The 115,343-nt window shown below is 70.2% G+C and carries 101 protein-coding genes and 2 tRNA genes (2 of these 103 running past the window's edge); 41 read left to right on the plus strand and 62 right to left on the minus strand.

Translation table 11 applies throughout. The annotated features are described in order from the left end of the window. Positions 1-77, plus strand: partial view of an amino acid synthesis family protein gene (locus tag HBB12_RS16840; protein ID WP_236990402.1) — the 3' end only. The gene continues 502 nt to the left of window position 1, outside the view; the window shows 77 of its 579 coding nt (coding positions 503-579); the start codon falls outside the window, past its left edge; its stop codon occupies positions 75-77. A 22-nt stretch (positions 78-99) separates the two neighbouring features. Here the strand turns inward: HBB12_RS16840 and HBB12_RS16845 are convergent, their stop codons facing one another. Together HBB12_RS16845 and HBB12_RS16850 are read right to left on the minus strand one after the other, a co-directional pair. Next, positions 100-1,482, minus strand: coding sequence for a GGDEF domain-containing protein (locus HBB12_RS16845; protein WP_236990403.1), 1,383 nt, complete (start codon positions 1,480-1,482; stop codon positions 100-102). Between the two features lie 751 nt (positions 1,483-2,233). Next, complete coding sequence (locus tag HBB12_RS16850; RefSeq protein ID WP_236990404.1) at positions 2,234-2,659, minus strand: DUF2852 domain-containing protein; 426 nt, start codon at positions 2,657-2,659, stop codon at positions 2,234-2,236. A gap of 337 nt (positions 2,660-2,996) precedes the next feature. Between HBB12_RS16850 and HBB12_RS16855 the strand changes: the two genes are divergently transcribed. Then, on the plus strand, positions 2,997-6,146 hold the full coding sequence (locus HBB12_RS16855) for an autotransporter family protein (protein WP_236990405.1): 3,150 nt from the start codon (positions 2,997-2,999) through the stop codon (positions 6,144-6,146). Positions 6,147-6,327: 181 nt separating this feature from the next. Here the strand turns inward: HBB12_RS16855 and HBB12_RS16860 are convergent, their stop codons facing one another. From HBB12_RS16860 to HBB12_RS16885, 6 genes are all read right to left on the minus strand, one after another. Next, positions 6,328-7,116 (minus strand): molybdate ABC transporter substrate-binding protein, encoded by a 789-nt coding sequence (locus HBB12_RS16860; RefSeq protein ID WP_236990406.1) that lies wholly within the window; start codon positions 7,114-7,116, stop codon positions 6,328-6,330. A gap of 66 nt (positions 7,117-7,182) precedes the next feature. Next, positions 7,183-8,037 (minus strand): hopanoid biosynthesis-associated protein HpnK, encoded by an 855-nt coding sequence (gene hpnK / locus HBB12_RS16865; protein WP_236990407.1) that lies wholly within the window; start codon positions 8,035-8,037, stop codon positions 7,183-7,185. A 91-nt stretch (positions 8,038-8,128) separates the two neighbouring features. Then, positions 8,129-9,565 (minus strand): hopanoid biosynthesis associated radical SAM protein HpnJ, encoded by a 1,437-nt coding sequence (hpnJ, locus tag HBB12_RS16870; protein WP_236992806.1) that lies wholly within the window; start codon positions 9,563-9,565, stop codon positions 8,129-8,131. A gap of 77 nt (positions 9,566-9,642) precedes the next feature. Further along, positions 9,643-10,827 (minus strand): bacteriohopanetetrol glucosamine biosynthesis glycosyltransferase HpnI, encoded by a 1,185-nt coding sequence (gene hpnI, locus HBB12_RS16875; protein ID WP_236990408.1) that lies wholly within the window; start codon positions 10,825-10,827, stop codon positions 9,643-9,645. Positions 10,828-11,013: 186 nt separating this feature from the next. Then, complete coding sequence (locus HBB12_RS16880; protein ID WP_236990409.1) at positions 11,014-11,664, minus strand: MlaC/ttg2D family ABC transporter substrate-binding protein; 651 nt, start codon at positions 11,662-11,664, stop codon at positions 11,014-11,016. 4 nt (positions 11,665-11,668) lie between these two features. Continuing rightward, entirely contained in the window at positions 11,669-12,742 is a 1,074-nt protein-coding gene (locus tag HBB12_RS16885; RefSeq protein ID WP_236990410.1) for a lysylphosphatidylglycerol synthase domain-containing protein, read from the minus strand. A 310-nt stretch (positions 12,743-13,052) separates the two neighbouring features. Between HBB12_RS16885 and HBB12_RS16890 the strand changes: the two genes are divergently transcribed. From HBB12_RS16890 to HBB12_RS16900, 3 genes are all read left to right on the plus strand, one after another. Continuing rightward, positions 13,053-14,237, plus strand: coding sequence for an amidinotransferase (locus HBB12_RS16890; protein ID WP_442919282.1), 1,185 nt, complete (start codon positions 13,053-13,055; stop codon positions 14,235-14,237). 491 nt (positions 14,238-14,728) lie between these two features. Beyond that, entirely contained in the window at positions 14,729-16,024 is a 1,296-nt protein-coding gene (locus tag HBB12_RS16895) for an NAD(P)H-binding protein (RefSeq protein WP_236990411.1), read from the plus strand. A 3-nt stretch (positions 16,025-16,027) separates the two neighbouring features. Beyond that, on the plus strand, positions 16,028-16,501 hold the full coding sequence (locus tag HBB12_RS16900; protein ID WP_236990412.1) for a DUF2269 family protein: 474 nt from the start codon (positions 16,028-16,030) through the stop codon (positions 16,499-16,501). Positions 16,502-16,516: 15 nt separating this feature from the next. On the opposite strand, the gene HBB12_RS16905 is transcribed toward HBB12_RS16900, so the two are convergent. From HBB12_RS16905 to acnA, 10 genes are all read right to left on the minus strand, one after another. After that, on the minus strand, positions 16,517-17,404 hold the full coding sequence (locus HBB12_RS16905) for a DUF3313 domain-containing protein (RefSeq protein WP_236990413.1): 888 nt from the start codon (positions 17,402-17,404) through the stop codon (positions 16,517-16,519). Positions 17,405-17,643: 239 nt separating this feature from the next. After that, entirely contained in the window at positions 17,644-18,432 is a 789-nt protein-coding gene (locus tag HBB12_RS16910; RefSeq protein WP_236990414.1) for an SDR family NAD(P)-dependent oxidoreductase, read from the minus strand. A gap of 104 nt (positions 18,433-18,536) precedes the next feature. Then, positions 18,537-18,743, minus strand: coding sequence for a hypothetical protein (locus HBB12_RS16915; RefSeq protein ID WP_236990415.1), 207 nt, complete (start codon positions 18,741-18,743; stop codon positions 18,537-18,539). Positions 18,744-18,896: 153 nt separating this feature from the next. Next, positions 18,897-19,502 carry a glutathione S-transferase family protein gene (locus HBB12_RS16920; protein ID WP_236990416.1) on the minus strand — a complete coding sequence of 202 codons (606 nt, stop codon included), beginning with the start codon at positions 19,500-19,502 and terminating at the stop codon, positions 18,897-18,899. Between the two features lie 253 nt (positions 19,503-19,755). Continuing rightward, positions 19,756-20,955 carry an alpha/beta hydrolase family protein gene (locus HBB12_RS16925; RefSeq protein ID WP_236990417.1) on the minus strand — a complete coding sequence of 400 codons (1,200 nt, stop codon included), beginning with the start codon at positions 20,953-20,955 and terminating at the stop codon, positions 19,756-19,758. A 171-nt stretch (positions 20,956-21,126) separates the two neighbouring features. Continuing rightward, complete coding sequence (locus HBB12_RS16930) at positions 21,127-21,339, minus strand: NepR family anti-sigma factor (protein ID WP_236990418.1); 213 nt, start codon at positions 21,337-21,339, stop codon at positions 21,127-21,129. 313 nt (positions 21,340-21,652) lie between these two features. Further along, on the minus strand, positions 21,653-22,330 hold the full coding sequence (locus HBB12_RS16935) for a metal ABC transporter permease (protein ID WP_236990419.1): 678 nt from the start codon (positions 22,328-22,330) through the stop codon (positions 21,653-21,655). A 106-nt stretch (positions 22,331-22,436) separates the two neighbouring features. Then, on the minus strand, positions 22,437-23,639 hold the full coding sequence (locus tag HBB12_RS16940; RefSeq protein WP_236990420.1) for a glycosyltransferase: 1,203 nt from the start codon (positions 23,637-23,639) through the stop codon (positions 22,437-22,439). Positions 23,640-23,925: 286 nt separating this feature from the next. Beyond that, on the minus strand, positions 23,926-24,231 hold the full coding sequence (locus HBB12_RS16945) for a hypothetical protein (RefSeq protein WP_236990421.1): 306 nt from the start codon (positions 24,229-24,231) through the stop codon (positions 23,926-23,928). A gap of 145 nt (positions 24,232-24,376) precedes the next feature. Next, positions 24,377-27,076 (minus strand): aconitate hydratase AcnA, encoded by a 2,700-nt coding sequence (gene acnA / locus HBB12_RS16950; RefSeq protein ID WP_236990422.1) that lies wholly within the window; start codon positions 27,074-27,076, stop codon positions 24,377-24,379. A gap of 377 nt (positions 27,077-27,453) precedes the next feature. On the opposite strand from acnA, the gene ccmA reads away from it, so the two are divergent. Both ccmA and ccmB read left to right on the plus strand, forming a co-directional pair. Next, the gene (gene ccmA, locus HBB12_RS16955) at positions 27,454-28,101 is read left to right on the plus strand and encodes a heme ABC exporter ATP-binding protein CcmA (protein ID WP_236990423.1); all 648 of its coding nucleotides are present in this window, start codon (positions 27,454-27,456) and stop codon (positions 28,099-28,101) included. Then, on the plus strand, positions 28,101-28,769 hold the full coding sequence (gene ccmB, locus HBB12_RS16960; RefSeq protein WP_236990424.1) for a heme exporter protein CcmB: 669 nt from the start codon (positions 28,101-28,103) through the stop codon (positions 28,767-28,769). Before ccmA ends, ccmB begins: the two co-directional genes overlap by 1 nt. Positions 28,770-28,772: 3 nt before the next feature. Here the strand turns inward: ccmB and HBB12_RS16965 are convergent, their stop codons facing one another. The 3 genes from HBB12_RS16965 to HBB12_RS16975 are packed head-to-tail and all read right to left on the minus strand — an operon-like array spanning position 28,773 to position 29,784. Then, positions 28,773-29,093, minus strand: coding sequence for a BrnA antitoxin family protein (locus HBB12_RS16965; RefSeq protein ID WP_236990425.1), 321 nt, complete (start codon positions 29,091-29,093; stop codon positions 28,773-28,775). A gap of 14 nt (positions 29,094-29,107) precedes the next feature. Further along, positions 29,108-29,560: a GNAT family N-acetyltransferase gene (locus HBB12_RS16970; protein WP_442919283.1), complete on the minus strand. Its 453-nt coding sequence runs from the start codon at positions 29,558-29,560 to the stop codon at positions 29,108-29,110. A gap of 50 nt (positions 29,561-29,610) precedes the next feature. Next, positions 29,611-29,784, minus strand: coding sequence for a DUF1328 domain-containing protein (locus HBB12_RS16975; RefSeq protein WP_048450062.1), 174 nt, complete (start codon positions 29,782-29,784; stop codon positions 29,611-29,613). A 135-nt stretch (positions 29,785-29,919) separates the two neighbouring features. Between HBB12_RS16975 and HBB12_RS16980 the strand changes: the two genes are divergently transcribed. From HBB12_RS16980 to HBB12_RS16990, 3 genes are read left to right on the plus strand one after another with little or no spacing between them, the layout of a single operon-like run. Then, a complete protein-coding gene (locus tag HBB12_RS16980) occupies positions 29,920-30,687 on the plus strand; it encodes a heme ABC transporter permease (protein ID WP_236992808.1) in 768 nt (255 codons plus the stop codon). A gap of 2 nt (positions 30,688-30,689) precedes the next feature. Beyond that, positions 30,690-30,872 carry a heme exporter protein CcmD gene (ccmD, locus tag HBB12_RS16985; protein ID WP_442919284.1) on the plus strand — a complete coding sequence of 61 codons (183 nt, stop codon included), beginning with the start codon at positions 30,690-30,692 and terminating at the stop codon, positions 30,870-30,872. Next, complete coding sequence (locus tag HBB12_RS16990) at positions 30,869-31,483, plus strand: DsbE family thiol:disulfide interchange protein (RefSeq protein ID WP_236990427.1); 615 nt, start codon at positions 30,869-30,871, stop codon at positions 31,481-31,483. Before ccmD ends, HBB12_RS16990 begins: the two co-directional genes overlap by 4 nt. A gap of 291 nt (positions 31,484-31,774) precedes the next feature. Here HBB12_RS16990 and HBB12_RS16995 read toward each other — a convergent pair whose 3' ends face one another. After that, entirely contained in the window at positions 31,775-32,548 is a 774-nt protein-coding gene (locus tag HBB12_RS16995) for a GyrI-like domain-containing protein (RefSeq protein WP_236990428.1), read from the minus strand. 308 nt (positions 32,549-32,856) lie between these two features. Between HBB12_RS16995 and dapF the strand changes: the two genes are divergently transcribed. Both dapF and mtaB read left to right on the plus strand, forming a co-directional pair. Continuing rightward, the gene (dapF, locus tag HBB12_RS17000) at positions 32,857-33,744 is read left to right on the plus strand and encodes a diaminopimelate epimerase (RefSeq protein ID WP_236990429.1); all 888 of its coding nucleotides are present in this window, start codon (positions 32,857-32,859) and stop codon (positions 33,742-33,744) included. Further along, complete coding sequence (gene mtaB, locus HBB12_RS17005; RefSeq protein ID WP_236990430.1) at positions 33,741-34,973, plus strand: tRNA (N(6)-L-threonylcarbamoyladenosine(37)-C(2))-methylthiotransferase MtaB; 1,233 nt, start codon at positions 33,741-33,743, stop codon at positions 34,971-34,973. Before dapF ends, mtaB begins: the two co-directional genes overlap by 4 nt. A gap of 234 nt (positions 34,974-35,207) precedes the next feature. Here mtaB and HBB12_RS17010 read toward each other — a convergent pair whose 3' ends face one another. The 6 genes from HBB12_RS17010 to alaS form a co-directional block, all read right to left on the minus strand. Next, positions 35,208-36,740 (minus strand): acyl-CoA carboxylase subunit beta, encoded by a 1,533-nt coding sequence (locus HBB12_RS17010; protein WP_236990431.1) that lies wholly within the window; start codon positions 36,738-36,740, stop codon positions 35,208-35,210. A gap of 209 nt (positions 36,741-36,949) precedes the next feature. Further along, the gene (gene rfbA / locus HBB12_RS17015; protein ID WP_203153368.1) at positions 36,950-37,837 is read right to left on the minus strand and encodes a glucose-1-phosphate thymidylyltransferase RfbA; all 888 of its coding nucleotides are present in this window, start codon (positions 37,835-37,837) and stop codon (positions 36,950-36,952) included. Between the two features lie 13 nt (positions 37,838-37,850). Continuing rightward, positions 37,851-38,753: a dTDP-4-dehydrorhamnose reductase gene (rfbD, locus tag HBB12_RS17020; protein ID WP_236990432.1), complete on the minus strand. Its 903-nt coding sequence runs from the start codon at positions 38,751-38,753 to the stop codon at positions 37,851-37,853. A gap of 4 nt (positions 38,754-38,757) precedes the next feature. Beyond that, entirely contained in the window at positions 38,758-39,810 is a 1,053-nt protein-coding gene (rfbB, locus tag HBB12_RS17025) for a dTDP-glucose 4,6-dehydratase (protein ID WP_236990433.1), read from the minus strand. 41 nt (positions 39,811-39,851) lie between these two features. Next, positions 39,852-40,406, minus strand: a complete 555-nt coding sequence (rfbC, locus tag HBB12_RS17030; protein ID WP_236990434.1) for a dTDP-4-dehydrorhamnose 3,5-epimerase — start codon at positions 40,404-40,406, stop codon at positions 39,852-39,854. 458 nt (positions 40,407-40,864) lie between these two features. Next, positions 40,865-43,531 carry an alanine--tRNA ligase gene (gene alaS, locus HBB12_RS17035; RefSeq protein ID WP_236990435.1) on the minus strand — a complete coding sequence of 889 codons (2,667 nt, stop codon included), beginning with the start codon at positions 43,529-43,531 and terminating at the stop codon, positions 40,865-40,867. A gap of 205 nt (positions 43,532-43,736) precedes the next feature. Between alaS and HBB12_RS17040 the strand changes: the two genes are divergently transcribed. Continuing rightward, a complete protein-coding gene (locus tag HBB12_RS17040) occupies positions 43,737-44,150 on the plus strand; it encodes an MAPEG family protein (protein ID WP_236990436.1) in 414 nt (137 codons plus the stop codon). A gap of 339 nt (positions 44,151-44,489) precedes the next feature. Here the strand turns inward: HBB12_RS17040 and recA are convergent, their stop codons facing one another. From recA to flgB, 10 genes are all read right to left on the minus strand, one after another. After that, positions 44,490-45,542 (minus strand): recombinase RecA, encoded by a 1,053-nt coding sequence (gene recA, locus HBB12_RS17045; RefSeq protein ID WP_442919285.1) that lies wholly within the window; start codon positions 45,540-45,542, stop codon positions 44,490-44,492. Positions 45,543-45,705: 163 nt separating this feature from the next. After that, positions 45,706-46,125, minus strand: coding sequence for a PIN domain-containing protein (locus tag HBB12_RS17050; protein ID WP_236990438.1), 420 nt, complete (start codon positions 46,123-46,125; stop codon positions 45,706-45,708). Positions 46,126-46,172: 47 nt separating this feature from the next. Further along, the gene (locus HBB12_RS17055; RefSeq protein ID WP_236990439.1) at positions 46,173-46,415 is read right to left on the minus strand and encodes a hypothetical protein; all 243 of its coding nucleotides are present in this window, start codon (positions 46,413-46,415) and stop codon (positions 46,173-46,175) included. Between the two features lie 72 nt (positions 46,416-46,487). Next, the gene (cckA, locus tag HBB12_RS17060) at positions 46,488-49,094 is read right to left on the minus strand and encodes a cell cycle histidine kinase CckA (RefSeq protein ID WP_236990440.1); all 2,607 of its coding nucleotides are present in this window, start codon (positions 49,092-49,094) and stop codon (positions 46,488-46,490) included. A gap of 200 nt (positions 49,095-49,294) precedes the next feature. Continuing rightward, a complete protein-coding gene (flhB, locus tag HBB12_RS17065; RefSeq protein ID WP_236990441.1) occupies positions 49,295-50,359 on the minus strand; it encodes a flagellar biosynthesis protein FlhB in 1,065 nt (354 codons plus the stop codon). A gap of 4 nt (positions 50,360-50,363) precedes the next feature. Next, complete coding sequence (gene fliR, locus HBB12_RS17070) at positions 50,364-51,137, minus strand: flagellar biosynthetic protein FliR (RefSeq protein ID WP_236992810.1); 774 nt, start codon at positions 51,135-51,137, stop codon at positions 50,364-50,366. A 271-nt stretch (positions 51,138-51,408) separates the two neighbouring features. Further along, entirely contained in the window at positions 51,409-51,675 is a 267-nt protein-coding gene (gene fliQ / locus HBB12_RS17075) for a flagellar biosynthesis protein FliQ (protein ID WP_236990442.1), read from the minus strand. A gap of 17 nt (positions 51,676-51,692) precedes the next feature. Then, the gene (fliE, locus tag HBB12_RS17080; protein WP_236990443.1) at positions 51,693-52,007 is read right to left on the minus strand and encodes a flagellar hook-basal body complex protein FliE; all 315 of its coding nucleotides are present in this window, start codon (positions 52,005-52,007) and stop codon (positions 51,693-51,695) included. A 2-nt stretch (positions 52,008-52,009) separates the two neighbouring features. Further along, positions 52,010-52,420: a flagellar basal body rod protein FlgC gene (gene flgC / locus HBB12_RS17085; RefSeq protein ID WP_236990444.1), complete on the minus strand. Its 411-nt coding sequence runs from the start codon at positions 52,418-52,420 to the stop codon at positions 52,010-52,012. An 86-nt stretch (positions 52,421-52,506) separates the two neighbouring features. Continuing rightward, positions 52,507-52,911 carry a flagellar basal body rod protein FlgB gene (gene flgB / locus HBB12_RS17090; RefSeq protein ID WP_236990445.1) on the minus strand — a complete coding sequence of 135 codons (405 nt, stop codon included), beginning with the start codon at positions 52,909-52,911 and terminating at the stop codon, positions 52,507-52,509. Between the two features lie 219 nt (positions 52,912-53,130). Here flgB and HBB12_RS17095 point away from each other — a divergent pair, with 219 nt between their 5' ends. Both HBB12_RS17095 and fliP read left to right on the plus strand, forming a co-directional pair. Further along, positions 53,131-54,303 carry a hypothetical protein gene (locus HBB12_RS17095; RefSeq protein ID WP_236990446.1) on the plus strand — a complete coding sequence of 391 codons (1,173 nt, stop codon included), beginning with the start codon at positions 53,131-53,133 and terminating at the stop codon, positions 54,301-54,303. 122 nt (positions 54,304-54,425) lie between these two features. After that, positions 54,426-55,181 carry a flagellar type III secretion system pore protein FliP gene (fliP, locus tag HBB12_RS17100; RefSeq protein ID WP_336886936.1) on the plus strand — a complete coding sequence of 252 codons (756 nt, stop codon included), beginning with the start codon at positions 54,426-54,428 and terminating at the stop codon, positions 55,179-55,181. Here fliP and HBB12_RS17105 read toward each other — a convergent pair. From HBB12_RS17105 to HBB12_RS17120, 4 genes are all read right to left on the minus strand, one after another. Further along, positions 55,169-55,495 carry a hypothetical protein gene (locus HBB12_RS17105; RefSeq protein WP_236990447.1) on the minus strand — a complete coding sequence of 109 codons (327 nt, stop codon included), beginning with the start codon at positions 55,493-55,495 and terminating at the stop codon, positions 55,169-55,171. The two genes, fliP and HBB12_RS17105, sit on opposite strands and share 13 nt — an antisense overlap. A 37-nt stretch (positions 55,496-55,532) precedes the next feature. Next, entirely contained in the window at positions 55,533-55,916 is a 384-nt protein-coding gene (locus tag HBB12_RS17110) for a hypothetical protein (RefSeq protein WP_236990448.1), read from the minus strand. Between the two features lie 156 nt (positions 55,917-56,072). Beyond that, the gene (locus HBB12_RS17115) at positions 56,073-56,396 is read right to left on the minus strand and encodes a hypothetical protein (protein WP_236990449.1); all 324 of its coding nucleotides are present in this window, start codon (positions 56,394-56,396) and stop codon (positions 56,073-56,075) included. Between the two features lie 54 nt (positions 56,397-56,450). Further along, positions 56,451-57,350, minus strand: a complete 900-nt coding sequence (locus HBB12_RS17120; protein ID WP_236990450.1) for a DMT family transporter — start codon at positions 57,348-57,350, stop codon at positions 56,451-56,453. 263 nt (positions 57,351-57,613) lie between these two features. Here HBB12_RS17120 and HBB12_RS17125 point away from each other — a divergent pair, with 263 nt between their 5' ends. Both HBB12_RS17125 and HBB12_RS17130 read left to right on the plus strand, forming a co-directional pair. Further along, a complete protein-coding gene (locus HBB12_RS17125; protein WP_236992812.1) occupies positions 57,614-58,495 on the plus strand; it encodes a YihY/virulence factor BrkB family protein in 882 nt (293 codons plus the stop codon). 319 nt (positions 58,496-58,814) lie between these two features. Next, the gene (locus tag HBB12_RS17130) at positions 58,815-60,335 is read left to right on the plus strand and encodes a radical SAM/SPASM domain-containing protein (protein ID WP_236990451.1); all 1,521 of its coding nucleotides are present in this window, start codon (positions 58,815-58,817) and stop codon (positions 60,333-60,335) included. 56 nt (positions 60,336-60,391) lie between these two features. On the opposite strand, the gene HBB12_RS17135 is transcribed toward HBB12_RS17130, so the two are convergent. From HBB12_RS17135 to HBB12_RS17145, 3 genes are all read right to left on the minus strand, one after another. Then, complete coding sequence (locus tag HBB12_RS17135) at positions 60,392-61,648, minus strand: SfnB family sulfur acquisition oxidoreductase (RefSeq protein ID WP_236990452.1); 1,257 nt, start codon at positions 61,646-61,648, stop codon at positions 60,392-60,394. A gap of 401 nt (positions 61,649-62,049) precedes the next feature. Next, positions 62,050-63,072 (minus strand): ribosome small subunit-dependent GTPase A, encoded by a 1,023-nt coding sequence (gene rsgA / locus HBB12_RS17140; RefSeq protein ID WP_236990453.1) that lies wholly within the window; start codon positions 63,070-63,072, stop codon positions 62,050-62,052. Between the two features lie 102 nt (positions 63,073-63,174). Further along, positions 63,175-64,950, minus strand: coding sequence for a glucan ABC transporter ATP-binding protein/ permease (locus tag HBB12_RS17145; RefSeq protein ID WP_236990454.1), 1,776 nt, complete (start codon positions 64,948-64,950; stop codon positions 63,175-63,177). Between the two features lie 276 nt (positions 64,951-65,226). On the opposite strand from HBB12_RS17145, the gene HBB12_RS17150 reads away from it, so the two are divergent. From HBB12_RS17150 to HBB12_RS17160, 3 genes are all read left to right on the plus strand, one after another. Continuing rightward, positions 65,227-66,000 carry a motility protein A gene (locus HBB12_RS17150; protein ID WP_236990455.1) on the plus strand — a complete coding sequence of 258 codons (774 nt, stop codon included), beginning with the start codon at positions 65,227-65,229 and terminating at the stop codon, positions 65,998-66,000. A 67-nt stretch (positions 66,001-66,067) separates the two neighbouring features. Further along, positions 66,068-66,898 (plus strand): OmpA/MotB family protein, encoded by an 831-nt coding sequence (locus HBB12_RS17155; protein ID WP_236990456.1) that lies wholly within the window; start codon positions 66,068-66,070, stop codon positions 66,896-66,898. Between the two features lie 239 nt (positions 66,899-67,137). Then, a complete protein-coding gene (locus HBB12_RS17160) occupies positions 67,138-68,682 on the plus strand; it encodes a GGDEF domain-containing protein (protein WP_236990457.1) in 1,545 nt (514 codons plus the stop codon). A gap of 1,458 nt (positions 68,683-70,140) precedes the next feature. On the opposite strand, the gene HBB12_RS17165 is transcribed toward HBB12_RS17160, so the two are convergent. Both HBB12_RS17165 and HBB12_RS17170 read right to left on the minus strand, forming a co-directional pair. Then, positions 70,141-70,656 (minus strand): CAP domain-containing protein, encoded by a 516-nt coding sequence (locus HBB12_RS17165; protein WP_236990458.1) that lies wholly within the window; start codon positions 70,654-70,656, stop codon positions 70,141-70,143. Further along, entirely contained in the window at positions 70,653-73,325 is a 2,673-nt protein-coding gene (locus HBB12_RS17170) for a DUF3772 domain-containing protein (protein WP_236990459.1), read from the minus strand. The genes HBB12_RS17165 and HBB12_RS17170 overlap by 4 nt, the downstream gene beginning before the upstream one ends. 619 nt (positions 73,326-73,944) lie before the next feature. Here HBB12_RS17170 and HBB12_RS17175 point away from each other — a divergent pair. The 4 genes from HBB12_RS17175 (at position 73,945) to HBB12_RS17190 (ending at position 76,529) form a co-directional block, all read left to right on the plus strand. After that, positions 73,945-74,493, plus strand: a complete 549-nt coding sequence (locus tag HBB12_RS17175) for an HNH endonuclease (RefSeq protein WP_048450649.1) — start codon at positions 73,945-73,947, stop codon at positions 74,491-74,493. 46 nt (positions 74,494-74,539) lie between these two features. Beyond that, entirely contained in the window at positions 74,540-75,202 is a 663-nt protein-coding gene (locus tag HBB12_RS17180) for a Uma2 family endonuclease (RefSeq protein WP_236990460.1), read from the plus strand. A 110-nt stretch (positions 75,203-75,312) separates the two neighbouring features. Further along, positions 75,313-75,705 carry a hypothetical protein gene (locus HBB12_RS17185; protein WP_236990461.1) on the plus strand — a complete coding sequence of 131 codons (393 nt, stop codon included), beginning with the start codon at positions 75,313-75,315 and terminating at the stop codon, positions 75,703-75,705. Positions 75,706-75,848: 143 nt separating this feature from the next. Further along, the gene (locus tag HBB12_RS17190; RefSeq protein WP_236990462.1) at positions 75,849-76,529 is read left to right on the plus strand and encodes a DUF4142 domain-containing protein; all 681 of its coding nucleotides are present in this window, start codon (positions 75,849-75,851) and stop codon (positions 76,527-76,529) included. Positions 76,530-76,644: 115 nt separating this feature from the next. On the opposite strand, the gene HBB12_RS17195 is transcribed toward HBB12_RS17190, so the two are convergent. The 3 genes from HBB12_RS17195 to lipB form a co-directional block, all read right to left on the minus strand. After that, positions 76,645-77,640 carry a TIM44-like domain-containing protein gene (locus HBB12_RS17195; protein WP_236990463.1) on the minus strand — a complete coding sequence of 332 codons (996 nt, stop codon included), beginning with the start codon at positions 77,638-77,640 and terminating at the stop codon, positions 76,645-76,647. A 188-nt stretch (positions 77,641-77,828) separates the two neighbouring features. Next, a complete protein-coding gene (locus tag HBB12_RS17200) occupies positions 77,829-78,956 on the minus strand; it encodes an ATP-binding protein (RefSeq protein ID WP_236990464.1) in 1,128 nt (375 codons plus the stop codon). 138 nt (positions 78,957-79,094) lie between these two features. Continuing rightward, entirely contained in the window at positions 79,095-79,811 is a 717-nt protein-coding gene (lipB, locus tag HBB12_RS17205) for a lipoyl(octanoyl) transferase LipB (protein ID WP_236990465.1), read from the minus strand. A 60-nt stretch (positions 79,812-79,871) separates the two neighbouring features. Here lipB and HBB12_RS17210 point away from each other — a divergent pair, with 60 nt between their 5' ends. From HBB12_RS17210 to HBB12_RS17220, 3 genes are all read left to right on the plus strand, one after another. After that, positions 79,872-80,177: a FliM/FliN family flagellar motor switch protein gene (locus HBB12_RS17210; protein ID WP_203154711.1), complete on the plus strand. Its 306-nt coding sequence runs from the start codon at positions 79,872-79,874 to the stop codon at positions 80,175-80,177. Positions 80,178-80,300: 123 nt separating this feature from the next. Further along, positions 80,301-80,385: transfer RNA gene (locus HBB12_RS17215), tRNA-Leu, on the plus strand. Positions 80,386-80,574: 189 nt separating this feature from the next. Further along, a tRNA-Leu gene (locus HBB12_RS17220) sits at positions 80,575-80,659 on the plus strand. A gap of 662 nt (positions 80,660-81,321) precedes the next feature. On the opposite strand, the gene HBB12_RS17225 is transcribed toward HBB12_RS17220, so the two are convergent. Continuing rightward, positions 81,322-82,101, minus strand: coding sequence for an ABC transporter permease (locus tag HBB12_RS17225; protein ID WP_236990466.1), 780 nt, complete (start codon positions 82,099-82,101; stop codon positions 81,322-81,324). A 100-nt stretch (positions 82,102-82,201) separates the two neighbouring features. Further along, complete coding sequence (locus HBB12_RS17230) at positions 82,202-82,777, minus strand: peroxidase-related enzyme (RefSeq protein WP_442919366.1); 576 nt, start codon at positions 82,775-82,777, stop codon at positions 82,202-82,204. A gap of 221 nt (positions 82,778-82,998) precedes the next feature. On the opposite strand from HBB12_RS17230, the gene HBB12_RS17235 reads away from it, so the two are divergent. From HBB12_RS17235 to HBB12_RS17250, 4 genes are all read left to right on the plus strand, one after another. Next, positions 82,999-87,861 (plus strand): NAD-glutamate dehydrogenase, encoded by a 4,863-nt coding sequence (locus tag HBB12_RS17235; RefSeq protein WP_236990468.1) that lies wholly within the window; start codon positions 82,999-83,001, stop codon positions 87,859-87,861. Beyond that, entirely contained in the window at positions 87,858-88,493 is a 636-nt protein-coding gene (gene bluB, locus HBB12_RS17240; protein WP_236990469.1) for a 5,6-dimethylbenzimidazole synthase, read from the plus strand. The genes HBB12_RS17235 and bluB overlap by 4 nt, the downstream gene beginning before the upstream one ends. A 99-nt stretch (positions 88,494-88,592) precedes the next feature. Further along, the gene (locus tag HBB12_RS17245) at positions 88,593-89,000 is read left to right on the plus strand and encodes a tautomerase family protein (RefSeq protein WP_236990470.1); all 408 of its coding nucleotides are present in this window, start codon (positions 88,593-88,595) and stop codon (positions 88,998-89,000) included. Positions 89,001-89,572: 572 nt separating this feature from the next. After that, the gene (locus HBB12_RS17250) at positions 89,573-90,157 is read left to right on the plus strand and encodes a TetR/AcrR family transcriptional regulator (protein WP_236990471.1); all 585 of its coding nucleotides are present in this window, start codon (positions 89,573-89,575) and stop codon (positions 90,155-90,157) included. Between the two features lie 6 nt (positions 90,158-90,163). On the opposite strand, the gene HBB12_RS17255 is transcribed toward HBB12_RS17250, so the two are convergent. From HBB12_RS17255 to HBB12_RS17270, 4 genes are all read right to left on the minus strand, one after another. Beyond that, positions 90,164-90,490, minus strand: coding sequence for a DMT family transporter (locus HBB12_RS17255; RefSeq protein ID WP_236990472.1), 327 nt, complete (start codon positions 90,488-90,490; stop codon positions 90,164-90,166). Beyond that, a complete protein-coding gene (locus tag HBB12_RS17260; protein ID WP_236990473.1) occupies positions 90,487-91,659 on the minus strand; it encodes an SDR family oxidoreductase in 1,173 nt (390 codons plus the stop codon). Before HBB12_RS17260 ends, HBB12_RS17255 begins: the two co-directional genes overlap by 4 nt. Before the next feature lie 278 nt (positions 91,660-91,937). Then, a complete protein-coding gene (locus HBB12_RS17265) occupies positions 91,938-93,269 on the minus strand; it encodes an ATP-binding response regulator (RefSeq protein WP_236990474.1) in 1,332 nt (443 codons plus the stop codon). Positions 93,270-93,300: 31 nt separating this feature from the next. Continuing rightward, positions 93,301-94,473, minus strand: a complete 1,173-nt coding sequence (locus HBB12_RS17270) for an FIST N-terminal domain-containing protein (protein WP_236990475.1) — start codon at positions 94,471-94,473, stop codon at positions 93,301-93,303. A 514-nt stretch (positions 94,474-94,987) separates the two neighbouring features. On the opposite strand from HBB12_RS17270, the gene HBB12_RS17275 reads away from it, so the two are divergent. From HBB12_RS17275 to HBB12_RS17310, 8 genes are all read left to right on the plus strand, one after another. Then, entirely contained in the window at positions 94,988-95,737 is a 750-nt protein-coding gene (locus HBB12_RS17275; RefSeq protein WP_442919286.1) for a response regulator, read from the plus strand. Positions 95,738-96,198: 461 nt separating this feature from the next. Then, positions 96,199-98,262 (plus strand): carbon starvation CstA family protein, encoded by a 2,064-nt coding sequence (locus tag HBB12_RS17280; RefSeq protein ID WP_236990477.1) that lies wholly within the window; start codon positions 96,199-96,201, stop codon positions 98,260-98,262. 5 nt (positions 98,263-98,267) lie between these two features. Beyond that, on the plus strand, positions 98,268-98,486 hold the full coding sequence (locus HBB12_RS17285; RefSeq protein ID WP_236990478.1) for a YbdD/YjiX family protein: 219 nt from the start codon (positions 98,268-98,270) through the stop codon (positions 98,484-98,486). A 286-nt stretch (positions 98,487-98,772) separates the two neighbouring features. After that, on the plus strand, positions 98,773-99,753 hold the full coding sequence (locus HBB12_RS17290) for a DMT family transporter (protein ID WP_442919287.1): 981 nt from the start codon (positions 98,773-98,775) through the stop codon (positions 99,751-99,753). 406 nt (positions 99,754-100,159) lie between these two features. Beyond that, positions 100,160-100,588 (plus strand): hypothetical protein, encoded by a 429-nt coding sequence (locus HBB12_RS17295; protein WP_236990479.1) that lies wholly within the window; start codon positions 100,160-100,162, stop codon positions 100,586-100,588. A 77-nt stretch (positions 100,589-100,665) separates the two neighbouring features. Further along, on the plus strand, positions 100,666-102,990 hold the full coding sequence (locus HBB12_RS17300; protein WP_236990480.1) for a Tex family protein: 2,325 nt from the start codon (positions 100,666-100,668) through the stop codon (positions 102,988-102,990). Between the two features lie 175 nt (positions 102,991-103,165). Next, entirely contained in the window at positions 103,166-103,633 is a 468-nt protein-coding gene (locus tag HBB12_RS17305; RefSeq protein ID WP_442919367.1) for a phospholipase A2 family protein, read from the plus strand. Between the two features lie 107 nt (positions 103,634-103,740). Next, complete coding sequence (locus HBB12_RS17310) at positions 103,741-106,125, plus strand: CHASE domain-containing protein (RefSeq protein WP_236990482.1); 2,385 nt, start codon at positions 103,741-103,743, stop codon at positions 106,123-106,125. A 390-nt stretch (positions 106,126-106,515) separates the two neighbouring features. Here the strand turns inward: HBB12_RS17310 and HBB12_RS17315 are convergent, their stop codons facing one another. From HBB12_RS17315 to HBB12_RS17330, 4 genes are read right to left on the minus strand one after another with little or no spacing between them, the layout of a single operon-like run. Further along, on the minus strand, positions 106,516-106,986 hold the full coding sequence (locus tag HBB12_RS17315; protein ID WP_236990483.1) for a hypothetical protein: 471 nt from the start codon (positions 106,984-106,986) through the stop codon (positions 106,516-106,518). Positions 106,987-107,029: 43 nt separating this feature from the next. Beyond that, complete coding sequence (locus tag HBB12_RS17320) at positions 107,030-108,337, minus strand: flavin monoamine oxidase family protein (protein WP_236990484.1); 1,308 nt, start codon at positions 108,335-108,337, stop codon at positions 107,030-107,032. Between the two features lie 8 nt (positions 108,338-108,345). After that, complete coding sequence (locus tag HBB12_RS17325; protein ID WP_236990485.1) at positions 108,346-108,900, minus strand: hypothetical protein; 555 nt, start codon at positions 108,898-108,900, stop codon at positions 108,346-108,348. A 3-nt stretch (positions 108,901-108,903) separates the two neighbouring features. Beyond that, positions 108,904-110,739, minus strand: a complete 1,836-nt coding sequence (locus tag HBB12_RS17330; RefSeq protein WP_236990486.1) for a hypothetical protein — start codon at positions 110,737-110,739, stop codon at positions 108,904-108,906. Positions 110,740-110,928: 189 nt separating this feature from the next. Between HBB12_RS17330 and HBB12_RS17335 the strand changes: the two genes are divergently transcribed. Both HBB12_RS17335 and HBB12_RS17340 read left to right on the plus strand, forming a co-directional pair. After that, complete coding sequence (locus tag HBB12_RS17335; protein ID WP_236990487.1) at positions 110,929-112,431, plus strand: NAD(P)/FAD-dependent oxidoreductase; 1,503 nt, start codon at positions 110,929-110,931, stop codon at positions 112,429-112,431. A 173-nt stretch (positions 112,432-112,604) separates the two neighbouring features. After that, positions 112,605-113,771 carry a complex I NDUFA9 subunit family protein gene (locus HBB12_RS17340; protein WP_236990488.1) on the plus strand — a complete coding sequence of 389 codons (1,167 nt, stop codon included), beginning with the start codon at positions 112,605-112,607 and terminating at the stop codon, positions 113,769-113,771. Positions 113,772-113,898: 127 nt separating this feature from the next. Here the strand turns inward: HBB12_RS17340 and HBB12_RS17345 are convergent, their stop codons facing one another. Together HBB12_RS17345 and argH are read right to left on the minus strand one after the other, a co-directional pair. Then, positions 113,899-114,681: an SDR family oxidoreductase gene (locus HBB12_RS17345; protein WP_236990489.1), complete on the minus strand. Its 783-nt coding sequence runs from the start codon at positions 114,679-114,681 to the stop codon at positions 113,899-113,901. 237 nt (positions 114,682-114,918) lie between these two features. Then, positions 114,919-115,343: the 3' portion of an argininosuccinate lyase gene (gene argH, locus HBB12_RS17350; protein WP_236990490.1), read on the minus strand. Its footprint extends 967 nt past the window's final position; 425 of the gene's 1,392 nt are visible here — the last part of the coding sequence; its start codon lies beyond the right edge, outside the window; the stop codon is at positions 114,919-114,921.

Here is a 115,343-nt window from a genome sequence, read left to right on the forward strand (position 1 = left end):
CCACCGGCGGGCGCCCGCATGCCCGGGTCGGCGGGCTGACGAAGGACGCGATCGGGAAGTGGGACGGGCAGCGTTGAACGGACGAGCCGCGCGGGGGCGTCAGGCCGCCCCGCGCTCCACGGCCTCCGGCCACGGCCCGGAACTCGCCTCGACGCGGTTGCGGCCGTTGCGCTTGCAGCGGTAGAGCGCGGCGTCGGCCCGGGCGACGAGGCTGTCGGTACTCTCGCCGGGGATCAGCGTCGCGACACCGAAGGAGCAGGTACGGGAGCCGACCTCCGGCAGGGACGTCGCCTCGACGCGCAGGCGCAGTCGCTCGGCGATCACCGAGGCCGCCGCGAGGTCGGCGTCCGGGCAGAGCAGCATGAACTCCTCGCCGCCCCAGCGGCCGAGGATGTCGGCGGGCCGCACCGCGTCGCGCAGGAGCGCCGCGAAGGCGACCAGCACCTGATCGCCGACCTTGTGGCCGTGCCGGTCGTTGACCGACTTGAAGTTGTCGACGTCGCCGAGGACCAGCGACAAAGGCGCGCCGCTCGAGGCCGCCCGCTCCGCCGCCTCGGCCAGGGCCTCGTCGAGCTTGCGCCGGTTGAACAGGCCGGTCAGCAGGTCGGTATGGGCCAGGGCCTCGAGATCGCGGGTGCGCTCGGCGATCCGGTCCTGCAGCGTCGCGTTCATCTCGCGCAGGTCGCGCATCAGGGCGGCGTTCTCCTCGAAGGAGCGCCGCAGCCGGTCGCGCATGGTGTTGAGCGCGTTGGCGAGCGCATGCAGCTCGTTGCGCCCGCCGGCCTCGATCGTGAGCGGCGGCGCCGCCAGGGTGTCGGCGTCGATCCGGGCGAGGTAGGAGCGGATCTGGTCGAGCGGCCGGCCCACCATGGTGCGGATGACCAGATAGAAGATGAACCACAACATCAGCGACTTGATCGCCGAGTTGATCAGGATCACGTAGAGCGTGTTCTTGACCTGGTCGATCGCGATGCTGTCGTCGGAATGGACGGTCCAGGATCCGATCGGATAGAGGCGGCCGTTCTCGTCGGTATGCACGACCGGGAAGGTGCGGCTGAACGGGGTGCCGAAGCTGCGTGTCGCCGGCATCTCGTCGTTGCGGCCGATATGCCGGATCTTGCCGGCTTCGTCGGTGAAGGTGCCGGTGGCCTGGACCCGCCGGCCGGCCTCGTCGCGGACCTCGACGCCCACCACCGCCGGGATCTCCTTCATGCCCGCCAGGATGCCGCGCAGCACCTCGGCGTTGTAGCGCCACATCGCGTCCTCGATGCCGGGGCTGAAGGTGCGCTGGAGCGCCGCCACGTCGTCCTGCAGGCGCTGGCTCGCCGCCCGGTAGGCCACGAGCATCTGCACGGCCGTGAGGCCGACGGCCACCACGATGTAGCAGCCGAAGATCATCCGCATCAGACGGCCGGCGAGCGCCGGGTCCCGGGCCGGCGGGCCGGCGGCGAAGATCCTGCGGATCGAGCGAAGGATCGCCATGCCCTAGGCGAGGCTCCGGGCGAGGCGAACCCGCAGGACGGATACGGACAGGACGGTCGTGCATAGCCGCAGACGGCAGCGTCCCGTTCCCATGTCTGTCTCCGCCCTGTCCGACGCACGCAAGTCTGTTAGACTCGGGGCCGACATTCAAGATCCGGTTAAGCGCCGAGGCTGCCGCATCATAGCTATAAATTCCTAAATCCCACCCATACGAACGGACTCCTCCGCTGCGGCAAGCCGAGCATGCGGGCCGGAACGGCCCGCCTCGACGCAAAGCGACCGGAACGGACGTGCGCAACTTACTGCGTTCCATTCCTGCGAACGCGTCGCCGGCTCAAGCGAATTCTACCGCTCCGGTTCGATTGAGCGTGCATCGTGGGCGGAAAGGCACGCTTGCGTCCCGGCCGAGCCGCCGCGCCTTCTCGCCGCCTGGAATCCGGAAGCCGCGGCACGACCGGCGCCGGGCGACGGGTGCGAATCGATCCGACGTCTCGAGAAGCTCATCCCGGCACCGCCTCGTCCGGCAGGACCGCCCTCTCCTGCCGCGGCCCCAGGCAGGCGACCTTCGCCGCCAATCCGAGGGAGGCCATGAACGATCGGGGCAACGTCGCCCGTGCAAAAGGCCGCAGCGCGCTCCAGGATCGAAGCCTGGAGCGCGCTGCGGCCCGTCATCTTTTCGGTCGATCTTCTCCGAGGGCGCCGCCGACCCGTCATCCAGGCCGCGGCGCCCCCTCGTTCGGCCGATCGAGGCTCAGTAGTTCGAGCCGGCGCGGCGGCGGGCCATGAAGGCGTCGAACTGCTCGCGGTCGCGGGCGCGCTTCAGCTCGTCCACGAACTCGGTGAAGGCGCGGCTCTCCTCCTCGAGGCGGCGGCGCTCCTCTTCGAGGCGCTCGATCTCCTTGCGGCGATACTCCTCGAAGGCCCAGTTGCCGCTGTCGTGGCGGGCCGCACTGAAGCCGGAGAAGCCCGAGAACCCGTTGCGGAAGGAGCGCTCGGCGAAGGACTTCATCTCGTTGAGAGCCGGATAACCCATGAGCTTCCACACCACGTAGGCCGCGGCCAACGGCCACGCATAGATGAAACCGATGACGATCGCGCCGATCTCGAGCGAGCGGCGCGGGAAGGGGCCATTGCGGCAGCCGCGGCCGCTCGACCAGGGGGCAGAGGAATACGACACGTCACGATCTCCCGCAGGATGTGAATGTGAACGACATTTACATGCGGGGTCGCCGCGGCGGTTTCAAGGAGGAGCACGCAGCTAAAAATCGGGACGGTGCGGCGGGCGGGGTGCGTGGCCGTGGCGCCCGGGACCGTTGCCGGCAAAGTCGTTTAGCCGACAGCGCAACAAGAAATGACTTTTATACAAGCAAGAAACAAAATGTGCCGCAGCAACAACAGACGCTCGCAATTTAAATTGTGACGAGATTATGAATATGCGCAAAGCGTAGCGATTTCTTAAGCGTGCGGCACGGGCGGGGGAGCCGGACGGCCGGCCGCCTGGGGGATCTCGCGCCATGCTCTTCAGATACAGCGTCTCGCTCATCGCGCTCGCCGCGGCCGCGCTCTCGGCCGAGGGCGCCAGTGCCCAGACCGCCACCATCGCGCCAACCGGCGCCAACGTGCTGAACCTGCTCAGCCCGTTCCTGAGCCTGAACGCCACGGCGACCGGCCGGGCGACGCTGCAAGCGAACCTCGACCGGGCCGTCTTCACCAACAACACCGCGACCTTGCGGCAGCAGCAGCTCGCGATCAGCGACAAGAACCTGCTCGGCTCGGCCACCAACACCCTGTCGTCGGCGGGCCTCGGCACCTACGGCGCCGGCGCCAACCTGGCCGGCGGCCTGCCGGCCCAGACCGTCGTCAACGGCATCGTGCCGCAGCAGCCGGTCGGCGGCCTCGGCCCGGTGCTCGGCCCGATCTACGTCGCCGGCACCGCCGCGGGGACGAACGGCCCCCTCGGCAGCGTGGTGAACCTGCTCGCGCGCGCCTACGGCTTCACCGGCAACGATCTCGGCGTCGCCAAGAACTACTTCGCCAACGGTGCGGCCACCAACCCGAGCACGACGCCGCCGAACTACGTGCCGGTCCCGGCCGTCGCGCCGGCCGGCTACAGCGTGCCGACCTTCAACGGCCTGCCCAATACCCGCGACAGCGTCTACGACTTGGCCTACGGCGTGACCAACACGCAAGCAGGCCAGGACGTCTACGGCTCGTCGCGCCCGATCCAGGTCGCGCAGGGCCGCTACAATATCTTCGACCCGACGGCGCTGAACGGCATCAGTACCAACCCGTCCTTCCCGAGCGGCCACACCACCTACGCCTTCACCGACGGCATCCTGCTGGCGATGACCACGCCGCAGGCCTACCAGTCCATGCTGATGCGGGCCTCCGAATACGGCGAGAGCCGCATCGTGCTCGGGGTGCACTACCCGCTCGACATCATCGGCGGCCGGGCGCTGGCGACCTACGACCTGGCGCAAGGTCTCACCAACCCGCTCTACATCAACAACGCCGCGACCACCGGCACCGCCATCGACCTGCCGAGCCTGTACAACCAGGCTTCGAGCCAGATGCAGATCTATCTCGCGGCCCAGTGCGGCGCCTCGGTGGCGGCCTGCGCGGGGGTCGCCGCGAACAACCCCTACCTGCCGTCGGCGGCGAACCAGGCCCTCTACCAGCAGCGCCAGAGCTTCGGCCTGCCGACCCTGAGCTTCGCTCAAGGACCGCGCGAAACGGCCCCCGCGGGCGGGCCCGATGCCTCGATCCTGCTCGCCCCGATCTACGGCGGCAGCTCCGCGGCGGCCCAGCGGATCGCCCCGAATGGCGGGCTCTCCGGCACGCTGGCCACGGACACGATCAACCAGATCGTCGTCAACACCGAGTCGCCCGCGCTCACCGCCCTCTACGGCACGCCGCTCAGCTACTGGAGCCGCGTCGACCTGTATTCGGCCGCCGGCTATTTCGGCAACGTCATCGGCACCCTGCAGATGGCCGCCACCGACCGGCTGACCACCGACGTCGCCATCGGGAATACCGGCGCACTCTTCGCCAACGGCTCCATCACCGGTCAGGTCACGGTCGGCGCCGGCGGCCTGCTCGGCGGCACCGGCACGGTCGGCGGGATCGTGGCGCAATCCGGCGCCACGGTCGCCCCCGGCAACTCCATCGGCACCCTGTCGGTCGCCGGCAACGCCGCCTTCGCACCCGGCTCCACGCTCCAGGTCGAGGCCAATGCGAGCGGCCAGTCCGACCGCCTCGCCGTCACCGGCGCCGCCACCCTCCAGGGCGGTACCGTCCAGGTGCTGGCGCAGAACGGCCGCTACGACCCCCGCACCGGCTACACCATCCTGTCGGCCAACGGTGGCGTCACCGGCACCTTCGCGGGCGTCTCCTCCACCCTCGCCTTCCTCACCCCGACGCTCCGCTACCAGCCGGCGGAAGTCGACCTGACGCTCACCCGCAACGACATCGCCTTCGCCACCATCGCCCGGTCCCGCAACCAGGCGGCGGTCGCCAACGCCGTCCAGGGTGCCGGGTCGGGCGCGGGCCTCTACAACCGGACCGTCGGCCTCACCACGCCGGAGGCCGTCACCGCCTTCCAGGCGCTCACCGGCGACATCCACGCCAGCTCGGTCTCGGCCGCATACGAGACCGCGTTCTTCGTCCGCGAGGCGATCCTCGACCGGCTGCGCGGGTCGGGCGAGGCCACCCGCGACTACGGCAGCCTGCCCGCCACCTACACCGCCGACCTGCCCGGCCGCGCCGCCCCGGTCGCCCCGGTGCCGGTGCGGGTGCTCGATCCCCGCGTGTTCGGCCTGTGGGGCCAGGGCTTCGGCAGCTTCGGCCAGGCCCGCAGCGATGGCAACGCCGTCACCCTCAACCGCGACACCGCCGGCTTCGTGCTCGGCGCCGATCTGCGGCTGGAGAGCGGCATCACGCTCGGTGTGGCCGGCGGCTACACCCGCACCACCCTCGACGCACCCGGCCAGACGGCGAGCGGTACGATCGAGAGCGGGTTCGGCGGCGTCTATGGCGGCACCGAGGCCGGCCCCTTCGCCCTGCGCCTGGGGGCGGTCTATGCCGACAACAGCCTGCGCCTGCGCCGCAGCGTGGTCTTCCCCGGTGTCTCGGAGACCGAGAGCGCCCGCTACGGCGGTTCGACGGTGCAGGGCTTCGGCGAGATCGGCTACCGGATCGCGCTTGGAGCAGGCGTGCTCGGCAAGGCCTCGGTGGTCTCGGCATCCTACATCGAGCCGTTCGTGGGCGGGGCCTATGTCGGCATCGATCGCGACCGGTTCGCCGAGACGGGTGGCGTCGCGGCCCTGAGCGGCGCCTCGCGGTTGTCGGAGATCCCGACGCTGACGGCGGGCGTGCGCGGGCAGACGGAGGTCGATCTGGGCTTCGGCGCCCCGGTGTCGCTGCACGGGCTGGTGGGCTACCGGCGCGCCTTCGGGGACGTGATCCCGACGGCGTTGCTGGCCTTCGGGACGGGCCCGAGCTTCGTGACGGCGGGGATCCCGATCACCCGGGACGCGCTGGTGGCCTCGGCGGGGATGGATCTGCGGGTGTCGCGGGCGGCGACGATCGGGGTGTCGTATACCGGCCAGGTGGGTTCGCGGGCCGAGGACCACGCGGTGAAGGGGACCTTCACCTACCGGTTCTGAGCCTCGGCACAGGTGGGAAAGGGGGCGTGGCGCGAGCCGCGTCCTTTCATCGTGAATGGGCGCTCGCGGTGTCGCCCCCACCGGGGAGGCGGGACCGGCAACGAACCTGGGCCGACGAAGCGGATGGTGCTTTTTTCCAGAACGAGCCGGACGGGCCCCTGGCCGACCGCATCACCCCGCCTCATCGTCCCGGCGGCGCCATCCCCTTCTCCTCCAGGATCGGCGCGGCATCGGGGCCGGCAAGGTCGCGCAGGAGCGCCGATGCGGCCTCAGCCTGTTCGGCCCCCGCCGGGATCTTGCCCGCATAGGTCGTGACGTTCTGCACCTCCGCCGGAAGCGGGCCGACGAGGCGTGTGCCGGCGACGGCCAGCAGCTCGCTCGTCTGCTGCAGCGCGAGGTCGGCCTCACCCGAGACGAGGCGCGACGCCGCGAGGCCGCCGCGCACCAGCACGAGCTTGTCCTTCATCCGGTCCGCGATGCCGAGGCGCTCGAAGAGCCCCGCGAGGTAGATCCCGCTCGATCCGCCGGAGGCCGGATCCACCATGGCGACGGCCCGCGCCCGCAGCAGCGCCTCGCGGAAAGCCGCCGGGGTGGCGATGTCCGGCAGCGGCGCCCCGTCCCGGACCGCGACACCGATCCCGACCTTGGCGAGCGGCACCGGCGGCGCGCCGGCGAGGCGGGCCTCGCGGATCAAGTCGGAGAGGACATCCAGCGTCAGAATGACGAGGTCGGCCCGGGCGCCGCCGCGGATCGCCTGCGCGATCGCTCCGGCAGTGTCGTTGCGCATCGTGACCTTGTGGCCGGTGCGCTGCTCGAAACGCGGCACCAGAACCGCCGCGACGGGCTTGTACGCCCCCGTGGTCAGCAGCGTGATCTCCGCCGCCTGCGCTGGCGCGCCGAGGGCGAGGATGAGGGAGGCTCCGCCGCCCGCGCGGCGCAGGCCTCGGATCAAGGTCGTCAGTCGGCGCATGTCGGGCTCCCGGGACGGAGGCCGCGTGCCCGGCCCTCCCCCACCGTTAGCCGATGCCTACGCGCTTCAGCGAGCGAAATCCGAGAAGCCGCCCGTCACCGCACCCGAGGCCGCGAGCGCCGCCCGGCTCGCCGGCGCCGTCAGGGCGGCGAGTTCCTCGGCATAGGCGTAGCCCGGGGCCTCGCCCGGGAAGCCGCCCGCGGTGGCGGGGTGCAGGTAGAGCTCGGTCAGCCCGTCCGGCAGGTGGCGCAGCAGGCCCTCGACCCTGGCCGGATTCATGGCGCCCGACCAGGCGAGGCCGAGCACGCCGTCGGGGGTGAGCAGACCGGCGCGCCGGGCCCGGGCGCGCAGCAGGGCCGCCCAGGGCGCCGTGTCGAGGGCGAGGCCCGGATCGGCGCCGGGCTCGGCGCGGCGCAAGGCCTCGCGCGATTCCCGCGGCACCCGGATCGCCCGCATCCCGTAATCGCGTCCGATCGCCAAAACCATTCCGGCGATGATCGGGTGGATGTGGAAGTGCTTGTGCGCGTTGACGTGGTCGAGGGGCAGCCCGGTCGCGCGAAACGCCTCGAACTGCGCCCGGATCTCGGCGGCGAGCTGGTGGCGGGCGCTCCGTTTCAGCGCCAGATCGAGCCCGAGCCGCCCCTGGTCGGCCCGTATCAGCCCGGCGGCGTCCACGAGATCGGGCAGGTCGGCAGCCGGCAGGGTCGGCCAGGCCTCGACCATCACGAGGTGCAGGCCCACCCGCAGCGACGGCATCGCGCGGGCACGCGCCACCGCATCCGCGGCGCCGGGCGCCGACACCATCAGGCTCGCGGCGGTGAGGATGCCGTCGCGGTGGGCCCGCTCCACCGCCTCGTTCACCTGGGTCGAGAGGCCGAAATCGTCGGAGGTGACGACGAGGCGCTTGGCGGGCTTGGGCATGGGCTCGGTCTCTCGACGTGAAAGAGCCTCCCCGTCCGGCGGGACGGGGAGGCTCGCACCCGCCATCAGGCGGGACGGTCGGTTGCGGGGCTTACGCCGCCTTCTTGGACACGCCCTGGCGCTCGCGCAGGAAGTGCCAGAACTCGACGCCCTCGCGCAGGCGGCGCTTCATCATGTCGGGCGAGCGGACCATCTCGCTGACGATCGAGGCGATCTTCGGGGCGCGGAAGTAGAACTTCTTGTAGAACTCCTCCACCGAGTTGAAGATCTCGGTGTGGGACAGGTGCGGGTAGTGCAGCGGCGCGATCTGCACGCCGTTCTCGTCGACGAGCTCGGCGTTGTCCTTGTCGAGCCAGCCGTTCTCCACCGCCTGCTTGTACAGGAAGGTGCCCGGATAGGGTGCTGCGAGCGAGACCTGGATGGTGTGCGGGTTGATCCGCTTGGCGAAGGCGATCGTCTCCTGGATCGTCTCCTTGGTCTCGCCCGGCAGGCCGAGGATGAAGGTGCCGTGGATCGCGATGCCGAGGTCGTGGCAATCCTGGGTGAACTTCTCCGCGACCTCGACCCGCATGCCCTTCTTGATGTTGTGCAGGATCTGCTGGTTGCCCGACTCGTAGCCGACCAGCAGCAGGCGCAGGCCGTTCTCCTTCAGGACCTTCAGGGTCTCGCGCGGCACGTTGGCCTTGGCGTTGCACGACCAGGTCACGCCGAGCTTGCCGAGCTCGCGGGCGATCTCTTCCGCGCGCGGAAGATTGTCCGTGAAGGTGTCGTCGTCGAAGAAGAACTCCTTGGTCTGCGGGAATTCCTTCAGGCAGTACTTGATCTCCTCGATCACGTGAGCGACCGAGCGGGTGCGGTAGGTGTGGCCGCCGACCGTCTGCGGCCACAGGCAGAAGGTGCAGCGCGACTTGCAGCCCCGGCCCGAATAGAACGAGATGTAGGGGTGCTTGAGATAGCCGATGAAGTACTTCTCCATCTGCAGGTCGCGCTTGTAGACCGAGGTCACGAACGGCAGCTGGTCCATGTCGGTCATGATCTCGCGGTCCGGATTGTGGACCACGACACCGTCGGCGTTGCGGTAGGAGAGACCCTTGATCTCCGCCATCGGCACGCCCTCGGCGACCTCCTTGACGGTGAAGTCGAACTCGTTGCGGGCGCAGAAATCGACCGAAGGGGCCTGGGCCATCGAGCCGGCGGCATCGACCGCGACCTTGGCGCCGATCAGGCCGGCGATCAGCTTCGGGTTCTTGGCCTTCAGCGCCTCGATCGTCTTCACGTCCGACTTGAAGGACGGCACCGAGGTGTGCAGCACCACGAGGTCGAAGTCGTTGGCCTGGGCCACGATCTCCGGCAGCTTGATGTCGTGCGGCGGCGCGTCGATCAGCTTGGAGTTCGGCACGAGCGCGGCGGGCTGGGCGAGCCAGGTCGGGTACCAGAACGACTTGATCTCGCGCTTGGCCTGGTAGCGCGAGCCGGCGCCGCCGTCGAAGCCGTCGAAGGTGGGGGCCTGGAGGAAGAGGGTCCGCATCATCGGGAAGGTGTCTCAACAGAGGGGAGCCGCATCGGCGGCCGGAGAGGCCGCCGGGCGGCCCGATGAGATGTCTTTTAAGTCGAGGGAGCGCCGGACTCGCGGGCGAGGCCGGAATCCGGGATCAGCGTGCCATCCGCAACGACCCGATAATCATGACCTTTCCAAGTCACGGCGCCGGACATGAAGCACCAGGCGAAGCCGGCGAAGGACAGGAGGTCGCGGATCGGCAGCAGCCAGTAGGGGTGCGGCTCGAGGCCGAAGGCCCGCTCGACCCGCATGCACAGCACGATCCGGCAGGCCAGTGCCAGGGCGGCGGCGGCGAGCGTGTAGGGACCCGAATCGGGCAGCAAAGCCGCGATCAGCGCCAGCGGGAAGGCGTGGGTGACGAGCGTGCCGGCATATCCCACCGGATCGACGTTGCGGATCGTGCGGTTCCAGCGGGTCTCGTGCCGCCACAGGCCAGCGAGCGAGGTATCGACGCAAGTGTGCCCGATGGTGAAGTTCGGGATCGCCACGATCCCGCCCTGGGCCCGGAGCGCCGCCCCGAGGGTGTAGTCGTCGGCCAGATCGTTGCGGATCGCCTCGAAGCCGCCGATCCGGGCGAGCACCTCGGTGCGGAACGCGATGGTGGAGCCGAAGCAGGGATCGGCGAGCCCCAGCCCGGTGCCCATCAGGACGTTGGGCAGGAACTGGGTGTCGATGGCGAGCGCCGAGAGATGCGCGAAGGCGCCGCGATTGGCCGGCACGCCGTGATAGAGGCAGGTGACGCCCGACACGCCCGGCTGGGCCAGTTCGGCGACGATGCGCTCGAGATAGTCCGGCGCCACCACCATGTCGCTGTCGGCCAGCACCACCACCTCGTGGGCGATGAGCCCCGCCATGTTGATGAGGTTCGAGACCTTGCGGTTCGAGCCGTGCTGGCGGGCGTCGATGACGAGGTCGATGCGTAAGGAGGGGTGCTCGGCCTGGAGCCGGTGCACCACGGCGATCGCCGGATCGGCGGCGTTCTGCACCCCGAAGATCACCTGCACGGCGCCCGCATAGGCCTGGGCGCAGAAGGTGGTGAGGTTGGCGTGCAGGTTCGGCTCGTCGCCGCAGAGCGGCTTGAGCAGGGTCACGGAGGGGCGGGCCGAGCCGGCGGGCAGGCGCGGCACCGGGCGCCGGGCGAGGCGCCCAGCGAGCCACGCGGTGGTCAGGCCGTACACGCACCCGGCGAGCGCCAGGACGATCAGGGGGGCGGAGATCCAGGTCCATTCCATGGCGAGGGGCGATCCCTGGGAGGAGTTGGCGGCGCGGGGGGCGCGGCGGGCAATGTTGTTGAGGGTGCGATCGAAGGGTTGACGGCCGGTATTCGTCGGTCGTCAACTTTCCGAAGCAGTCTGGCCGATGCGGCTTGGGCGAAGCTGGTCGGACGGGGCTAGGTGGCCGAGGCTACTTGGCCGAGGCTACTTGGCCTTGGGCGCCGGGGCGGCGAGCATCGTCTCGGTCGATTTCTTCAGGTGGGCCAGCAGGGCGTCGGCTCCCCCCTCCTGCAGCGGCTCGGTGAAGCCGGTGCGCAGGGTGCCCGCCTCGCTCACCGTGCCCTGAAGGAAGACGTCGGTGATCTTGTTGTCGGCGTTCAGCACGTAATCGACCGGGGAGGTGTCGCCGCTGCCGTCGGTCACCGTGACGTGGACGATGCGGCCCTTGCCGCGCGGCTCGCTCTTCGGGTCGATGGCGAAGGTGCTGCCACTGGCGGCCCCGAGCCGGGTGGCGTAGGTCGCCGCCAGGTAGGGCTCGAAGGCGGCGACCAGCGCCTGCTGCTTGTCGGCCGGGATCTCCTTCCAGCGGGTGCCGACGCCGAGGCGCAGCATCTCCGGCAGGTCGAAATTCTCCTTCATCGGGCCGGCCAGGGTCTCGGCGCGGGCGCGCACGTCGGCGGCCTTCAGCGCCGCCTCGAGGGCATCGGTCATGCGCCGCACGGTGGCGACCGCCGGATCGCCCTCCCCGGCCGCAGGCGCGGCGGGAGCGGCGGCATTCTGGGCCAGGGCCGGCAGCGCCGGCATCAGGAGGCCTGCGATCACCAGGTTGCGCAGGGTCTCGCGTCGGGTCTGCACCAGGTTACTCTCCTTTGCCGTCGACGGGCGCCGCGGCGTAGCCGTAGGCGGCCACATGGGCCTGCCGCGGACGAAGCCATGTCCGCAGGGCCGCGCCGATCCCGGCCGCGGGGGAGCGGCCCTGATCGGCTTCGTTTTCCATGGCGTGCCAGAGCATCAGGCTCGGCAGCCCGACCGCGAGGTCGGCCAGCCGCTTGATCAGCGACAGGGCCAAAGCCGCCTCGGCCGGAATGCCGAACACCGCGCAGAGCGCGATCAGGCCGCCTTCCTGGGCGCCGAGCGCGCCGGGTACCGCGAAGGCGGCGCCGCGCACGGCCTGCGCCAGGCTCTCGATCACGATCGCCTCGAGGAAGCCGACCTCGTAGCCCATGAAGCGCAGCGCGATCCAGACCTCGAAGGTGCCGATCACCCAGCCGAACAGATGCGTGCCGATGGCGGCGACGATGCGGCCGCGGGCGGCGTAGAGGCCGCGCAGGCGCTCGAACAGCACGTCGACCGCGCCGAAGATCCGCCACTCGCGGCCGCCCGCGAAGCGGTTGATGGCGGCCTGGAGCAGGCTCTGGCCGAAGCGGCGCTGCACCAGGTAGAAGGCGACGAGGGCCGGTGCCGCCACCACGAGGCCCAGGCCCACGTAATGCACGATCGGCCCGTCGCCCCCGAGCGCCACCAGGATGCCGAGACCGGCCACGGTGAACAGGAATTGCGTGAGCGCCTGGATCATCAGGTCGACGAGGGTGCTGGCGCCCGACAGGGATCCGGGCACCCGGTGCAGGGTCAGGAGCCTGGCGCCGATCAGGTCGCCGCCGACCTGCGCGACGGGCAGCAGGGTGTTCACCCCCTCGCGCACGAAGCGCACGCTGACGCAGGCGCGCAGCAGCGGCCTCTCGCCGCGGGGAAACACGATCCACCAGCCGAGGCCCGCCCAGGCGACGGCCACGACGCGCGCCACCACGACCAGCACGGCGCCCCAGCCGGACGCCCACAGGGCCGCCGCGACCGCCTCCGGTCCCGAGGAGACGAACAGGCCGATCACGGTGCAGAGGCCGGCGATCAGGCCCAGTGTCGTCAGTCGCTTCATGACCCTCTTTCTGTCGCAGCGGCGGCGGCCTCGAGGGGGCGCGCCATTCCGGCAACGGAGTCGAAACAAAGCAGCGCCGTTGCACCCCGGCACGTTGCAGCTTTGATGGGCGCTGTCTATCACCGCCCGGACACAGTGCCGGCGAAACCGGCACTCACCACCGGCGCGGCTTTTCGGCACAAGCAAGGCCGCCCCAGCATCGCCGCAAGCTCACTTTACGGCGCATCGTTCTCCCCGCCCCAGCTCCGGCTGGCGGGGGCCGGATACGCGAAAGAAGGCCGCTCGTGACGGCCGCCAGGGGACGAACAGCATGGATCGGGAGACGACCTTCGAGGCCGAGCGCGGCGCGCTCGACGACACGACCGCGCACGACCTGACGGCCCTCGGGGGCGAGGCGCCCGGCCGCGCCCCGTCGCCGCAATCGCCCGTCATGGCCTGGAACGAGTGGGACCCGCTGGAGGAGGTGATCGTCGGCTCGCTCGACGGCGCCACGATCCCGACCCACCACCTGACGGTGATCTTCAACCTGCCGCGGGCCGCCCAGCCGTTCTACCGGCTCGCCTCCGGCTGGAAGTATCCCGGCTTCATGAAGAAGCTGGCTCAACAGGAGCTGGACGGCTTCATCAAGATCCTGGCCGGCGAGGGCGTGAAGATCCGCCGTCCCGATTCCGTGGATTTCTCGAAGAAGTTCCGTGCGCCGCGCTGGTCGTCGCGCGGCTTCTGCGTCGCCTGCCCGCGCGATCCGTATCTGGTGATCGGCGACGAGATCATCGAGAGCCCGATGTGCTGGCGCTCGCGCTACTTCGAGGGCGACGCCTACCGCTCGCTGTTCAAGGAGTATTTCCGGGCCGGCGCGCGCTGGACCTCGGCGCCGCGGCCCCAGCTCACCGACGAGCTGTACAATTACGACTACCGGGTGCCGAACCTGAAGGCCGGCGAACCGATGCAGTTCACGGTCAACGAGTTCGAGCCGGTCTTCGACGCGGCCGACTTCGTGCGCTGCGGCCGCGACCTGTTCGTCACCCGCTCCAACGTGACCAACCTGATGGGCATCGAGTGGCTGCGCCGCCATCTCGGCCCGGGCTTCCGGATCCACGAGATCGAGAGCCGCTGCCCGCAGCCGATGCACATCGATTCGTCGTTCATGCCGCTCGCCCCCGGCAAGGTGCTGGTCAATCCCGACTACATCGACGTCGAGAAGCTGCCGGCGGTGCTCAAGAAGTGGGACGTGCTGATCGCGCCCCGCCCCGACCCCGTCGAGGGCTTCATGAGCAAGATCTCGATGTGCTCGCCCTGGACCTCGATCAACGTGCTGGCCATCGACGAGAAGAAGATCGTGGTCGATGCGAGCCAGCCGACGCTGATCAAGGCGCTCAAGGACTGGGGCTTCGACCCGATCCCGACGCCGTTCCTGTCCTACGGCCCGTTCGGCGGCTCGTTCCACTGCGCCACGCTGGACGTGCGCCGGCGTGGGCCGCTGAAGTCCTATTTTTAGGCGGCGTTCGGCGTCGTCGATACCTCTTCCCCTCGTCGCCTACGGCGGGGCGGTTCGGGAGCAGGAATGGCGCGGGCTTTCTCCTCTCCCCGCGGGCGGGGAGAGGGCTGTGTCCCCCTTGCCGGGGACACAGCAAGCCCGCAGGGCGAGGGTGAGGGGGTCTCGACGAGTGAGGCTCCTCCGGAAGCACCCCCTCACCCTCGCTCCGGCTCCGCCTCCGCTTGCCGCGTCTCTTGAACAGAGACACGGCCCTCTCCCCGCCCGCGGGGAGAGGGGAAAGCCCGCGTCTCGTTCTTGTGCCGGGGCGTTCCTCGAATACTCTGTTTTCCCGACGAAACTCGTCATCGCGACGGCGTTTCTGCCGTAGCGGGAGGCCGAGCGCCTCCGACGCCCCCTGCCCCATTCGCACTTTCCTCACCATCCATCGGCCATGCTGAGGGCCGGCGCGTGACGCGGCACAGGGCCGTCCGCCACCCGAAAGCCGTCGCCCGATGAGGATCCTGGTACTCGGCGGCTACGGCCTGATCGGCGCCGCGGTACTCGCGCGGCTGCTCGAGGCCGGTCACGAGATGGTCGCCCTCGGGCGCGACGTCACGGCGGCGCGACGGCGTTTCCCGGAAGCGACCTGGATCGCCCGCGACATCGCGGCGTTGAGCGAGCCGGCCGCCTGGCACCCGGTGATCGCCGGCTGCGACGCGGTGGTGAACTGCGCCGGCGTGCTCCAGGATGGACCCGGCGACGACGTGCGCGCCGTACAGGACATCGCCATGCGGGCGCTGTTCCGGGCCTGCGCCGAGGCCGAGATCGCCAAGATCGTGCAGATCTCCGCCGTCGGTGCCTCCGCCGACGCGCGGACCGCGTTCATGCGCACCAAGGACGCGGCCGATGCCGCGCTGGCGCAACTCGACCTCGACTGGACGATCCTGCGTCCGGGCCTGGTGCTGGCCCCCACCGCCTATGGCGGCACCGCCCTCCTTCGGGCGCTCGCCTCGATGCCGCTGGTCATGGCCCTGGTCGGCGGCGCCGGGCCGATCCAGACCGTGCATGTCGACGACGTCGCCGAGGCCGTGCGCCTCGCCGTCGAGGGGCGGGTGCGGCCGCGAGCGGCCTACGACCTCGTCGAGGACGAGGCCCACTGCCTGGCCGAGGTCGTCGCCGCGTTCAGGGCCTGGCTCGGCCATCCCCCGGCCCGGCTCGTGGCGGTCCCGCGATTCCTCGTCCGGCCGGCGGTCGCCTTCTGCGACGGGCTCGGGCGGCTCGGCTGGCGCTCGCCGCTGCGCAGGACCGCCCTCGTGCAGGTCACCGAGGGCGTCACCGGCGATCCCGGCCCCTGGCGGCGCGCCGGCGGCCCGGCACCGACGGGCTTGCGCGCCAGCCTGCGCCGCCTGCCCTCCACCGTCCAGGAGCGCTGGTTCGGCCGGCTCTGGCTCCTGAAGCCGGCCGTCATCGGCGGTCTCGCGTTGTTCTGGCTGGTCTCGGGCCTCGTCGGCCTCGTGCGGTTCGATGCCGCGGCGACGATCCTGACCGATCGGGGCGTCGGACCGGCCGCCGCCGGTGCCGCGGTCGCGGCCGGCATCGTCCTCGATCTGGTCCTCGGAGCCGCGATGCTGGTACGGCGCCTGATGCCGCTCGCCGCTTCGGGGATGATCGGCGGCACGCTGGCCTATTGGGCGGCCGGGACGTGGCTCGCCCCCGATCTCTGGGTCGATCCCCTTGGCGTTTACGTGAAGACGCTACCCGCCGCGCTCCTGGCGCTGGTCGCCCTTGCGCTCGCCGCGGAGCGCTGAGCGATGCCGTGGATCGACCTCTTGCGCTGGCTGCACGTGATCGGCGCGACGGTCTTGTTCGGCACCGGGGCCGGCATCGCCTTCTTCATGCTGGTGGCGCACCGGACCCGCGATCCCCGTCTCGTCGCGCATGTCGCCGGCACGGTGGTGATCGCCGACGCCCTGTTCACGGCGACCGCCGCGGTGATGCAGCCTGTGACCGGACTGGCGCTTGCCCGTCTCGCCGGCTGGCCGCTGAACCAGGGCTGGCTCCTGGCCTCGATCGGGCTCTACGTCGTCGTCGGCCTGTTCTGGCTGCCGGTGGTGGCGATCCAGCTGCGGATGCGCGACCTGGCACGGGCGGCGGCCGCCGAGGGGCGGACGCTGCCGACGGCCTACGACCGGCTGTTCCGGATCTGGTTCGCCTGCGGCTGGCCGGCCTTCGCGGCGATGCTGGCGATCCTCTGGCTCATGACCGCCAAGCCATCTTTCTGTTAAGCCACCCCGCCCCGCTCAGCGCCCGGCGGTCGGCCCCTTGTCGGTCCAGTCCGGCGGCAAGCCGAAGGAATCGCCGATGATGCCGTCGACGCCGGGCGCCCGGCCGAAGGCCTGGCAGTCGGGATCGCGGGGCATCTCGCCCAGCATCGTCACGCGGATGCGCTCGTAGGTCGGGATGGTGAGCTCGGACTCGAACGGATCCTCGCCGGTGGCGAGATACGAGCCGAAATCCTGGCCGAAATCGCCGGCGAGGTCGTAGATGTCGGCGACCGGGGAGAACCGGGCCTGGTTGGTGAAGGAGTTGGCGCCTCCGGCCCACACCATCGCGGCGCGCTGCTGGCGGCGGGCATCCAGGGCCTCGGCCTCGATCGTGAGGTCGCCGAGCCCGATCGGCAGGCGCGGCACCGGCACCTTGCCGATCGTGTCGGCGAAGCCGACGCCGACCTGCGCGGCGATGGTGATCGCCGCCGAGGCGCCGACCGCGACGCCGGAGGCCGGCACGTTGGTGAGGCTCGCCCGGGTGATGGTCGAGCGCACGGTCAGGTCGGCGGGGCCGGACGAGACCACGTCGTAGCGCAGGGACAGCTCGTAGCACATCGCCCGGTCCGCCGCGTTGGCGACGACCCGGCGCTCCTGCTCGGTCACGTCGGGGCCGGACACCGCCGCCGAGAAGGTGGTGGGGATGATGCGCACCGTGCGCACCCGGGCCATCGCGGCCTTGTCGAGGAAGATCCGCGACTTCGTCGCGGTGGCCTCGCTCGAGGTCAGGTGGTCGTAGCGCGTGAGCAGGCCGGTCTGGGTCAGCACCGGCGTGGCGCAGCCCGCGAGAAGGGCCAGGGTCGCCACGGCCGCGACGCGGCGGGCGGCCCGCGTGGTCAAGGCAGCCTCGATTGTCGTCCGCATTCGGTCGCTTTCCCGGATCACGCGAAGCCGGTCGACCGGAAACCCCGATGGGATTCCCGGAGGCCGGCTCCAGGCGGCGCAAGGCCGGGCCCGTCCGGGCTCGCCGCGCCGTTATGCCGTGAAGCCTAGCCGTCGCCGCGAGGAGGGGGAAGCCGAGCGTGGCGGCGACCGTCGCTTCGGCCCCGGCTGTAACGCTTCGGCCACATTGTTTCCGAAGGTCAGGTCCCCGTGGGAATCCGTCAGGCGAGGGCCGCCATGCTGCAGCTCTGCCCGCCATCCACCGGCAGGCACACGCCGGTGATGAAGCGGGCCTCGTCGGAGGCGAGGAAGACCGCCGCATGGGCGATGTCCCAGGCCTCGCCGAGGCGGCCGAGCGGCACCCGGCGGTCGCGGCCGGATTCCGGGGTGCCGGCGCCCCGGCATTCGTCGGCGAGCGTCGTGTCGAGGAGGCCCGGCAAGATCGCGTTGGCGCGGATGCCGTCGCGGGCATATTGCATCGCCACCGACACGGTCGCCTGGTTCACCGCCGCCTTGGCGGCCGCGTAGGCGAAGGCCGGCGTTCCGGTCCAGCGCCGGGAGGCGACCGACGAGATGTTGACCACCGCCCCCGACCGGCGGGCCCGCATGCCCGGCAGCACCGCCTTGCAGGTGCGCCAGACCCCGCCGACATTGACCTCGATCGCCCGGCGCCAGGTCTCCTCGTCGAGGTCCTCCGGGCCGCCGGCCTCCGGCAGACCGACATTGTTGTGCAGGATGTCGATGCGGCCGAACCGCGTCTCGCCGGCGGCCACCGCCCGCGCCACCGCGTCGTAATCGGTAACGTCGGCGCACAAGGCCTCGGCCTCGTTGCCCTCCTCGGCGATGATCTGGGCCGTCTCCTCGGCGGCGGCGAGCCCGCGGTCGACGCAGATCACCCGGGCGCCCTCCCGGGCGAAGGCGACCGCCACCGCCTTGCCGTTGCCCCAGCCGGTGCCGGCGGAGCCCGCCCCGAACACGATCGCGATCTTGTGCAGCAGGCGTGTCGACATGGCCCGACCTCCGTCCCTCGACGGAGAGTCGCGAAAAAGGCCCGTCCCGCGCAACGGGCGGCAGAGCAGGGCGGCCAGAAGCCGCCCGCATGGATGGGCGAGTTCTAAGCCCGGACGGGCGCAGGCCCCCTGGCGAGGCGCCAGGCCGCGACGGCGACCGCCAGCGCGAGGCAGAGCTGGGCCGTGCTCCCCTCGCCCAGATGGGCGTGGCCGAGATCGAGCCGCACGGCGAAGCGCACGGCCCATCCGGCCGCCCAGTAGCCGAGACAGAAGGTCAGGGCGGCAAGCAGGAGCGCGACGAAGTCGTTCATGAGCGAGATCCCCCGCGGGCGAGGATGCGACCGCCGGGTCCCGCGGGCCGGCGGCGCGACCATCAGACCCGGGCAAGCTTGCCCGAAGCCTGTCTGCCCGGAAGGCTCAGCAAGAGCCGCGCCAGACCGCCGGTGTCTCGTCGCGCGCCGTCCTCACTCCGGCCGCGTCGCCTGCATCGACGGGCGCTCGCTGACGCGCGCGTACCATTCCGCCGCCGCGGGGGCGCGCTCGCGCCAGCCGAGATCGGGCAGGCGGAGGTCGAGATAGCCGAGGCAGCAGCCATACGTGATGGTGGCGATGTCGACCCGCTCGCCGAAGCCGGGCGCCGCCGCCTCGATCCGCGCCAGCGCGTCGACGATCTTTTCACGCTGCCCGGCAACCCAGGCCGGCGACCGCTCGGTCTCCTGGCGCACCCGGGTCTCGTAGACGCAGAGCAGCGCCGCATCGAGCAGGCCGTCGCCGGTCGATTGGGCGGCGAGCGCCATCCAGCGCGCCGGGCCGGGCGCCGGGAAGAACCCGCCCGAACCCAGATGGTCGAGGTACTCGCAGATCACCCGGCTGTCGGCGAGCGCCGTGCCGTCGTCGAGGAGCAGGGTCGGCACCTGCGCGAGGGGGTTCTGTGCCCGGATGGTCGCGTCGCGGTTGATCGGGTGGGCGGCCGCCGGCAGCAGTTCGAGCTTGTCGAACAGCCCGAGCTCGTGGGCGACGACCAGCACCTTGCGGACGAAGGGAGACGTCTTGGCGTAGAAGAGCTTCATGGGGTTCCTCCTGTTGTTTTGGTTACCGATCATCCATTCCGCGACCTCACCCTGAGGTACGGGCGATTCGAGGATCGCCGAGCCTCGAAGGAGGGCGCCAGGGATCGCAGCCGCATCCGGAGCCCTCCTTTCGAGGTTGGTCGATCTTCGATCGCGTGCGATCTGCGATCGCCAACATCTCAGGATGCGGTTCTGGATGGGACGAGGGTGCAGCTCGCATCACAGGCCGTCGTCACCGATCCATGGTACCTGCTCACTGCCCCCGCCCGGACGCCGTCGGCTTCGCGGCAGGCTTCGCGACGGCCGGCGCGGCGCCCGGCGCCGCGGGCTTCGGGGGCGCCGGCGGGCGCGGGGTCTCGACGCTGAGGCGGCGCACCGGCCAGCCGTCGCTCCAGCGCTCCATGTCGATGAAGCGCGGGTTGCTCTTCAGGCTGGTGGCATTCTGGCCCGAGAACGCGGCGGCCGCCGCCATGTCGAAGGTCTTCCAGAAGGCGAGGTAGTCGAGGCTGTCGGTGCCGGCGGCGTTGATCTGCCCGACGAGCACGGTCTGCTCGCCGGTGAGCGTCATGTCGGCCGACCACTTGAATGGAGCCGGCTTCTGCTTCGGGTCGGCGGTCGGCAGCTTCAGCTGCGCCACATCGTAGGCCGGGTTGCCGCCGGCGGGAGCCGCCAGGGTGGCGGAGAGAGCCGGGAAGCCGTGATCGTCGGAGAGTGCGCGGACCATCAGCTTGTGGTCGGTCGGCACGGCGGTGGCCTCCCGCATCACGCGCCTTGCGGCGATGTCGGCGGCGCGGGCGTCCCGATCGCCGATCACCGTGACGATCAGCGTCGCGGGGTCGATGTCGTTGAGGTCGTGGAGGGCGATGCCGCGGGCCTTGTCGTCCCGGGCGATGCCGCCCGGCACGGCGCCGAAGATCAGCCGCGGCACCGGCAGGCCGTTCGCCTTGGCGCGGGCCGCGAGGTTGGCCGCCAGCGGCACGCCGGCGAGGTGGCCGATCAGCGCCACGCGGCTCGTGTCGGGCTTCGCCTCCTGGTCGCCGGCGAGCTCGGCGAGCGCCTCCTTGACCAGGGTCGCCGCATTGCCGCCCGCATCGACCGGCCGGGTGCGGCCCACCTCCTGGAAGCGCGGGAACAGCACGAGGTAGCCGGAGCGTGCCAGGTGCTCGATCCAGGCCCCGTAGGCCTGCGGGTTCACCGCCCCCCAGGCATGCAGCAGCACCGCCACCGGCCGCCCCTCGGCCTGGGCCGGGCCGTTGCCGTAATAAGCGAAGGTCACCGCGCCGGCCCGGCCGAGCACCCGCTTCACCACGCTCGCGGCGAGGTAGGCCTGGCCTCCCGGCCCCTCCTTCGGCTGGGCGGGCGGCGTGGCGGCGCTCACACCGGACGCGCCACTGACGACCGCGAGGGCGAGGGCGAGCGGAAGGACGAGGTGGAGGCGGGAGAGCGGAGGCATGAGGCTGGGGGGCTGGCGGCTCGGGAGGCGCACCCCACACTGTTTCGCGCCCGCACTCAAGGCGTGATCGCGCGCGAGGCCGACCGTTCTGAGGCTTGTCGCTTCCGCGGTACAGTCACGCTCGCGATTCGGAGAGCAGAAGCGGGGTTCCGGGTCGTTTCGCGGCAAGTTCTAGTTGCCGTCCCCCGGCTCGTTCCCAAGCACCGTGTGAAGCCGGCCGATCAGGGTGTCGAGTTCCCGCGGTACCGGCTCGTCGGTGACATCGGTATACATCGCCCGCAAGTCCTGCCCGAGCTTGGCGAGCAGCAGCGCATCGGCCAGGGACGACGCAGTCGAGTGCGACTGTCCGTAGATCGCAGCGTGATTGCTCGGGATCAACTTCATGGCACGATGACGGGAACGGGGTTCCCGGCTCCAGCGAGGACAAGGGCGAGGTCGGGGACGAGAATCGGCACACGAGCGGTGATGATGGTCGGTCGATGACTTGTGGTCGATGGCTCGCGGTCGATCCGGGGCGGCGGAAGGTCGGCTCGCCATGAACAACGCGCTTCCGAGAGGGCAGTTGCGCGCGATTTTCGAGCAACCCGCCCGGCCGAACGCGATCCCGTGCGCGGGAGCACGCGGCCGCGACGGATTTCGTCGCAGGCCGCGTCGTTTAAGCCTCATCAACCATGACGATGGCCGTCCGGACGCCGCCCTACATCGGCGGCGTCAGCCCGTCCTTGCCGACCGAGATGCTGCGCGCTTCGAGCTTATCCCCGTCACGGACTGCCGAGGCGAAGACCTTGGCGCCCGGCACCAGCACCGCCCGGTCGGCCGGCTCCAGCATCACGACCGGCGTGCCCGGCGGCACGGCGACCGCGAGGCTCTGGCCCTTGTACGACACCGTGAGGGTGCGGCCGTTGCCGATCACGGAGCCGCCCGCCACCGTGCCGTTGGTCATGCTGGTCTCGACCTCGGGCGTCTTGACCGTGCCGTTGGTCATGCTCGTCTCGACCGGGCCGGCGCCGTCGGGCAGCCGATCCCAGGGATAATGCCCCTCCCCGGCGCCGCGCATCGCCTCGGGGAAGATCAGCACTTCGAGGGCGACCGGCGGGTCGCCGGGCTTTTCGCCGGGCTTGGCGGCGGTGCCGATGAAGCTGCCGTCCTTGACCTGGTCGAGACTCGCGGGCGCCAGCTGCCCCACCCGCGTGCCGGAGCCGAGGCGGACGGTCTCGACCGTGCCCGTACGGGTGCGGATGGTGACCGCGTCCGCCTCGACGCGCTCGATCGTGCCGCGCAGGCGCTCGACCTGCGGCGCGGCGAGGGCGGCGCCGAGGGAACCGCCTGCGGCCAGCATCAGGCCGGCGGCCGCGATCGTCCTGAGAAAGGGCATGGTGACACTCCGAAAACCAGGGCTCGAGGGTCCGAGCCCCGCCCGTTATGGTTCGCCCCGCCGCGCCGGACATTCGTCTCGCGCAGACGTGAACCAGGGCCCGGACCTATCCGACGACCAGGCTGCAATGCGGCTCGATGACCGGGTTGGCGCGCGACCAATCGGTGGCGTTGCGGCCGGCATCCCAGGTAAAGTCGTACACCCCGAGATCGACGAAGCGCTGATGGATTCGCGCGTCGTATTTCTCGCTGACGGTGCGGGTGAGCCTCTGGATATCCCTGTTGCGCAGCCTCTGCGTATTTCCCGCTTCGTTATAATATTGGATGTAGCAGAATTTCCGCAGCAGGATCATGCGGGTATGGAGAAAGGTTCTCACGCATAGCTCGTAATCGTCGGCCGCGGCCAGATCCGGATTGTGCCCGCCGATGCTGTGATAGAAATCCTTGCGCCAGGCCCTGATGTGGTTCGGGGCCGAGACGATGTGCCGGATCGTCTTGGCATTGATCCTCGGCGCCTCGTGGACGATGTAATCCCGGCCGTTGTAGTTTTCGACCCGGTCCCGCCCGTAGAAGAAGGCCCAATCCGGGCCGTAGGTCGCGTTGCGCCCGTCCTCGAAGACCTCCGCCCAGTCCGTGTAGAGAAAACCGGCTTCGGGATGCTGGAGAAACGCCCCCACGACCGCATCCAGGCCGAACGAGGTCAATTCGTCGTCGTGGTCGAGTTCGAGGAGGATGTCGCCGCCGGCGAGCCGGCAGGCCGTCTGCTTCACGTCTCCGATGCGGCCCGAGGGGCGGTGCGGGCGATAGACGCGAATCCGGTGGTCCTGTGCCGCCAGGGCGTTCAGTTCGGAGAACGTCGCGCCGTCATCGTCCGAGTCGTCGACGATGATCCACTCCCAATCGACGTAGGTCTGGGACCGCAGCGAATGGAACGGGCGCAGGATCCGGTGGCCCGACCGATAGGCCGGCGTGAAGACGCTCACCAGCGGGCGTGAGCGGCGAAACGTCGTCGCGTTGTCCAGGAAACAGTAGAAGATCTGCCGCCCGACCTCGTCGGCATCGACAGGGCCCGCGAAATTGATCCAGCGCTTGCGCACCTCGTAGGGGGCGTGCATCAGATTCTGGAATTTCGCCTCCTCGCCGAAGGTCGCGATCACATGCGGCCTTTTCGCGATGAGGATGCGTTCGAGATCATGGTCGTCCGGATAGAACGAGCAGTTCAATTGCCGCGTTTCGACGTCGATATCGGGCCCGGGACTTTTGATCTCGAATTCGCTGCGGCCGATGACGACGATTTCCGGAAGACTCACGACAGGCCTCGCGAAGGGTACAGGATAGGATCCGATGTCTGCGGGCGCAGGTAGCACGATCCAAGCCGGGCGCAGGCCTGCTCAATCCGAGTGTGATGCACGGATCGCCGGATTTCCATGCTGATCTTCCGGGACCGGCTCGGTACTTGTACGTCACCGGATGGGAGCGGCGGCCGCCGCGCAAGAATCCTCCCCCTCTGCGGTGGAGGGCTCGGCGTCGCGCCCGTCGCCCCCGCATCCAGGCAGCCTGCTGCGTCGTGTCCTGCGCCCAACGGCAGCGGACCCCCTACTCCTCCTCCGCCTCCTCAGGCTCCAGCGTCGCCTTGACGGTGTCGAGCACCCGCCGGGCGAGGTCGGAATCCGGGTCCTCGCGGGTCAGCGCGTCCTCCAGCATGGCGAGGAAGCCGCCGAGCTGGTGGCGGTAATGGTCGGAATCGATCCCCCGCAGGATGCCGGCGACGAAGCGCACCGCCATCTGCAACGCCACCTGCTTGGCGGCGACGTCGGATTGCGCCTCGGAGAGCCGGGCGATCATCTCGCCATGGCGGGCCGAGAGCGTCGTCAGGCCGTTGATCTTGTCGTCCGGGCTCATCGCAGGCTCTCCCGAGAACAGGAAGGGGGCCCTTCCCGTCGGAAAGGCCCCCGTCGTCGTGGCGGTGCCCGGGGAGCCTGTCACGGGCTCCCGGGTGTTCAAAAGCTCTCCCTCCGGCTGTCATCCGAGGGGAGAGGACCAATCCTTACGCCGCGAGTTGGCGCAGGACGTAAGGCAGGATGCCGCCGTTGCGGAAGTACTCGAGCTCGTCGAGCGTATCGATGCGGCAGGTCAGCGGGACCTCCTTCACCGAGCCGTCGGCCGAGGTGATCTTGGCGGTGAGCGTCTGGCGCGGCTTCAGCTCGCCGGCCAGGCCCTCGATCGTCACGGTCTCGTCGCCCTTGAGGCCGAGCGAAGCCCAGGAGGTGTCGCCCTGGAACACCAGCGGCACCACGCCCATGCCGACGAGGTTCGAGCGGTGGATGCGCTCGAAGCTCTCGGCGATCACGGCGCGGACGCCGAGCAGCTTGGTGCCCTTCGCCGCCCAGTCGCGCGAGGAGCCGGTGCCGTATTCCTTGCCGGCGAACACCACCAGCGGGGTGCCCTCCTGCTCGTAGCGCATCGCGGCGTCGTAGATGAACATCCGCTCGCCCGACGGCTGGTACAGGGTGTAGCCGCCCTCGACCACGGTGCCGGACTCGTCGCGCACCATCTGGTTCTTGATGCGGATGTTGGCGAAGGTGCCCCGCATCATGACTTCGTGGTTGCCGCGGCGGGTGCCGTACTGGTTGAAGTCCTGCACCCGGACCTGATGCTCCTGCAGGTAGTGACCCGCCGGAGACGCCGCCCGGATGTTGCCGGCCGGCGAGATGTGGTCGGTGGTGATCGAGTCGAGGAACAGGCCGAGGATGCGGGCATTGACCACGTCCTCCACGGGCTTGGGGGTCTTCTCCATGCCGACGAAGTAGGGTGGGTTCTGGACGTAGGTCGAGCCGCCGTTCCACGCGAAGGTCTCGGCCTCGGTGACCTCGACATTCTTCCAGTTCTGGTCACCGCCGAACACGTCGGCGTAGCGCGACTTGAACAGGGTCGAGGTGATGTTGGCCTCGATGAACTCCTGGACCTCGGCCGTCGAGGGCCAGATGTCCTTCAGGTAGACCGGCTTGCCGTCCGAGCCGGTGCCGAGGGGCTCGGTCGTGATGTCGATCTGCATCGAGCCGGCGAGCGCGTAGGCGACGACGAGCGGCGGCGAGGCGAGGTAGTTCGCCCGCACGTCGGGGTTCACCCGGCCCTCGAAGTTGCGGTTGCCCGAGAGCACCGCGGCGGCCACGACGTCGTTGTCGTTGATCGACTTCGAGATCGCCGCCGGCAGCGGGCCCGAATTGCCGATGCAGGTGGTGCAGCCGAAGCCGACGAGGTTGAAGCCGAGCGCGTCGAGGCTCGATTGCAGGCCGGCCTTCTCCAGGTACTCGGCGACGACCTGCGAGCCGGGGGCGAGCGAGGTCTTCACCCACGGCTTGGAGCGCAGGCCCTTGGCCACCGCGTTGCGGGCGAGGAGCCCCGCACCGATCATCACGCTCGGGTTCGAGGTGTTGGTGCAGGAGGTGATCGCGGCGATCACCACGTCGCCATGGCCGATGTCGAAGTTCGCGCCCTCGACCGGATAGCGCTTGGCGATGTCGGACGCCTTCTTGAACTCGGTCTCCATCGACTGGGCGAAGCCGGGCTTGGCGCCGTCGAGCAGCACCCGGTCCTGGGGACGCTTCGGGCCGGCGAGCGAGGGCTTCACGTCGCCCATGTCGAGGGCGAGCGTGTCGGTGAAGACCGGGTCCGGGGTGGTCGCGTCGCGCCACATCCCTTGCGCCTTGGCATAGGCCTCGACCAGCGCGATACGGTCGTCGGCGCGGCCGGTGACCTTCAGGAAGTCGATGGTCTTCTGGTCGACCGGGAAGAAGCCGCAGGTCGCGCCGTATTCCGGCGCCATGTTGGAGATCGTGGCGCGGTCGGCGACCGACATGTCGTCGAGGCCGGGGCCGTAGAACTCCACGAACTTGCCGACCACGCCCTTCTTGCGCAGCATCTGGGTGACGGTGAGCACGAGGTCGGTGGCGGTGGTACCCTCGGGCAGCTTGCCCGACAGCTTGAAGCCGACGACTTCGGGGATCAGCATCGACAGCGGCTGGCCGAGCATCGCGGCCTCGGCCTCGATGCCGCCGACGCCCCAGCCCAGCACCGCGAGGCCGTTGACCATCGTGGTGTGCGAATCGGTGCCGACGAGCGAATCCGGGTAGGCGACCTCATGGCCCTCGAAGGGCTTGGTCCACACCGTCTGCGACAGGTATTCGAGGTTGACCTGGTGGCAGATGCCGGTGCCCGGGGGCACGACCGAGAAGTTGTCGAAGGCCGACTGGCCCCACTTCAGGAAGGTGTAGCGCTCGCCGTTGCGCTCGTATTCGAGCGCGACGTTGTCGGCCAGCGCCTTCGGGGTGCCGAACTCGTCGACGATGACCGAGTGGTCGATGACGAGATCGACCGGGACGAGCGGGTTGATCTTCTGCGGGTCGCCGCCGAGCGCCACCATGGCGTCGCGCATCGCCGCCAGATCGACCACCGCCGGCACGCCGGTGAAGTCCTGCATCAGCACGCGAGCGGGGCGGAAGGCGATCTCGACCTCGGTCTTGCCGCGGTTCTCGAGCCAGCCGACCACGGCCTCGATGTCGGCCTTCTTGACCGAGCGGTCGTCCTCGTAGCGCAGCAGGTTCTCGAGCAGCACCTTCATCGAGAAGGGCAGGCGGCTCGCATCCGGCAGGCCGTTCTTCTCGGCCTGGGGGATCGCGTAGATCGTGTAGGTCTTCTGCCCGGCCTGGAGGGTCTGGCGGGCCTTGAAGCTGTCGATGGATGCCACGGCGTGGTCCTCGCGAGGGGTTGTCGAACACGGCACAGGCAGGGCCTGCGCCACACGTAAGTGTTCGGCCGGATGCGCTGCGGGGTCGGTCCTGCTCGACGCAAGGAACGCGCCCGTCTGCCGCCCGCCCTCGCCTTGCCGGCCGAGAATCGAACGGTGCGCGCGCCGCCCCGGGGGTGCCCGGACTGGGATGCGCGAAGGACGGTTTGGACGCCTCTGAAGGTCGCGCGGCGCAGCCGGGGATGCGTATAGAACACTTCGAAACTGGCCGCTACGGGTCTGTCGGCCGCGCAATCGGTCATTCTCGCCGGGGCAGGCATCGCGTAAACGCGGAAACCGCCCTCCCCGCTTCACCCCCTCGCTGGAGCCCCCTGCCCTTGCGCCTCATCGCCGAGGACCTCGCCTGCCGGCGCTCCGGCCGCCGCATCTTTGCCGGGCTCTCCTTCACCCTGGGGGCCGGCGAGGCGCTGACCGTCACCGGCCGCAACGGGGCCGGCAAATCGTCGCTGCTCGCCATCCTCGCCGGGCGGCTGCGGCCCGAGGCCGGACGGCTCAGGGCCGAGGAGGTCGGGGAGCGCACGATTCCCGAATGCCTCCACGTCGTCGGCCACCGCGACGGGCTCAAAGGCGCACTCACCGCCGAGGAGAACCTCGCCTTCGCCCGCGCCCTTCTGGGCGACGCCGATCTCAGGCCTCGCGATGCGCTCGCCCGGCTCGGCCTCGCCCATGCCGCGGGGCTGCCGGTGGGCTACCTCTCGGCCGGCCAGAGGCGGCGGGTGGCGCTCGCCCGGCTCCTCGTCTGCCGCCGGCCGCTCTGGCTCCTCGACGAACCCACCGCCGCCCTCGACGTCGCCTCGCAAGCCGCGCTCGCCGGGCTGATGCGCGCGCACCTGGCGCAGGGCGGCCTCGTCATCGCCGCCACCCACCAGGCGCTCGGTCTGGACAACGCCCGGGACCTGTCCGTGGAAGCCTTCCGCACCGGGCGCGCCGACATCGCCGCCGATCCTTTCGCGGAGGCGTTCTGATGGGTCGCGCCTTCCTGGCGGTGGTCGCCCGCGACCTGCGGCTCGCCGGCCGCATCGGCGGCTCGGGGGCCCTGTCCCTGGTGTTCTTCCTGATGATCGTCGCCCTGGTGCCGTTCGGCCTCGGGCCCGACCTGAACCTGCTCGTCCGGATCGGCCCCGGCATCCTGTGGATCGCCGCGGTGCTGGCGACGCTGATCGGCCTCGACCGGCTGTTCCAGGCCGACGAGGAGGACGGCTCCCTCGACCTCCTCACCGGCGCGCCTGCGCCCTTGGAGTTGCTGGTGCTGGCCAAGGTCACGGCGCACTGGCTCACCACCGGCCTGCCGCTGGCGCTCGCCACGCCCTTGTTCGGGCTGTTGGTCGCCTTGAGTCCCACCGGCATGGCGGCGACCAGCCTGACGCTGCTGGTCGGCACCCCGGCGCTGACCTTCATCGGCGCCGTCGGCGCGGCCCTCACCGCCTCGATCCGCCGCGGCGGCCTGATCCTCGCCGTGGTGGTGCTGCCCCTGATGGTGCCGACCCTGATCTTCGGCGTCTCGGCGGCGGATGCGGCGCTGGCTGGGACCGTGCCGTTCGCGACGCCGCTGGCGATCCTGGGGGCGTTGAGCCTCGTCGCCGGGGTGGTCGGGACGCTGGCGGCGGCGGCGGCGTTGCGGTGGGGGGAGTAGGGCTCAGGCGGCCTTCAGCTTCCGGGCCGCCTCGGCCAGAGCATCGTGCATGCGCGTCTGCCAGCCGGGACCCGTCGCCTTGAAGGTCTCCAGAACGTCCGGATCGATCCGCAGCGAGATCGGCACACGCTTCGCACCCGCTTTCAGACGGCCGGCGCGGCTCGTGAAGGCCGCGGCCACCTCGGCGGGCATGCTCCCGGTTCCCAGGCGGGCGCGAGCCAACTCCTCGTCCGTCAGCGGCGGATTGTCGGACACTTCGTCCCAGTCTTCCTGGGAATACTGCGGATTCGGAACATAACCAGCGGCGCGGTTCGGAGCGTTCATCACCGGCTCTCCTCTCAGATCGCGGAGCGCTTCTCCATGACGATCGTCCGCTCCTCGCCGTGGTGGTGCTCCCGCACCACCCGGAACCCGAGTCGGCCATAGCAGCCCGTAGCGGTCAGGGACGATTGCAGGGTCAGCGTCGCGACGCCCGCGGCTACGGCCGCCCGGTCGATCTCGGCCATCAAGGCCCGGCCGATGCCGCGCCCCTGCGCGTCGGGCACAACGAAGACGGAGCGCACGACGGCGCCGTCGCGACTCGCCGTGCCGGCGATGCGGGCCGCATCCACGGCCACGAAGACCTGCCGCATCGCGAGCGTCGCGGCGATTCCGTCCGGCGTGAAGCTCCTGGCGACCCGGGCGATCGTCTCCGGGCCGTAATCGCGCGCATTGCTCTCGTGCAACGCCGCGAGGACGACACGGCTGATTTGCGCCGCATCGTCCACCGTCGCCGGACGTATGTCGTACACCACTGCCATCCTCCCCCGGCGCCGCGCACCGGGGGAGCGCCGCCGGTTGTCTAGAACACCGCCTGCCCCAGCAGCACCGCCGCGATCACGATCACCACGGCGATCACCAGGAACAGCCCGAACAGCAGCCGCGCGATGCCGCGGGCGCCCGACGCCACGTTGGTGAAGCCGAGCGCACCGGCCACCAGCGAGATCACGAAGAAGATGATCGCCCATTTCAACATGGCGGGAGCACTCCGGTCGCCGAAAAAAGTCGCGTGGGTAACCGCCACCGCCACGCTTCGTTCCGGGGTCCTCACAGCCCTCTGCGCCGTTCGTCCGCATTGCCCGAGCGGGCGCCCGCGCGCTACACCGGCGCCATGGCGATGGGTCTCCTCACCCGGCTGGCGCAGCCCGGCCACTTCATGCGCTGGTCTCGGGCTCTCCTGCCCTGGGTCGCCGGCCTCGCGATCGTGCTGCTGGCCGTCGGCCAGTACCTGACCTGGTTCGTGGCCCCGCCCGACTACCAGCAGGGCGAGACGGTGCGGATCATGTACATCCACGTCCCTGCGGCCTGGATGGCGGTGTTCTTCTACGGCGCCATGGCGGTCTCGGCGCTCGGCACCCTGATCTGGCGCCATCCGCTCGCCGACGTGGCGCAGCGTGCCGCGGCGCCGATCGGCGCGGCCTTCACGCTGATCTGCCTCGTCACCGGCTCGCTCTGGGGCAAGCCGATGTGGGGCACCTACTGGGTCTGGGATGCGCGCCTGACCTCGATGCTGGTGCTGTTCCTGATCTATTGCGGGCTTCTCGCCCTGTGGCGCACGATCGAGGACCCGAACCGGGCCGCGCGGGCGGTCGCGATCCTGACGCTCGTCGGCGCCATCAACCTGCCGATCATCAAGTTCTCGGTGAGCTGGTGGTCGACCCTGCACCAGCCGGCCTCGATCCTGCGGATGGGCGGGCCGACCATCTACGCCTCGATGCTCTATCCCCTGCTGGTGATGATCGCCGCCGCCTCGGCGCTCGGCATCGCGCTCCACCTCCAGGCGATGCGCACCGAGATCCTGCGCCGCCGCGTGCGCACGCTCACCATCCTCGAAGCCGAGCGGCTCGATGCCGCACTGATGGCACCGCAGGCGGCCTGACCATGAACCTCGGCATGGACCTCGGACCGCACGCCGCCTTCATCCTCGGTGCCTACGGCTTCACCGCCCTGGTGGTGGCCGGCCTCGTCGCCCACGCGATCCTCGACCGGCGGGCGCAGGAGCGGGCGCTCGCCCGGCTCGCACAGGAGCCGCAGAGGCACGACGCACAGGGGAGCCGCCGGTGAGCGACGCCCCCGTGCAGCCGGTCCAAGAGGGCGCGATCGAGGAGGCCGAGGAGGCGCCGCGGCGCTCCCGGCTGCTGTTCCTGCTGCCGCTCCTGGCCTTCGCCGCGCTCGCCGGCATCTTCCTCGGCAAGCTGCTCACCACCGGTTACGACCCTTCGGCCGTGCCCTCGGCCCTGATCGGCCGCCAGGTTCCGGACTTCACCCTGCCGCCGGTCGCGGGGCTGACCCGGGACGGCGCCGCGGTGCCGGGCCTGACCGCCGCCGATCTCAAGGGCAAGGTGACGGTGCTGAACGTCTGGTCGTCGTGGTGCGCGCCCTGCCAGATCGAGCACCCGATGCTGGTCCGCCTCGCCCGCGACGGCGTGAACCTCGTCGGCATCGACTACAAGGACCAGCCCGAGAACGGCCGCCGCTACCTCGGCCGCCACGGCAATCCGTTCCGGGCCGTCGGCGCCGACGAGGCCGGCCGGGTCGGCATCGATCTCGGGGTCTACGGCGTGCCGGAGACCTTCGTGATCGGGCCGGACGGGCGGATCCGCGAGAAGCTGGTCGGGATCATCACGCCGGAGAACTACGACGCGTTCCTGGCGCGGGTGAGGGCGATGAAGTAGGAGCGCGCTCGCGCCCTTGAGCCGAGCCCGTGCAGGAAAACCCAGGACGCTGCGGCTCCTCGGATTTTCATGCGGTTTGCATGAAGCTTGTTGAAAGCCTCCCCGTCATTCCGGGGCCGCGTAGCGGAGCCCGGAATCCAGAACCGCGGATGGAAGAGAATCGAGCGGAATGCTGATCGCTCGTTCCTCGACGACCTGAGTGTCTGGATTCCGGGTTCCGCTTTCGCGGCCCCGGAATGACGAGGAGGGTGTGAACACGGTCGGGGCAATAAGCAGCCCCTCGCAGGCCGATCACTTCGGCAGTGCGTAGATATTGACCTCCAGCGCGTCGTCGGAAGGACTGGTGAGCGGGGTCAGGTATTCCTCGACGAAAGCGTCCTGGACCAGGATGCCCTTGGCATCGAGATAGGCCGTCACCGTCTCGTAGGTCTGGTCGATCCCCTCGTAGGGCCCCTTGTGGGTGAAGCGCAGGGCCTTGCCGCTCGGGGTCGAGCCGAAGCGCAGGTCGTCGGGCAGGCCGGCGGGACGCGGGTTCGGGGCGGCTTCCACCGGCACCATCACCTCGTACTGGAAGCCGTCGTCGTCGGTGCGTGTGAAGACCGAGAGCGGCTTGCCGGTCGCCTTGATGCCGGCCGCGGCCAGGGCCGCCTCGACCTTGGCGATCGCGTCCTTGAGGCTCGAGACCGCCTGGTCCCATTTCCCGGTGCCGGACAGGATCGCGGCGGGCTTGGCCGGCAGCGTCACCTCGTCCACGTCGGACGGATCGCCCGGATTGGCGACGAGCGGCGCGCGTCCCGCCGTCGGCGGCACCGGGGTCGCGGGCGGCAGCGCCTTCTCGGGCGCGGGCGGGGTCGGTGCCTGGTTGGTCCCGGGGCCGGGGCCCGGCGCCGTGGTGGTCGGCAGCGGCGTCGATTGCGCCGGCGACGGCGTGGAGGCCGGGGGCGCGGCGGGCGAGGGAGCCGGCGCAGGAGCGGGCGCTGGGGCCGGCGCTTGAGCCAGTACCGAGGCCCCGCAGGCCAGGGAGGCCGCGAGGCCGATCGCGATCGTCGGGAGACGGGTCTTCATCACGGGCGCAGCCTTCCGGGCTTCAAGCGTGGGCCGGCATCGCCGGACGGATCGAACGCGTCAAGCGCAAAGCCGTTGCGGGCCAATCGCGGATGCGTGAGGAGGCGGGTCTCCTGCCGGCTCGCCAGCGAGCCGGTGTCGGCTCGCCAGCGGGCCGGTGTCGGCTCGCCAGCGGGCCGGTGTCGGCTCGCCAGCGGGCCGGTGTCGGCTCGCCAGCGGGCCGGTGTCGGCTCGCCTGTGCACCGGTTCTGGTCCATACCCTCCCGGCTCCCCATCTGAGCGGTGCCGTTTTCCGGAGTCTCCTGCCCGTGTCCCCCCTCGCCCATCGCCGCTTCCTGAAGATGAACGGGCTCGGCAACGAGATCGTGGTGCTGGACCTGCGCGGGAGCGACGTGCGGGTGCAGCCGGAGGAGGCCCGCGCCATCGCGGCCGATCCGGCCTCGCGCTTCGACCAGATGATGGTGCTGCACGACCCCGTGACCCCGGGCACCGACGCCTATGTGCGCATCTACAACACCGACGGCTCGGAGGCCGGCGCCTGCGGCAACGGCACCCGCTGCGTCGCCTGGGCGATGCTGGACGATTCCCTCATGGCCCGCCCGACGCTCGGCGAGAACCTGATGCTCGAAACCCGCCCCGGCCTTCTCGAGGTGGTGCGCGTGTCCCCGGCGGACTTCACCGTCGACATGGGGGCGCCGCGCCTGAAGTGGGACGAGATCCCGCTCGCCGAGCCGTTCCCGGATACCCGCCGCATCGAATTGCAGATCGGGCCGATCGACGATCCGGTGCTGCACTCGCCGGGCGCGGTCAGCATGGGCAACCCGCACGCGGTGTTCTTCGTCGAGCGCGATCCCGACAGCTACGACCTCGCCCGGATCGGCCCGCTGCTCGAATGCCACCCGATCTTCCCGGACCGGGCCAACATCTCGCTGGCGCAGGTGATCGACCGCGGCCACATCCGCCTGCGGGTCTGGGAGCGCGGCGCCGGCCTCACGCGCGCCTGCGGCACCGCCGCCTGCGCCTCTCTCGTCGCGGCCGCGCGCCTGCGCCTGACCGATCGCGAGGCCACCGTGACCCTGCCGGGTGGCTCCTTACGCATCGCTTGGGGCGAGGACGACCACGTCCGCATGACCGGCCCGACCGAACTGGAGCACGAAGGCACCTTCGCCCCCGCTTTGTTCGGGGCGGCCTCGTGAGCGTGGAGGTCCTGAGCTTCGGCTGCCGCCTCAACGCCGCCGAATCGGAGGCGATGCGCCGGCAGGCGGAAGCCGCGGGCCGCAGCGGCCTCCTCCTCGTCAATACCTGCGCGGTCACGGTCGAAGCCGGCCGGCAGGCCCGCAAGGCGATCCGTGCCGCGATTCGGGCGAATCCGGCGGCGCGGGTGGTGGTGACCGGCTGCGGCGCGCAGGTCGAGACCGAGGCCTATGCCGCCATGCCGGAAGTGGCCGAGATCCTCGGCAACCGCCGCAAGCTCGACGCAGGCATCTGGACCGATCCCTCGCCCGAGCGGGTGCGGATCGACGACGTGATGGCGCAGAGGCCCGATCCGCTCCCCGACGCGACGCCGATGCGGGCGCGCACCCGCGCCTTCCTGCCGGTGCAGAACGGCTGCGACCACCGCTGCACCTTCTGCGTCATCCCGTTCGGCCGCGGTAATTCGCGCTCGGTGCCGGCGGCGAGTGTCGTGGCTCAGGTCCGCTCCCTGGTGGAGGCCGGCACCCGCGAGGTCGTGCTGACCGGCGTCGACCTGACGGCCTACGGCCGCGACCTCGGCGAGTTCACCCTCGGCGCCCTGGTGCGGGCGATCCTGCGCGAGGTGCCGGAGCTCGATCGGCTCCGCCTGTCCTCGATCGATTCCGTCGAGGCCGATCCGGAGCTGGTGGCGGCCTTCGGCGAGGAAGCGCGGCTGATGCCGCATCTCCACCTCTCGCTCCAGGCCGGCGACGACCTGATCCTTAAGCGCATGAAGCGCCGCCACGGACGGGACGATGCGATCCGGTTCTGCGCCGAGATCCGCGCTTTGCGCCCCGACGCGGTGTTCGGCGCCGATCTGATCGCGGGTTTTCCGACCGAGACCGAGGCGCAGTTCGCTCGCTCCCTCGCTCTCGTCGAGGAATGCGGCCTCGCCCAGCTCCACGTCTTTCCCTACTCGGCCCGCCCCGGCACGCCGGCGGCACGGATGCCTCAGGTCGCGCCCGCCGAGATCCGCGAGCGCGCCGCCCGCCTGCGCGAGGCCGGCGCCACCGCCTTCGCCCGCCGCCTCGACCGCGAGGTCGGCGAGACCCGACGGATCCTGGCCGAGCGCGGCGGCATCGGGCGGACGGAAGGATTCTTGCCGGTGCGGCTGCCGGAGGGGATGGAGGCGGGAGCGCTCGTCGACCTGTCAATTGCCGGTCATGACGGGCGGATGCTCCACACGGCCTGATCCCGGCGGCGGCAAGGCAAGTCCAGAACGTAAAAGCGCGGGTTCTCTCCTCTCCCCGCGGGGCTACGGCCGTCACGGAAGTGATTAGAGCATTCCCCGACGAAGTGGATGCCGGGTCGTCGCAGAAAATGCGGCAAAATCAAAAACCTAGAGAGCTTCGCGATGGCAACGCGATCGTGAAGTGCTCTAGGTGTGAGTGATACGGAATCCGGAAGTCATCTTCCGGATTCCGTATCACAACGGAATGTTGTCGTGCTTTTTCCAGGGCTGCTCGCTCTCCTTGGTGCGCAGCATGGCGAGCGCCCGGGCGACGCGGCGGCGCGTCGAGTGGGGCATGATCACCTCGTCGATGTAGCCGCGCTCGGCGGCGACGAAGGGCGACATGAAGCGCTCCTCGTATTCGGCCGTGCGGGCCGCGATCTTCTCCGGATCGCCGAGATCCTGGCGGAAGATGATCTCGACCGCGCCCTTGGCGCCCATCACGGCGATCTGGGCGGTCGGCCAGGCGTAGTTCACGTCGCCGCCGACATGCTTGGAGGCCATCACGTCGTAGGCGCCGCCGAAGGCCTTGCGGGTGATGACGGTGACGAGCGGCACCGTCGCCTGGCTGAAGGCGAAGAGCAGCTTGGCACCGTGCTTGATGAGCCCGCCATATTCCTGTGCCGTGCCCGGCAGGAAGCCCGGCACGTCGACGAAGGTGACGATCGGGATCGAGAAGGCGTCGCAGAAGCGCACGAAGCGGGCGGCCTTGCGCGAGGCGTCCGAGTCGAGCACGCCGGCCAGCACCATCGGTTGGTTGGCGACGATTCCGACGGTGCGGCCCTCGATCCGGGCAAAGCCCGTGATGATGTTGCGCGCATACGCCGACTGGATCTCGAAGAAGTCCCCCTCGTCGACCACCCGCCGGATCAGCTCGCCCATGTCGTAGGGCTTGTTCGGGTTGTCGGGGATCAGCGTGTCGAGGCTGCGGTCGAGGCGGGCGGGATCGTCGAAGCTCTCCAGCTCCGGCACGCCGGCCTGGTTGTTGGCCGGCAGGAAGTCCATCAGGCGCCGGATCTGCAGCAGCGCCTCGACGTCGTTCTCGTAGGAACCGTCGGCGATCGACGACTTCGAGGTGTGGACCTTGGCGCCGCCGAGCTCTTCCGCCGTCACCACCTCGTTGGTCACGGTCTTCACCACGTCGGGACCGGTCACGAACATGTAGCTCGTGTCGCGCACCATGAAGATGAAGTCGGTCATCGCCGGCGAGTAGACGTCGCCGCCCGCGCACGGTCCCATGATCACAGAAATCTGCGGGATCACGCCGGACGCGGTGACGTTGCGCTTGAACACCTCGCCGTAGCCGCCGAGCGCAGCCACACCCTCCTGGATGCGGGCGCCGCCGGCATCGAAGATGCCGATGATCGGCGCGCGCATCTTGAGCGCCATGTCCTGGACCTTGATGATCTTCTGGGCGTGCGCCTCGGAGAGCGACCCGCCGAAGACCGTGAAGTCCTTCGAGAACACGAAGACGGCGCGGCCGTTGATGGTGCCCCAGCCGGTGATGACCCCGTCGCCCGGGATCTTCTGCTTCTCCATCCCGAAATCGATCGAGCGGTGCTGCACGAACATGTCGAATTCCTCGAACGACCCGGAGTCGAGGAGGAGTTCGATGCGCTCGCGCGCCGTGAGCTTGCCGCGCTTGTGCTGCGCCGCCACCCGGCTCTCGCCGCCACCGACCCGGGCCTGCGCACGCCGCTGGTCGAGCCGTTCGAGGATGTCCTTCATGCTGTCGCCCATTCCTGAAGAAGAGTCGCGCACCCGCCGGGAGGCTTGACCGTGATGCGGCCTTAGCATGCGCCGGGGCAGGGCGAAAACTCGGTCTTTTTGGGCGAGGCACAGGTCCCGGCGGGTCCGCGCCGGCCCGGAACGCAAAGGGCCGCGCCCTCCCTTCGCGGGGGTGGCGCGGCCCTCAATGCGACGGCGGGTGGATGGGATCAGAGGCCCTGGCCCGGCTCCTCCTCACGGGCGAGCCGCAGCAGGCTCTGGCCGTAATTGGTCTTGGCGAAGAGCTGGCCGCGGGCCACCACCTGCTCGCGGGTGATGAAGCCCTGGAGATAGGCGATCTCCTCCAGGCAGGCGACCTGCATGCCCTGGCGGTGCTGGATGACGCGGACGAACTCGCCGGCTTCCAGCAGGTTGTCGTGGGTCCCGGTATCGAGCCAGGCATAGCCGCGCGACATGCACTCGACGTGGAGCTGGCCGCGATCGAGATAGGCCTGGTTGACGTCGGTGATCTCCAATTCGCCGCGGGGCGAGGGCTTCACCGCGGCGGCGATGTCGAGCACCTGGTTGTCGTAGAAGTAGAGGCCGGTCACCGCCCAGGGCGATTCCGGGTTCTTCGGCTTCTCGACGAGCTTGGTGGCGCGCCCCTGCTTGTCGAGGGTGACGACGCCGTAGGCCTCGGGCTGGTCGACGTGGTAGGCGAACACCGTGGCGCCGGTCTCGCGCGCCTTGGCCTTGGCCAGGAGCTGGCGCATGCCGGCGCCGAAGAACAGGTTGTCGCCGAGCACCAGCGCGACCGAATCGTCGCCGACGAATTCGCGGCCGATGATGAAGGCCTGGGCCAGCCCTTCCGGCTTCGGCTGCAGCGCGTAGGAGATGTTGATCCCGAACTGCTCGCCGGTGCCGAACAGGCGCTTGTAATTGTCGATGTGCTCCGGCGACGAGATCAGCAGGATGTCGCGGATGCCGGCCAGCATCAGCACCGAGACCGGATAGTAGATCATCGGCTTGTCGTAGACCGGCAGCAGCTGCTTGTTGATCGCCAGCGTCGCCGGGTGCAGCCGCGTGCCGGATCCGCCGGCGAGCACGATGCCCTTCATGATCGAAAACTCCTCAGGCTTGTTTCGCAGCGGGACCGATCAGCTGGTCCAGGATGTCGTCGAGGGCCGCCTGCCACGGGCGCGGCACGAGGCCGAACGTGGCGGTCAGCGTCTCGGTCGAGAGTTCGGAATTGGCCGGCCGGGTGACCGGGGTCTTGAAGGCCGTGCTCGGGATCGGCTCGACCGGCACCGCACGCGCACCCCGCGCCGCCGCACCCGCCATGATGGCCTTGGCGAAATCGTACCAGGTCGTCGCCCCGGCATTGACGCAGTGATAGGTGCCGGCGGGCGCCGCCTCGTCCTCGATGAGCCGGAGCGCGATCGCGACGAGGGCCGCCGCGAGGTCGCCGGCCGAGGTCGGGCAGCCGCGCTGGTCGTCGACCACCGTCAGCGTGTCGCGCTCACCCGCGAGCCGCAGCATCGTCTTGACGAAGTTCGCCCGGTGCGGGCTCACCACCCAGGCCGTGCGGACCACCGCGTGGCGCGGGTTGCCGGTGCGCACCGCCATCTCGCCGGCGGCCTTGCTGGCGCCGTAGACGCTGACCGGGTGCACCGGCGCATCGGCGGCGTAGGCCCCCGTGCCGGTCCCGTCGAAGACGTAATCGGTCGAGACGTGGATGAGCGGGATGCCGGCCTTCGCCGTCTCCGCCGCCAGGTAGGCAGCGCTCAGCGCGTTGAGCCGCCAGGCCGCCGCCACGTCGCTCTCGGCCTTGTCGACCGCCGTGTACGCGGCGGTGTTGATCACCGCCGCGTAAGGCCGCTCGGCAACGGCGCGGGCGACCGCGGCCTCGTCGGTGATGTCCAGCGCCTCCCGGGTCGGAGCGTGAATCACCACGCCCTCCCCGAAGGATTGCCGCTGCAACTCGGTGCCGACCTGCCCGCCGCCGCCGAGGACCAAGATCTCCCGCCGCGCCATCGCCTTACTCCGCGCTCAGGCCGAGGCGCTCGCCGGAATAGCGGCCCTCGCGGATCGGGCGCCACCACGACTCGTTGTCGAGGTACCAGCGCACGGTGTCCTCGAGCGCCTGCTCGAACGTGCGGCTCGGCTTGTAGCCGACCTCGGCCTCGGCCTTGCTCGGGTCGATGGCGTAGCGCCGGTCGTGGCCCGGGCGATCGGTGACGAACTTGATGAGGCGCTCGTGCGGGCCGGCCTCGGGACGGAGACGGTCGAAGATCGCGCAGAGCGTCTTGACCACGTCGAGGTTGTTGCGCACCGAGCGGCCGCCGAGCAGGTAGGTCTCGCCGACCCGGCCCTTCTCCAGCACGGCGACGAGGCCGCGGGCATGGTCCTCGACGTGGATCCAGTCGCGCTCGTTCTGGCCGTCGCCGTAGACGGGGAGGTTCTTGCCCTCCAGCGCGTTGAGGATCATCAGCGGGATCAGCTTCTCGGGGAAGTGCCGCGGGCCGTAATTGTTCGAGCAGTTGGTCACCAGCACCGGCAGGCCGTAGGTCTCGTGCCAGGCCCGGGCCAGGTGGTCGGAGGCCGCCTTCGAGGCCGAGTAGGGCGAGCGCGGGTCGTAGCGGCTGTCCTCGGTGAAGAAGCCGCCCGGGGGTAGCGAGCCGTAGACCTCGTCGGTCGAGACGTGGAGGAAGCGGAAGGCGTCGCGCTCAGGCCCCTCGAGGGTGTTGTAGTAGGCGCGGGCCGCCTCCAGCATCACCTGGGTGCCGACGACGTTGGTGCGGATGAAGGCACCCGGCCCGGTGATCGAGCGGTCGACGTGGCTCTCGGCGGCGAGGTGCATCACCGCCTCGGGGCGGAACTCGGAGAAGAGCGCACCGACCTTCTCGTGATCGCAGATATCGGCCTCGGCGAAGCGGTGCCGGTTGTCGCCCTTGAGCGGCATCAGCGAGATCGGGTTCGCCGCGTAGGTGAGCGCGTCGAGGGTCAGGACCTCGTGGCCGAGTTCCTGGACGAGGTGCAGGACCAGGGCCGAGCCGATGAAGCCGCAGCCGCCCGTGACGAGGATGCGCATGGGGTGGGTGATCTCCGAAAAGGTGGGTGCCCGTCAGGGCGTCAGAACAGCGGGGGCAGGTCGGCGAAGCGGGGCGCGATCGTGTCCTTGGCCGAGAGCTGGGCCTCGGCCTCGCTCACCGGCCAGTCGATGCCGAGGTCCGGATCGTTCCACAGCACGGCGCCGTCATGCTCGGGGCTGTAGACGCCGCCGGCGACCTTGTAGGCCACCATCGTGTCCGGCTCGAGGGTGCAGAAACCGTGGCCGAAGCCGATCGGCACGTAGAGCTGGTGGCCGTTCTCGGCGTCGAGGCGGGCGGCGACGTGCCGGCCGTAGGTGGGCGAATCCCGGCGCAGGTCGACCGCAACGTCGAGGATCGCCCCGGAGAGGACGCGGATCAGCTTGGCCTGGGCGAAGGGATGGCGCTGGAAATGCAGGCCGCGGACGGTGCCCTGCTGCGCCGAGAAGGACTGGTTGTCCTGGATGAAGCGGTCCTCGATGCCGCCGGCGGCCAGGAGGTCGGCCCGGTAGGTCTCCGAGAACCAGCCGCGGGCATCGCCGTGCCGCTTCGGGATCACCAGCTTCACCGCCGGGATCGCCTGATCGATGACCTGCATCCTGCCCACCTTCCGATAACGCGCGCCTGATCGATGCGGGGCTCTTGCCCGGCAAACATGGCACAACGGCGTCGCCCGGACCTGCCGCAGGCCGCATGCCTGCAGCCTCTACTTCGCAGGCGCGAGATGAGCAAGATCGGCCGCAGACCGGAGACGGCGAAGGGCAATAGAGCATTTTCCGACGAAGTGGAGACCGGTTCGTCGCAGAAAATGCGGCAGAATCAAAGGCCTGGAGCATCGTCTGATTGCAGCGCGATCGGACGATGCTCCAGGCGTGCGTACAGCCCCGCGCAACCGGGAAGGCCGCGTGGATCGGCACGCCGCGGAATTTCTGGACGGATGGGCAAACCTTCGGGACGATGTCCCGACAGGTCGGCCTATACGCTCAGGCGAGATGGCGCGAAACCTCGTCGGCCGCGGCCGGGTCTGCCTCGCAGGCCCGGCCGGCTTGTGCAGCCTCACATGGCCGAGAGGGACGCCGCGATCGCCTCCAGGGCGGCCTCGGCCGCCGCCCCGTCGGGGCCGCCCGCCTGGGCCATGTCGCGGCGTCCGCCACCGCCCTTGCCGCCGAGCCGCTCCGCACCCGCCCGTACCAGGGCGACGGCGTCGAACCGGCCGGTCAGGTCCTCGGTCACGCCGACGACCAGGCCGGCCTTGCCGTCCGGCGCCACCCCGACGATCGCCACGATTCCGGAGCCGAGCCGCTTCTTGCCCTCGTCGGCGAGGCTCTTGAGGTCGCGCATCTCGACCCCCTGCACGACCCGGGCCATCAGCTTGGTGCCGGCGACCTCGCGCACGCCGTCGTCGCTGCCGCCGGCCGCGCCCCCGCCCATCGCGAGCTTGCGGCGGGCATCGGAGAGTTCCCGCTCCATCCGGCGGCGCTCGTCGAGCAGGCTCGCCAGGCGCTCGGGCGCCTCGGCCACCGGCGCCTTGAGCAGGGCGGCGATCGCCGCGAGCTGGCGGCTCTCGCCGGCCAGATGCCGGCGGGCGGCGTCGCCCGTCATCGCCTCGATCCGGCGCACGCCGGCCCCGACCGCGCTCTCGGCCAGCACCGTCACGAGACCGATATCGCCGGTGCGCCCGACATGGGTGCCGCCGCAGAGTTCCACCGAGAAGGTCTTGGCCCGGCCGTCGGCGGCCGTGTCGCGGCCCATCGAGACGACCCGCACCTCCTCGCCGTACTTCTCGCCGAACAGCGCGCGGGCGCCCGACGCGATGGCGTCGTCGACCGCCATCAGCTTCGTCACCACCGGCTCGTTCTGGAGCAGCACCCGGTTGGCGATCTCCTCGACCCGGGCCAGCTCCTCGGCCTCGATCGGCTTCGGATGGCTGATGTCGAAGCGCAGGCGCTCGGGGGCGACCAGCGAGCCCTTCTGGGCGACGTGGTCGCCGAGCACCTGGCGCAGGGCCTCGTGCAGCAGGTGGGTGGCCGAATGGTTGGCGCGGATCGCCGAGCGGCGCCCGTGATCGACCTTCAGCTCGACCGGCTGGCCGAGGGTCAGGCTCCCCTCCTCCACGGCGACGTGGTGGACGAAGAGATCGCCGAGCTTCTTCTCGGTCGCGGTGACGCGCACCCGAAGGCCCTGGCCGGTGACGATGCCGGTATCGCCGACCTGGCCGCCGGATTCGCCGTAGAACGGCGTCTGGGTGACGACGAGCAGACCTTCCTCGCCGGCCCGGATCGCCTCGACCTCGGCCCCGCCGCGCACCAAGGCGGTGACGACCGCCTCGGCCTCTTCCGTGTCGTAGCCGAGGAATTCGGTGGCGCCGGTGCGCTCGCGCAAGCCGTACCACAGGGTCTCGGTGGCGGCCTCGCCCGAACCCGACCAGGCGGCCCGCGCGGCGGCGCGCTGGCGCTGCATCGCGGCCGTGAAGCCGTCCGTGTCGACCGTGATGCCGCGGGACTTGAGCGCGTCCTGGGTCAGGTCGAGGGGGAAGCCGTAGGTGTCGTAGAGGGTGAAGGCGGTCTCACCCGACAGGCTGCCGCCCTCCGAGAGGTCGCGGGTCTCGGCGTCGAGGATCGACAGGCCGCGCTCCAGGGTGCGGCGGAAGCGGGTTTCCTCCAGGCGCAGGGTCTCTGCGATCAGGCTCTCGGCGCGGACGAGCTCGGGATAGGCCTGGCCCATCTCGCGCACCAGGGTCGGGACCAGCCGATACATCATCGGGTCGCGGGAGCCGAGGAGCTGGGCGTGGCGCATGGCGCGGCGCATGATCCGGCGCAGCACGTAGCCGCGGCCCTCGTTGCTCGGCAGGACGCCGTCGGCGACGAGGAAGGACGAGGCGCGCAGGTGATCGGCGATCACCCGGTAGGACGCCGTCTGCTTGCCCTCGGGCGCCCGGCCGACCTGATGCGCCACGGCGTCGATCAGGCTGCGGAACAGGTCGGTGTCGTAGTTGCTCTTGACGCCCTGGAGGATCGCCGCCATGCGCTCGAGGCCCATGCCGGTATCGATCGAGGGCCGCGGCAGGCCGACCCGGTTGCCCGGCTCGATCTGCTCGTACTGCATGAACACGAGGTTCCAGAATTCGAGGAACCGGTCGCCGTCCTCCTCCGGGCTGCCGGGCGGGCCGCCCCACAGCTCCGGGCCCTGGTCGATGAAGATCTCCGAGCACGGGCCGCAGGGGCCGGTATCGCCCATCTGCCAGAAATTGTCGGAGGTGCCGATGCGGATGATGCGGTCGTCGGAGAAGCCGGCGATCTTGCGCCACAGGGTGGCGGCATCCTCGTCGTCGGCGTAGACCGTGACAAGCAGCTTCTCGGGCGAAAGCCCGAATTCCTTGGTGACGAGATTCCAGGCGAGCTCGATCGCCAGCGGCTTGAAATAGTCGCCGAACGAGAAGTTGCCCAGCATCTCGAAGAAGGTGTGGTGGCGCGCGGTGTACCCGACATTGTCGAGATCGTTGTGCTTGCCGCCGGCGCGCACGCATTTCTGGGCCGTGACGGCGCGCTGGTAGGGCCGCTTCTCGACGCCGGTGAAGACGTTCTTGAACTGCACCATGCCGGCGTTGGTGAACATCAACGTCGGGTCGTTGCGCGGCACCAGCGGCGAGGACGGCACCACCTCGTGGCCGTGCTTGGCGAAGTAGTCCAGGAAGGTGGACCGGATCTCGTTGACGCCACTCATGGGAAGAATCGTCTCTGCGGAAGGCGGGCCGGGCGGGCGCGGATATCGGGGCGCACCGGCGGGCGGCCCGCGGATGCATCCGCGTGTCTTTAGTCACGCGCTTCCCCCGTGTCGAGGCGGGCCCGCGCCGCTATCTGAGCCGGGGCAAGTATCTGAAGCCCGGGGACGCGCGGCCGCCGGCCCGCCCGGCAGGAGCCACGCCATCATGACCGACGAGATCCGCCTCCTCGCCCTCTCGGCCGCCCTCGGCTTCGTCCACATCATGGCGGCGTCCGTCGCCGGGCTCCAGCAGCGCGGCGGCCTGACCTGGGCGGCGGGCAACCGCGACAACGAGGGTGAGGTCACCGGCGCCGCCGCCCGGCTGAAGCGGGCCTCGGCCAACTTCTTCGAGACCTTCCCGCTCTTCGCCGCCCTGGTTCTGGCCGCCGCGGTCTCGGGCCGTCAGGGCGGCGCGGTGGCGTGGGGAGCGGAGCTCTATTTCTGGGCTCGCCTCCTCTACCTGCCGATCTACGGCTTCGGCATTCCGTGGATCCGCACGCCGGTCTGGGGCGTGGCGATCGTCGGGATCGGGTTCGTGTTCGCCGGGCTGTTCGGCTGGGCCGGGCCGGGAGCCCTGTGACGAGCGGGTCTTTCGGAGGACCAGAACAGGCGCGGGTTTCCCCTCTCCCCGCGGGCGGGGAGAGGCTTTCGTCCCCCTTGCAGGGGACGAAAGGAGCCCGCAGGGCGAGGGTGAGGGGGTGTTTCCGGAGGAGCCTCACTCGTCGAGGCCCCCTCACCCTCGCTCCGGCTTCGCCTGCGCTTGCTCCATCGACGACAAGGTCGATGGAGCCCTCTCCCCGCCCGCGGGGAGAGGGGGATACCCGCGCTTTTTCGGTCCTTTACAGCCCCGTAAAACGGAAGGGGCCACCGCGCTCGTCGCGCGGCGGCCCCCGATATCGTCGGTGCCGATCCGTTAAGATCAGGCCGACCCCTCGTCGAGATCGTCCGCCGTCGGGGTGGCGTTCTCCAGGATCTTGTCGGCCACCAGCCCCGAATTCTGCCGGATCGAGGCCTCGATCTTGTTAGCGATATCGGGGTTGTCGCGCAGGAAGCCCTTCGAGTTCTCGCGGCCCTGGCCGAGGCGCTGGCTGTCGTAGGAGAACCAGGCGCCCGACTTCTCGACGATGCCGGCCTTGACGCCGAGATCGATCAGCTCGCCGACCTTCGATACGCCCTCGCCGAACATGATGTCGAACTCGACCTGCTTGAACGGCGGTGCCACCTTGTTCTTGACCACCTTGACCCGGACGCTGTTGCCGATCGGCTGGTCGCGATCCTTGAGGGTCGAGATGCGGCGGATGTCGAGGCGGACCGAGGCGTAGAACTTCAGCGCGTTGCCGCCCGTCGTGGTCTCGGGGCTGCCGTACATCACGCCGATCTTCATCCGGATCTGGTTGATGAAGATGACCATGCAGTTCGAGCGCGAGATCGAGCCGGTAAGCTTGCGCAGGGCCTGGCTCATCAGGCGGGCCTGGAGGCCCGGCTGCTGGTCGCCCATCTCGCCCTCGATCTCGGCCCGCGGGGTCAGCGCCGCCACCGAATCGACCACCAGGATGTCGATGGCGCCGGAGCGCACCAGGGTGTCGGTGATCTCCAGCGCCTGCTCGCCGGTATCGGGCTGGGAGATCAGGAGGTCGTCGAGATTGACGCCGAGCTTGCGGGCATAGACCGGATCGAGGGCGTGCTCGGCATCCACGAAGGCGCAGACGCCGCCCTTCTTCTGGGCCTCAGCGATGGTGTGGAGGGCGAGCGTGGTCTTGCCGGAGGATTCAGGCCCGTAGATCTCGATCACGCGGCCGCGCGGCAGGCCGCCGACGCCGAGCGCGATGTCGAGGCCGAGCGACCCGGTCGAGACGACCTCGACCTCCTGCACCTTGTCGCCCTTGCCGAGCCGCATGATCGAGCCCTTGCCGAAGGCGCGCTCGATCTGGGCGAGGGCGGCGTCGATCGCCTTCGACTTGTCTTTGTCCATGGTCGGAAATTCCACCACTCGCGTCTGGGGCTGAGCCATGTCGGCGGGGTCCTTATGGCAGGAGGGGCGCTAAGTCTCAATCTCGCGGCTGGGTGTTACGTACTTGTTTTGTTCTCATTCGGCAAGGGCGTGGGGGCATTCGCCGGGGGATTTTTCGGGGGGATCAGGGGCCGTCGAGGGCCCGGAGGAGGTTGGCGTTCGACCAGGACGGCCAGCCGGTCCCGGCGAAGTCGCGGTCGTGGCTCCAGATGTCGGCATCCAGCAGCCAGGCGCAGGCGAGGAGATGCGCGTCGCTGGTCGAGCCGTTGCGGGATGCGACGGCTTGGGAGAGGACGCGGGCTGCCTCGGGTAGTTGCTCGTCGTACGCGTAGGCCTCGATTACCGTGAGACTGCTCAGAAGTGTTTCGGCCTGCGCGATCGTCTCCCCTCGAGCCCCTGGCAGATCGCGCAACACGCCACGAACCTCGTCGACGGCGCGAGCCGAAGTGACGAGTTTTCGGCACACTTGAACGGTCTCGAAGGCCGGACGAGACCGTCGTCCAAGGATGACGCCCAGGATGATATTGGTACCGACGACGATCATCGGCGAGGGGGGACGCGACGTTCTCACAGCGACGATCGATCAGATCGTCATTCGATGCCGCGCTCCGCCAGCAACCGGTCGATCGCGGCGTTCTCCTCCGGTGTCCGCCGGGCAGCCGCCGCATCGATGTCGGCCAGCACCTTGCGCATATGTTCCGGAGACACGCTGCGGATCGGCAACAGGATGCCGACGGTCGCGGTACCGTTCTTGATCGGCATCGCGTGCGGCAGCGCCTGGATCGCGCCGGCCGACATCTTCTGGAGCTCGCGCATGCTGATCGCGGTCTTCATGGCCACCTCCTGGTTACATACATGGATGTAAGTCCGGCGGGCGGCGGCCACAAGGACGCGATCGGCCTCCCCTCACCCCGCCATCGTGGTCTTCACCGTCTCGACGAGCTGCTTCAGGCTGAACGGCTTGGGCAGGAAGTTGAATTCCTCGCCGTCGGGCAGGTTCTTGCGGAAAGCGTCCTCGGCATAGCCCGAGACGAAGATCACCTTCAGGTTCGGATGGGCCTTGCGGAGTTCGCGCAGCAGGGTCGGGCCGTCCATCTCGGGCATCACCACGTCGGAGACGACGAGATCGACCGGCACCTCGCGCTCCTGCATGATCTGCAGGGCTTCCAGGCCCGAAGCGGCTTCCAGCACGGTGTAGCCGCGGGCGGTGAGCGCCCGGCCGTTGACGGCGCGGACCGGATCCTCGTCCTCGACCAGCAGGATCGTGCCGTGGCCGGTGAGGTCGCGGGCCGGCGGCTTCGGCGGTTCCGCCGCAGACGCGGGCGCTGCCGCTGCGGCCGGAGCGGTGCCGGATGCGGGCGAGGCGATCTCGGGCAGAGCCTCGGGAGCCTCGACCTCCGGTGCCGGCACGTGACGCGGCAGGTAGATGGCGAAGACCGTGCCCTGGCCGACGGTCGAGCGCACGTCGATATAGCCGCCGGACTGCTTGACGATGCCGAACACCGTCGAGAGACCGAGGCCCGTGCCCTTGTTGACCTCCTTGGTGGTGAAGAACGGCTCGAAGATTTTTTCCATCACCTCCGGGGTCATGCCGGTGCCGGTGTCGCTCACCTCGATCAAGACGTGGTCGGTGCCCGGCAGGCCGTTGAGGCGCAACGCCCCCACCGCTTCCGCAATCATGTTGGCGGTGCGGATCAGCAGGCGCCCGCCCTCCGGCATCGCGTCGCGGGCATTGACCGCGAGGTTCACGATCACCTGCTCGAACTGGTTGACGTCGGCCTTGACCGGCCAGAGGTCGCGGCCGTGCTTGAGGTCGAGCTCGACCCGCTCGCCGAGCAGGCGCTTCAAGAGCAGGGTGAGGTCGGACAGAGCCTCGCCGAGATGGATCACCTCCGGCCGCAGGGTCTGGCGGCGCGAGAAGGCCAGCAGCTGCCGCACCAGGCTCGCGGCCCGGTTGGCGTTCTGCTTGATCTGCATGATGTCCTGGAAGGCCGGGTCGGTCGGCCGGTGGCTCGCGAGCAGGAGGTCCGAGTAGCCGATGATCGCCTGGAGCACGTTGTTGAAGTCGTGCGCGATGCCGCCGGCGAGCTGGCCGACCATCTCCATCTTCTGGGCCTGGTTGACCTGCTGCTGGAGCTGGTGCTGGGCCGTGGTGTCGAGGGCGTAGAGGATCACCGCGCCCTCGGCGCCGCCGGCCGTACCGGCGGGGCTGAGCCAGATCCGGGCCGAGCGGTTGACCGGCGCCGAGACCCCGATCTCGACCGGCGGCACGTCGCCCCGGCCTTCCGCAGCGGCGCGCGCCGCCGCCTCGATGACGTGGCGGTCGCGCTCGACCACGAAGTCGCGCACCGGCGGACCGACCTCGCTGCCGTCGCCGGTGCGCGGCAGGGTGCCGAACAGCCGCGCGAAGGAGGCGTTGGCGCGAACGAGCCGCCCGTCGGCGGCGAGCGTCGCCACCGCGACCGGGCTGGTGTTGAAGAAGCGGTCGAAGCGGAGTTCTGCCGCCTGCTGCGGATCGTCGGTCTCGCCGCCGGCGGAACGGTTGAGTACGAGGGTGCGCGAATCGCCCGGCCTTCCGTCCTGGCCGTAGGCGACCCGGTGGTAGAGCCGGGCCGAGAGCGGGTGGCCGTTGCGCCGGCGCAGGTCCAGGTCGAACCGGTCGGTGCGGACCTCGCCGGGCTCGCCCTTGCCGCCGACGAGGACGGGCCCGAGATCGTCGGGCAGGATCTCGGACAGGCGCAAGCCGCCCGAGCCGACCTGGGCCAGGTCGTGGCCGAGCCAGGCCGCGAGCGTCGCGTTCATGTAGACGACCGAGCCCTTGGGATCGACCGCCATGAAGCCCGCAGGGGCATGGTCGAGGTAGTCGATCGCGTGCTGGAGTTCCTGGAAGACGTTCTCCTGGCGCTCGCGCTCGTGGGTGATGTCGGCGACGCTCCACAGGGAGACCGGCCGGCGCGGCAGCGGCAGCGGCCGCACGCCGATGCGGAACCAGGCGAAGTCGCGCTCCGCCGTGCCGCCGGGCGGCGGCGCCATGCGGATCTCCTCCGACAGGGAGCGGCCCTCGCGCGCGGCCTGGGCGAGGCGGTAGACCGCCTCCGACACCTCCGGCGAGCCGACGAAGACCCGCTCGACGGGGCGCAGGTTGGTGAAGGTGTCGCTGCCGGCGAGCTTCAGGTAGGCGGCGTTGGCGTAGATCGGCCGGCCGCCCTCTTCCATCGCGATCATGCCGTCGGGGGCTGCATCGACCACCGCCTTGGTGACGTCGTTGCGGGTGCCCTGGCCGGTGAGCTGGATCGCCCCGATGGCGAAGGCGAACAGGCAGAACACCCCCGCCATGGCGAGCAGCGCCAGGAGGCCGAGGATAATCGGCTGCGCCTGCTCGTTGGCGACGAAGCTCAGGCCCACCGCCGCGCCGACGAGGAGGCCGGCCAGCAGCAGGAGCAGGCTGACCCGGCCGGGCCGCTCGGAGCGGTCGAGGGCGGATTCCGCCGCGGATGAGCTCAACTCCGGCATGTCGCCTCGACACTCCCCAGGGGCCGGCGCCGCGTCCGGATCCCGATTCTCTTGCCCATAACGGGCCGTCTCGTCCGTTCCCTAGCAGGCACGGCGTTTCCGTGGAATGAATTCCCGGTTCGTTCCGGCACGCTAAAGCGCCTTCGCTCAGGCGCCGCGCGGGCTTGACGCGGCCCGAGCGGAATCGGCCGGGCCGCGGATCAGTGCCGCCGCCGCAGGCGCAGCACGTAGCCGATCACCTCGGCGACCGCGCGGTAATGCTCGGGCGGCACCGCCTCGTCGATGTCGACGGTGGCGTGGAGCGCGCGCGCGAGTGGCGGGTTCTCGACCACCGGCACGCCGTGCTCGCGCCCTACCTCGCGGATGCGGAAGGCGAGCGCGTCGACGCCCTTGGCGACGCAGACGGGTGCCGCCATCCCGGCCTCGTAGCGGAGCGCCACCGCGTAGTGGGTCGGGTTGGTGACGATCACGCTGGCCCCCGGCACCGCCGCCATCATGCGCTTCTTGACCCGCTGCATGCGGATCTGGCGCAGGCGCCCCTTCACCTCCGGGTTGCCGTCCTGCTCCTTCATCTCCTCCTTCATCTCCTGCTTCGACATGCGAAGCTTGGCCCGCCAGCGGAAGCGCTGGTAGAAGGCGTCGCCGAGGGTGACGACGACGTAGGAGGCCAGCACCGCGCCCATCAGCCGCAGGCAGAGCGCGAGGGTGCCCTGGAGCACGCCCTGCGGCTCGATCCGGGCGAAGGCCTCGAGCCGGTCGCGGTCGCCCCACAGGACCATACCGGCGGCGATGCCGACGAGGAGGATCTTGACGACCCCCTTGCCGAACTGGAACCACGCCTCGGGGCCGAGCAGCCGCTTGAGGCCGGCCATCGGCGAGACCCGGCTGAATTTCGGCGCGAGCGTCTCGGTGGTCCAGACCAGGGGGTGCTGGAACAGGCCGCCGACGAGGCCCGCCGCCGCCACCGCCCCCATCGGCACGGCGAGCGCGAGGAGCCCGGCGAGGAGCGCACGGCGGCCGAAGGCGAGGTAGCCGGCCGGATCGGAGGGCACCTCGTGCAGATGTGCGAGGAGACCGCGCAGGTCGGCGAGCAGGCCGCGGGCGAGGGGCGCGGCGCCGATCATCAACACCAGCGTGAAGGCGCCGAGCATCAGGAAGGTGTTGACCTCCTGGCTCGTCGCGACGTCGCCCCGCTTGATCGCGTCGTCGAGGCGTCGCTGGGTCGGGTCTTCGGTGCGGTCTTCCTGGTCGGCCTGTTCCGACATCCGCTCACGCCCTCCCGAGATCGGCCAGGAAGCGGCCGAGATCGTCGACGAACACCCCCATGATCACCCCGATCGTCGCCAGGAAGACCAGCATGCCGATCAGGATCGCCGCCGGGGTGGCGACGAAGAACACCTGCATCTGCGGCATCAGGCGCGAGAGCACGCCGAGGCCGAGGTTGAACAGGATGCCGAAGGCGATGAACGGCGCCGAGATCTGCACCGCCAGGGTGAAGCCGCGGGCCACCGCCTGCACCGCGAAGGCGGCGGCATCGCCCGTCGCCGGCATGCCGACCGGCGGCATCAGGGCGTAGGAATCGCGGATGCCGGCGAGCGCCAGGTGGTGCAGGTCGGAGGCGAGCACGAGGGTGAGGCCGAGCAGGCTCAAGAAGCTGCCGAGCGTCGCCTGCTGATTGCCGAGGGACGGGTCGACCGTCATCGCGTAGGAGAGGCCGAGCTGCTGGGCGATGATCGTCCCGGCGGTTTGGAGCGCGGCGATGACCGCCCGCACGCTCAGGCCCAGCACCAGCCCGACCGCGATCTCGCCGAACAGCACGCCGACGAGCGCCGTGCCGGCGCCGCCGGGCTCCGGGCCGGTGCCCCCGGGAAGCAGCGGGCGGGCGACCGGAAACAGCACCAGGGAGAGCAGCAGCGCGAAGGCGAGGCGCAGGCGCGGCGTCACCATCGCCTCGCCGACGCCCGGCATCAGCATCACCAGCGTGCCGACCCGCGCGAAGGTGAGGAGGTAGGCCGAGGCGAGGCCGGGAAGGAGGAGGTTCACGTCCGGGGCGACTCGGGGTGAATAGGGATTGTCGAACTCGGCTCGGCGCATCGAGCGGCCCGTCCCAACCACGACCTCATCCCGAGGTGCGACTGGAAGGAGCCTCGAAGGAGTGCTCCAGGGATCGCAGCGGCATCTGGAGCCCTCCTTCGAGGCCTCCGCTTCGCTTCGGCACCTCAGGATGAGGTCGCGGTTAGGATGAAACAGGCTTCCGTGATTCGCCGCCCGCAAGTCAAATCCGTGCTCGACCCGCTCATCCGGATTCCCCCGCTCAACCCCCGGAGGCGATCCGGGCGGCGATGCGGGTCATGTAGCCGGCCAGCGCATCGCCCATGAAGGGCAGCATCAGCAGCATCGCGGCGAAGACCGCGACGATCTTGGGCACGTAGATCAGGGTCTGTTCCTGGATCTGGGTCAGGGCCTGGAACAGCGACACGACGAGGCCCACGACGAGGGCGACGACCATCAGCGGGCCGGCGACCTTCAGGAAGGTGAGGATGCCGTCGCGGGCGACGTCGAGAATGGCGAGACCGGTCATCGGGCGCCAACGCTTCCTTAAATCTGCATCCGCATGATGTCCTCGTAGGCCGAGATCACCCGGTCGCGCACCGCCACCAGGGTCTGGAGCGCGGTCTCGCTCTCGGCCACGGCGGTCACCACGTCGACGACGTTGGCCTTGCCGGCGGCGACCGCCATGGCCTGGCCGTCGGCGCGCTTGCCGGCTTCCGACACCCCGTCGAGGGCCGACGACAGGAGCTGGGTGAAGCCGCCCTCCCCCGTGCCGGCTCCCCCGGCGATGCCGGAGGTGGGCGTGCGGCCCATGTTCTGGATGGCGGCGTAGGCGCCGGCCGCGAAAGCGTTGGTGGTCATGGTCAGGCCTTGAGGATGTCGATGGTGCGGGACACCATGCGGTTGGTGAGCGTGACCATGTTGAGGTTCGCCTCGTAGGAGCGCTGGGCCTCGCGCATGTCGACGGTCTCGACGAGGACGTTGACGTTGGGCATCCGCACGCTGCCGTTGGCGTCGGCGGCGGGGTTGCCCGGATCCTGCTTGGAGCGGAACGGGCTCTGGTCCTTGCGCACCCGGCCCAGATCCACCACCGAGGCGTCGAGCTCGCGGTCGACGTGGTTGGTGAAGGTCGGGATCTTGCGCCGGTAGGGCTCGGCGGTGGCGCTGGTGGGCGCCGAATCCGCGTTGGCGATGTTCTCCGAGATCACCCGCATCCGGCCCGACTGGACCTTGAGTCCGGACGCCGCGATGCCGATCGCCTTGCTGAAATCCATGGGAACCCACCTCGGGTCGGTGTGACGAAGTTTCGGGGAGCCGACTGGCGCGGCAGGAGCCGGCGCGGCGGCGGGTTCGGGAGGAACTATTTGCCGACCGCGATGCGCAGGGTCTGCAGGCTCTTGCGGTAGAGGAGGCTCGCCAGCTGGTAGTCGCCCTGGTTGTCGGCGGCCTTCAGCATCTCGTCCTCAAGGCTCACGGCGTTGCCGCTCGGCATCATCTCGAAGCGCGTGCCCGCCCGCTCCTCCGGCGGGGAGGCCTGGCCGGTCCCGGCGAGGTGGACGAGGCTGGTGCGCTCCAGGCCGACCCCCGGCAAGCCGGCGGCCGCCAGGGTGCCGTCGGGGCGGAAGCGCGGCGCCTTGAGATCGTGGGCCTTGAAGCCCGGCGTGTCGGCATTGGCGACGTTCTCGGCCAGGACCTTCTGGCGCGTCTGCTGCCACTGCATCCGGTTGCGCAACATCGCGACGAGGGGGAGATCGGTGACCGACACGGGCGGGCCTTCCGGTTTTGACCGGCACAATCTGCCTAGCGCATGGTTAAAACCTGGTTAAGACGACACCTGTCGTCGCGTCCCGCGCGGCTCGTCCGCAACGCCTCTCAAAGCTGTTAACGATATGTAAACGTCCCCTGCGCAGGCCCGGCACAGCCGTGCTAGAAGGCTCCCCATCGTCGGCGTGCCCCGCGTGCGCCTCATATGAGAGACCATGCTTTGCTCTCCTCGATCCTCGGGACGGACGGTTCGCCCTTGCTCTCCTACCTGATCGTCTTCCTGATCATGGTCGTGCTCCTCAGCCTGTTCGCCCTCGGGGCGAAACGGTTCGCCCGGGGCCGCCTCACCCTGGGGGGCAACGGCGGGACCGGCCGCAGCCGGCAGCCGCGGCTCGGCATCGTCGACATCTACGAGCTGGACCGGCAGCGCCAGCTGATCCTGTTGCGGCGCGACAACACCGAGCACCTGCTGCTGGTCGGCGGACCGAACGACGTGGTGGTCGAGCGCAACATCGTGCGGACCGGCAGCACCCGGGTGACGGCGGAGCTGGCCGACCGGTCGGAGCCCGAGAGCGAGGCCCCGCTCCCCCTGCCCGCGGGCACCGAACCGGCGCCCCTGCCGCCGCCCTTCCCCGAGCCGGAGCCCGAACGGGTCGCGGCCGCCTTCGCGCCGATCCCCCGGCAGGATGCCCCGGCCCCGGATCTGCCGCCCGAGCCGGCGCGGCCGTCCTCGCGCTTCAACGCCTCGCGCCGGGTCGAGCCGCCGAGCCTGCGCGCCGCCCGCCAGACGCCGCCTCCCCTGGAGATGCCGTCGGCTCCAGAGGCGCCTCCTTTCGCGGCTCCCGCCTTCACCGCGCCGGTGCCGCCGGTGGTGCCGGCTCCGCCGCCGACGCCGGAACCGGTCCCGACCCCCGAGCCGGTTCCCGCCCCGGCCGGCACCCGCGGGGCCGAGCCGCGGACCGTGGATGCAGCGATCCTCAACGACATGGCCCGCCAGCTCGAGGAGGCCCTGCGGCGGCCTTCCTCGGCGGTGGCACCGGCCCGCCCGGCCGCCCCGGTGACGGCGAGCCCGCCGCCGGAGCCCGAGCCGGCCCCACCGGAGCCGGCGCCCCCGCCGCCCCCGCCGCCGGAGCCCGAACCGGTCCCACCGCCCCCGCCGGAGCCGAAACCCATCCCCGAGCCGCCTCCGCCCCCGCCGCCGGAGCCCGAGCCGGCCTCGTCCCCCCCGCCGGAGCCGGAACCCATCCCCGAGCCGCCCCCGGCTCCTCCGCCCCCGCCGCCGGAAGAGCCGGCCCCGGCCGCGAAGCCGGCCTCGGTCCAGAACCCGTTCTCGGTCGAGGAGATCGAGGCCGAGTTCGCCCGGCTCCTCGGCCGGCCGCTCGACAAGCGCTGATCCTCTCGCCGATCCCCGGGCGTCCGGGGCTGTTGCATCGGAACCGCGCCCGCCCGCCCTCGACAGGGTGCGGCGGGCGCGGCGCTTGCGGGCCGTGCCCGTGAAGGCCAGGGTGCGCCGCCATGGCGCCCCGCACTCCCCGCTCCCTCCTCCCGATTCTCTGCCGAGCGACGGTGGCCCTGCTGGTCCTGTCGGGCGGGACGGCGATGGCGCAGAGCCTCACCGTCGATCTCGGCCCGAGCGGCGGCGTCACCGAACGGGCCCTGCAGCTCGTCGCCCTCATCACCGTGCTGGCGCTCGCGCCCTCGGTGCTGGTGATGGCGACCTCGTTCACCCGCATCGTGGTGGTGCTGTCGATCCTGCGCTCGGCGCTCGGCACCCAGACGGCGCCGCCGAACGCCGTGATCGTCAGCCTGTCGCTGTTCCTCACCGCCTTCGTGATGGCGCCGACGGCGCGGGAGGCCTACCGCACCGGGATCGAGCCGCTGCTCGCGGGCCAGATCCAGCAGACGCAGGCCTTCGAGCGGGCGAGCCAGCCGTTCAAGGCCTTCATGCTGCGCAGCGTGCGCGAGAAGGACCTGAAGCTGTTCCTCGACCTCGCCCGGGCCCAGACTCCGGCGACACCGGAGGCGGTCGGCCTCGAGATCCTGACCCCCGCCTTCATGATCTCGGAATTGCGCCGCGCCTTCGAGATCGGCTTCCTGCTGTTCATCCCGTTCCTGATCATCGACCTCGTGGTCGCGTCGATCCTGATGTCGGTCGGCATGATGATGCTGCCGCCCGCCACCGTGGCGCTGCCGTTCAAGCTGATCTTCTTCGTGCTGGTCGACGGCTGGACCCTGGTGGCCGGGTCCCTGGTGCAGAGCTACGGCGGCTGATCCGCCCCCCTGCCCGCGCCTTCAGGCCGGGAGCCGCGCGGGACGAGGCGCAGGGCCTCCCCCGCGAGGTGGGCCGGCACGCCGCGGCGCATCAGACGGTCGCGCCTTGCCCGACGCGCGAGGCCGACGGCCTGTGTCTCCGCCGCGGCGAGGAACGGCTGCATCCAGGCCTCGAACCAGGCGCTCTGCACCGCGAGGCCGAGGAGCACGACTTCGCAGGCGAGGTTCCGGCAGGCCGCGGCGACCCGGCCCATCTGCTCGTCCAGGGACAGGACGGGAGCCAGGGACGGACCGCCGGGGGGTGTCCTGCTCATCGGCCTCCGGCTCGCCCGCTGCGGGCCGCACGTGCGATCACCGGTGCGCAACCTCCGGCAGGATGCCGACGGCCTCGATCACGTGCGGGGCCGGAACGGGGCCCGGCGAGGCCTGAAGCACGGCGCCGGGATGCGAGGCCTCGGGCGGCGGGGTCTCGGGCGGCGGGATCTCGGCGGCATTGTACGGCCGGTTGTAGCAGCGGCAGAACGCGCGCCAGAACGCCGCGCGCTCCTCGGGGGCGAACCGGCTCAGGCACGCATCGAGGGCGTCCTGCCCGGCACGGGCGAGGTGCAGGCGCGCCTCGTCGTCGAGACGGTCGGGAGAACCCGGCGCCGCGAGGTCGATCGGGCGCAGGTCCGGGTCGAGTGGTATCGGAGACGGCGGCACGTGATCGTGGGATGGTGCGATCGCATCGGGCACGGCTCGGCTCCCTGACGGGTCTTTACGCCAGGTCTAACGCCCAAGTGTCCCGCTTCGATCCAGGCCGGATGTCGGTGCTTCAAGACGGCTCCGTCAGGGCTCCGGCGGCCCCCGCCAGGGCTCGCGCAGACCCCGTCAAGGCTCGGGCAGACCCCGTCAAGGCTCGGGAAAGAACGGCGGCGGAATGTTGTAGATCGGCAGGTCGGCGTTGCGCGGCAGCCAGGCGTGGAAGACCGCGCCGTCGGTCTCGCCGTAGGAGACCGGCTGCACCGGCGAGCCGCGGAAGCGCACGAGGCCGGGCCGGTGCGGCCCGCGGACGGATCGGGGAGCCGGCACGTCTCCCGGGCGGACTCGGCCGGACGCGGCGGGCGCCGGGCGAAAGGCGTCGGGCTCGCCTCCCGCCATCGCGGGGGCGACGAGCGCTACATTCGCGGCGAGCACCGAAATCGTCAGGCCAGCGGTCAGGGCGGGGCGCAGCATGCGGGTGGTCTCCGGAGACCGCCGCAGCCTAAGGCCTCGAATCCCACCAGGGGCTTAACCGCGGCTGGCGATCGCCACACCGGCCACCGCCACCACCATGCCGAGGAGTTGGACCGGGCCCAAGGTCTCGCCGAACAGCCCGAAGGCCATCGCGGCCGAGACCGGCGGCACGAGGTAGAACAGGGCCGCCACGCCCGCCACCGCACCGCGGCGGATCAGCCCGAGCAGGATCAGGATGCCGCCGACCGACAGGCCGAACACCGCCCAGGCGAGACCGAGGAGAAGCGGGACCGAGAGGTCGAACTCCCCTCGCTCGGTCAGGAGTGCCAGCGGCAGGGTGAGCAGCACGGCGCCGATGAACTGCGCGGCGGCGTTGGTGCGCAGGTCGACGGCGGCAGCCGTGCGCTTCTGCCACAGGGTGCCGAGGGTGATGGCGATGGTCCCGCAGAAGCACACGGCCAGCGCCTCCGGCGGGATGCCGCCGGCCGCCCCGGTCGCCCCGAGTTTCGGCGCCAGCACCAGCCCGGCGCCGACGAGGCCGACCATGATGCCGAGCCAGCGCAAGCCCGAGACCCGCTCGCCGAGGAGCGGCCCGGCCACCGCCGCGGTGAGCAACGGCTGCAGGCTCGCCACCAGGGCGGCGATGCCGGCGGGCAGCCCGCGATGCACCGCCCAGAACACCGCGTCGAGGTAGAGGCCCTGGATCAGGATCCCGGCCACCATCGCGTCGCGCCAGCCGCGCCAGCCCCGGGGCCACCGGGCGCCGACCGCGAGGGCGAGGCCCGTCAGCACGATGGCGGTGAGGCCGAAGCGCACGGCGAGGAAAGTCAACGGCTCGGCATGCGGCGCGACGAGGCGCGCCACCACGAAGCCCGTGGCCCAGATCAGCACGAACAGGCCGGGCGCCAGGCGGGCGGGCCAGGAAGCGTCGGACAGAGGCAGGAGGCGGCTCATGATGCCTGCGCAACGAGCACGAGCGCGGCCGTTCCGCAACCGGCGCCGCGAGAATAGCCCCCCGCCCGTGCCGGGCATGGCTGTCCGAATAAGCTTTTGAGACGAGAACGGCGCGGGTTTCCCCTTTCCCCGGACGACCCTGCGTGCCCGGAAGGACGCGCAGGCCGCAATTCTGCCCTCTCGCCTTTCCAGGACCGGCGCCCACGCTCTACCTGAGACGACGATTCCGCCGGAACGACCACCCCGAGAGCCCGCGCGCCGTGATCCGTCCCCGCACCGCCCTGGAGATCGCCGCCCTCGCGGCCCAGCGCTTCGTCGCCCATGACGGCTGGGCGATCGCCAGCCACATCGCGCTCTCGCTCCTGACCTCGCTGTTCCCGTTCCTGATCCTGCTCACGGCGCTGGCCGGTGTGTTCGGCACCAAGTCCCTCGCCGACGAAGCCGGCAACCTCTTGTTCGAGATCTGGCCGAGCGAGGTGGCGGGACCGATCGCCAACGAGGTCCACCGGGTGCTGACCGAGCAGCGCGGCGGTCTCCTCACCCTCGGCGCGGTGCTGGCGCTCTACTTTTCGTCGAGCGGGGTCGAGAGCCTGCGGGTCGGGCTCAACCGGGCCTACGGGTTGCGGGAGATGCGGCCGTGGTGGCTCACGCGGCTGGAATCGATCGGCTACGTGATCTGCGCCGCCTTCGCGATGCTGGCCTTCACCTTCCTGGTGGTGCTGGGCCCCCTGGTCTGGCGCGGTCTCTTGCTGGTGGCGCCGGGGCTGGAGCCGCTCGGCCTCACCGTCGCGGTCGGCCGGGTCGGCGTGACGGTGCTGCTCGTCGCCAGCGTGCTGGTGATCGCCCACAAGTTCATCGCCGCCGGGCGCCGACCGGTGGCCATGGTGCTACCCGGCATCGCCGTGACCCTGTGCCTGTGGGTGCTGGCCGGCCTCGGCTTCGGGATGTACCTCGACCGGTTCTCGAGCGCCTACGTGTCGACCTACGGGGGCCTCGCCACCGCGATGGTGTTCCTCGTCTTCGTCTACTGGCTCGCCGCGATGTTCCTGTTCGGCGGCGAGATCAACGGCACGGTGATCGCCGCCCGCCGCCGCCGGCTCCAGGCCCGGGCCCAGAGCCGGCGGGACACCGTGAAGCTGATGTAGGGGCCTTCCGCTCAAGAGGGTGGCCGGGGGCATCCCGGCCGGCGCAGGGTCATTCCTGGCCCACGCCCAACGTCTTCCCCGGTAGAGTGGCCGACACACGCTTTCACCGCGTGATTGTGTCCCGCAAGTTACTGAGGCGGCCGGCGCGATGGCGTATGCTGGTGCTTCGCTTGCGACGCGTCACAGCCGGGACATCGTCGGAGCGGGTGATCGTCGAACGACCAGGGCGGCCAAGATGATGGGGCATATGGGACGATCTTTCATCGCGCTTGCCTCGCAGGCGATGCGTCGGACCTTCGTCCCGTCACTGCCACGAGACTTGCCGCCGGTCGAAACGCTCGCCCCTCGCGGACCGATCGACGAGAGCCAGGACCATCGGATCTGCGGCCCGATCGACCAACTCGGCGGCGTCGTTCAGCTCATTCGCTGCCCCGACGATCATCTGAGCGGCATCTCGATCCGCTTCGGGATCCATTGCCGCCCCCAGGCGATCCCGATCGTCGTCGAACTCTTCGAGGTCGACGAGCATCATGTCGGCCCGGCCGCATGGCCGGAGATCGCGACGGAGGCCCTGGCAAGCTGCACGATCGAGCCGGGCGAACTGATCGACAACGCGTACCACCACGTCTACTTCCCGAATTTCCCGAACTCGAAGGGCGCCCTGTTCGCCCTCAGGCTCACCTCGCCGGCGATCGGCGCGCACGAGTCGCCGACGGCGTTCGTCTCGCGCGGCGAGGAGCGGATCGCGGGCCATGGCGGGCTTCACACCCGCGACGGCCTGTTCGTGTCCCACGGCCTGCAGGCGAGACTGATCTTCAGCTCGCCCGAGACCGTGGCGAGTTCGCCGCCCGGATTGCTGTACAGCCCGCTCACCTCCTGCAACATGAACTGCACGCACTGCATCTCGCGGCATTCCCGCAAGCGTGCAGTCCGCATGTCGTCGGCAATCAAGGACGAGATCAAGGGCCTCGTCGCGGCGGGCAAGATCACCTGGATGTTCACCGATTACAGCGGCGACCTCCTGTTCGCCGACCACAAGAAGCCCGGCGAACTGGATTACGTGACGGGCCTCGGCATCGCCGTCCATATCGACACGAACGGCGCCTACCTGACGGATGAGCGCATCGCCAAGATCATGGCGTCCAAGGTCGACGCGGTCAGCATCTCGATCGATGCCGCGACCGACGAGACCTACCAGACCATCCGGATCGGCGCGCCCCACCTCGACACCATCTTCGATGCCGCCGCGCGGCTGGTCGAGGCGCGGGCGCGGCACGGCCGGGACCGGAACCTGGTCATCAGCCTGGGATTCACGCTGATGCGGTCGAACATCCACGAATTGCCGCGTTTTGTGGAGCGGGCCGCGCAAGCCGGCGTCGATACCATCGGCTGCCGCCATCTCGAGGTCTACCACGCCCCGATGCTGGCCGAGTCCCTCGTCCACGAGCCGGAGCGCTTCAACGCCATGCGCCGCGACGCCGTGGCCCTGGCAGAGACCCTCGGCGTGCAGCTCAATATCGGCGAGGAATTCCACGACCGTCCCGGCACCGGAAGCCCGCAGCCCTGCCTCCTGCCATGGGAAACCGCGACCGTCCTGGCGAACGGGGACGTCATGGCCTGCTGCGTGCCGGGCGCGAAGATCGGCAACCTGACGGAGGATACCCTGGAGGGGATCTGGACCGGGGAGCGCTATCGCCGCCTGCGCCAACGCATCAACTCGAGCGACCCGCCCGAGCTCTGCCGTTCCTGCCAGTTCCGGAACGCGGTGAACCGCTACGGCGCGCATAACAGCCTCAACCGGGACGGCATCCCGACTGCAACCTTCGACGACGATCTCTGAACGGATCGGCGAGGAGACGCCCCTCCACCGTCCGCGAAGCCCGGCGCCCGGCCCGGTCAGCTCCAGGCGTGGAACGGCGGGTTGACTCCGTTGAGTGCATGGTTGCCGACGATCGCCACCTTCCAGCGCACCGGGTCGTGAAGGGTGTGGGTGCGGGCGTTGCGCCAGTGCCGGTCGAGGTTGTGCTCGGCGAGCGTCGAGCGGGTGCCGGACAGTTCGAACAGCGTGTTGGACGCGGCGAGCGCGACCTCGGTGGTCAGCACCTTCGATTCCGCCACCGCGAGCTGGGCCGCCGCCACGCTGTCGGGCGTCGGCTCCGCGACCGCCGCGTCGATGGCGAGGCCGGCCCGGTCGAGCAGGGCTTCCGCCGCGTGCTGGCGGATCGTCAGGTCGCCGACGGCGCGGATCGTGTAGGGGTCGTCGGAGGCCCGCTCCTGGCCGCTGTCGATCCAGGGCCGCGCCTTCTCGCGCACGAAGGCGATGGTATCGTCGAGGGCGGCGCGCCCGATTCCGGCATCGATCGCCGCCTGGATGATCTGGAAGATCGCGCCGTCGACCCGCGGGGCGGTGTAGCCGCGCCAGGCCGGCACCAGGCGGCTCTTTTCGACCCGCACGTCGTCGATGAGCACGGTGCCGCTAGCGGTGCCGCGCTGGCCGAAGCTCGACCAGTCGTCGATGACGGTCAGCCCCGGCGCGTCGCGATCGGCGATGGCGTACCAGGGCCGGCCCTCGTCATCGATGGCCACGATCGGCACGAGATGGGCGAGCAGCGCCCCCGTCGCGTAGAATTTTCGGCCCCGGACGACGACGTGGTCGCCGTGATCGGTGAAGCGCGTCTCGAACTCGGCGGCGCGCTTCGTGCCCTTCTCCGAGAAGGCGTTGCCGAAGCGGGTGCCGGCGAGCACCGCGGCGAAGAGGTCGGCCTGCTGCTCCGGATCGGAGACGGTGCGAATCGCCGCGACGATGCCGAGGTGGTTCTGGGCGATCTGCGCGATCGATGGATCGGCCGCCGCCACGATGGCGATCACCTGGGCGAGGGTCCGGTACGACACCTCGGGCCCGCCATGGCTGCGCGGCACGTTGATCGACCATAGCCCGCTCTGCGAGAAGGCGTCGAGTTCCGCCAGCGGACGGGCGCCGGTGCGGTCGCGCTCCGAGGCGCCCTCCCGGAACCGGGCGGCGAGGGCGTGGGCGATCCGGATCGCCTCCGCGTCGTCGCGGATGACGTGCGCGGGCTCGGCCGGGCGGGCGGGGCCGGGCGCGCCCCGCGGCGCAGGCTCGGCGATGTGGCTCGGATTGACGGCGATGTTCATGGGCTGGCTCCGCAATCGGTGGACAGGATTGGCGGTAGGCGGGGGCGTCCCCTTCCCCGGCGCGCGGGGCAAAAGGTCCGACGCTCGCGCAGGCGGGATTGCCGGCTCGTCAGACATGAATCGGACAAGGATGATCGCGATCAATGGCTTCGACTTGATCGTGCCGCAGAAGAATTGCCGACGGATGCCGCTTCGTCAAACGAAGCGTTCCGCTTAATTTCTCTGATTTCTAAAAATTCGTTTTCGCCGATCGGCGATCGGGCAAACGCATTTTTTCGGCGCGGGAGCGTCGGCTGCGATCGACGGCGTTGGTTCGAAGTCCGATCGGCTTGCCCGAGACCTAATCGATGCGCCGCCAGCGTGAGCCGCTCACCGCGGCCCGGGCCGCTGATAGGACATGCCTACCCGCCGCCACCCCGTCGGCCGCGGGGGCCGGCGGGGGCCGGCGTGTTGTCCTGGTTTTCATCGAGGAGCTTGCGCCAGCGGGTCAGGCGCTCGGGGTTGATCGCGCCGTCGGCGATGGCGGCCTGCACGGCGCAGCCGGGTTCGTGCGCGTGCGTGCAGTCGCGGAACCGGCACGAGGGGGCAAGTTCGGTGATCTCGGCGAACAGCGTTGCGATCCCGTCCTCGGCGCCGCTGACGTGCAGCGTTCGCATCCCCGGCGTGTCGATCACCCAGCCGCCCCCCGCGATGGCGTGCAAGGACCGAGAGGTCGTGGTGTGGCGTCCCTTGGCATCGTGTTCGCGAATCGCCCCGGTTTCCTGGGGAAGCGCCTGCCCGGGACCCGCGAGCGTGTTCACCAGGGTCGATTTGCCGACACCGGACGAGCCGACCAGCGCGAGGGTCTGCCCGACCCCGCACCACGGGGCCAGGGTGCGGGCCGCCTCCGGGCGCCGGGGATTGACGGTCACGACGTCGAGCCCGCGCTGCAACTCGGCGGCCTGACGGCGGTAGGCGTCGCCATCGGCCGCCATGTCGGCTTTGGTGAGCAGGATCACCGGATTGGTGCCGCCCTGGTTGGCCAGAGCCAGATAGCGCTCGAGTCGGGCCTGGTTGAAATCGGCGTTGCAGGAGGTGACGATGAACAGCGTGTCGACATTGGCTGCGGCGGGCTGCAGCGCCCGGCTGCCTTCGACGCGCCGCTCCAGGACCGTCCTCCGGTTCAGGCGGCGGTGGAGCATCCGGGTTCGAGGATGAACCAGGACCCAGTCGCCGACGGCGAAGTCACCGGTGTTCGTATGGACGGGAAGCGTCAGCTCGACCGGTCCCTCCACCGACAGGGCGCTCAGCCGTGAGCGGTGAACCATGGCAATCCGCATGGGAGCGAGATCGGTCTCGTGCGGCTCACGCTGCTCCTCGAAGAAGGTGAGCCAGCCCAGGCTCGCCAGCGGCGTAAGGGGGAGGAGGTGGGAAAGATCGGTCACCCGTCTGCCATGACATGACCCCGGTCTCGTGACCAGCAGCTCGCAAGCTCGACCAACGATGCGGGAAGGGGCAGGCGCACCTGCCCCTCGGAACACATGTCCTCACGCCGCCAGGGCGTACTCGTCCGGCTCCGGCGCCGCCATGAACTGCGCCCGGGCGAGCTCGGCGAAGCGGCCGCCCTCGGCCACCAGGTCCTCGAACGTGCCGCTCTCGACGATCCGTCCCTCGTGGAAGACCAGGATGCGGTCGGCGTCCCGGATGGTCGACAGGCGGTGGGCGATCACGAAGGTGGTGCGTCCCTCCATCACTGCTTCCAGCGCGCCCTGGAGCTTGCGCTCGGTGGCGGCGTCGAGGGCACTGGTCGCCTCGTCGAGGATCAGCACCGGCGGGTTCTTCAGCAGCGCCCGGGCGATCGAGAGCCGCTGGCGCTCGCCGCCCGACAGCGAGCGGCCGCGCTCGCCGATGACCGTGTCGAGCCCGTCGGGCTGGCGCGCCATGAATTCCGAGGCCTGGGCCCGCTCGAGCGCGTCGAGCATCTCGGCGTCGGTGGCGTCGGGCCGGCCGACCTGCAGGTTCTCGCGGATCGAGCGGGCAAACAGCATCGGCTCCTGGAATACCACGCCGATGTTGTGGCGCAGCGACGAGAGGCCGATGTCGCGAAGATCCTCGCCGTCGATGCGGATCGTGCCGGCATCCGGGTCGAAGGCGCGGTGGAGGAGGCCGAGCGTCGTCGACTTGCCCGAGCCGGTGGTGCCGACGAGGGCTACGGTCTCGCCGGCCCGCGCCGTGAACGACACCCCGTCGAGCGCCGGGCGGCGGCCGTCATAGGAGAAGCGCACGTCCTCGAACGACACGTCGCCGGAGAGCCGCGCCACTGACCTAGCGCCGGGCCGGTCGTGGACGGCGGGCACGGTGTCGAGGATGTCGAAGAATTCCTGCATCTTGGGCGCCTGGAGGAACAGGCTGTTGACGAAGGCGACGACCTGGTCGAGCCGGGCGACCAGCATGGTGGCGAGGCTCATGAACGAGACCACGTCGCCGACGGTGGCCAGGCCGTGGCCGTGCAGCACGATGCCGGTGACGAAGATCGCCGTCATGGTCAGGGTCGCCGAGGCGCGGGTGGCGACGGAGGCGAGCGCCCACCAGGACAGGACCGGGATCTGCGCGGCGAGCAGGTCGCGGATGATGCCGTGCATCGCCTCCTTCTCGGCCTTGGCGCGGGTGAAGGACTGGATCACCGCGACGTTGCCGAGCGCGTCCGAGGCATGGGCCGCGAGGCCCGAATGGTAGGCCTCGACCTGGCCTTGCAGCGTCTCGGTGCGGCGTAGGACGAAGGTGGTGAGCGCGGTGAACACCACCATCAGGGCGACCAGGATCGAGCCGAGCTGCCAGTTGAGGAACAGCGTCATCGGCAGGAGCACGACGAGGGAGACGAGCGCCGCGCAATGATCGCGGAAGAAGCCGAGCCAGGTCGCCGCCATGCCGCTCGTGCCCTCCAGCATCGCCTTCAGCACCCGGCCCGAGTGGTTGGCCGAGTGGAAGGCGAGCGGCAGGTCGAGGACGTGCTCGAAGTAGTTCGCCATCGCCGACAGCCGGCTGCGATGGGTGAGCCGGTCGGCATGGAGCGCGATCAGGACCCCGGCGCCGATCGAGAAAAGCCCGAAGCCCACCCAGGCGCCGACGAGGAGAAGCAGGCTCGACGTGCCGGCGCCGCCGGCCGGCAGGTGGGTGAGTCGGTCGATGATGCGGCCGAAGAGCACCGGCTCGGCGAAGGCCGCCACTGCCAGCGCGATGTTGGCGGCGGCCAGAAGCGCCCCGAGGCGCAGATCGGACCCGAGCTGGCCCATGACCCGAACGTAGAGCCTGATCAACCGCATCGACGGTGAACCCTGATGAGATGCCCTTGTGTGCGGACCGGGCCCTCGCCCACCGCCTGCCCCGCGCGCGGCCTGTTGTGGCGGCCGTTCGATCGCATGGTCATGTGTATGACTGTGTCTCGCTGAACGGCGCATGACGGCGCGGGCGCCGGGTTCGGCATTTTTACCGTTCGTTGAGCCTGTTCGCCGTAATCTCCGGGCCAGGACACACGCGACGGTCGGGACCGCGCCCTGCGACCGGGGCCGCGCGACGACGCATGAAGGGGCCGAGTTCAGATGGATATCGCAACCGGCGCCGGCCTCGTCGGCGGCATCGCGGTCGTGTTCGTGCTCATCATGATCGATGGCGGCAACTTCGCCGCCTATTTCGACAAGCACGCGGTGATCGTGATCTTCGGCGGCGCCACCGCCGCCACCATGCTGCGCTTCCCGTTCTCGGTCATCGTCCACGGCGTGCCGATGGGCCTGCGCTACGCCTTCAACATGCGGGCGATCCGGCCGCGCGAGCTGATCGACGAGATCACCAAGATCGCCGACGTGGTGAAGCGCTCGGGCCCGATGGCGATCGAGAATCTCGAGATCTCGGACCCGTTCCTGGCGCAGGGCGTACGCTACATCGCCGACGGCTACGACCGCGAGTTCATCCGCGACACGATGGAGCGCGACCGCGACAACTTCCTGATGCATCTCGACGAGGGCTCGAAGGTCTACCGCGCCTTCGGCGACTGCGCCCCGGCCTGGGGCATGATCGGCACGATTCTCGGCATGGTGACGATGTTCGCCAACATGTCCGATCCCTCGAAGCTCGGCCCCGCCATGGCGACCGCCTTGCTCGCCACCCTGTACGGCGCGCTCATCGCCAACATGATCACCCTGCCGATCGCCGACAAGCTGCACGTCAAGCTCGAGGAGGAGGACGTGTCGCGCACCCTCATCATCGACGGGGTGCTGCTGATCCGCGACTCGAAGAGCGCCTCGCTGGTGCGCGAGATGCTGATCGCCTACCTGCCGCACAATCACCGCGACGAGATGGCCGCCGAGGCGGCCTGACGCATCGTGACGAGACGGCCGCCCGAGGCGGCCCGACGCCTGCGCGCCCTTCGAGGAGACCTGAGCGGTGGCTAGAAAGAAGCGCGGGGCCCATGGCGGCCACGGCTGGTTCGTGACCTTCGCGGACCTGATGGCGCTGTTGATGAGCTTCTTCGTCATGATCGCCGCCTACTCGACGCAGGACCAGAAGAAGCTCCAGGCGGTGGCCGGCTCGATGCGCGACGCCTTCGGCAACAACCGCGAGTCGCGCTTCAACGGCATCATCGAGAAGGCCGGCCTGCCCGGCGCGACCAAGCCGCGCGACACCCGCGACATCGCCCCCGAGCAGGCGACCGACAAGCCCGAGCCGCCCAGCCCCGACGAGGTGCTGGCCAATGGGACCCAACGCAACTCCTACAAGGACGGGTTCGGCCTGGCGGTGACGTCCCTGCGCCAGGCGTTGCAGGACCTGCCGGAGATCGCCGAACTGTCGAAGAGCATCGTGATCGAGGTGACGGCACGGGGCCTCGACATCTCGCTGGTCGACCAGGACAACCGCTCGATGTTCCCGGAAGGCTCGACCCGGCCGAACGACCGCACCCGCCAGGTGCTGGAGCGGATCGTGCCCACCCTGCGCCGGCTGCCCAACCGCATCGCGGTGACCGGCTACACCGCCGCCGACCGCCCCGGCCGCCGCCCCGCCGCCCCGCCCTGGGAGCTGTCGGCCGGCCGTGCCGTCAGCGTGCGCGAGATCCTGGCCGGCAACGGCCTGCCGGGCGACCGCTTCGCTTCCGTGTCAGGCAAGGCCGATACCGAGCCGCTGTTCCCGGATAATCCGTACCTGCCGGCCAACCGCCGGGTGACGGTGACGCTTCTCAACGAGGCGCCGCCGACGCCGCGGGGGGTGGGATTTCCGTAAGGTCGAGCGTCGTGTGGGGTCCTTCAGTCAGGCTCGGAGGCAAGGGGAAGACGTTGTCAAGGAGCGACGAAACCCGCACGACATAAGCCGTGAGAACTTGGGCCCTATCGCTGAAGCATGATAACCCGAGCCACGATCTGACCTGAAGCGGACGTGGCTCGAAGCAGGCGGTGCCGCCTCGCCGCAGGCCCGACGACAAGGCCTGTCCACCGCGCCAAGGCCGCCCGAGAGTCCGCCGCATGCATCTTCCGACTGCGTCCTCCTTCGGCTCGTCCGAGGCGACCGAGCCCGGGGAGTGGGCCCGGCGGGCCGTTCGGGATTTCTGCTGGGCCGCGGCGATCATCCTGCCCTGCGCGCTGTTCTCCGCCTTGTTGACCCGGCTGCTGGGCCCGCTGTCGCTGTTCTGGCCGGCGAATGCCGTCCTGCTCGGCATGCTGCTGCGCAATCCCGGACGCGCCACCGGAGCGGGGTGGCTGGGGGCCTTCGTCGCCTACCTGGCGGCGGATCTGCTCGCCGGCACGGGCTGGCTCGCGAATCTGTGGCTCAACGGCGCCAACATGGCCGGCGTGGCGGCGGGCTACCGGGCGGCGGCACGCTGCCTGCCGGTCGGCGCGCGCCGGCTCGACCAGCCGCGCACCATGCTGTCGCTGCTGATCGTCTGCCTCGCCAGCGCCGGGGCCGAGGCGGCCATCGGCGGCGCGGCCGGCCCGGTGCTGTTCGGGCGGCCTCTGCTGCCCAGCCTGCTCGACTGGTTCCACGGCCAGGTCGCCATCGACATCCTCCTGCTGCCGCTCTTCCTCACCGCGCCGCAACCTGGGTCAGCGCGGCGCCTGCTGGCGGAGTTGTGGCCGTCGCGCCGGTGGCACTTCCCCGACATCCTGCCGGTCGTCGCCCTCGTTGCGTCCCTGGCCCTCGCCATTCTGCTCGGCGGACCGGGCGTCCTGGCCCTGCCGGTTCCGGCGCTGATCTGGTGCGCGCTGCGCTACCCGGTGTTTCCGACGATGGTGCTGACGGCGCTCCTGAGCACCGCCCAGCTCTTCGCCATCGCCCTGGGGCTGCTGCGGCTGCCGGACATCAACCTGCTCTACATCAACGCCATGCTGTCGGCGCGCCTCGGCATCGCCCTGGTGGCGCTCGGGCCGATGGCGGTGGCCATCGTCAACGCGGCGCGCAACGACCTGCTGCGCCGGCTCGACCACGTCGCCCGCTACGACCACCTGACCGGGGTTCTGCAGCGTGGGGCCTTCCTCGAACGCGCCGGCGCGCTGCTGGCCGAGCTGCCCGCAGCGGGCCGGCCGGCGGCGGTGCTGATGATCGACATCGACCATTTCAAGCAGATCAACGACCGGTTCGGCCACGCCCAGGGCGACCGGGTGCTGGTCGCGGTGGCTGCATTGCTGCGAGCGGGCTTGCGCGAAGACGCGGCCTTGGGACGGCTCGGCGGCGAGGAATTCGCCATTCTCCTGCCCGGCAGCGGCGCGGCGGAGGCCTGGATGACCGCCGAGCACCTGCGGCTGCGGGTGGCGGCCCTGTCCCTCCCGGGCGAGGACCATGCGGGCGGAACGCACCTGCCGCTTGCAGGGCTGAGCGCCAGCTTCGGCGTCGCGACCTGCGAGGCCGGCCTGCCGCAGGCCCTGGATGCGCTGCTCGCGCAGGCCGATGCCGCGCTCTACGCCGCCAAGGCGGCCGGGCGGAACCGGGTGGAGAGCGCCGCGGCGCCCCACGCTCAGACGGACGGCGTCCGGGCGTCGCCCGCAGCGCCGGAGGCGATCCAGGCGGTCTGACGGACGGCTACTTCGCCACCAGCAAAGCCCAATACTCCATGTATTTTGATCCCGACTCATATGCAGAGGCGTTCCCTCAGGCTCTCTGTCGAGTTGAGGGTCATAGAAACGTGAGGCGAAATCTTGCGCCACTCCTGCCTGAGGGTTTTCGGCCGACCACGCCGTCAGCTTTTGCAAGGTTCTGGACGGCAGCACCCCGGTCACTGCTTAAATGCCATCTTGTGTAAAGCCAATATCAAGCGCTATTTCTGAACGGTTCGGATAATAAACCAACCATCAAGTGACGGGGACAATTCAAAAACCGTATGCAGCGGCTGCAACAGTATAAACAGTCGCCGATATTAAAAATTATCTTTCTGTATGTATATTTTAATTAGTTTTTTGTTTTATTTACAGATACTTGTAATTGTATCTGCATGCTGCAGCTCGGTATGCATAAAAGTCTTCAGATTTCACGTTTATCTTTCTTTAAAATGTATCTCGCTAAATTCCTAAATGATGCCATTTAGACGCACGGACTTTAGCAATGTCAGGCGCATTTAAAGACCCTCACTTTATGAACCAGCGCGAAAGGTGGTTAAAGAGTTGGTTTAAGTCGGAAATGAGCTACTTTGCCATAAAAAATAATGCCCATCTTCTGATGAATGACCCGGAAATTGATGAATGCGGCTACGATATCACACTAGAGGAATCTTATTGTTACATTCCTATTCAACTAAAAACGAAAGCATTCTCGTCGAAAACATCGTCATGGAAAATCAGATGCGATTTCTTCAGGCCGTCGTTTTACGATCAGTCAAATACGAACTTTGATCTGACGATTGATGGACACCCATGCGGGATGCACGGCGGAGGCGGCGGCGTAGTATTACAGGAATTCGACGATTCTCCCAATGGAAATCCGATGAAAAATTTGAGATATTATTATTGTGACTTTCTTTATGTACTATCCATCGTGAGAGGGTTTTGGTCTTCGAAGCACTTCTCGCAAACAGACGCAAAAAAACTTCTTTTAAGAATTGCGTACAAGGCAGATTCCGATTATTTCGATTTGCCTAAACGTGCATTTTTGCCAATTAAGTCCCCCACATCCATACTATATTGGAGACTTCATATGGGAAACTATAGCAATTATATGTCTATATTTCTCAAAAATAACAAAAATCTGCCAGATAATGACATTGCTATACGCTTATATAGATATGACCGCTCACGACGGATGCCGCGAAAGCACGCAGCAAATTTCCCTGATTACTGCAAAGAATGGCAGCCATCGACCTATTGAATAATTAAATCTACTATAAAGCATTGACATCACAATTAACATGTCCGCAGAAGACCCAATAAAAGTAAATATATCTCGCCAAGCTTTGTCATTGCAACTACATATTTTCAATTATATAGATAAATAAGTAAAAATAAACTAGCAATTATCATATAGCACGCATAACGTCGTAGCTACTTCGCCACCAGCAACGCCCAGTACACCTTGTACTTCGACCCCGGCGCATAGGCCGTCGCAATCCCCATCCGGGTCGCCGTGGGATCGAGCATCACGGCGTTGTGGGACGGGCTCTCGCGCCACCCCGAGAACGCCTCGGCCAGGGTGTGATAGCCGGCCGAGAGGTTGGCGGCCGGCTCCGGATAGCCCATCCGGGCGGCCACCGTCTTGACGATATCCGCTTGGCTCGGCCGGCCGGCGGCGGCCATCGCGGCGGTCTCGGTCTCGGCGAGGCGCTGGAGGCCGGGATCGAGGGCGAGCGGAGGCAATCCCTTGTTGCTGCGATAGGCGGCGATCATCGCCTGGGCCGCGCCGGCATCGATCTGCGCCCCCGTCGCCGCCATCGGCCAGTACAGGCTCGGTCCCGCCGCCCCGGTCGAGACCCGCGTCGCCTCGCTCGCCGAGCAGGCGGCGAGGGAAAGCGGCAGGGCCAGCAAGGCAATACGCTTCAGCGCGGCGGGAAGGAGGATCACGGCACGGTCTCGGGGGTTTTGCGACGCTCGGCCTCGGGCTCGGGACGGGCCTCGTTCCGGGATTCGGGGCGCAGCGCGGCAGGGGTCGTCATGCGGGCGATCTGCCCCATGGCGTCCTGCATCGCGTCCAGCCCCTGAACCGTGACGATGCTCGCACCGGGTCCGAGATTGGGGATCAGACCCTCCTCCGACAAGGTCTTGAACACCGCGAAGTTGAGGTCGCTCTGCACTTTCGCCTGCGAGCCGACGTCGGTGATCATCGCGATCAGCTCGAATTCGAGGAAGGGATCGCCGATCTTGCGGAACACCACACGGGGCGGCGGCTCCTTCAGCACCTCCGCATGGGCCTTGGCGCAACCGGCGATCAGCTCGGCGGCGTGGACCGGGTCCTGGTTGCGCAGGACGCTGACCGTGATGGTGACCCGGCCGGTGCGGTCGCCGCGCACCCGGTTCTTCACCACGCCGGAGATCAGGTTCGAGTTCGGCACGATCACGGCCGAGCGGTCGAAGGTCTGGATCTCGGTCGAGCGTACGCTGATGCGGCGGACATAGCCCTCGTTGTCGCCGATCACCACGAGGTCGCCGACCCGGATCGGCCGCTCCCAGAGCAGCAGCAGGCCGGAGACGAAGTTGTTGACGATCGATTGCAGGCCGAAACCGATACCGACCGACAGGGCACCGGCGACGATGGTGAGCTTTTCGAGGCTCAGGCCCAGATACGAGAAGGCGAGCGCCAGGGTGAGCAGGAAGCCGACATAGCCGCTCACCGTCGAGATCGAGTTGCGCAGGCCCGGATCGAGATCGGTCGCCGGCAGGTAGGTATTCTCGAGCCAGCGCTGGATCGCCTTGGTGATGACGAGACCGAGCGTGAACAGCCCGAGCGCGAGGGCGATGGTCGAGAGCGAGATCGTCACCCCGCCCACCGTGAAGCCGAAGAACGCGGCCTGGGCCCAGGAGAAGATGTCGGTCGAATCGACGCCCCAGGAGGCCAGCAGCAGCACGCCCGCGGCGGTGAGCAGCAGCACCCGGACGAAGCCCGAGATCAGCACCGCGATCTGGTTGAGCGAGCGCTTGCGCAGGCCGGTATTGGCCTGGAGCGCCGTGGCGATGCGCGAATCGTCCTGGAGCGCCGAGCTGACCACCGCGTCGACGCTCGAGATCGCCAGGTAGAGGATCGCCGCGGCGATCGCGGTCCACATCAGCTGGTCGATCAGGAACGACGACAGGGCGATGTAGCCGACCAGCGCCGAGACGCCGATCGCCGCCACCACGATCCAGCCGAGGATGCGCAAGGGGCCGCCGATGCCGGTCGTCGATTCGGCCGCGATGTAGGGGCCGAGGCAGGCCTCGTCGGTCTCCTCGGCCCGCGCGGCGAACCGGCGCAGGCCCTCGGCCAGCACCACGGCGACCACCGCGGCGAAGACGCCCTTGGTGACGATGGTGATCGGCAGGCTGAGCGAGATGCCCTCGTTCAGGCCCTCGATGGTGCGCCCGACCGCGATCACCGAGGCGATGGCGATGATCAGGCGGTTCAGCCGCTCGGCGGTGGCGTCGGTCATCGCGACGAGGCGCCAGGCCGGGCGGTCGGGCGAGAGGAGCGCATCGGCCATCGCCTCGACCACCGCCACGAAGGCGAGCGAGGCGACGATCCGGTGGGCGGCCGGCAGCAGGCGCAGGGGCAGCAGCTCGGTGACGTCGAGGGTGTAGCCGACGAGGAAGCTGCCGAGCACCGCCGGCACCGCGCCGACGAGGAAGACGCGCCAGGCCGCCATCACCCGGGCGTAGCGGGTCGGCTGCGCGGTCTTGGACGAGCGGTGGCCGACCCGCGGGGCGATGTGCCGGCGCCCGACATACAGCGCCACCGAGACGCCGATCGCCAGCGCGAGCAGGAACAGGTTGAGCGCCGTGCCCCGGCGCTGGACCTGGACGACCGAATCGTCGAGGGAGGATTTCAGCGCCCGGAAGTCGCGGGCGTAGTCGCTGGTGGCCCGCATCCACAGGTTCGGGCTCACCAGGCCGTCGGTGCGCTCGAACAGGGCGCGGGTGAAGGCGGCGCGGCGGCGGTTGCTGATCTGGTCGGTGATCTGCTCGCTCTGCACCAGGAGCGAGCGGGCAAGCCGCAGGGTGTCGTCGATCTCGGCGACGCCGGCCTCGCGCTGGGCCCGCTCCTGCGCCACGTCGGCACCCTCGGGCTCCTTGGGCTTGGGCCCGAGCTGGTTCAGCCGCTCCTTGGCCGCATCCAGCCGGGGCCCGAGATGGTCGACGACCTGGCGCAGGCGATCGGCCACCGGCGGGATGCCCTCGCGCAGGAGGGCGAGGTCGTCCTTGTTCAGCTCCCGGTGGGTCAGGGCCTGCTCGCGCTGGTCGAGGTCCGCCTTCTCGGCGTCGAGCTGGGCGCGGATCTGCTTGATCTGCTCGGAGATCGGGGTCTGCGGCGGCGGCTTGGTGGCTTCCTTGGGCGCTTCCTTGGGGGCTTCCTTGGGGGCTTCCGCAGGTGCAGCGGGCGCGGCGGCGGGTTTCGCATCCTTCGCCGCCGGCTGGCCGGCGGGTGCCGGCGCCTGCGCGACCGTGGCCCGTTCGGGCTTCGCGACGTGGCCCTGCGCCGCCGCGAGCCCGGGGCTCAGCAGCACGGCCGCCAGGGCGATCGTCCATCGGCGAAGCTGTCTCATGCGCAATCCTTCTCACCCGCGTGTCGGGCTCGTCTCCCGGCGGCCCTGCGATCGGTCACGGCGGGACGACCGGCGCTCCGGCCGGCGATCCTCGCGATGGGGTCGGTTCGAGCCGTCTACCTAGGTCACCCGTCCGGAGGGGAAACCGGACGTTCGGGAAACGAGACGGGCGGCGGCATCGCCGATCAATGGGGCGAAAATCCGGGGCGCCAGAATCCGGGCCGGCCGGCCCCTCGCAGGGCGGGAGGCGGCGCCGGAGCCCTCGGGCGGCGAATTCGTGTGAGGCGTGACGAGACGCCCCGGCGCGAAACCTTCACAACCCTGTCATGCTCCTATTAGACTAAGCCCCCATGGACTCGGCCTTTTCGTTCTGCTGCGGGAGGAAGTCGGTGACCGCCCCTCATCAGCAGCCCAGACGGCGCCCGGATCGCATCCCGGCCGCGCCCCAAGGCGTCCGCTCCCCGAGCGGCCGTGGCGGGCATCCGCCGTGTCCTCCCACTCTCCCCGACCGGCTCGGAGGATAGGCGATGGTCCCCATCCCCTCTCCTGGCGAGCACCGCGAGGACCGGCAGCGTGCCGGCTCTCCTCGCTGCGGTCGGCCCGTCGCCAGGGCAGGATGATGCTGGACCTTCAAACCCTCGTGCTCAACGCGGATTACCGGCCGCTCTCGTACAATCCGCTTTCCCTGTGGTCGTGGAAGGATGCGTTCACGGCCCTGTTCCTCGACCGCGTCACCCTGGTGGCGAGCTACGACGTCGAGGCGCGCTCGCCCAGCCGCTCCCTGCGGGTGCCGAGCGTGGTGGCGCTCAAGAGCTACGTCGCCATGGCGCGCAGCCCGGCCTTCACGCGCTACAACATCTACCTGCGCGACACGTTCTCGTGCCAGTATTGCGGCCTGCGCCTGCCGTCGGGCGGCCTGACCTTCGACCACGTGGTGCCGCGCTCCCGCGGCGGCCAGTCGAGCTGGGAGAACGTGGTCGCGGCCTGCAGCCCGTGCAACCTGCGCAAGGCCAACCGCACCCCCGAGGAGGCCGAGATGCCCCTCCTCAACGAGCCGCGCCGGCCGAGCCGCCACGAGCTGCACCGCCGCCAGCCGGAATTCGACCACCGCCAGTACCACCACACCTGGATCGACTACCTGTACTGGGACAGCGAGTTGGAGACCTGAGTGGGCGGCGGGCCGGCCTGGACCGGTCGCAAGGAGGAGCGGAACCATGCCTGTCGCGGCGGTCGCGCGCGCATCCCGGATGTCGGGATCGGAGTTCCGCGCCTTCCAGGCGGAGCGGCCGGATGACGAGCGCTGGGAACTGATCGAGGGGGTTCCGGTCATGATGACGCCGCCCCTCATGGAGCACAACGTCATCGCGACGAACCTCCAGACCCTGCTCAACGCCGCGCTGCGGGACCACGACGAGAGCCTCTACGCCGTCCAGCGGCCGGGCATCGAGTTCCCCTGGCCCCGCTCCATCCTGGTAGAGATGGAGCGGAACGGCGCCTATAAACCAGAGCCCGATGTCGCGGTGGTCGCCTACGACGACGTGGTCGGGGGCAAGCGCTTCACCGACGCGGCGACCCTGCTCGCCGAGGTGGTCTCCAGCACCGACGAGGACCTGACGCCGGTCAGCGGCGCGCGCTGGATCGACGTGAAGGTCCGGCTCTATCGCGAGCATGGCCCCTGCCGGGCCATCCTCGTCGTGGAGCAGGAGCGCGTGCACGTGACGCTGCATGCCCGCGAGGCCGACGGCTGGACCTGCCGGGTGCTGACCGGCCTCGGCGACGATCTCGCGATTCCGTCGATGGGTCTCGCCTGCAAGGTGGGGGACCTCTACCGGGACACGCGCTGGCAGCCGCGCCGCGCTCGCCCGCATCGAACCTGACCGGTTGACCGCGCGACACCCTGGAGGGACCGGCGCGGATTGCGCTACACGCTGGACGCTTGTCCCGTCGAGGCCGCGCCGTCGCGCGGCCCGCCAGCGCCGAAAGCCGCATGCCGCACACGACCGTGACCGACGCCACCGCGCCCACTGCGCCCACCCGCCGCCGCCGCCGTGACTGGCCCGGGCTGTTCCTGCGCGCCGTGCTCTCGCTGTTCCTGGGCCTGCCGCTCGGCGGCGTGCTCTTCGCCCTGACGGGGCTCGGGATCGCCCTCGTCAACGGCGACCCGATCCTGCAGCATCCCTGGCTGCTCGCCTTCCGCACCCTGGCGGCGGCCGTCTCCTACGTGTTCCTGGGCGGCTTCGCCTGGACGCCGGAGGGCGGCTACGAGAGCATGCACGCCTGGTACGCCGCCGGCGTGGTGCTGGCCTTCGTCCTGATGAGCCGGCCGTGGCGGCGCTGGACCCGGCGCAGGCAGCCGGAGCCCTGGCCGCGGCGGGCCTGAGGCGCGATTCGCATCTGCGCGATATCGCCGCGGGCGCGGACCGGAACGCGGCACGACGGAACACCGGTCGGGCGGGACAATTACTCCCCCCGAGCATCCGGGGCGGCAGCGCCGGGATGCGTGCCGTCCCGGGAGCCTCATCCATGCACCGTCGCGACGTCCTGGTCAGCCTGCTCACCGCCACCGCGTCCCTCGCGGTCACCCGCACCGCCGTGGCGCAACCGATACCGGCCGGCGCCATGCCGACGCCCGTCTACCTGGCGATGGCCACCAAGGGCGGCCTCTTTCTCGAGAGCACCGCACGCGACGCCTTCGCCAAGACCGGCAATCCGCGGGTCAAGAAGTTCGCGCGGGCGGAGGTGACCGAGCAGGTCACGCTCGCCAACAAGATCGATCGGGTGACCGGCGGCACGATCGCGGTGCCGGTCGGCGGCGGCCAGCCCGGTCCGGGTGGGCTCGTCGGCGGCCTGGTGGCGGCGCCGCTCGCGGTCGCGGGTGGGGTAGCTGGCGCTGCGGCCGGCACCGTCGGCGGTGTGCTCGGGGTTCCCGGAGGTGCGTCTCCCAGCGGCATGACCTCGGACGAGCAGAAGGCGCAGATCCAGGCGCAGCTCTCCGGAATGCAGGGCGGTCCGCAAAACGACGCCGCCTTCGTCAACGCCTCGCTCCAGGGCCACCGGGAGGCGATGGCAGTCCACGGCACCTACGCGCAGAGCGGCGAGGATCTGGCCCTGCGCCGCATCGCCCAAGGGGCCCTGCCGCTGATCCGGCTGCACATCTCGCAGCTCTCCCAGATGCAACGGATGATGGGCGGAGGCGAGGGCTGAGCGGCCGGATGCCGCCCCGTCACGTAACGAAAAAAGAAAAGCCCCCGATCCGGGCGGGATCGGGGGCTCCGCTCTGAGGGCAGCGGGGAGAGATGCGCTCCCCGCGACCAAACCGTTACCGGGTTTGCTGGATGGCCGAGACCACCCATTCGCCGCCGCGCTGGCGCATGAAGGTCCAGACCTCCGTCGCCTCGGAGGGGTTGGTCTCGACGACCTGCCCGTTGGCCCGGCTGATCAGCGCGTCGCGCAAGGTGTAGCGCATCGCCACGGTGGCGTAGTCGACCGGACCCTCGCGCCAAGCCTCGGCGAGGTCGCCCTGCTGCAGTTTCACGTCGGCGATCTTGTTGACCACGCCGCGGGCGGCGTTGGCCCTGATCTCCTCGCCGAAATACCCGAACATCTCCGGCGTGGTGAGGCGGCGCAGGGTGGCGGCATCCTCGGCGCCGTAGGCGAGCTGGACCTGGGTCAGCGTGCGCTCGAAGGCGTCGAAATCCTGCGGGCCGATACCGACCTCGTCGCGCTGGGGCGGGCGACCTTGCGCGGCAGCCCCACCACCGGCATTCGCGCCGAGACCGGCACCGAGGCCACCAAGGCCTCCGCCGAGACCACCGCCCAGCCCGCCACCGAGCGGGCCGCCGGGGCCGGCAGCCGGGCCGCTGCGGTGATAGGCGCCCGCCATGGCCGGTTCTTCCCGACGACGGCGCAGGAAGCGCATCACCAGCATCACCACGCCGACCAGCAGGCCGACCTGGAGCAGCAGGCCGAGGAACGAGGCGATGCCGCCAAGGCCGCCGAAGAAGCCGCCGCCGATCAGGGCGCCGAGCAGACCCGCACCGAGCAGGCCGGCGAAGAAGCCGCCGCCGAAGCGCCGCTGCGGCGCCGCAGGCGCGCCCATCGGCGAGCCGGGCTGGGTCATCGAGCGCTGCATCGGTGCTGCGGCGCCCGGAGCGGTCGTCGTCGGAGCCGGCGCCGAAAAGGTCTTGCTGCCGCGCGAGCCCATGGAGCCGCCGCCGCCGGGACGCGCCTCGCCGGGCGTCGCCGCCACGGCCATCAGGGCCGCCAGGCCGAGAGCCAGAGCCGTCCGGCGGCCGCGGGAGAAGGGGGTCATCATCGGTTCGTGTCGCCTCGTGCCATCACCAGTGAGGGGCGGCCCGCCCCTTGGCCCGCATATGGGGGTGCGGGTGGCGCAGTAGAAGGGAGGCATCGCGCCGAATGCCTTCCGGATTCTCACTACACCCGATGAAGAGTCGCCGATCGGCGCCAGATCTGCCAAGCGATAAATTTTTGAGTTGACCGGGATTATCGTGCGGCGGCACTTCGTTGCGACCGCGGGGTCGCGGCAGCCGGGAAAGTGAGGCGCACCACCGTGCCCTCGCCGGGGCTGCTGCGCAGGGCGACGGCACCGTTCTGGCGCTTGACCAGGGCGTTGAGGATGGCGAGCCCCGTGCCGCGGCCGGGCTCGCGGGTGGTGAAGAACGGCTCGAGCGCCCGGGCCAGCACCTCCGGCGGCATGCCGGCCCCGGTATCCGCCAGGGTGAGCGCGACGTGGCGCCCCGCCGCCCCGTCGGCGGCCACGCCCTCGCCGCCGTGGTTGCAGGTCTGAATCGTGACGCACCCGCCCGCCGGCATCGCCTCGGCGGCGTTGCGCAGCAGGATCTGCAGGATCAGCTCGGTCTGGATCGGATCGACGCAGGCGATCCACAGATCGCCGGCAAGATCGAGGTCGAGGGCGATCCCCTCCCCCAGGACGCCCAGCGCCCGCTCCCGGTAGTCGCGCAGCAGGCCGTTGAGGTCGACCGGCCGCGGCTCGGGCCGGTGCCTGCGCGAGAACGCGAGGAGGTGGCGGGTGAGCGACGACGCGCGCTCGGCGGCGTCGGTCGAACGGCTGAGCGCGCGCTGGACGAAGGCGTCCGGATGCTCGCCGAGGCGCCGGCGCAGGCCGTCGACGTAGCCGACCAGGATCTGCAGCAGGTTGTTGAACTCGTGCGCGACGCCGTTGGTAAGTTGGCCCAAAGCCTCGCGCCGCTCCGCCAGGCTGAGCGCCGCCTCGAGGTCGCGGCAGCGGGAGGTCTCGACGACCTGGACGAGGCTGCACGGCTCCGCCCCCGCCACCGGCGAGAGATGGAGGAGCGCCCAGAGCGTCGCGCCGTCGTGCCGGCGCAGCAGCACCTCGGCGCTCGCCGGCCCGTCGGCGGCAAGCAGCGCGCGCAACGCCACCTCGGCCTCCGGCTCGGCACCGAGGCCGGCGAGGCCGGCGGGCGCTTCCCCGAAGAGGGCGAGGGCGGCCGGGTTGGCGAAGCACACCGCGCCCGAGGGGCCGGGCGCGACCAGCAGGGACGGCAGGGGGGCGGCCGAGAGGACGGCGCGCAGGAGCCCGGCCTCCCCCGGCGCCTCAGCGGCCGGCACTGGCGCGGGGACATCCGTCACGGGCGGACCTCCGTGATGCGCGGGAAGGGAGCCCCCCTCGCGGCGGCCGCGGCATCGCCGCGGTCTCGGGCCCCATTCTAGAGCAAGTCCGGGCTGCGGGGAAACGGCGAGGCCCGGCGCCGGCCGGCTTAAGCCCGCTCATTCGTCGTCGACCAGCACCGTGGGCCCGAAGATCGCCTCGAAGCGCCCCCGCAGCACCGCATCGACCTCCGGCATCGTCACCGGCCGGCCGAGATCGACCAGGCTGGTGACGCCGTGCTCGCGCACGCCGCACGGCACGATGCCGGAGAAATGCGACAGGTCCGGCTCGACGTTGAGGCTGATGCCGTGGAAGGTCGTCCAGCGCCGCACCCGGATGCCGATCGCCGCGATCTTGTCCTCGACGCCCGGCCCCTTCTCCGGCCGGCGCACCCAGACCCCGACCCGGTCCTCCCGGCGCTCGCCCCGCACCGTGAAGGCGTCGAGGGTCGCGATCAGCCAGGCCTCGAGGGCGGCCACGTAGGCGCGCAGGTCCGGCCGACGCCGGTTGAGGTCGAGCATCACGTAGGCGACCCGCTGGCCGGGGCCGTGATAGGTGTATTGCCCTCCCCTCCCCGTGCGGTGGACCGGGAAGCGCTCCGGCGCCACCAGGTCGGCCTCCCTGGCGGAGGTGCCGGCGGTGTAGAGCGGCGGGTGCTCGACGAGCCAGACGCGCTCCAGGGCGCGGCCCTCTGAGATCGCGGCCGCCCGCGCCTCCATCGCGCCTTCCGCTTCGCGGTAGTCGAGGAGCGCGTCGCGAACGACCCACTCGACGGGGGGGCTGCCGGGGGCGGGCAGGAGGCTGCCGGGAGCGGTTCCGAGCCGGTCGTTTACCAAGGCTTCACCATAAGAGCAGATTGTTGTCGCATCATCTCGTGGTCAGGGTGGGTGCGTCCGTTGGCGGTACTCGACATTCTCAAGGTGGACCTCGCGGTCGTGCTCGGGCAGACCCGGATGCCGATCCACATGCTGCTGCGCATGGGCCGCGGCGCGGTCATCGAACTCGACTCGACCGACTCCGATATGGTCGAGATCCTCGCCAACAACCACCCGATCGCCCGCGGGCAGATCGTGGTCACCGGCAACCGCATCTCCGTGGAGGTCACGGAGCTGATCCGCAAGGCCGAGGTGGTGCAGGAGCCCGGCATCCGCATCGGCGACGGCAGCGCCGGGCTGCTCGGCGCCCTGTCGGACGCCCTCTAGGCGAGAATGTTCGCCGGATCGATATCGGGGCGCTTGCGTCCCCGGGAGGGGACTGGTATTCGCAGCCTCGCTTCGGACGGGTCTCACCCCCGCCCCGCCGGTTCCGGCGAGAACAAGCGCTCCGCGGCCGTGGCGGAATTGGTAGACGCGCTAGCTTGAGGTGCTAGTTGGGCAACCAGTGGAGGTTCGAGTCCTCTCGGCCGCACCATTCATCCCGCGGGGTCCATGACCGCAGCGGGTTGGAATGGAAACCGGGTTCGGTGTGAGCATCTCGATCCTCGTCGAGAGTGTGAGCCGGGCGAGGTTGCCGACGAAGAGGGCCGCTCTGCTGCCCTGATGGTCATTGATGTAGGTTTTTCAGATTGGCTGGACCGGTTTTCGATGTCCGGCATTCTCCGCGGCCGTGGCGGAATTGGTAGACGCGCTAGCTTGAGGTGCTAGTTGGGCAACCAGTGGAGGTTCGAGTCCTCTCGGCCGCACCATCCTGCCGATGCGCAGGAAGGCCGGACCCGCTCATGAGGCAGGGTTCTCTCTCCGGAAGCCGAGCGCTCCGGAAACCGATCACCGACTCTCTCACTGAGCGATCGACGCGCGGTCCGTCCGGCCGATGCAGGATATGCGTTCGGTCTGGTCGCCGGGCGGGACACCGTCAGGACGGCACTGCGGCGGCCCCGGACGTCTCCGCACGGCGCGCCTGCGGCGCCCCGTCCGCGAAGACCGGACATTCCGCCGATGCCCGCAACCCCCCTCGTACAGGTTTATCCGGAGGAAGAACCCTCGAGGGATCGAGCGCGGCACGTCCTCCGATGGGCGCGCGGCGGGGTACGCCGCAGCCGTGTGAAGTCCGCCGAGATCGGGCTTATCCCCCCCATCCACGACCTCATCTCGAGGCGCCTGCTCGGCAGGCCTCGGAGGCGCCTGCGCATTTTGTCCGACGACGCGGATAGCCCGGTTCGCCGCAGAACGTGATGCAAAATCGAATAGCCGGAGCAGCGGCGCGGTTCACCGACCTGTCGGTGGTCTACTGTGGAACGTAGGGGAATCGCACACCTCTCCCCGTCCCCGAACAGCCCTTGCCCGCCGCGGGACGATCTGGCTGCGCGCGCATCCCCTCTCGTCCGTTGCGGCGTCGATGCACCCTGCCTCAGTTGTAGAAGCGCGGCACGATGAAACGGATACCCAGAAGACCGGCCATCAACAGCGTTCCGCACACCATGAGCACGTACAGGATCGACGCATCCGCACCGTAACCCGGATAGAACGACGACCGGCAGACCTTGACGATATGCATCAAGGGATTCCACTGCACGTATTCGTAGATGACGGCAGGCATCGATTCGGTCACAAAGACGACGCCGCTAGTAAAATACATGATAAGCATTGGAACGATGACGCCGATCTGCCACGGCGGAAATATTTGCGATATAAAAACATTCAAAAACCCCAATGACAGAGCAAAGCATAACGCAAGCAGCATGGCTTCACAAAATGCAAACGCATCATGCGGAAGGACCTGCGCACCGCAACATGCCGCGATGAAGAATACCAAGAAAATACTGAGGCTGCTGGTACAGATTTCGACGAGAGCGCGCGACATGACGACGTCGAAGAATTTGACTTGCGGAAAATAAATGAGCTGCTTGTTCTGGAGAGGACCCTCCATCATCTTTCGGGCCGTATAGTTCATGATGATATACGGCGACAACCCGGAGACGGCAAACAGCACGATGCTGTCGCCGATCGGCGTCGGCATGTGCCGGACGGCGTAGAAGCCGGTGATGACGAGGACGTGGGCGCAGGGCCATCCGACGGCGATGCAGTAACCCCACATCGTGCCGCCGAAGCGGGTGCGGATGTCGCGCAGCATGAGTGCGCCGAGCACGTCCAGCTGGACCTCGAGCGCCGACTTCGCCTGGTACGCCATCCACCGCTCCCGCTCGGTCGACGACGCAAGGGAGCGCCCCCGACCCGGTTCATGCATCGGCAGCGCCCTTACGCCGACAATGCGGCAACCGGGTGACCGGTCAGGCCTCGTCCGGACCAGGCAAGGCCCTCGCCTCGCCGTGGTAGGAGCGGTTCGGGCGCATGTCGACGGCCGAGGCCATGCGGTTCGACATGTTGAAGAAGCTCGTCACCGCGGAGATGTCCCACAGGTCGCGCTCGGAGAAGCCGGCATCGCGCAGGGCCTCGCGGTCCTCCTCCTCGATGGTCCAGGGCGCCTCGGTGAGCGCCACCGCGAAGTCGAGCATGGCGCGATGGCGGGGCGAGAGGTCGGCGGCGCGGTAGTTCATCGCCATCATCTCGCCCAGCACCGGATCGCCCGAGAGGCTGCGGACGGCGGCACCATGCGCGGTGAGGCAGTAATAGCAGCGGTTCACGCTCGACACCGCCACGGCGATCATCTCGCGCTCCAGCTTCGACAGGCCGGAGGGCGCCAGCATCAGGTCGTTGTAGAGGGCGGCGAAAGCCTCGAGCTTGGCGGTGTCGTGGGCATAGGCCAGCAGCACGTTCGGCACGAAGCCGATCTTCTCGCGGCATTTGTCGAAATAGGCCCGCATCTCCGGCGACAGGTCGGGCGAGGGCGGGAGGTCGAGGGCCATCACCCGCTCCTCGGTCTCCTGCGGGACCGGCCGCTCGCCGGTCTCGGGCTTCCGTCCCGCCTTCGTCCTGCCGCCGCTCATGCCCCTGCCCTCCCGATCATCGTGCCTCAGCTATAGGCAGTTTGCCTTCGCAGAGCGAGGCCGGGCTTGCGGGGCTCCCGACGCTGTGCCACCGCTCCGCTCGCCCTCGGCAGAGGACGAGCAGAAGAGGAAGGCCGAACGTGGAACCCTCGACCGCGACCGCGACCCCCGAAGCGAAGGCCAGCCGAACCGACCTGATCGCCGCCGCGGCGGCATTGGCGGAGGACCGGGGGGGACCCGGCGGCTTCGTCCGCGACCTCTTCGGGCGCGTCGCGCCGGAGGACCTGACCGCCTATCCGCCCGAGGCCCTGGCCGACCTGGCGCTCGCCGCCCGCGCCCATCTCGCCGCGGCGCGGCCCGCCCGCACGATCAGCGCGGTGCGCCTCTCCGATAGCGAGGTGGAGCGGGACGGGCGCCGGCGCGACCTCACGGTCTTGGAGGCGGTCAACGCCAACCGGCCGTTCCTGCTCGATTCGACGCTCGCTGAGCTCGTCGCCCGCGGCTACCAGCCCCGCCTCGTCGCCCACCCGATCCTCGGCGTCGAGCGCGACGCGGACGGCGCCCTGGTGCGGGTCGTCGGCGAGACCACCGCACAGGAGAGCGGACCCGACGCCGAGGGCCTCGCCCGCGAGAGCTTCATCCACGTCCACCTCGACCGCATCGACGACGAAGCCGCCCGCGCGACGCTCGCCGCGAGCCTCGCCCGGATCTATGCCGACGTCGCCGTGACGGCGGCCGACCATACGGCGATGGTAGAGCGGCTCGCCGAGGCGGCGGCGGGGCTCGCCGAGGCGCCGGCGCCGCTGGCGCGCGAGGAAGTGTCGGAGGCCCGCGCCTTCCTCGACTGGCTGCGCGACGGGCATTTCGTGCTGCTGGGCCTGCGCGAGTACCGCGACCGGGACGGCGCCGACCATGCCGGCGTGACCGGCAGCGGGCTCGGCCTCCTGCGCGATCCCGCCATCGAGGTCCTGCGCCGCGGCGACGCCATGGTGGCGGTGACGCCGGAGATCCGCGCCTTCCTGGAGGGGCCGGAAGCGCTCCTCGTCACCAAGGCGAGCCTGCGCTCGCGGGTGCGTCGGCAGGCCCATCTCGACATGGTGGGGATCAAGCTGTTCGCGAGCGACGGGCAGCTCTCGGGCGAGTTGCGCCTCGTCGGCCTGTTCACCGGCAGCGCCTATGCGAGCCGGGCCGAGGAAGTGCCGTATCTCCGCCGCAAGGTCGCCCGGGTGGTCGCCAAGGCCGGCCTCGACCCGACGAGCCATGCCGGGCGCTCCCTCCTCCACGTCCTCGAGACCTATCCGCGCGACGACCTGTTCCAGATCGAGCCGGGCCTCCTCCTGCGCTTCGCGCTGGCCATCGTGTCGCTCGCCGACCGGCCGCGGGTGCGGGTGCTGGCAAGGCCCGACAAGTTCGGCCGCTTCGTCTCGCTGCTCGCCTACCTGCCGAAGGACCGCACCGACGCCCGGCTCCAGGCCCGGATCGGCGCCTACCTCGCGGAGGCCTTGGGCGGCCGGGTCTCGACCATCGCGCCGGATTACCCGGAAGGCCCGCTCGCGCGCCTCCACGTCATCGTGGCCACACCCGGCGCGCCGCCGGAGGAGATCGATGCCGGCGCGCTCGAGGCCGGCATCGCCGATCTCGCCCGCACCTGGGCCGATTCCCTGCGCGAGTCATTGAGCCAGAGCCGCGGCGGCGATGCCCGCGGCCTCGCCGCCGTCTATGCCGACGCCTTCCCGGCCGGCTATCGTGAGATGTATTCGGGCGCCCAGGCGCTCCCCGACATCGCCATCCTGGAGCGGATCTCGGAAGGCCAACCCCGGGCGGTCGACCTGTTCCGCCGCCCCGGCGACCCCGACACCCGGATCGGCCTGAAGGTCTTTTCCCGCGGCACCGCCCTGCCGCTCTCCGAGCGGGTGCCGGTCCTGGAGAATCTCGGCTTCCGGGTCATCGACGAGCGCTCCTACCGCCTCAAGCCGGAGGGTGCCGGCGCCCGGGTCTTCCTGCACGACATGGTGCTGGAGCGCGCCGGCGGCGGCCCGGTCGACGTGGCCGCCGTGGAAGGACCGGTCGAGGCGGCTTTGCTCGCGCTCGCCCGCGATCTCGCCGAATCCGACGCCTATAACCGCCTGGTGCTGGAAGCCGGACTCGGCTGGCGCGACGTGGCGCTCGTGCGGGCGCTCGGCCGCTACCTGCGCCAGTTGCGCATCCGCTACGGCCAGGATTATCTGGCGGCGACGCTGTCGCGCCATCCGGCCCTCGCCCGGCGCCTGGTGGCGCTGTTCTACGCCCGCTTCGACCCCCGCCTCGACGGCGACCGCGCCGCGCAGCAGGACGCGGTGCGGGCCGAGATCGAGGCGGATCTGGCGAACGTCACCAGCCTCGACGAGGACCGGATCCTGCGCCGCTTCGTCAACCTGGTGGAGGCGGCGCAGCGCACGAACTTCTTCCAGATCGGCCGCAACGGCCTTCCCCCCGAGACCATCGCGTTCAAGTTCCGCTGCGCGAAGGTCGACGGGATGCCGCTGCCCCGGCCGCTCTTCGAAATCTTCGTCTACTCGCCCCGCGTCGAGGGCGTGCACCTGCGCTTCGGCTACATCGCCCGCGGGGGCCTGCGCTGGTCGGATCGGCCGGAGGACTTTCGGACCGAGGTGCTGGGCCTCGTCAAGGCGCAGCAGGTCAAGAACGCCGTGATCGTGCCGGTCGGCGCCAAGGGCGGCTTCTTCCCCAAGCGCCTGCCCCCGACGAGCGACCGCCAGGCCTGGATGCAGGAGGGCACCGAGAGCTACCGGATCTTCATCCGCACGCTGCTCTCGCTCACCGACAACATCGTCGACGGCCGGATCGTGCCGCCTCCCGCCACCGTGCGACACGACGAGGACGACGCCTACCTGGTGGTCGCCGCCGACAAGGGCACCGCCACCTTCTCGGACATCGCCAACGCCCTGTCGCTGGAGGCGCATCACTGGCTCGGCGACGCCTTCGCGTCGGGCGGCAGCCAGGGCTACGACCACAAGCAGATGGGCATCACCGCCCGCGGCGCCTGGGAGGCGGTGAAGCGCCACTTCCGCGAGGTCGATATCGACATCCAGGCCGAGCCGGTCACGGTCGTGGGCGTCGGCGACATGTCGGGCGACGTGTTCGGCAACGGCATGCTGCTGTCGCGCTGCCTGAAGCTGGTGGCCGCCTTCGACCACCGCGACATCTTCCTCGATCCCGATCCCGATCCGGCCGTCGCTTACGCCGAGCGCAAGCGCCTGTTCGATCTGCCCCGCTCGTCCTGGGCCGATTACGACCGGCAAAAAATCTCGGCCGGCGGCGGGGTGTTCTCGCGCCAGGCCAAGACCGTGCCGCTGTCGCCGCAGGTGCGGGCCCGCCTCGGGCTCGACCGGGCGGAGGCGACGCCGGCCGAGGTGATGCAGGCGATCCTGCGCGCGCCCGTCGATCTCCTGTGGTTCGGCGGCATCGGCACCTATGTCCGCGCGGCTGCCGAGAGCGACGACGAGGCCGGCGACCGGGCCAACGACGCGATCCGCATCACCGGCGCCGAATTGCGCGCCCGGGTCGTCGGCGAGGGCGCGAATCTGGGTCTCACCCAGCGCGGCCGGATCGAGGCGGCGCGGCGCGGGGTGCGCCTCAACACCGACGCGATCGACAACTCGGCCGGCGTCAACACCTCGGACGTCGAGGTCAACATCAAGATCGCCCTCGCCACGCCTGAGCGCGACGGGCGGCTCAGCCCGGAAAGCCGCAACGCGCTCCTCTCCGGCATGACCGAGGCGGTGGCCGACCTGGTGTTGCGCAACAACCAGCTCCAGACGCTGGCCCTGTCGCTCGCCCAGCGCTCCGCCACGACCGAGACGGGCTTCGCCGCCCGGCTGATGCAGGGGCTGGAGGCCGACGGGCGCCTCGACCGCAACGTCGAGTTCCTGCCCTCCGATGCGGTGCTCGCCGAGCGGGCGCAGGGCGGCGAAGGCCTGACCCGGCCGGAACTGGCGGTGCTGCTCGCCTACGCCAAGCTGTCGCTGAAGGACGCGCTCCTCGACTCCGCGGTGCCGGACGATCCGTATCTCGCCCGGGAGCTGGAGCGGTCCTTCCCGCCGGTTCTGGTCGCCCGCTATCCCGACGCGGTCGAGAGCCACCGCCTGCGCCGGGAGATCATCGCCACGAGTCTCGCCAACGCCATCGTCAACCGCGGCGGGCCGACGCTCGTCAGCCGGCTGTCCGACGAGACCGGCGCCGAGGCCGCCGCCATCGCGGCCGCCTTCGCGGTGACCCGCGACGCCTTCGGGCTGATGGAGCTCAACAAGGCGGTGGACGGGCTCGACGGCGCGATCTCCGGCGACCAGCAGCTCGCGCTCTACGCCGAATTGCAGGACCTGCTGCGCCAGCGCATGGTCTGGTTCATCCGCAACGGCGAGGCGGCGCCGGGCGGCATCGAGGCGGCGGTGGCGCGTTACCGCGACGGCATCGCGGCGGTCTCCGCGGCCTTGCCGGGCGCCCTGCCGCCTGCCGCCGCCGAGGCCCTGGCCCGGCGTATCCGGACCCTGGTCGATCACGGCGTGCCCGACGCCCTGGCCTCCCGCCTCGCCGCGTTGGGCGAGCTGGGTGCGGCGCCGGACATCGTCCAGGTCGCCGAGGCGACCGGGCGCCCGCCGGCGGCGATCGCCGCGACGCATTTCGCGCTGGCCGACCTCTTCCGCCTCAATGCCCTCGCGGCCGCCGCCCGGGCGGTACCGGTGGCCGACACCTTCGACCGCATCGCCCTGGAACGCGCGATCTCCGGCATCGCCGGCGCCCACCGGGCGCTGACCGCCGAGGCCGCCGCCTTCGACGCGCAAGGCGCCGCCGCGGTCGAGGCCTGGGGCCAGGCCCGCGGCGCCTCGCTCGCCCGCATCCGCACCGCGGTCGCGGCCATCGCCGCCTCGGGCCTCACGGTCTCGAAGGTCTCGGTGGCGGCGAGCCTGCTCGGGGATTTGGCGCAGAAGGACTTGGCGCAGCGATGAGCGCGCCGGAATTCGGGGCGGACTTCCGGGCCCGCTTCGCGGACCTGGTCGCCTGGCGCCGCGACGTGCGGCGCTTCCGTCCCGATCCGGTACCGGAGGAGGCGTTGCGGGAGAGCCTGGCGCTCGCCTGCCTCAGCCCCTCGGTCGGCAACAGCCAGCCCTGGCGCTTCGTCCGGGTCTCGAACCCTGAGCGGCGCGCAGCGGTCGCGGCGAGCTTCACCCGCTGCAACGACGCGGCGGCGGCCTCCTACGACGACGCCCGGGCCAGCGCCTATCGCAGCCTCAAGCTCGCGGGCCTGCGCGAGGCGCCGGTGCATCTCGCGGTGTTCTGCGACGAGGCCACGGGGGCCGGCCACGGCCTCGGCCGGGCCACCATGCCGGAGATGCTGCGCTACTCCGCCGTCACGGCGGTCCACACCTTCTGGCTCGCGGCGCGCAGCCACGGCCTCGGCGTCGGCTGGGTCTCGATCCTGTGCCCCGAGGAGGTCGCCGCCGTCCTCGACGTGGCGCCGTCCTGGCGGCTCATCGCTTATCTGTGCGTCGGCTACCCGGTGGAGGAGCATGCCGACCCGGAACTGGTGCGGCACGGCTGGCAGGAGCGGCAGGAGGCGGGAACGATGACGGAGCGCTGAGCGCGGCGCAGACCCGGATTGCGCGGGCCGCACTTCCATACATACCAGTAGGTACAATAAAAGGATCGAGGCTGCTCGGGCAGCCGCGGAGACCTTCCCATGCCCCTGGTCACCCTGACACTGAAGCGCGAACGCCCTGCACCGGAGCGCCGCGCCATCGCGGATGCGGTTCACGCCGCCCTCGTCGAGAGCATCGGCATCCCGCCCGACGACCGGTTCCACGTCGTGTCGCACCAATTCGACGATGTGATCTACGATCCGGGTTACCTGGGTATCGCCCGCAGCGACGACCTGGTGATGATCCAGGTCCATCTCTCGACCGGGCGCAGCGTCGCGCAGAAGAAGGCGTTGTTCGAGGCCATCGCGAAAAGTCTCGGCGGGGTCGGGATCCGGCCGGAGGACGTGTTCGTGACCCTGGTCGAGATCGCCCGGGAGAACTGGTCGTTCGGCCACGGCATCGCCCAGTACGCCGATGCCGCGCCGCCGCATCTCGCGGGCAGGGCCTGAGGGCTGGCCGGGCGGGACGCGTCGCGGCATACCGCGTCCGACGCAGCAAGGCTGTCCGGGGACAGATATAGCGCAGGTCTCTCCCTCCCCCCTCTGCGGGGGAGGGTGGCCTACGAAGTAGGTCGGGAGAGGGGCAGCGCGACGATTGCAGGGCTTGGCGCCCTTCAGAACGGCTCAGGCACTTCCGGAAGCGTGGCTCCCATCTCCCGCCCCACTCCGTGGGGCACCCTCCCCCGCAGAGGCTAGCGTGTTCACACATCTCGGTTTGAGCGCTTTCCCCTCAAAGGTAGCGCGCCTCTCCTCCCCCTTGTGGGGAGGAGCCGGAGGTGGGGGTGGTGCCAGATAAGGCTCAGCGGTGCCTTCTGCACCACCCCCACCCCTAGCCCCTTCCCACAACTTGCAGCGATACCGGGCAAGCCCGGGATCGCCAGGGGGAGGGGAAGCGCGCTTACCTTCAATGGGTTAGCATTCAGAGGAAAAGTGTGAATCCGCTAGCCCGCAGAGGGGGGAGGGAGAAGCCCGCGTCATTCCACCTTCCTTGGACAGCCCTGCCCACCGGCAGGAGACAGGACGTGGCACGGCCAGGATCATCGAAGCGCGAGGCGATCGTCGCGGCGACGAAGGCGCTGCTGTGGGAGCGCGGCTACGAGGCGACGAGCCCGCGGGACGTGCTGGCGCGCAGCGGCGCCGGCCAGGGCAGCCTCTATCACCATTTCCCGGGCAAGCGGGAGGTGGCGGCCGCGGCGCTCGCCGAGATGGCCGAGGAGGAGATCGCGGTGATCGACGCGCTGTTTTCGCCCGGGACCCCGCCCCTCGACCGCGTGCGCGCCTATCTCACCCGCGAGCGGCAGGCCTTGCGCGGCTGCCGCCTGGCGCGGCTCGCCAACGAATCCGCCATGGAGGAGCCGGCCTTGCGCGCGCCGGTCGCGGCCTATGTCGGGCATATCCAGGCGCAGCTGCGCGCGAGCCTGGAGGAGGCGGATGCGGCGGGCGGCCTCGCCGCGGGAATCGCGCCCGCCGCGCTCGCGGCCATGCTGATCGCGGTGGTCGAGGGCGGCTACGTGCTCGCCCGGGTGCACTGGGACGAGGCGGCGATGCGCGCGGCGATCGACGGCGCCGTGCAGGTGCTCGACGCCGTCACCCGCCCTCGGGCGTGACCTCGCTCAGGTGTGAACTTGGGCCGCCGCCAGGATGCCGACGCCGACCGCAATGACTCCGATGCCGAGGATCATCAGCGGCGTCACCGGCTCGCCGAACAGGATCGCGCCGCCGAGCGCGGCGCCGACCATGCCCACCCCGGCCCAGATCGCGTAGACGATGCCGATCGGCAGCATGTCCATGCTGCTCGACATCAGCCACAGGGCGGTGCCGTAGCCCAGCGCCACGAGGAGCGTCGGGCCCGGGCGGGTGAGGCCGTCGGCGGCCTTGAGGGCGAGCGTCGCGGTGATCTCGGCGCCGATCGCCACCGCGAGGATCAGGAACGGGTTCATGCGCGCGCCGTCCGCGGCAGGACCGGCGCGGGCCCCTGAGCCGGATCGGGCGCCACGAACATCTCGAGGTCGTCGGCGAATTGCTCGGCAATCTCGGGGGCGTTCTCCAGGCAGACCGCGAGATAGTCGGTGAAGGACGGCGGCGGAGAAAAACCCTCGGCGAGGAGCCGCACGTTCGAGAAGGTCAGGTCGAGGGAGCAGAAGGCGTAATAGGCCCGCACCGCCCGCAGCATCGCCTGCTTCAGGGACCCGTCGAGGCCGAAGGTCTCGGAAAAGCGCCGGCGCAGCAGCGCCCGGTCGGCGGCGAGGTCGAAGCGCATGAAGTCGTCGCGCGGGCCGCCCGCCGGGTCGGCCGCCGCGAAGGCGCGCATCAGGTCGTCCCAGCGGGCCCGGGCGCCCTCGCCGGCCGAGACGTGGTAGAGGTTATGCGCGAGCTGCGGCTTGCGCAAAAGGCCGAGCAGGCTGTCGGCGGCCCAGTCGACCGGGATGATGTCGACGGCGCTCTCGGGCGCGCACGGCACCAGGCGCAGGCGGTCGGCGGCGCGGATCACCCACAGGATGCTCGAGCTCGGCGCCGCTCCCAGGGTCGAATGGCCGACGACGATCGAGGGGCGGGCGACCACGATCGGCAGGTCGGAGAAGCTGCCGGCAAGCGACGTCTCGGCCGCCGCCTTCGAGACCGTGTAGGCGACGAGGTGGCGGGCCTGGGGCGAGGGATAGGCCGCCTCCTCGACGAGGGAGGGCGCCTCGGCGCCGCAGATCATCGCGGTGCTGACGTGCAGGAAGCGGACGAGGCGCGGCATGGCGCGGGCGCGGCGGGCCAGCGCCAGGGTGCCGTCGTGGTTGGTGCGGCTGACCCGCTCCTCGCCCCACCACGAGGTATCGGCGGCCAGGTGCAGAACGTGGGTGATCGAATCGAGCCGCGGGTCGGCATCGAGGTCGGCGCGGGTGAAGTCGCCCGGCACCACCTCGACGAGGCGCGCGAGGCGCTGGGCGGTGAACGGGTCGGTGAAGCGCGACAGTCGCGCGGCGATCCGCTGCCGGCCCTGCTCGACGCTGGTGCAGCGCACGAGGCAGACCCACTCGGCACCGTCGCGCCGGCTCAGGGCCTGATGAAGGACGGCGCCGCCCAGGAAACCGGTTGCGCCCGTCAGTAATATCCGTGCCACGCTGGACCTCCCCGTGCCCTGGAGAGATGCCACAGACGATCAGGCAATAAATCCACCCTGGCGGCATCATCCTCTCATTCACGCAGTATGTTGCGCCAGAGCAACCGTCTATTTCTCGTTTTGGTTAGTCCGTCTGAGCAAAAACGATCCAAGAAACACAATAGAAACTATGGATATAGGCCAAACGGTATATGTCATAGCATGCAAGATCGTTCGTCCGCCGCGGATCACGGCGGCGCGCGACTCAGACATCCTTCGGAAACAATCGCAGCGCGGGCTCAGCCGCGGCTCAGCAGATGAGCGAGCAAAGCCCGCAGCTGGGCGGGCTTGAGCGGCTTGTGCACCAGCTCGCAGCGCGCCGCCCGCACCCGGGCCTCGACCTCGGAGGAATGGTCGGCGGTGGTGATGACCGCCGGGATGTCGTGGCCGTGGACGGAGCGCAGCCATTCCACGGTGTCGAGGCCGCAGGCGCCGCCGTCGAGGTGGAAATCGGCGACGACCACGTCCGGGCTCCAGGTCGTCCCGAGCAGCCGCACCAGGCTCAGGTGGTCGCGGGCCGCGAAGGCGTTGGCGTCCCAGCCGTGGAAGAGCCGCGCCAGCGCCTCCAACGCCGCCTTGTCGTTCTCGATCAGCGCGATGCGGGCGCCGGTGAGGCTCGTCGGCGGCACCAGCGAGGGGGCGGGCCGGGGGGGCTCGGCCGCGCAGGGCGTGAGGTGCAGGCTGAAGCGCGAACCGTGGCCGACCCGGGATTCGAGGCTCAAGGGATGCCCGAGCGCCTGGGCCGAGCGCCGGACGATCGACAGGCCGAGGCCGAGCGCGATCTCGCCGTCGACGCTCTCGCGCCCGCCGCGATGGAACTCCTCGAAGATCAGTTCCCGCTCGTCCTCCGGGATGCCGGAGCCGGAATCGACCACGTCGATCCGGATCTCGGGCCCGCGCCGGCGGGCCGCCACCAGCACGCCGCCGGCGGCGGTGTAGCGGATCGCGTTCGAGACCAGGTTCTGCAGGATGCGCTGGAGCAGCACGAGGTCGCTCGACACCCAGTACCGGCCGCCGCGCACCGACAGGCGCAGGCCCTTGCGGGCGGCGAGCGGCCCGAAGCTCGCCTCGATGCTCTCCAGCACGTCGGCGACCCGCACCGGGCGCACCACCGGCTGGATCAGCCCGGCATCGAGCTTCGAGATGTCGAGGAGCGTCTTGATCAGGTCTTCGATCGTCTGCAACCCGCGCTCGACCTGGCCGACGACGATGCGGGGCTCCGGCCCCATCCGCATCTCGGCCAGCGCCGAGATCGACAGCCGGGCGGCGTTGAGGGGCTGGAGCAGGTCGTGGCTCGCGGCGGCGAGGAAGCGGGTCTTCGAGCGGTTGGCCCGCTCCGCCTCCTCCTTGGCGGCGGTGAGCGCCTGGTTCGAGCGCTCGAGGCTGCGCATCAGCGCCGTCAGTTCCTCGGTGCGGGAGCGGACCTGGCCCTCGAGGGTGATGGCGGTCTGGAACAGGGAATAGGCGCTGCCGCGCTGGTCCATCGTGCGCTCGACCTGGGACATCAGGGCGGCGTTGATGCGCTCCAGCTTGGCGATGCGGCGGTGGAGGGCCGCGACGTCCTCGGTCATGACGCCCGACTTGCCCCCGATTCGTCCCTGCTCACGGGCCGGCGGGCCGGCCGATGGCGATGCCCGTGAAGGTCTGGTTCAGGTGCATCGAGCGGTATTGCTCGCCATAGGTCTCGAAGCCGACGACGTTGTAGTGCCGGTACAGCTCGGCGATGCTGTGGCGGGCCTGGTGGATCTCGGCGTCGAGGCGGCGCAGCACGCATTCGAAGCCGATCACCAGATCGACGCCGCCGAGCCGCGCATCGAGCCGGGCCAGCTCCTCCCGGGTCGCCTCGACCAGGTCCTTCTGGCGCGCCAGAGTCAGCACCACGCCGCTCTCGATGGCGCAGTGGAAGCTCAGCGACTGGTCCGGGTTGAGGTGGCGGATCGAGCGGCAGAAATAGTCGCCGCCGACCCGCACCACCAGCGGATGGGCGGCGAAGCTCGTCGGCGTGAGCGCGTCGGGATCGAGGCCGAGCGCATTGGCGTACTCGACCGCCGCCGGCTCGGCGTTGAGCTCGCGCACGGTGCGCTGCTCCTGGTCGGTCTCGGTGACGACGAACTTGACGCCGGTCGGCTCGAAATTGTCGTTCTTGAAGATCTCGACCGGGAAATCGGACTCGATCAGCAGCAGGATCGCGGCCCGGCGATGCACCTGCCCGTCATGGATCAGCGCCGTCTCGGAGAAGGTCAGCTCGTCCCCGGCCGAGCCGCCGACGAGGGGCACCCCGTCGAGCCCGTAGCCGATCGCGGCGATCACCGTCTCCTCGGCATTGGCGAGGCCGTCGATGAGCGAGATCGCGAAACGCTGCCCGCCGCGGCCGATCTTCTCCATGGCGCAGCGCAAGCCGCGGATCGAGGCCGCGGCCCGCTCGGCGTCGAGGTTGTCGACCGCCTCCAGCACCGTCGAGGCGATGCGGAAGCCCTCGTGCGGGAAGGCGATGGCCACGAGGCCGCGGTCGAGCCCGGCCATCGGGCTGATCTCGCCCGAGGAGGTACAGCCGGCGACCCGCACCCCCGGAAAGGCGCGGGCGAGCGCGGCGTTCAGCGCCTCGACTCCGTAGACCGGCGAGAAGAAGATGACGAGATGGGCGATGCGGGCGACGTCGAGGGAGGCGGCGAGCGCCGCCACGGCGGCCTCGGCCCCGGCCGCCTCGGTCCAGGCAGTCTGGATCCCGCAGCGATGCGAGCGCGTGCGCGTGCCTTGCGCCGAGTGTCCCCGCACCGAAATCTCCCTCCCGACACGCCGATTTCCGTAGCGGCATTGGCCTGCATTATGCGGCGGCGGCGAGCGACTGGCAACGGCTCCCGGACGCCCCCCCGCAACGGGGCCCGGATCGGGGAAAACGGGTGCGCAGGCGCGGCCGGTGCGGCGGCCGCGCCTGCGCTGGGGGGCGGACGGGCGATCGCCCCCGCGATCAGCGGCCGCGCCGCCCCACGCGACGCCGCCGCCAGATGCCACGCTCCGCTCCCACCCACTCCGCGGTTGAGGAGGTCCTTCGTCCGCCGAGGTCACACGACGATAGGACCGGCTTGGCGCCAGCCACCATTGGACCAATGTGCAGGGCCGGGCCGGTCGCCGCGGCTCCATACCAAAGCATGGTGGCTGCTGAGGGAGCCGCATGGTAATTTTTACCTCGACTTAAGGGTGCGGCGGTTTTGCTGTGCCCGATCTACCAGCGTGCGCCGCGCGGCCCTTGCGCCGCGGCTGCGTGCCTGCGAGAGGATGATCCGCTGCGATGGTGGGATTGACCAGTTCGGCCCCCGGGGTGTCTCTTCCACGGCCGGACGGGGCGCCGACGCCCGTCGCCGAGGGGTCGGACATGCACCTGATCATCGTGGACGATCATCCGCTGTTCCGCGATGCCCTGAGCAGCGCGGTGCGCCTCGCCTTCCCGGCCGCCGAGGTCGAGGAGGCGGACGGCATCGAGAGCGCCTGCGCGGCCCTGTCCCGCGGCCGCTCGATCGACCTGACCCTGCTCGACCTCACCATGCAGGGCGTCAACGGTTTCGACGGGCTGATCGCCATCCGCACCCGCTTCCCGCGCATCCCGGTGCTGGTGGTCTCGGGGCTCGACGATCCACGCATCGTGCGCGAGGCGCTCGCCCACGGCGCCGCCGGCTTCGTGCCGAAGGCCGCCGGCAAGCCGGTGCTGATCCGCGCCATCACCGACGTGCTCAACGGCGCGGTCTTCGTGCCCGAGGGCGTGTCGGGCCCGGCCGAGGCCCCCGGCCGCAAGGCCGGCAAGGCGCCGATCGCCGAGCGCATCGCCGAGCTGACCCCGCAGCAGGTCCGGGTGCTGCTGATGATCCGCCAGGGCAAGCTCAACAAGCAGATCGCCCACGAGCTCGGCGTCGGTGATTCGACCGTGAAGGCGCACGTCTCGGAGATCCTGCGCAAGCTCGGGGTCATCAGCCGGACCCAGATCGTGATCGAGACCGCGAATTTGGATTACGATCACATCCTGGCGGGTTTGCCATCGAGCTGAGCGGGTCCCGTTCGAGGCGGAGTGCTCTTCGGCAGCGCCGTGTCCGGTCACGGGGCGCCGGCTCGATTGCTTGACGTCATCCCGCCCGCACTCTCATCCCGAGATTGCGGTCGGGCCAAGGGCAACCGCGAGACGATCGGCCGGCCGGCAGGGCTGGCATCGAGCGTGTCTCCCGGCGGCGGCGCGCAGGTCCGCCGCAGAGAAGACGCCCGATGTCCACCCCCTTCGACGGCCCTGGCGCGCGCCCAAGACCAATTCAGGACGCCGATGCGGCGTGTCAGTTCATGACCAACCGGCGCCGCGCCGCCGCTCCTTCAGGCCTGCGACGAAAGTCTAATTTCCGAGCGGCACCCTCGACCCGTCGCCGCATTGGCAGCTCTCGACGTTTCCTTTACCCGAAAGTCGAAGGAAGCCGCCGAAGCAAGTCGTGAGCCCGGCGGCGGAGCCGGGAGGAAACCCTCATGACTGCCGTCCGGAAGCACGGACCCTGGGCCCTCGTGGGCGCGCTCGGGGCCGCCGCCCTCGCCGTGGTGGCGACGCAGCGCGGCGAGAGCATCAACGCCCTCTGGATCGTCGTCGCGGCGGTCTCGGTCTACCTGATCGCCTACCGCTACTACTCGCTCTACATCGCCGACCGCATCATGCGGCTCGACCCGACCCGCCAGACCCCGGCGGTCCGCCACAATGACGGGCTCGATTACGTCCCGACCGACAAATACGTGCTGTTCGGCCACCATTTCGCGGCGATCGCGGGCGCCGGCCCGCTCGTCGGCCCGGTGCTCGCCGCGCAGATGGGCTACCTGCCGGGCCTGCTCTGGATCCTCGCCGGCGTGGTGCTCGCCGGCGCCGTGCAGGACTTCATGGTGCTGTTCGTCTCGATGCGCCGCGACGGCCGCTCGCTCGGCGAGCTGATCCGCGCCGAGCTCGGCACGATTCCCGGCATCGTCGCCTTGTTCGGCGCCTTCCTGATCATGGTCATCATCCTGGCGGTGCTGGCGCTCATCGTCGTCAAGGCGCTGGCCGAGAGCCCCTGGGGCACCTTCACGGTGATGGCGACGATCCCGATCGCGCTGCTGATGGGCGTCTATTCGCGCTGGATCCGCCCGGGCCGCATCGGCGAGGTCTCGATCCTCGGCTTCGTGCTGCTGATGGCGGCGATCCTCTACGGCCAGACCGTCGCCGCCGACCCGACGCTCGCGGCCATGTTCACCTTCACCGGCACGCAGCTCTGCTGGATGCTGATCGGGTACGGCTTCGTCGCCTCGATCCTGCCGGTCTGGCTGCTGCTCGCGCCGCGCGACTACCTCTCGACCTTCCTCAAGATCGGCACCATCGTCGGCCTGGCGCTCGGCATCCTGGTGCTGGCGCCCCATCTCCAGATGCCCGCGGTGACGAAGTTCGTCGACGGCACCGGCCCGGTCTGGTCGGGCTCGCTGTTCCCGTTCCTGTTCATCACCATCGCCTGCGGCGCGGTCTCAGGGTTCCACAGCCTGATCTCGTCGGGCACGACGCCGAAGCTGATCGACAACGAGGTCAATGCCCGCTTCATCGGCTATGGCGGCATGCTGATGGAGTCCTTCGTCGCCGTGATGGCGCTCGTCGCCGCCACCGTCATCGATCCGGGCGTGTACTTCACCATGAACTCGCCCGGCGCCGTGATCGGCACCACGCCCGAGAGCGCCTCGGCGGCGGTCACCGCCATGGGCTTCCCGATCTCACCTGAGACCATCAAGCAGACCGCCGCGGATGTCGGCGAGCACAGCGTGATCTCGCGGGCCGGCGGCGCGCCGACGCTCGCGGTCGGCATGGCCCACATCATCTCGAACGTCGTCGGCGGCAAGGCGATGATGGCGTTCTGGTACCACTTCGCCATCCTGTTCGAGGCCCTGTTCATCCTCACGGCGGTCGATGCGGGGACCCGGGCCGGACGCTTCATGCTCCAGGACCTGATCGGCGTCGCGGTGCCGGCCTTCAAGGACACCTCGTCCTGGGGGCCGAGCATCGTGGCGACGGGTCTGTGCGTCGCGGCCTGGGGCTTCTTCCTGTACCAGGGCGTCACCGATCCGCTGGGCGGCGTGAACACCCTGTGGCCGCTCTTCGGCATCTCGAACCAGATGCTGGCGGCGATCGCGCTGACGCTCTGCACCGTGGTGATCTTCAAGATGAAGCGGGAGCGCTACGCCCTCGTCACCATCGTGCCGACGCTCTGGCTCGTCGCCTGCACGCTCACCGCCGGCCTCCAGAAGGTCTTCTCCGCCGATCCGCGGGTGGGCTTCCTGGCCCATGCCGAGCGCTACGCGACCGCGCTCGCCGAGGGCAAGGTGCTGGCCCCGGCCAAGACCGCCGACCAGATGCGCCAGATCGTCCTCAACGACCGCATCGACGCGGTGCTGGCGCTGGTCTTCGTCGGCGTCGTGGTGGCGATCATCGCCTTCGGCGTGCAGGCCTGCCTCAAGGCCTACCGGGCCGACCGGTGGACCGCCGTCGAGGCGGATCCGCGGATCGTGCCGGCGGCGGCGGAGTAAAGCCGATGGATGCCGAGACCTTGCGGGAGCGCTGGACGACCCTGACGCGCTGCGTCTGCGACGGCGCGCGGCTGATGGTCGGCCAGGGCAACTACGACACCTACGTCGCCCATATCCGCAAGACCCACCCCGACCAGCAGCCGATGACCCCGACCGAGTTCTTCCGCGAGCGCCAGAACGCCCGGTTCGGCGTCGGCGGCCGCGGCGGCTTCCGCTGCTGCTGAATCTGCTTGCCCGCGCAAGGGTCTTAACCTTGCGCGGGCAAAACAACACGCAATGCCGGATCCGGTTCCGGCCAAGACGAATTTCGTTCACGAGTCTTTCAGGATACACCCGTAACGCTTGCGGCGGGATGATGGCGACACTCTCGCAAGTCGCCGCTGCCCCGACACGATCGGGTAAAGCCCGCCTTAACTAGGGCTGATCCGGCAGCATGGCCGCGGCGCGCAATCGGCACGGCTTGGCCGGACGGGGCGGTGCTACAGATGAGGCCCCTCATCGACACCCGCCGTGACACCCGTGGCCTCCCTGACGCTCCCCATCGCCGCCCCGTCCGCCCGCCCGGCCCTGCCGGCCCTGCTCGGCGACCAGCCGCTGCGCGGCATCGTGCTGGTGGTGGTCTCCACCGTCTTCCTGTCCAGCTCCGATGCCACCGCCAAGTACCTCACCGGGCAGCTCTCCGGGATCGAGGTGGCGTGGCTGCGCTATGTCGGGTTCCTGGCGGTGATGCTGGCCGCCGCCCTGGTGCGGGCGCAGATGAAGCGCGGCGCCTCGCCGTTCCGCAGCGCCCGGCCGGGCCTGCAGGTGGTGCGCGGCATCGCCCTCGTCGCCTCGTCGCTGCTGTTCCTCGCGGGCCTGCGCGTCCTGCCGGTGGCCGAGACCACGGCGATCGCCTTCGTGTCGCCGATCTTCGTCACCGCCCTGTCGATCCCGGTGCTCGGCGAGAAGGTCGGCGCCCGGCGCTGGGCCGCGGCCTTCGTCGGGCTCCTCGGCGTCCTCATCATCGTGCGGCCGGGTACCGGCGCGTTCCAGACCGCGGCCCTGCTCCCCATCGTCTCGGCCCTCTTCTGGGCCGGCGCCCTGGTGGTGACCCGCAAGATCAACGGCTACGACGCGCCCCAGACCACCATGACCTGGTCGGCCATCGTCGGCTTCCTGATCCTGTCGGTCCTCGTGCCCTTCGTCTGGGAGACCCCGAACCTCAACCAGGTCGCGATCGGCGCCGCCATCGGCTTCATCTCGACCGCCGGGCACTGGATCGTCACCATCGCCTACCGGCACGCCCCGGCCTCGACCCTGGTGCCGTTCTCCTACAGCCAGATCATCTGGGCCGGCCTCCTCGGCTTCCTGTTCTTCGGCACCGTGCCGGACGCCGTGATGGGGCTCGGCGTCCTGGTGATCTGCGGCAGCGGCCTCTACACCGCCCATCGCGAGCGCATGCGCCGCGTCCCGGCCCCGACCGGGGTGCTGCCGGCGGGTGGGGTGCGCTGAGGGGTCTGCTCCCATCGTGCGCTCGGACCCTTCATCGTGACAGCGGGCGGCCGACGCAAGTCGACCGTCCGTTTTCGTTTTGGAATAAGTCTCGGGCAGGGGCGACATGGTCCTGCCTTGACCCAGGGGCAAAACGGCAGGATCATGTCCTCAAGAGCCCGTTTTGCTTGCCTCGACGGCATCGACACCCTCCTCGTCATTCCGGGGCCGCGCAGCGGAGCCCGGAATCCAGACACTCAGGTGCTTCAGGAGAAGACAGAACGATCTCCGCTCGATTCTGAATCATTCGTGTTTCTGGATTCCGGGCTCCGCTTCGCGGCCCCGGAATGACGCGGAGGGTGTCAAGACTGTCGAGGAAGTCGAAGAGACTCGGAGACGATCGCTGTATCTTTGAAGGGAGGACGCCATGCCCAGGTTTGTCGTGTTGCTAGCGACAGGGCTCAGTGCCGCCATTCTCTACAACGTCGCCCGGGCCGTGCTCGAAGGCACCTTGGATCCGGTCGTCGTTCCGCTCGTTGCCGGATTGGTGGCGTGGTCATCCATCATCGTCGCGATCACGCTGCCCCTCGCGGAGCGGCGTCTTTCGGTCGGTACGCGGCTGGACTGGAAAATCAGCGCCCAGATCAGCTTGGTCCTGGCCCTTCTCGACGGTGCGCGGCTCTGGCGCCTGCCGGGCGGATATCACCCGTTCATCCTCGCCGCCGTCCTGGCAATTCCCGTCATGGCGCTGACCACCATCACCTCTGCTGCCCTGTTCACCCGTGCGGAGCGCGACGCCTGGAGGAAGCGAGCACGCCGACAGGCCTCGGCAGCGTCGGACGATCCGCCTGCCTGATCCACCCCACCCTTCCAACGCGCCCCCAACCCCCGTAAGGACACGCCTCCCCGTCGCCCCGGAATCGCGGAGTCGTCATGTCCAGCATCACCCAGCGCATCGCCACCGAACTCGGCGCGCAGGAATGGCAGGTCAAGGCGGCGGTGGACCTGCTCGACGGCGGGTCGACGGTGCCGTTCATCGCCCGCTACCGCAAGGAAGTGACGGGCACCCTCGACGACGCGCAGCTGCGCAATCTGGAGGAGCGCCTGCGCTACCTGCGCGAGCTGGAAGCGCGCCGCGCCGCGATCCTCGAGAGCGTGCAGTCGCAGGGCAAGCTCGACGATGCCTTGCGGGGGCAGTTCCTCGCCGCCGACACCAAGGCCCGGCTCGAGGACCTCTACCTGCCGTTCAAGCCGAAGCGCCGGACCAAGGCGCAGATCGCCCGCGAGGCGGGCCTCGCACCGCTCGCCGAGGCTTTGCTCTCGCGCCCCGATCAGGTGCCGCTTCAGGCAGCCTCCGCCTTCGTCGACGAAGCCAAGGGCGTGGCGACCCCGGAGGCGGCGCTGGAGGGCGCCCGCGCCATCCTGGTCGAGCGGTTCTCCGAGAATGCCGAGTTGCTCGGGCACCTGCGCGAGGCGTTCTGGACCCGCGGCAAGCTCGTGTCCAAGGTCCGCGAGGGCAAGGCGCAGGAAGGCGCCAAGTTCTCGGACTATTTCGACTTCTCCGAGCCCCTGACCCGCCTCCCCTCGCATCGGGTCCTCGCGCTCTTCCGGGCTGAGAAGGAAGAGGTGCTGGACCTGCGCCTCGACGAGGCACCCGAGGGCGTCGACGCGCAGAGCCTCTACGATGGCCGCATCGCCCTCTCCGCCGGCATCCAGGATCGCGGCCGGCCCGGCGACCGCTGGCTGATGGAGGCGGTGCGCTGGGCCTGGCGCACCAAGCTCAGGCTCTCGATCGAGCTCGACCTGCGCGCGCGCCTCTGGGACGCGGCGGAAACGGAAGGCGTCCGGGTCTTTGCCGGCAACCTGCGCGACCTGCTGCTCGCCGCGCCCGCCGGCGCGCGCCCGACGCTGGGCCTCGATCCCGGCTACCGCACCGGCGTGAAGGTCGCGGTGGTGGATGCCACCGGCAAGGTGGTGGCGACCGACACGATCTACCCGCACGAGCCTCGCCGCGACTGGACCGGCTCGCTGATGACGCTGGCCAGGCTCTGCCGAGCCCATGGAGTGGAACTCGTCGCCATCGGCAACGGCACCGCCTCGCGGGAGACCGACAAGCTCGCCGCCGAGCTGATCGCCAAGCAGCCGGACTTGAAGCTCACCAAGGTGATGGTGTCGGAGGCCGGCGCCTCGGTCTACTCGGCCTCCGCCTATGCCAGCGCGGAACTGCCGGGGCTCGACGTGTCCTTGCGCGGCGCGGTCTCGATCGCCCGGCGTCTCCAGGATCCGCTGGCGGAACTGGTGAAGATCGAGCCGAAGGCGATCGGCGTCGGCCAGTACCAGCACGATCTGGCGGAAGGAAAGCTGTCGCGCTCGCTGGACGCGGTGGTGGAGGATTGCGTGAACGGCGTCGGGGTCGACGTGAACACCGCGTCGGGCCCGCTGCTCGCCCGGGTCTCGGGTCTCAGCGAGCGGGTGGCGCAGAACATCGTCAGCCACCGCGACAGCAACGGGCCGTTCCGCAGCCGCTCGGGGCTGAAGAAGGTCGCGGGGCTGGGCCCCAAGGCGTTCGAATTGTCGGCGGGCTTCCTGCGGATCCAGAACGGCGACGACCCGCTCGACGCCTCCGGCGTGCATCCGGAGGCCTATCCGGTGGTACGCCGCATCCTCCAGGCGACGAAGAGCGACATCAAGGCGGTGATCGGCAACGGCGCGGTGCTCAAGGGCCTGAATCCAAGGACTTTCACCGACGAGACCTTCGGGCTGCCGACCGTCACCGACATCATCGCCGAGCTGGAAAAGCCCGGCCGCGACCCACGCCCGACCTTCAGGACCGCGACCTTCCAGGAGGGCGTCGAAAAGATCGGCGACCTCAAGCCCGGCATGGTGCTGGAGGGTGTGGTGACCAACGTCGCGGCCTTCGGCGCCTTCGTGGATATCGGCGTCCACCAGGACGGGCTCGTCCACATCTCGGCCCTGTCCAAGACCTTCGTGAAGGACCCCCGCGCGGTGGTGAAGCCCGGCGACGTGGTGCGGGCCAAGGTGCTGGAGGTGGATGTGCCGCGCAAGCGCATCTCGCTGACCTTGCGCCTCGACGACGAGGTCGGCGCCCGCCCGGCCCGGGAGCAGGGCGGCCAGCACCGCGACGCGCCCCGCCGCGACGCCCCGCGTCCGCAACCCCGCCGCGAGGAGCCGGCGGGGGGCGGGGCGCTGGCGGATGCGTTGCGCAAGGCGGGGCTCGATCGCGGGTCGCGGCGCTGACCGCCGGGAGGCCGGCGGGCGCCCGGATGCAGGAAGGCTTCCCGTAACCGTATCGAGGCAATGGCTGGAACGGAACAGCAGAGCTTCGAGTTGGGGGCCGCTGATCCGGGAGCCCTCCTTGAGACGACCCGTCCTCGCCCTGCTCGGGCTGCTGCTCGCGGCCTGCCCGCACCCGATCCTGGCGCAGGACGTCCAGGACGACCCCGCGGCGTCCGTCGTCGAGGGGAGCGAGGCCCCGACCGGGCCCGGCGAGCGATCCGCCATCCCCAAGACCCTGCGCGCCTCCGGGTCGAGGGCCGGCGGGCCTGCCAACGACCTCAATCCCGGCGGCCGCCCCGAGGAGCCGGCCCCTCCCAAGGGCGACCTCGGCGGGGTCGTCGCCGGCAAGGCGCTGTTCCACGGCAATTACTGCGGCAAGGGGCAACGCGGCGAGGGCCTGGCCCCGATCGACGACCTCGACGCCGCCTGCATGCGCCACGACGCCTGCTACGATGCGGCGGGGTACAGCTCGTGCGCCTGCGATGCGGCGCTGAAGCGCGAGGCGTCGGTGGTCGCGGACAGCGGGAGCGCCTCGCTGGAGGTGCGTCGCAGGGCCCTCAGCGTGATCGAGGCCACCGGGGCGATGGAGTGCCGCGCGCCCTGAATGCCGGCCGGTGCACATATCCTTGCGGAATGCATCCCGACCGACCGTCCACCGCCCTCGGACGGCTCGCCAAGCCGCCCGGGTGACGCCATCATGGTGATGTCATCATGAGCCCGCCTGCCACCCGCCCGTCCGTCGCGACGGGCCGCTCGATCCGACCGGCTTCCCCCTTGCACGCAACTCCCTCATCGCAGGTCCGCGTCGAGACGACGGCCCCTCCGCTCCCTCCGGCGCCGCGGGCGGCGCGCTGGATCCCGCACGCGATCCTGGCCGCGGGCCTGATCGCGACGGCGTTCAGCACAGCCCTGATCTGGCGGGCGGCGGAGGTCCGCGACCACCTGACCTTCCTGCACGCCACCGACATCGAATTGCGCACGGTCGAGGACCAGTTCCGGACCTACACCGCGCTCCTGCGCGGCGGAGCCGGCCTGTTCGCCGCCAACGACGACACCGTCACGCTGGCGCAGTTCCGGGCCTACGTGCAGCGGATCGAGTTCCAGACCCTGTATCCGGGCTTCCTCGGCATCGGCTTCACGCCGGCCATTCCGGCCGCGGAGCGCGAGCGTTTCGCCGCGAAGGCGGAGGCCCTGGGCGTGCCGGGCTTTCGCGTGCGCCCGCCGAGCGACTATCCCACGCTCAGCCCGATCCTGTTCGCCGAGCCGCCGAACCCGCGCAACCAGGCCGCCATCGGCTACGACGTGATGTCCGATCCGGTCCGGCGCGACATGGTCGAGCGCGCCCGCGACACCGGCCTGCCGGCGGCCTCGGCGCGGATCCAGCTCGTGCAGGAGATCGACGCGAACAAGCAGGCCGGCTTCCTGGTCGCCATGCCGGTCTATGCCGGCGGCACCGTGCCCGCCGAGCTCGACGAGCGGCGGCGGCGCTACCTGGGCTTCGTCTTCGGGGCCTTCCGGGCCGACGACCTGTTCAACAGCATCGTGGCGGCCGAGGCCGAGGAGGATGCCGCCTTCGCCATCTATGACGGCGCGCCGGGCGCGGCGACGCTGCTGCACCGCTCCAGGCAGAATCCCGGTACGGTGGCCGGCCGGCTGACCCGCGAGGCGACGATCGAATTGGGCGGCCGCACCTGGACCGTGGTGTTCGAGCAGCGCGTCTCCCCGCGGCGCGCCTCGGCGCTGCCGGAGATCGCCCTCATCTGCGGCGGCGGCCTCCTCGCCACAGCGCTGCTGGGCTTCGCCGCGTTCCGGCAGCGCCGCACGCAGGACGAGATTCGCCGCCTCAACGCCTCGCTGGAAGCCCGGGTCGAGGATCGGACGCGGGACCTGCGCGAGGCGGCCGAGAGCCTGAGGCAGGCCGGCGAGGACCGCGCGCGCATGGAAGAAGTCTTGCGCCAGTCGCAGAAGATGGAGGCGGTGGGCCAGCTCACCGGCGGGCTCGCCCACGACTTCAACAACCTGCTCGCCGGCATCTCCGGCGCGCTGGAGCTGATCGAGACCCGCATCGGCCAGGGCCGCTCCAAGGACGTCGCGAAGTACATCGCCGCCGCGCAAGGCGCCTCGAAGCGGGCCGCGGCGCTGACCCACCGCCTCCTCGCCTTCTCGCGCCGCCAGACCCTGGCGCCCAAGGCCGTCGACGTGAACCGGCTGGTGGACGGGATGCTCGACCTGATCCAGCGCACCGTCGGCCCCGGCATCGACCTGCGGCACCGGGGGGCGGACGACCTCTGGCCCGCGCTCGTCGATCCCTCGCAGCTCGAGAATTCGCTCCTGAACCTCTGCATCAACGCCAGGGATGCGATGCCGGAAGGCGGCCGGATCGTCATCGAGACGGAGAACCGCTGGATCGACCGTCGGCAGGCCGAGGCGCAGGACATGCCGGAGGGGCAGTACCTGTCGCTCTGCGTGACCGATACCGGCACCGGCATGCCGCCGGAGATCGTCGCCAGGGCCTTCGACCCGTTCTTCACGACGAAGCCGATGGGTGCGGGCACGGGCTTAGGCCTGTCGATGATCTACGGCTTCGCCAAGCAATCCGGCGGGCAGGTGCGGATCACCTCCGAGGTCGGCGCCGGCACGAATGTGTGCCTCTACCTGCCGCGGCACCGGGGCGAGGCCGACCGGGACGGGCCCGATCCCGGGAAGCGTCCCCTGCCCCAGGCCGAGGCGGGCGAGACCGTGCTGATCGTCGATGACGAGCCGACCGTGCGCATGCTCGTAGCCGACGTGCTGAACGACCTCGGCTATACCGCGATCGAGGCCGCGGACGGTGCGGGGGGCTTAAGGGTGCTCCAGTCGGATGCGCGGGTGGACCTGCTGGTGACGGATGTCGGCCTGCCCGGCGGCATGAACGGGCGCCAGATGGCCGATGCCGCCCGGGTCGACCGGCCTGACCTGAAGGTCCTGTTCATCACCGGCTTCGCGGAGGCCGCCCTGTTCGGCGACGGCCGGCTCGAATCCGGCATGGCCGTCCTGACCAAGCCGTTCGCGGTCGATGCCCTGGCCGCGCGCATCCGGGAGATGATCGCGCCTTGAGAGTTTGCTTGACTTGCCAAGGCAGCATCGTGACGAATTGTTCTATCCCATACGCGACCTCATCCTGAGGTGTTATACGCTTTCCGATTGATCGCTTCGCGATGCGGAAAGCGGCTTCGCTCAGGCGCCGCGCGGGCTGATGATACGAAATCCGGAAGTGATCTTCCGGATTTCGTATTAGTCGATTGAAAATCGACTGACCTCGAAGGAGGGCTCCAGAAACCACTACGATCCCTGGAAGCCTCCTTCGAGGTCAGTCCATCTTCGATGGACTGACACCTCAGGATGAGGTCGCGTATGGGAATGAGCATCCCAACCAAACAGGCTCCAACACACCCGGTCGCGGGGCAAGGCGTCATCCCGCCTCGCAGCGCCGGATCATGACAGCCGCTACTTCCCCGCCTCGCTCACCGTGGTGAACGTGCCCTCGAAGCGGCCGCGCTGGGTATCGGCCGCGCAGGCGACGGTGGAGCGGCCCGGCGCGGCTTGCGGGAAGCGGCAGGAGCCGACGGTCATCAGGGTGTCGCGGGTGATGCCGCCATCCTGGCCCTTCACCGTGAGGATCACGGCGCTCACCGGCTGGAGCGCGTCGACGCCGACCTCCTCCTGGCGGTCCTGCGGCATGCCGGTGCCGCTGAAGCTGACCGTCGTGCCGTCGCTCGAGGTGAAGTCGAACGAGGTGCGCCGGCCCTGGACCGTGTTGACGATGCTCTCGCCGCAGGTCGGGCTGACGTCCTTGCCGGCAATGACCAGCTTCTCGCAGGCGCCCTTGAGCACGTTGCGGGTCATGGGCTGCGCGTGGACCTCGGCGGTGCAGGACAGGCCGAGGAGCACGAGGATGGTGAGAAGGCGTGTGAGCATGGCGGGAATGTAGGAAGCCCCGGCCGCAATCCCACCATGGATTTTAGTGGAGAGCGGCCGCGATCGCGTCGGCCGCCCGCTCGCCCTCCGCGAAGGCGCCGCCCGCGGTGCCCCATTGCTCCCGCGACAGGGCCTCGCCGGCAAACCAGATCCGCTCGGCCACCGCGTCCTTCAGGAGGTCGCGGGCGCCCGTATGGCCCGGCGGCACGACCGCCCAGGAACCGCGCGACCAGGGATCGTGGCGCCACTCGGTCACCGCCGGCACGGCAAGGTCGCGCAACAAGCCGCGCCCGACCTGCTCGGCCAGGGTCTCGCGCACCAGCCGGCGCGCGCCGTCGGCCCCGGCGCGGGCCGCGTCGAGGCGGGCGGCCAGCGCCACGTCGAGCTCGAAATAGTGGAACGGCGTCCCGTCGACCCGCGTCAGCAGGCCCGGCGGCTGGAGCCGGCCGCCGATCAGGCTCGCCAGCCGGTCGCGGCCGCGGAACGGCGAGGACGGCCAGTGCAGCACCACGTGCTCGTAGATGCCGGTGCGGAATCCGTCGATCGCCGCGCGCACCGGGCCCGGCAGGTCGGGGGCGAAGCGCAAGGCCGGGGCCGGCTCCTGCAACACCATCATCGGGGCGGTGATCAGCGCCGCCCGCGCCCGCAGGGTCCCGCGCGCCCCGAGATCGAGCCGCACCCCCTCCCCGGCCCAGTCGAGGGCCGTGACCGGGGTCGAGAGCGCCACCGGCAACCCGGCTGCGAGGCGGGCGAGATAGGCGCCGTAGCCGCCGGCGATGAAGAAGTTGTCGCCGTATTCCATGCTCGGGAAGTCGTGCAGGCTGATCTCGGTCAGCGGCCGGCCCGAGACGAGGCCGTGCACCAGAGACACCCGCTTGCCCCAGGGCCCGAGGCCCGGCGGCAGGGCCTCGGCGGCGGGCCGGTCCTCGGGCCCCAAGCGCGCGCCGTCGGTCATCGCCCGGTCGGCGACGGACCAGGCGCGACCGAAGGCGAGTTCCTCCGCCGGACGGCCCGGACGACGCCCGATCCAGAGATGGCTCTCCTGTGCGGCCCGCCGCAGCGGCTCGCCCCGTTCGAAACCGAGGGCCACCAGGGGGTTGATCGGCCCGGCATGGAGCCAGTGGGCGCCGAGATCGACCGGATGACCGCGCAACGGCGTGGTGACGGTGCGGCCGCCGAGCCGCGGGCGGGCCTCCAGCACGGCGACCGTCAGGCCGCGGGCGAGGAGCCGGCGCGCCGCGCCGATCCCGGCGGCCCCGGCGCCGATCACCGCGACGTCCGGCTCGGCGGGCAGGGCCGCCAGGGGCGGGACGGAAGTGGGGCTCAGATGCTCGTGGGCTGCGCGCGGCATGCGGGTCGTCACCCCTTGTTCGCTTCGATTCCGGCCGCCGCCGCGATCCCGTCGAGCCAGCGGGTCAGCCGCCCGAGGCTCGTCGCCGGGACGGGGCAGCCGGCCTGGCTGCGGATGTAGAGCGCGAGGCTGGAACGGCCCTCCCCGCGGCCGACGATCTCGACCGTGATCGTATCGGGGCAGCGCAATAGAGCGGTGCGGGCGACGTAGCGGTCCTGCTCGCCCCACCGGTCGGTGAAGACGAGCGCGGTGCGCGGCTGGCGCTCGGCCACCGCCCGGACGATCTCGCGCAGGCGCGCGCCCGCCACGAAAAAGTCCGGCGGCACCGCGTCGGCCCTGGCGAGCGGGCAGATATCGGCCGCGCAGGCCAGCGCATCGCTCCGGGACGGCACGCGGCGCAAAGACGCGAAATCGACCGGGCCGAGATCGGGCGGGCCGAACAGGGCGATCCAGACCTCCTCGATGCCGCCGGGCTCCTCGCCGCGGGCGACCGCCACCGCCACCGCGGCCAGGGCCGCGGCGATGAGGGCGAGCAGGAAGAGTGCGGCGATACGCCCGGTCACGGTTCAGCCTCTCGCAGGCCCGGATGCGAGGCGCCAGACCCGGTAGGGCGTGTCCGGCACCGGGACCGGCTCCAGCCCGGGCGGGGCGATCTCTCCGCGCCCGAGACGATCCGCCACGCTCAGGCCCTCGCCCGGCTTCGCGGGGAGTGAGCAGGCCACGATGTAGTCCGCCCCCATCCGCGCGGCGACCGTGGCCAGGGCGTTCTCGTCCCGGAACGCCTCGATCGAGGCGGCCAGCCCCGGCAGCGCCCGGTGGTAGGGGGCCGCCACCACGGAATGGTGGCTGTGCAGGAGCAGGCTCGGCCCGAGATCGATCTCGGCGAGGACCAGGCCCGGCGGCAGGGCGTCGAGGGCGGCAATCGCCCGGCGGTCGCTGCAGCTGCGCCAGGCGGCGTGCTCGGTCTCGAAGGCCTTGCCGTTGCCCGCCAGCACCTGCGGCGCCGTGGCGAGGAGGAGCCAGACCTTGCCGCACAGGGACAGGCTGAGCGCCAGGGCGGCGATGCGGCGGCGCGTCGTCGCCTCGGGGGCGCGCAGGAGCGCGACGGCGCGGTCGAGGACCGGCCCGGCCACCAGGGGCACGAAGGCACCGGCGACGTAGAGTCCGCGGAACTGCGCGGCGCCCAGGGCCGCGCCGAGCCAGAGCATTCCGGCAGTCCCGGCCATCAGGCGGCGTTGGGCGGGGTCCCGCCCGTGCCAGGCCCACAGGCTCGCCGTCACGGCGCCGATCAGCACCGGCAGGTGGCCGGCGAGGGCCGCGTCGGGCGCGATCCGGGCGAGCTGCCAGACCGGGAGCATCTCGCGCACCTTCACCAGCCAGTCCTGACGCACGAGATCGGGCATGCCGGTGAACGGCCCGGCGGCACAGGCCGGGAACAGGACGAGGAAACCCCCGACCGCGACGGCGCCGCCGGCGGCGAGCAGCCCGAGCCGCACGCCCCGGCCGCCGGGTCCCGGCCCGTCCGGCACGAGAGTCGCCGCCGCCGCGGTGACGGCCGCCGCCGCCCCGAGCCAGAGCCAGGGTGGCGAGAGCGCGTCGCAGGCGGTCGCGGTCCAGAGGGACGGGGCGGTCTGGGCGAGGAAGAGGACAGGGGCGAGAAGGCCGAGGGCGAGGCCGAAGCCGCGGAAGGGCGGCAGGGCGGCGCGCCCGTCGCGCAGCCACGCGCCGGCGAGGACGAGGCCGGCACCGGCGATGAAGGGCAGCCCTTCGAGCCCGACCGCGAGCGAGAATGCCGCGAGCGCGCCGGCGAACGCCCCGTCCCGCATCGTCGGGGCCTGCCGGGCAAGCAGCAGGACGAGGGGCAGGATCGCGCAGATCTGGACGTTGTGGTGGTCGATCCGCCCCGGGGCGAACAGGCTGGTGACGAAGACGGCCTGCGTCCCGGCAAAGATCGCGAAGGCCGCCGCGCGCCAGCCGAAGGCGGCCCACACGCCCCGGTAGAGGATCGTGGCGTAGAGGAGCAGCAGCAGCAGCGGCCACGACGCCGCGGCGATCCCCTCCGCCCGGACCGGACCGGCGACGGCGCGGGCCAGGAGGACCAGGCCGGCGATCGGCGCATCGACGAAGCGCGACCAGTGCATCGGTGGCGCGCCGGCATGGCGATGCTGGACGAGGTCGAACCAGGACTGGCCGGCGAGGAAATCGCGCACCTCCACGAGCCGCATCGCGTCGTCGGTGTCCGGCAGGCGCAGGTCGCGCAAGGCGGCGACGAGGTCGGACCAGGAGGCCACGCCGACGAACCCGGCCAGCACGATGAGCCAGACGACCCACGGGCGCTCGAAGGGTGAACGCTGCACCGCCTCCGATCCGGACCGGGCCTGCGGGAGCGGAGCGGCGACCATGGCGGGATCCTGCGGGCCGAAAGGCGGGGCACCGACCGCTTCGCACGATCGCCCTTACCCCCCGGTTAGCGCGGGCGGTTGAGCGGTTCTTTACCATCCGGACGGTAAAGCTCGGGCAAGAGAGTCACGTCCTTGGAGCCCCGTCCTTCAAGCGGACACGGCCGTGACCGCCCCGGAGTAGCCCGAGCGATGAGCCTTCACACCGAGACGCTGGTGATCGGCGGGGGACCGGCGGGCCTGACCACCGGCTACATGCTGGCCAAGGCCGGCCGCGACGTCGTGGTGCTGGAGCGCGACGCGACCCAGGTCGGCGGCATCAGCCGCACGGTGGAATACAAGGGCTTCCTGTTCGACATCGGCGGCCACCGCTTCTTCTCGAAGGCGAAGGAGGTGGTCGATCTCTGGAACGAGATCCTGCCCGACGACTTCATCGAGCGGCCGCGGCTGTCGCGGATCTACTACAAGGGCAAGACCTACGCCTACCCGCTCAAGGCCTTCGAGGCCCTGCGCAACCTCGGGATCGTCGAGAGCGGCCTTTGCGTCGCCTCCTATCTCTGGGCCCGGGCCCGGCCGATCAAGGACCCGAAGAGCTTCCACGAGTGGGTCCGCAACCAGTTCGGCGAGCGGCTGTTCTCGATCTTCTTCAAGACCTACACCGAGAAGGTGTGGGGGATGTCCTGCGACGACATCTCGGCCGACTGGGCGGCGCAGCGCATCAAGGGGCTCGACCTCGGCGCCGCGATCCGCGACGGGCTCAAGCGCTCCCTCGGCCTGCACCGGCCGGCCGCCGGCGACGGCCCGGTGATCAAGACCCTGATCGAATCGTTCCGCTATCCCCGCCGCGGCCCCGGCATGATGTGGGACGCGGCCGCCACCGCGATCCAGCGCAACGGCGGCCGGGTCCTGCTCGACCGGCGGGTCGACGGCCTGTCCTACGACTCTGCCACGAAGCTCTGGACGGTGAGCGCCCGGCGCGGGGATGGCAGCCGCGAGACCTTCACGGCCCGCAACGTCGTCTCCTCGGCGCCGATCCGCGAGCTCGTCGGCGCCATCCGCCCGGCGCCGCTCAGCACCTTCCAGGCCCGTTCCTTGCGCTACCGCGACTTCGTCACCGTGGCGCTGATCGCGCGGGCCAAGGACAGCTTTCCCGATAACTGGATCTACGTCCATGATCCGGCGGTGAAGGTCGGTCGGGTGCAGAACTTCCGCTCCTGGTCGCCCGAGATGGTGCCGGACGAGGCCTATGCCTGCCTCGGCCTCGAATATTTCTGCTTCGAGGGCGACGGGCTGTGGAACGCGCCCGATTCCGAGCTGATCGCGCTGGCCCGCCGCGAGATCGGCCTGATCGGCCTCGTCGATCCGGCCAGCGTGGTCGATGCCTGCGTGGTGCGCCAGCCCAAGGCCTATCCGGTCTACGACGACGCCTACCGCGCCCATGTCGCGACGATCCGCCGGGATCTGGAAGGCAGCTACCCGACCCTCCACCTCGTCGGCCGCAACGGCATGCACAAGTACAACAACCAGGACCACGCCATGATGACCGCGATGCTGACGGCGCGGAACATCCTGCTGGGCGAGCGGCGCTTCGACGTGTGGAACGTCAACGAGGATGCCGAATACGCCGAGGCCGGGCTGTCGGGGGCCCAGGAGGCCCTGGGCAGCGAGCGGATGGTGCCGCGCAAGGTGGCGTGACCCCTCCGGGTGCGGGCGAGCGCCGCCATGCGGGACGAACGGAGCCGAACTGCACCCGTTCCGGGGCCCGCGGCGGCGTCGGTGCTTCACAGGACCCCGCCCCTCGACTATGGAGCCGGCACGAGCCCCCGCACACTCGCCCCGATGAAGACCCGCGGAAGGACCCCACGACCATGACCGGCTTCGACCATGTCGGCCTGACCCGACCCGCCTCGCAGCTCGTGACCGTGTTCGGGGGGTCGGGCTTCCTCGGCCGCCACGTGGTGCGGGCGCTGGCCAAGCGCGGCTACCGGATCCGGGTGGCGGTGCGCCGGCCCGATCTCGCCCAGTTCCTCCAGCCCCTCGGCCGCGTCGGCCAGATCGTCGGCGTGCAATCGAACCTGCGCAACCCGGCCTCGATCGCCCGGGCGGTGGAGCATGCCGACATCGTCGTCAACCTCGTCGGCATCCTCCAGGAGAGCGGCAGCCAGAGCTTCCAGCGCCTCCAGGCCGACGGCGCCGCCGAGGTCGCCCGGGCCGCCGCCGCGGTGGGCGCCCCGCTGGTCCACGTCTCGGCGCTCGGCGCCGACGCGAACTCGGCCTCGGCTTACGCCCGCTCGAAGGCGATCGGCGAGGCCGGCGTGTTCGAGGCGCGGCCGGACGTGATCGTCTTCCGCCCGTCGATCGTGTTCGGGCCGGGCGACAGCTTCTTCAACCGCTTCGCCGCGCTCGCCCGCATGCTGCCGGTGCTGCCGCTCGCCGGGGCCGGCGCGCGGATGCAGCCGGTCTTCGCCGGCGACGTCGCCGAGGCGATCGCCCGGGCGGTCGAGGGCCAGATCCAGGGCGGCCGGGTCTACGAGCTCGGCGGGCCGGAGATCCTGACCCTGCAGCAGCTCGTCGAGTACACGCTGAAGGTGACGATGCGCCACCGCGTGGTGATGCCGCTTCCGGCTCCCGCCGCCCGGCTCCAGGCGCGGGCGATGGAACTCGTCGATACCCTGACGCTGGGCCTGCTGCCCGACACCCTGAAGCTCACCCGCGACCAGGTCACCCTGCTCCAGAACGACAACGTCGTGTCGGAGGCCGCGAAGGCGGAAGGCCGCACGATCGAGGGCATCGGCATCGCCCCCACCGCGATCGAGGCGGTGGTGCCGGGCTATCTCTGGCGCTTCCGCAAGGCCGGCCAGTTCGCCACCGGCCGCGGCACCCCCGACATGGCCGCGACCCCAGACCTGATCGCCGCCGACCCGATGGGTCCCGGCTCGCAGCACCATCCGGGCAACGCCAGCGGCCCGGCGGTCGGCCAGCTCGCGGCGGGCGCGGGGCCGGCGCCGGGGGTGCGCTGGGGCAAGCGGCAGTAAGGGCTGCACAGGTCCGGATATGGAAAAAGGGCGGTCCCGCAGGACCGCCCTTTTTCGTAACATTCGCAACCGTTCCGAGCCCGGTCGGTGGAGGAGGCGGGACGAGGAGCCCCGCCTCCATACGTCCTCAGATCGACCGCACGGCCCCGCCATCGACCCGGATCATGCTGCCGGTGACGTAGGACGCCCGCTCGGAGGCGAGGAAGCAGGCCACGTCGGCGAATTCCTGCACACGGCCGTAGCGCTTGGCGGGAATCGCCACGCGGGAGGCCTCGGCGATCTCGTCGCGCGACTTGCCCTGCGCCTTGGCGTTGGCGGCGTCGAGCTCACCGGTACGGTCGGTCTCGATCCGGCCGGGCAGGATCATGTTGACGGTGACGCCGTCCGCCGCGACCTCGGAGGCGAGCGTCTTGGCCCAGCCGGCGATCGAGGCGCGCAGCGCATTCGACATCACCAGGTTCGGGATCGGCTGCTCGACGCCGCTCGACGCGACGACCAGGATGCGGCCGAACCCGGCCTGACGCATGCCCGGGAGGACGAGGCCGGCGAGGCGGAAGACCGGGGTCACCATCGCCTCGAATTGCGGCGTCCAGGCCTCGGGCTGCACGGTGAGCGCGGTGCCGGCCGGCGGACCGCCGGTATTGGCGACCAGGATGTCGACCCCGCCGAGATGCTCCTGCGCGGCGGCGTAGATCGCCTCGACGTTCTCCTTCAGGCTGCCGACGAAGGCGTGGGCGCGGCCCTGGCCGCGGGCGTTGATCGCTGCCACCGCCGCGTCCAGGCGCTCGGCGGTGCGGGCGGTGAGCAGCACGTCCGCGCCTTCGGCCGCCAGGGCCTCGGCGATGCCGAGGCCGAGGCCGCGGCTGGACGACAGGACGAGGGCGCGCTTGCCCTTGAGACCGAGATCCATGGTGATTCCTCCGGTGATGGTCGAGCTTGACCGATGGCGCCAGGAACTAACACGAGCGCTCGTTTACTCCCACCCACACCCTCATCCTGAGGTGCGAGGCGATCGACGATCGCTGAGCCTCGAAGGAGGGCTCCAGAAATCTCTGCGATCCCTGGAGCCCTCCTTCGAGGTCGGTCGATCTTCGATCGACAGACACCTCAGGATGAGGTCATGGGTGGGATAGACAGGTCTATGCCGTCAGACCGTCTCGCCGGCGAGACGCTTGAGCCAGCCTTCCGCTTGCGCCCGCACGTTGTCCGGTGCGGTGCCGCCATAGCTGGTGCGGCTCGCCACCGAGTTCTCGACGCCGAGCACCGCGAAGACGGCATCCGTGATGCGCGGCTCCGCCGCCTGCATCACGGCGAGCGGCAGCGCCTCCAGGCCGATGCCGCGGGACGAGGCCTCGCCGACGAGGCGGCCCGTCACGTGGTGGGCATCGCGGAAGGGAAGGCCGAGCTCGCGCACCAGCCAGTCGGCGAGGTCGGTGGCAGTGGCGTAGCCGGAGCCGGCGGCCGCCTTCAGGACCTCCGGCACCGGCTCCAGGTCGCGCACCATGCCGGCCATGGCGGCCAAGCACAGCGAGAGGGTCTGGAGCGCGTCGAAGGTGCCTTCCTTGTCCTCCT

The sequence above is a fragment of the Methylobacterium sp. SyP6R genome, assembly GCF_019216885.1.
Taxonomy (GTDB): domain Bacteria; phylum Pseudomonadota; class Alphaproteobacteria; order Rhizobiales; family Beijerinckiaceae; genus Methylobacterium.

Coding starts and splice junctions, on each gene's coding strand:
- HBB12_RS17195 (WP_236990463.1), bottom strand. CDS start 77,640: ATGATGACCCCCTTCTCCCGCGGCCGCCGGACGGCTCTGGCTCTCGGC.
- HBB12_RS17310 (WP_236990482.1), top strand. CDS start 103,741: ATGAGCCCGCCTGCCACCCGCCCGTCCGTCGCGACGGGCCGCTCGATC.
- HBB12_RS16845 (WP_236990403.1), bottom strand. CDS start 1,482: ATGGCGATCCTTCGCTCGATCCGCAGGATCTTCGCCGCCGGCCCGCCG.
- HBB12_RS17295 (WP_236990479.1), top strand. CDS start 100,160: ATGCCCAGGTTTGTCGTGTTGCTAGCGACAGGGCTCAGTGCCGCCATT.
- fliE (WP_236990443.1), bottom strand. CDS start 52,007: ATGACCACCAACGCTTTCGCGGCCGGCGCCTACGCCGCCATCCAGAAC.
- hpnI (WP_236990408.1), bottom strand. CDS start 10,827: ATGGAATGGACCTGGATCTCCGCCCCCCTGATCGTCCTGGCGCTCGCC.
- HBB12_RS17105 (WP_236990447.1), bottom strand. CDS start 55,495: ATGAGCAGGACACCCCCCGGCGGTCCGTCCCTGGCTCCCGTCCTGTCC.
- ccmD (WP_442919284.1), top strand. CDS start 30,690: ATGAACCTCGGCATGGACCTCGGACCGCACGCCGCCTTCATCCTCGGT.
- hpnK (WP_236990407.1), bottom strand. CDS start 8,037: ATGCCCAAGCCCGCCAAGCGCCTCGTCGTCACCTCCGACGATTTCGGC.
- HBB12_RS17050 (WP_236990438.1), bottom strand. CDS start 46,125: ATGATCGTCGTCGGTACCAATATCATCCTGGGCGTCATCCTTGGACGA.
- HBB12_RS17255 (WP_236990472.1), bottom strand. CDS start 90,490: ATGAACCCGTTCCTGATCCTCGCGGTGGCGATCGGCGCCGAGATCACC.
- HBB12_RS16925 (WP_236990417.1), bottom strand. CDS start 20,955: ATGCCTCCGCTCTCCCGCCTCCACCTCGTCCTTCCGCTCGCCCTCGCC.
- HBB12_RS17265 (WP_236990474.1), bottom strand. CDS start 93,269: ATGACCGAGGACGTCGCGGCCCTCCACCGCCGCATCGCCAAGCTGGAG.
- HBB12_RS17190 (WP_236990462.1), top strand. CDS start 75,849: ATGCACCGTCGCGACGTCCTGGTCAGCCTGCTCACCGCCACCGCGTCC.
- HBB12_RS16935 (WP_236990419.1), bottom strand. CDS start 22,330: ATGCCCTTTCTCAGGACGATCGCGGCCGCCGGCCTGATGCTGGCCGCA.
- HBB12_RS16860 (WP_236990406.1), bottom strand. CDS start 7,116: ATGCGCCGACTGACGACCTTGATCCGAGGCCTGCGCCGCGCGGGCGGC.
- HBB12_RS16945 (WP_236990421.1), bottom strand. CDS start 24,231: ATGAGCCCGGACGACAAGATCAACGGCCTGACGACGCTCTCGGCCCGC.
- HBB12_RS17175 (WP_048450649.1), top strand. CDS start 73,945: ATGCTGGACCTTCAAACCCTCGTGCTCAACGCGGATTACCGGCCGCTC.
- HBB12_RS17040 (WP_236990436.1), top strand. CDS start 43,737: ATGACCGACGAGATCCGCCTCCTCGCCCTCTCGGCCGCCCTCGGCTTC.
- HBB12_RS16930 (WP_236990418.1), bottom strand. CDS start 21,339: ATGAAGTTGATCCCGAGCAATCACGCTGCGATCTACGGACAGTCGCAC.
- HBB12_RS17280 (WP_236990477.1), top strand. CDS start 96,199: ATGACTGCCGTCCGGAAGCACGGACCCTGGGCCCTCGTGGGCGCGCTC.
- HBB12_RS17010 (WP_236990431.1), bottom strand. CDS start 36,740: ATGAAGGACATCCTCGAACGGCTCGACCAGCGGCGTGCGCAGGCCCGG.
- flhB (WP_236990441.1), bottom strand. CDS start 50,359: ATGTCGGAACAGGCCGACCAGGAAGACCGCACCGAAGACCCGACCCAG.
- HBB12_RS17055 (WP_236990439.1), bottom strand. CDS start 46,415: ATGAAGACCGCGATCAGCATGCGCGAGCTCCAGAAGATGTCGGCCGGC.
- HBB12_RS17315 (WP_236990483.1), bottom strand. CDS start 106,986: ATGCTCACACGCCTTCTCACCATCCTCGTGCTCCTCGGCCTGTCCTGC.
- hpnJ (WP_236992806.1), bottom strand. CDS start 9,565: ATGCGGACCCTCTTCCTCCAGGCCCCCACCTTCGACGGCTTCGACGGC.
- recA (WP_442919285.1), bottom strand. CDS start 45,542: ATGGACAAAGACAAGTCGAAGGCGATCGACGCCGCCCTCGCCCAGATC.
- HBB12_RS17275 (WP_442919286.1), top strand. CDS start 94,988: ATGGTGGGATTGACCAGTTCGGCCCCCGGGGTGTCTCTTCCACGGCCG.
- ccmB (WP_236990424.1), top strand. CDS start 28,101: ATGGGTCGCGCCTTCCTGGCGGTGGTCGCCCGCGACCTGCGGCTCGCC.
- fliQ (WP_236990442.1), bottom strand. CDS start 51,675: ATGACCGGTCTCGCCATTCTCGACGTCGCCCGCGACGGCATCCTCACC.
- HBB12_RS17225 (WP_236990466.1), bottom strand. CDS start 82,101: ATGGCGTACCAGGCGAAGTCGGCGCTCGAGGTCCAGCTGGACGTGCTC.
- HBB12_RS17185 (WP_236990461.1), top strand. CDS start 75,313: ATGCCGCACACGACCGTGACCGACGCCACCGCGCCCACTGCGCCCACC.
- flgC (WP_236990444.1), bottom strand. CDS start 52,420: ATGGATTTCAGCAAGGCGATCGGCATCGCGGCGTCCGGACTCAAGGTC.
- rfbA (WP_203153368.1), bottom strand. CDS start 37,837: ATGAAGGGCATCGTGCTCGCCGGCGGATCCGGCACGCGGCTGCACCCG.
- HBB12_RS16980 (WP_236992808.1), top strand. CDS start 29,920: ATGGCGATGGGTCTCCTCACCCGGCTGGCGCAGCCCGGCCACTTCATG.
- HBB12_RS17340 (WP_236990488.1), top strand. CDS start 112,605: ATGACCGGCTTCGACCATGTCGGCCTGACCCGACCCGCCTCGCAGCTC.
- HBB12_RS16900 (WP_236990412.1), top strand. CDS start 16,028: ATGCCGTGGATCGACCTCTTGCGCTGGCTGCACGTGATCGGCGCGACG.
- fliP (WP_336886936.1), top strand. CDS start 54,426: ATGGCGCCCCGCACTCCCCGCTCCCTCCTCCCGATTCTCTGCCGAGCG.
- cckA (WP_236990440.1), bottom strand. CDS start 49,094: ATGCCGGAGTTGAGCTCATCCGCGGCGGAATCCGCCCTCGACCGCTCC.
- HBB12_RS17135 (WP_236990452.1), bottom strand. CDS start 61,648: ATGAACATCGCCGTCAATCCGAGCCACATCGCCGAGCCTGCGCCGCGG.
- alaS (WP_236990435.1), bottom strand. CDS start 43,531: ATGAGTGGCGTCAACGAGATCCGGTCCACCTTCCTGGACTACTTCGCC.
- HBB12_RS17330 (WP_236990486.1), bottom strand. CDS start 110,739: ATGGTCGCCGCTCCGCTCCCGCAGGCCCGGTCCGGATCGGAGGCGGTG.
- rfbC (WP_236990434.1), bottom strand. CDS start 40,406: ATGCAGGTCATCGATCAGGCGATCCCGGCGGTGAAGCTGGTGATCCCG.
- HBB12_RS16910 (WP_236990414.1), bottom strand. CDS start 18,432: ATGTCGACACGCCTGCTGCACAAGATCGCGATCGTGTTCGGGGCGGGC.
- HBB12_RS16915 (WP_236990415.1), bottom strand. CDS start 18,743: ATGAACGACTTCGTCGCGCTCCTGCTTGCCGCCCTGACCTTCTGTCTC.
- HBB12_RS17150 (WP_236990455.1), top strand. CDS start 65,227: ATGGATATCGCAACCGGCGCCGGCCTCGTCGGCGGCATCGCGGTCGTG.
- HBB12_RS17300 (WP_236990480.1), top strand. CDS start 100,666: ATGTCCAGCATCACCCAGCGCATCGCCACCGAACTCGGCGCGCAGGAA.
- HBB12_RS16995 (WP_236990428.1), bottom strand. CDS start 32,548: ATGAAGACCCGTCTCCCGACGATCGCGATCGGCCTCGCGGCCTCCCTG.
- HBB12_RS17115 (WP_236990449.1), bottom strand. CDS start 56,396: ATGCTGCGCCCCGCCCTGACCGCTGGCCTGACGATTTCGGTGCTCGCC.
- HBB12_RS17160 (WP_236990457.1), top strand. CDS start 67,138: ATGCATCTTCCGACTGCGTCCTCCTTCGGCTCGTCCGAGGCGACCGAG.
- HBB12_RS16890 (WP_442919282.1), top strand. CDS start 13,053: ATGGATCGGGAGACGACCTTCGAGGCCGAGCGCGGCGCGCTCGACGAC.
- rfbB (WP_236990433.1), bottom strand. CDS start 39,810: ATGCGCATCCTCGTCACGGGCGGCTGCGGCTTCATCGGCTCGGCCCTG.
- HBB12_RS16855 (WP_236990405.1), top strand. CDS start 2,997: ATGCTCTTCAGATACAGCGTCTCGCTCATCGCGCTCGCCGCGGCCGCG.
- HBB12_RS16885 (WP_236990410.1), bottom strand. CDS start 12,742: ATGAAGCGACTGACGACACTGGGCCTGATCGCCGGCCTCTGCACCGTG.
- HBB12_RS16965 (WP_236990425.1), bottom strand. CDS start 29,093: ATGAACGCTCCGAACCGCGCCGCTGGTTATGTTCCGAATCCGCAGTAT.
- HBB12_RS17230 (WP_442919366.1), bottom strand. CDS start 82,777: ATGGCCCTCGACCTCCCGCCCTCGCCCGACCTGTCGCCGGAGATGCGG.
- HBB12_RS17335 (WP_236990487.1), top strand. CDS start 110,929: ATGAGCCTTCACACCGAGACGCTGGTGATCGGCGGGGGACCGGCGGGC.
- HBB12_RS16895 (WP_236990411.1), top strand. CDS start 14,729: ATGAGGATCCTGGTACTCGGCGGCTACGGCCTGATCGGCGCCGCGGTA.
- HBB12_RS17180 (WP_236990460.1), top strand. CDS start 74,540: ATGCCTGTCGCGGCGGTCGCGCGCGCATCCCGGATGTCGGGATCGGAG.
- HBB12_RS17245 (WP_236990470.1), top strand. CDS start 88,593: ATGCCCCTGGTCACCCTGACACTGAAGCGCGAACGCCCTGCACCGGAG.
- HBB12_RS17120 (WP_236990450.1), bottom strand. CDS start 57,350: ATGAGCCGCCTCCTGCCTCTGTCCGACGCTTCCTGGCCCGCCCGCCTG.
- HBB12_RS17170 (WP_236990459.1), bottom strand. CDS start 73,325: ATGAGACAGCTTCGCCGATGGACGATCGCCCTGGCGGCCGTGCTGCTG.
- HBB12_RS16920 (WP_236990416.1), bottom strand. CDS start 19,502: ATGAAGCTCTTCTACGCCAAGACGTCTCCCTTCGTCCGCAAGGTGCTG.
- bluB (WP_236990469.1), top strand. CDS start 87,858: ATGAGCGCGCCGGAATTCGGGGCGGACTTCCGGGCCCGCTTCGCGGAC.
- rfbD (WP_236990432.1), bottom strand. CDS start 38,753: ATGGCGCGGCGGGAGATCTTGGTCCTCGGCGGCGGCGGGCAGGTCGGC.
- HBB12_RS16975 (WP_048450062.1), bottom strand. CDS start 29,784: ATGTTGAAATGGGCGATCATCTTCTTCGTGATCTCGCTGGTGGCCGGT.
- HBB12_RS17320 (WP_236990484.1), bottom strand. CDS start 108,337: ATGCCGCGCGCAGCCCACGAGCATCTGAGCCCCACTTCCGTCCCGCCC.
- HBB12_RS17345 (WP_236990489.1), bottom strand. CDS start 114,681: ATGGATCTCGGTCTCAAGGGCAAGCGCGCCCTCGTCCTGTCGTCCAGC.
- HBB12_RS17285 (WP_236990478.1), top strand. CDS start 98,268: ATGGATGCCGAGACCTTGCGGGAGCGCTGGACGACCCTGACGCGCTGC.
- HBB12_RS17145 (WP_236990454.1), bottom strand. CDS start 64,950: ATGCGGTTGATCAGGCTCTACGTTCGGGTCATGGGCCAGCTCGGGTCC.
- HBB12_RS16905 (WP_236990413.1), bottom strand. CDS start 17,404: ATGCGGACGACAATCGAGGCTGCCTTGACCACGCGGGCCGCCCGCCGC.